This window comes from Embleya sp. NPDC056575 (assembly GCF_042793325.1).
Lineage (GTDB): Bacteria > Actinomycetota > Actinomycetes > Streptomycetales > Streptomycetaceae > Embleya.
This window is the reverse complement of record NZ_JBHTVA010000016.1, coordinates 1-107,380: the sequence shown is the minus strand read 5'-3', so window position 1 is coordinate 107,380 and position 107,380 is coordinate 1. Positions and strand designations below refer to the sequence as shown.

The following is a 107,380-nucleotide window of genomic DNA, read 5'->3' as shown; positions in this document are numbered from 1 at the left end:
GTGGGGGGGGTTCCTCACGCGCACCGTGGGCTTAGCGGGGCGGGGGGCCGCCACCCCCGCCCCCGCCCCTAACTTGCGGGGGCCGCCCCGTGGGGCTTGCGCTCGCGGGGACGGCCACAGGTCCACGGCCTTCGGGCGACAGCAGAAACATCCGGCGCGCGGACACTCCAAGTGTGGCGTGCATGATCGAATCCGGCCACCCCTCGACCGGACTTTGATCATGCTTGGTGCCGATTCCGCTCACAGCGCAGCGTGTATCGGACAGTGGGGCGGCTACTCGTGCCCGACCGGGGCCTCCTCGGCGTCCAGCGCCTCGCGCACCGTGTCGTGCACGGCGACCATCAGCGTGAAGCCGGTCAGGCGCAACACCCGCTCGACCGCGCGCGTCGGCGCGATCAGCCGCAGCGAACCGCCCGCCTCCCGCACACGTCGCTCCGCGCGGACCAGGATGCGCAGTCCGAAGGAGTCGATGAAGGCGACCGACGACAGGTCCAGGAGCAGACGGGTCGGCTCGGCCGACACCTGCCGACCCAGCGCGTCGTCCAGGATCGGGCCGCTGTCCATGTCGATCTCACCGTGCACGGTCACCAACGTATGACCGGCTCCGACCGCCGACACCTGCACCAGGAGGGGACCACTCTCGTCATTCACGGGCGCATGCCTACCCCTCGTCTCCGCAGGCACACCTCACCCCATCGATGCGATCGCACACCCGGCGACGGGCACTCGACGAGACCGGGCGCCCCGCGAGACTCAGCACTCGATGATGTTCACCGCGAGGCCGCCCCGGGCGGTCTCCTTGTACTTGGTCTTCATGTCGGCGCCGGTTTCCTTCATGGTCTTGATGACCTTGTCCAGCGACACGTGGTGCCGGCCGTCGCCGCGCAGCGCCATGCGGGCCGCGGTGACCGCCTTGACCCCGGCCATGCCGTTGCGCTCGATGCACGGGATCTGCACCAGGCCGCCGACCGGGTCGCAGGTCAGCCCGAGGTTGTGCTCCATGCCGATCTCGGCGGCGTTCTCCACCTGCTCGGGGGTGCCGCCCAGCACCTCGGCCAGACCGCCGGCGGCCATCGCGCAGGCCGAGCCGACCTCGCCCTGGCAGCCGACCTCCGCGCCGGAGATCGAGGCGTTCTCCTTGAACAACATGCCGATCGCCCCCGCGGCGAGCAGGAAGCGCACCACGCCGTCGTCGTCGGCGCCGGGGACGGTCTCCACGAAGTGGTGCAGCACGGCCGGAATGATCCCGGCGGCGCCGTTGGTGGGCGCGGTGACCACCCGCCCGCCCGCCGCGTTCTCCTCGTTGACCGCCATCGCCCACAGGGTGACCCACTCCATCGCGTGTGTGGGCCGGTCCCCCTCTGCGCGCAGCGTACGGGCGGTGCGGGCGGCGCGACGGCGCACCTTGAGGCCGCCCGGCAGGATGCCCTCGGTGGCCAGGCCGCGCTCGACGCACCCGCGCATCACCTGCCAGATCTCGAGCAGCTCGGCCCGGATCTCCGCCTCGGTGCGCCAGGCCTTCTCGTTCTCCAGCATCAGCGCGGACACCGACAGCCCGGTCTCCCGGGTCAGCCGCAACAACTCGTCGCCGGTGCGGAAGGGGTGGCGCAGCACGGTGTCGTCGGGCTTGACCCGGTCCGCGCCCACCGCGTCCTCGTCCACCACGAAGCCGCCGCCGACGGAGTAGTAGGTCTTGCTCAGCAGCTCGGCGCCATCGGCGTCCCGGGCCCACGCGGTCATCCCGTTGGCGTGGTACGGCAGCGTCTTGCGCCGGTGCAGCACCAGGTCGCGGTCGCTGTCGAAGGCGATGTCGTGCACGCCGTGGAGCCGCAACATCCCCGACTCGCGGATCCGGGCCAGCTCCGGCTCGACCTCCTCCGGATCGACCGTGCGCGGCGAGTAACCCTCCAGGCCGAGCAGCACCGCGCGCGGGGTGCCGTGTCCGTGCCCGGTCGCGCCCAGGGAGCCGTACAGCTCGACCCGGACCGAGGCGACCCGGTCGAGGACACCCTCGCTCTTCAGCCGCTGCGCGAACATCCGCGCGGCGCGCATCGGACCCACCGTGTGGGAGCTCGACGGGCCGATCCCGATCGAGAACATGTCGAACACACTGATCGCCAAGGCGGATGGCCCTTCAAGCGGACGGCTGGAGCGCAACGGTGCCGGCGGACACGCTCGTGACGCCCCCGCAGGCTGGGACAACGCTCCCAGGCTAGGTCACCGAGCGACACGGCGGGGGTCGGGATCAGGCCGGCCCGTCCCAGGCGTGCCACGGGGTCGCGGCCGGGTCGTCGTTCTCGTCGGCCTCGGCCTCGTGATCGAGCGCCTCGCGGACGACGCGGACGGCCAACCCCTCGCCGTATCCCTTGCGCGCGAGCATGCCCGCCAACCTGCGGATTCGCTTGTCCCGGTCCAGGCCGCGCGTGCCCGGCAACCGGCGGGCGACCAGGGCCCGGGCGGTCTCCAACTCCTGCTCGGGTTCCAGTTGCGCGACCGCCTCGTCGACCACGACCGCGTCCACCCCGCGCCGGCGAAGTTCCTGGGCCAGCGCCCGTCGGGCCAGCCCCTTGCCCGTGTGCCTGGTGCTCACCCACGCGTCGGCGAAGGCCGTGTCGTCGATCAGACCGACGTCGGTGAAGCGGCCCAGTACGTATTCCGCGACCTCGTCGGGCACTTCCCGGCGACGCAGCGCGTCGGCCAGTTGGGCCCGGGTGCGCGCCCGCCCGGTCAGCAGCCGCAGACAGATCGCCCGCGCCGTCGCCTCCGGATCGGCGAGCGGTTCCGCGGCAGCGTCGACGTCCTCGTCGGACGGCCGCTCCGAGTCCTCGGTGTCACGACGGGCCCGGCCCCGAGTCCCGGCCCGCCTGTCGCGTTTCCCCCGACCACTCCCGGTCCCACGACCGCGAGCGTGTCGGTCCGTGCCCGTGACGTCGGCCCCCGAGCCGTCGTCGATCGGATCCTGTTCGCCCGCCTCGTGCTCCCGCGGGTCTCGGCGCGCCGCGCGGGTCCGGCGGGTGCCGGCTCCCGGAGCACCGCGTCGCCCGACACCACCACCGCGTGTGCCGCCGGCCCCGGTGTCGGCGCCCGAGGGAGCGGCGGCCTCGATGGCGGCCATCGCGGCTCGCAGTTCGGCGGGGTCGACGGGTGGCCGGGCGGCTGGGGAGACGGATCCGTCGGCGGACCCGTCTCCCCACGTGTTCGACCACTCGCCGGCAGGGCGAACCACGGACTCAGCCCTCCTCGGGTTCCGCCTCCGCCGGTGCGTCGACCCGCGGGCCGACTCCCAGCTTCTCCTTGATCTTCTTCTCGATCTCGTCGGAGAGGTCGGGGTTGTCGCGGAGGAACTTGCGCGCGTTCTCCTTGCCCTGACCGAGCTGGTCGCCCTCGTACGTGTACCAGGCGCCGGACTTGCGCACGAAGCCGTGCTCCACGCCCATGTCGATCAGGCCGCCCTCGCGGCTGATCCCGATGCCGTAGAGGATGTCGAACTCGGCCTGCTTGAACGGCGACGCGAGCTTGTTCTTGACGACCTTGACCCGGGTGCGGTTGCCGACCGCCTCGGTGCCGTCCTTGAGCGTCTCGATCCGCCGGATGTCGAGGCGGACGGAGGCGTAGAACTTCAGCGCCCGGCCACCGGTCGTGGTCTCCGGCGAACCGAACATCACGCCGATCTTCTCGCGCAGCTGGTTGATGAACAGCGCGGTGGTGTTCGTCTGGTTGAGCGCACCGGTGATCTTGCGCAGCGCCTGGCTCATCAGTCGGGCCTGGAGACCCACGTGCGAGTCGCCCATCTCGCCCTCGATCTCGGCGCGCGGCACGAGCGCCGCCACCGAGTCGATCACGATGATGTCGACCGCGCCGGAGCGGGTCAGCATGTCGACGATCTCCAGCGCCTGCTCGCCGGTGTCCGGCTGGGAGACCAGGAGGGCGTCGGTGTCGACGCCGAGCTTCTTGGCGTATTCCGGGTCGAGCGCGTGCTCCGCGTCGACGATGGCCGCGATGCCGCCGGCCCGCTGGACGCTCGCGATGGCGTGCAGGGCGAGGCTCGTCTTGCCGGAGCCTTCCGGGCCGTAGACCTCGATGACCCGGCCGCGCGGGAGCCCGCCGATGCCCAGCGCCACGTCGAGCGAGATCGAGCCGGTGGGAATGACCTCGATCGGTGCGCGCACCTCGTCGCCGAGGCGCATCACCGAGCCCTTCCCGAACTGCCGTTCAATTTGGGCGAGGGCGTTTTCGAGCGCCTTCTCGCGATCCTGTCCAGCCATGGATGCCGCCTTGCCGGTCTGTGGTGTTCGCTTCACACCTTGAACGCTAACCCGTCGCACCGACACGGAGGCACGACCGGCGCACGCCTGTGGACAACGTCGGATCGAAGCGTAGCCCGAACCTTTGTTCGAATTGATGCCGACACGCCATCCGGCACCGGCATCCACCCTTACGGGGGACGGCCGGCGGGCGGCGGGAGCGGGGTCGGGCAGCGGGGATCAGGCGGCGGGGATCAGGCCCGCGCGGCGAGATCGCGCGCACGGCGCACCCGCTGCCGGCGCAGGTAGTAGAACGCGATGTTGCCGTCGAGCGCGGCGAGGAGCACGAACGGCAGGCCGAGCCAGCTCCCGTTGACGAAGGCCACCACGGCGGCGGCGAGCGCCAGCACGCACACGATCACGGCGAGGACGACGATGCGGGGCATGGCGGGGGCTCCAGACGGGTGCGGACGGACCTCGGTCGCGGCGCTTTCCGGCGCGACGCGGCTCCATTGTCGCCCCCGACGACCGCACGACCGGCACCCACCCGGCGCCCACCCGGCACCCGGAAGTTGAATCCACAACAAGCTCGCGCTACATTGTTAAACGTTCAACAACCTTGCCGCGCCCTACCCGGCACCCTCTCTCCATCCATGGAGGAACCCATGTCCCGCATCCTTGCGATCTCCGGTTCGCTGCGCGCCGAGTCGTTCAACACGGCACTGCTGAACGCCCTCCAGCCGTTCGCGCCCGACGGCATGCAGATCGAGGTGTTCAAGGGGCTCGACGAACTGCCGCACTTCAACCAGGACCTCGAGCCGAACCCGCCCGCCACCGTGGTGCGCCTGCGCGAGGCGATCGCGGAGGCCGACGGCCTGATCATCACCACCCCCGAGTACAACCGCAGCCTGCCGGGCGTGCTCAAGAACGCGCTGGACTGGGCCTCGCGTCCGTACGCCCAGGGCGTGCTGACCGGCAAGTCGATCGTCGCGATCTCCGCCTCGCCCGGCCCCCAGGGCGGCATCCGCGCGCTGATCCAGCTCAAGGCGCTGCTGCGGGACCTGGGCAACTTCGTCGTCTCCGGCCCGGAGATCGCGGTGCCCGAGGTGCACACCCGCCTCGGGGTCGAGGCCGACGTACAGCACGTGCTGACCGACTCGGTCACCGCCGGCATGGTCACTCACGTGCTCGGCGGCCTGCGGGACGCGATCGACAACGGCGCCGGCGAGCTGGTCACCCGCCCGCTCCAGACCTGGAGCGCCGCCCAGGTCTGATCCCCGGGCGACCCGGGCGATCTCCAGGCACCCTCGGCTCCGGCCCCGAAAAGCACGAACGGCGTGCGGCCCCCACATCCTCGGATGCGCGGGGCCGCACGCCGTCGTGCGTCGGACGGGCACTCGCGGGCGTGGCCGGACCGGCTCACACGTCGGTGACGCGCAGTCCGGCGTGTGCCTTGTAGCGGCGGTTGGTCGAGATCAGGTTGGCGGTCAGCCCCTCGACCTGCCGCGCGTTGCGCAGCCGGCCGGCGTACACCCCGCGCATGCCGGGGATCCGCGACGCGAGCGCCTGCACCGCGTCGGTGGCCTCGCGCTTGTCGCCGAGCACCATGATGTCGGTGTCGAGCGACTCCACGTTCGGGTCGAGCAGCAAGACCGCGGACACGTGGTGGAAGGCGGCGGTGACGGTCGAGTCGGGGAGCACGGCGGCGGCCTGCTGGGCGGCGCTGCCCTCCTCGACGTCGAGCACGAACGCGCCCTGCTTGTCGAAGCCCATCGGGTTCACGCAGTCGACCACGATCTTGCCCGCCAACTCGCCCGTGAGGGAGAGCAGCAGATCGCGGTGGCCCTCCCAGGGCACGGCGATGATCACGATGTCGCTCTCGGCCGCGCAGGTGGCGTTGTCGGCGCCGCGCACGCCGGCACCGAGTTCGGCCGCGGCGGACGCCGCACGGTCGGCGCTGCGCGAGCCGATGATCACTTTTTGGCCGGCGACGGCCAGGCGGTACGCGAGGCCGCGGCCCTGCTCACCGGTGCCGCCGAGGACGCCGACCACCAGATCGTCGATGTTCGGCAGGTCACGCGGGTCACGCTTGGGGGACGAGGGGGTTGTCATGGGCGCGATCCTGCCGGCCGAAACCGAAGAGAACACGGGGTCCGCGCCCGGATGCAGTCGACGTCACAGTGGTTTTCGGCTGCGGAGGTCGATTCACCCGTAAATAGCCCTTATATATGACAACCGGGACGAACCATGTTTCCGTGGAGGAGAAAACTTTCTCTTCTCTCCCAAGGAGATGTCGTGCCGGCCAAATTCATCGTCACCAAGGGACGCTCCGGCAAGTTCGGATTCGTGCTGACCGCCGCCAACGGTTCGACGGTCATCAAGTCCGCGCCCTATGGAACGAAGCGCGAGGCGCTGACCGCACTTCGCTACATCCAGCGCAACGGCGACACCGAAACGGTCGACGACCGTACGGTCGACGCCCCGGCGGCGCCCGCGGGCATGCGAAAGCGCCCGGTGTCCAAACCGGCCGCCTCGCGTCCCCGAAAGGCGGTATCCGGTACCCGAAAGGCGGTATCGAGTCCCCGAAAGGCCGCGTCCCAACGAAAGGCCGTATCCAAGACGGCCGGCTCGCGCCCCCGAAAGGCCGTATCCAGGACGGCCACGTTGCGTCCGCGTAAGGCCGTGACCCGGACGACCGCCTCGCGCACGCGCACCAAGGCTCGCTCGCGCGCCTGATTCTCCGTCGCCCACCCCTCCCTCGATCGCGGTATCCGAACCTCGACCGTGACCCATTGCTCCGTATGGAGTCATAGCGTGCGAGCAGAGGAAGAAGATCGAGCAGCCCCGGGACCCCGGTCCCGGGCGGAGGAGGTGGGCGCGTGCGTTCCGGAACGACCCTGGCGGCGTGGTCGGAGGGGATCGGCGCGAGTCAGGGGTGGACCCAGTTCTCCGAGTTGATGCTCTCCTTCGTGCTCTCCAGCGTCATCGGCGTCGAGCGCGAGGTGCGGCAGAAGAGCGCGGGACTGCGCACCCACGCGCTGGTCGGGGTGGGCACCACGCTGTTCATGGAGATCTCCAAGTACGGCTTCGCCGACGTGTTGCCCGCGGGCCACGTCGGCTGGGACCCCTCCCGGATCGCCGCGCAGGTGGTCTCCGGCATCGGCTTCATCGGCGGCGGCCTGATCTTCGTCCGCCGCGACACCGTGCGCGGCCTCACCACGGCCGCGGTGGTCTGGCTCACCTGTGCGATCGGCATGGCCTGCGGCGCGGGCCTGCCGTACCTGGCGATCGGGGTCACCACGCTGCACTTCGTGGTCGTCTACGGCTTTCCGCCGATCATCCGCCGGATCGGCGGCCCCAGGGACCGGGCGGCCGAGATCCGGATCTCCTACCTGCCCGGACACGGCGTCTTGTCCGCGGTCCTGGTGGCCTGTACCGGCGCGGGATTCACCGTGGTGGACGTCTCCGTGCACAACCGCGAGCGCGAGCCCGTCGAGGATGTCGCCGAGGCGCCGGCGACGGAACCGAGGGCGGCGGCGGTGGTGTTGCTCCTGGAGGGGCCGGGCGAACCCGGCGAGCTGGTGTCGGGCCTGTCCGAACTGCCCGGGGTGCTCACCGCCGGCGGCGGGCGGGTCCCCGAACCCGCCGAGTGACCCGCCCGCCGCCCGCCGCGCGAGTGCTCAGCGGCGCCCGGGGTCGTTCCAGTGCGGATCGTTCTCCCACGCCTGATTACGGGTCTTGGCGGTCTCCAACGCGTTCGCCGCCTCGGCGCGGGTCGCGTACGGGCCGAGCCGGTCGCGGGCCGGACAGTCGGGTCCCTCCTCGACCTTGCCGTGTTTGATGCAGTAGTACCACTCGCCGGCGCGACCCTCGGGCCTGCGCCACAGTCTGAACCTCAAGGCCGTCCTCCACCCACTCGATGCCGTCGCCGACCGGATCACCCGCCGGCTCGGTCGCGGCGCCGGCTACACTCGCTGGTTATGGCGATTCTCGTACCCGGTAAGCCGACCCCCATCCGCTCCGTACCCGCCGACATCCCGCGGCCGGAGTATGTCGGCAAGCCGGCCCCCACCCCGTACACCGGGCCCGAGGTGCAGGACGCCGAGACCATCGAGCGCATGCGGATCGCCGGGCGGATCGCGGCGGGCGCCATGGAGGCCGCCGCCGCGCACATCGCGCCCGGGGTGAGCACCGACGCGCTGGACAAGGTCGCCCACGAGTACGTGCTCGACCACCACGCCTACCCGTCCTGCCTGGGCTACCGGGGCTTCCCGAAGACCATCTGCACCTCGATCAACGAGGTGATCTGCCACGGCATCCCCGACACCACCCGGCTCGAGGACGGCGACATCGTCAACATCGACGTCACCGTGTTCATCGGCGGCGTGCACGGCGACACCGACGCGACCTACCTCGTGGGCGACGTGGACGAGGAGTCGCGGCTGCTCGTCGAGCGCACCCGAGAGGCGCTGAACCGGGGCATCAAGGCGGTCAAGCCGGGTCGGCAGATCAACGTGATCGGCCGGGTCATCGAGTCCTACGCGAAGCGCTTCGGCTACGGCGTGGTGCGCGACTTCACCGGCCACGGCATCAACAGCTCGTTCCACTCCGGCCTGATCATCCCGCACTACGACGACGAGCGGGCGACCACCGTGATGGAGCCCGGGATGACCTTCACCATCGAGCCGATGTTGACGCTGGGCACCCACGACTACGACATGTGGGACGACGGCTGGACCGTGGTCACCAAGGACCGCAGGCGCACCGCCCAGTTCGAGCACACGCTGGTCGTCACCGACACCGGGGCGGAGATCCTCACCCTGGCATAGGGCGTGTTCCGGCCCACCCGCCGGGCGGGCGCGGTGTGTTGCGGGGTGCGGGCAGTATGGTTTCGCGAGATCTCCTCCTGCCCGCTCCCCCGGAAGAGTTGCCGACTACCGATGCGCATATCCCGCATGCCGGCCGCAGTCGCCGCCCTGCTCGCGACCGCGCTCGCCGCGACCGGCTGTGTCACCGTCAGCGGCGCGAGCACGCCCGTCGCGGCGCTGGACAAGCACGAGGCCGCCAAGGTGCTGCACGAGTACGAGGTGCAGAACAACCAGGCGTACGCGAACCGCGATCTCCCGCTCAACGCGCGGGCCGAGACGGGCTCGCTCGGCGTGCTCGACCAGGCCGGGTTGCGCATCCTCGCCTTCACCGACCCGAACGGCAATCTGGGCCGGGCGCCGATCCTGCACGAGCGGCCGGAGTTCCTGATCCCGAAGGTGATCGGCTGGCCCAAGTGGTTCGCCGTGCGGAACACACCGAACTTCAACAACGCCAAGCCGCAGTTCCTGGTCTTCCTCCGGGCGGGCCCGGACGCGGTGTGGCAGGCGGCGTGGGGGCCGACACTGCAGGCCGAACTGCCCACGCTGAAGCGGGATTCGTCCGGCTACTTGGAGCAGGTCTCTCCCACCGCTACCGGACTTGCCGCCTCGCCCGGCGAACTGGCACCCGTGCTCAGCGAGTTCCTCAAGGACGGCAAGACCCGCGCCGAGTTGTTCGGGCCCGACCCGTATACCGCGCAGTTGCGCAAGCAGCGGGACGAACCGATCGGTGACGGCTACGTCCGGCAGGCCGCGGACAGCCCGGCGGCGCAGTTCCCGCCGCTGGCGGTGCGCACCGCGGACGGCGGCGCGCTGGTGTTGTTCGCGCTCCAGCACAGCGTCAAGCTCACCGTGCAGCCCCCGCGCCGACTCGGCGACGTGGACCCCTCGACGCTTGCGTTCCTGACCGGCAAGCCGAGCCGGTCGGTCACCGAGCACCGGCTCTCGGAGTACGTCGCGGTGGTCCCGAAGGCCGGTGGCAAGGTGCAGCTGGTCGGCTGGGTGTACGGCCTGGTCGGCGCCGAGGGCGAGTGAGCGGTCGGCGGGACGGTCGCCGACCCGACGACCGTCAGGCCCAGTGTCCGTCGGCGGCCGCGGCGCCCACGGTGTCGCACGCGTCGGTGAGGACGTCGAGCACCCGCAGCGGGTCGGGCAGCGGGAGTTCGGGGCCGCGGATCCAGCGCACCGACTGCCCCGAGGGGTGTTGCGAGGACGGCACCAGGACGTAGCTGCCCCGGCAGTGCCAGCGCAGCCCCGGGTGGGCGTCCAGCGTCTCGGGGTGGCAGTCCAACTCGCAGGGCCACCATTCGTCCTCGTCGGCGGGGGTGCCTCGGGTCGCGGTGAAGAACAACGTGCGGTCGGGGCCGCACGAGGCCACCGGGCCGATCTCGATGCCCTGCTCGGCGAACACCGCGAGGGCGATCTCGCCGGCCCGCGCGGGCACGTCGAGCACGTCGTGGCCCGTGCCGGTCGCGGTCACGAAATTGGCGTCGGGATACAGCTCCAGCCAGCGCGCCACCTGTACGGGGTCGGTGGACGCCTGGGTCTGCCAGGCGAAGGAGACCGGATGCATGCCCGGCGACGGACAGCCGACCCGGTCGCAGGAGCAGCCGAAACCCACCGGGTGCGCCGCCGGACAGACGGGCCAGCCGCGCTCCACCACGTCCATGAGCAGTCCGGCCCGCCGGTCGCGAACGGTGTCCGGATCCTCACGCGGTCGACGGCGCAGCCATCCGGCCATTCTGCCCATTCGCTCCATGGAACCCCTTCTTCCGCGTGCGTTTCGTGCGCGCCCCACACGGGGCCTCTGCGTGTACAACGCGGAAGACCCGTCCGGGCAATCCCCATCATCGCGGGTCGCCCGCGTCCACCTGCCGACCGGGTTCGGAGATGACCGGATCAGTGCGAAATGGCGCGGAATGGCACGGGTAAGACGCCGCGAGCCTGCGAGAAATGTACATCGCGGATCGCTCGTGTTCGGTGCGGCGCTCACAACGACGACCGCCCCGTTCCCGGAAAACCGGGAACGGGGCGGTTGCGCCGGCCACCGACCAAGGAGGCGGGCCGGGGCGGCGGGTCAGCCGGCGTTGATGCAGGTGTTGCCGAACGTCGGGTTGAGCACGCCGATCAGAATGTCGACGGTGTTGCCGCAGATGTTGACCGGCACGTGAATGGGGGCCTCGATGTTGTTACCCGAGACGACACCGGGCGAGTTGACCGCCGCGCCGTCCGCGTCGGCGCTCGCGTTGGCGATTCCGGCGCCCATGGCCGCGATGCCACCGGCCATGGCCGCGACGGCGGCGATCTTCTTCATGTTCGTCACTGCGTTCGTTCCTCCACGTAGCGTGCCGACCAGGTTCGGCATGCTGGTCAACGACGTGATCGTGAAGGGGAAACGCCCGGCCCGCGAGATTCACTCGTTCACCTCGCGGGCCGGGATCGTCCGGTGCCCGAGCCGGTCTTCAGGCCGGCGTTCGGGCGGTGGGGCGGGTCAGGAAACCTTGCCCGACTGCTCCGGGCAGAACGCCGCGATGGCGCCGCCGACGAGCATGCCCTTTTCGGACACGCCGCTGACCGCGGTCACCTTCATCGCGGTGTCGAGCAGGGTCTTGCCCGACTTGAGGTCGGAGCAGGCCTGCTTGCCCTGCGAGATCAGGTCGGCGTCCGGCGTCGACTTCGTGCCCGGGATCAGGCGGTGCATCGTGGTGAGGAAGTTGTCCTCGCCCAGTCCGCGCGTGCCGGGGCCGGTGGTCGAGTCGTCGTCGGAGGTGGGATCGGGCGCGACGGTGCGCTTGGTCGCCTTGCCCGTCGGGGTCGGCGACCCCGACTTCGGGGCGCCCGTAGTGGTCGCCGACGACGTGGAGGAAGCCGTCGACTTCTTGTCGTCGTCGCCGCCGGACAGCCCCACGGCGACGAGCACGCCGACGATCGCGAGCACGGCGACCACCGAGACGCCGATCCACAGCCCCTTGCGGCTCTGGTTCGGCGGGGGCGGGTAGCCGCCGCCCTGCGGGTAGGCGCCGGGGTATTGCGGTTGTCCGTACGGGCCCGGTTGCCCCTGCGGGTACTGGGGCTGCTGGTACTGACCGGGGTACTGGCCCTGGCCCTGGCTCTGACCCGGATAGGGCGGTTGCCCGTACTGGGGCTGGCCGTACGGCTGGTTCGGGTCCTGGCCGGGCGGCGGCGGGTAACTCACTCATCCCCCATGGATGTCGGGTCGTCCACTCCGTCTGACGTGCGCGCGGATCGTCCGAAAGTAGGACGAAATGCTTTGTTTTCCGTCTGCGGAGGAAGCGTCAGGATCATGAAGCTCCCCGGTTTTGTCAAGATGGGCTCGACGGCGATCACCATCGCCCTCTTGCCCCTTGCCGTGGGGTGCACCGGAAACGATGCCAGGAAGGATGCCGAGCAGGGCACCCGGGAGGCCGGGGACCGGATCGGGGGCCGGGACCGACCGGGATCCCACGGGGAGTTCGTCGGCACGCCGGCCGGGCGGGAGGTGTTTCGGCGGCGGGGGTGAGGGGTCAGACCGCGGCGACGACGACGTCCAGGGCCCAGGGGGTGCCCGCCTGCTTCGGCTCGGCGGTCTCCACGGTCCAGCCCAGTTCCCGCAGCGCGTCGGCGAGTTCGGCCGGGTTGCGCGGTTCGGCGCCGGAGACCAGCAGGTCGCGGGTGATCCGGCCCTTGGTCGCCTTGTTGAAGTGGCTGACCACCGAGCGCTTGGCCACCCCGTCCACGATCCGCTCGTGCAGCACCCGCACGGTCGCGGTGCGTTCGGCCACCGCACCGACCGGCTTCCAGGCCGCGGCGTACGCCGCCGACCGCAGGTCCAGGACGAGGTCGTCGCCCGCGAGCCTGGGCAGCACCGGCGCCGTCACCGCGCGCCACTGGCCGGCGAGCGCGCCGATGCCGGGCAGCCGTACCCCCATCGAGCAGCGGTAGGGCGGCACCCGGTCGGTCGGGCGCAGCGCGCCCCACAGTCCGGAGAAGACCAGGATCGAACCGGCCGCGCGCGCCGCCGCCGCGCCGGTGAGCGAGGACAGGTCCAGCGCGTCGTAGAGCACCCCGGTGTACAGCCCGGCCACCGGCAGCGTCGCCGCCTCGCGCAGGTCGAGGTTGCGCAACACCTCGCCGCGCAGCTTCGGGCCGAGGCCGAGTACCTCCAGCGCCTTGCGCTCGTCGCCCTCGCACAGGGTGATCAGCGAGTCGAGCACCTGCCGCCGCACGGGGTTCAGTTCCGGCATCGAAAGACCGGCGAGATCGAGCGCGGGGCCCGCCCCCGCGGCGGCCTTGCCCTCGGAGGGCGGCAACAACACGAGCACGGGCGCAACTCCAAGCGACGCGAACGGCAGGGCGGCCGACCGGATTCGCGGACGGCGGGGCGACGACCAAGTTTATGGGGACGACCCGGACGGAAGGTGCCGCCGGCGCTCCGGGCGCGCGGGCGAAAAGCCGGGATAGTCCTTCTCGGCGCAGCGGATCTTTCCTAAGCTCGACTCGTGCCTCGTCGTCATCTCCACATCAGGTCCGCCGACGGTGATCTCCTGCGGGCGGGTTTCGCCCGTCTGCGCACCGATCTGGCGCTGCCGGGGGCGTTCGCCCCGGAGGTGCTGGCGGAGGCCGACGCGGCGGTGCGGCGCGGGCCCACGCCGACTCGTCGGCGGGATCTGACCGGGCTGCCGTTCCTGACCATCGATCCGGCCGAGTCGATGGACCTGGACCAGGCGATGCACCTGGCGCGTCGGGACGGCGGCTATCGGGTGCACTACGCGATCGCCGACGTCGCGGCGTGGGTCGTGCCGGGCGGTGCGCTGGACGCGGAGACCATGCGGCGGGTGGAGACGCTGTACCTGCCCGACGAGCGCGTCCCGCTGCATCCGCCGGCCCTGTCCGAGGCGGCGGCGAGTCTGCTGCCGGGTCGGGACCGGCCGGCCCTGGTGTGGGTGCTCGACCTGGACGGGTCCGGCGACCTGGTCGGCACCGACGTCTTTCGCGCGCTGGTGCGCAGCCGCGCCCGGTACGACTATCCGGGGGTGCAGCGGGCGATCGAGAGCGGGTCGGCGGCGGAGCCGATGGCGCTGCTCGCCGAGATCGGCCGGTTGCGGGAAGGGCTGGAGATCGAGCGCGGCGGGGTGAGCCTGCCGATCCCGGAGCAGGAGATCGTCGAGCACGGCGACTCGTGGCGGCTGGAGTACCGCGCGCCGCTCCCCGCCGAGGGCTGGAACGCGCAGATCTCGCTGCTCACCGGGATCGCCGCCGCCGACCTGATGACCCGGGCGGGCATCGGCGTCCTGCGCACCCTGCCGCGACCGGCGCCCGAAGCGCTCGACCGGGTCCGCCGGGTCGGGCGCGCGCTCGACGTGGCGTGGCCCGAGGGCGCCACCTACGGCGCGGTGATCCGCTCGCTCGACCCCGACAACCCCAGGCACGCCGCGTTCCTGGAGGAGGCCACCGGGCTGCTGCGCGGAGCCGGCTACACCGCGTTCGACGCGGGCGCGCCCGAGCAGGCCGGGCACGCGGCGGTCGCCGACGAGTACGCGCACGTGACCGCGCCGCTGCGGCGCCTGGTCGACCGGTACGCGGGCGAGATCTGCGTCTCGCTGGTCGCCGGCGTCGAGGTGCCCGAGTGGGTGCGCGCGCGGCTGCACGAGTTGCCCAAGGCGATGGAGACCGGCGATCGCCGGGCCCACGAGGTCGAGCGCGAGGCGGTCTCCCTGGTCGAGGCGGTGGTGCTGGCGGACCACGTCGGCGACGTGTTCGACGCGGTGGTGGTGGATCTCAACGAGCGTGGTGACGGCGGCACGGTACAACTCGCCGAGCCGGCCGTCCGGGCCCGCTTCGACGGGCCGGGCCTGGGCCTGGGCGAGCGGGTACGGGTGCGGCTCACCGAGGCCGACGACACCCGGCGAAGGGTTCGCTTCGCCCCGGCTAGGATGGACGACACGGCGGATGAGTCGGCCGGGCGGCCGCGTCGGGATTCCTCCTCGGAGGGTTCCGCCGAGGAACGTCCGGGCTCCACAGGGCAGGGTGGTCGGTAACACCGACCCGGGGCGACCCGCGGGACAGTGCCACAGAAAACAGACCGCCGGCGTCCTCGGACGACCGGTAAGGGTGAAACGGTGGTGTAAGAGACCACCAGCGCCCGAGGTGACTCGGGCGGCTAGGTAAACCCCACCCGGAGCAAGGTCAAGAGGGGCACCGTCAAACGTGCCCTGCGCGAACGTTCGAGGGCGGCCCGCCCGAGTTCGCGGGTAGACCGCTGGAGGCTGTCGGCAACGGCAGTCGTAGATGGATGGCCGCCTCCCCGGGCGCCGCAAGGCTCCCGGGAGACAGAACCCGGCGTAGAGGCCGACTCATCCGCCGCCCACCCGAACAAGAGCCCCCCGACCTGCGAACGTGCAGGCAGGGGGCTTTTTCGAGCCCCGTCCGGGTGACCGGGACGCGCCGGGCACGCCCGTTCGGTGTCCACGGCTTCAGATCGTGGGTCCGCCCTGCCGATGATCTCTCCGAGAGTGGCCGATTCCCTACCGACGGCAACCGAGAGGTCCAGTCATGTCCACGGAACACCGGACGACATCGATCCACCCGGAAGACCCGCGCGAGTGGACGTCGGAGGACGTTGCGCGGTTCTGGTTGGAGAACCGGCACAAGCGGGTGGTGGACCGGGTGAGCGGTCGGGAGGGGGAGTTCGTGGACGTGATCAACTGCCTGGCATACGTGCGGCGAGACGACGGCCGCGAGTTCGAGACGCGCTGCGGCGACCTCAGGGTTGTGTCACCCACCCGGAGCCGGCCCGCGACCTGAGCACGCCGTACCGCGAGGGTGACGTCGTCGGGCCCGCACACGGGCCGACAGGGCGCGGGCGGCGTCCGGGCACAACGTGGGCCGTGGGGCGCCCGGTTCGGGGTTGTGTCAGTGGCCGGCTCCGCGGGCTCGGTTTATGGATTCTTCGAGGATGTCCAGGTTTTCGGGGGGCAGGTGGGCGGCTATGTAGCCGTCGGGGCGGATGAGCAGGATCGTGTGGGCGGTGGCGCCCGGGTAGTCCGGGGTGACCACCAGTTCGGCGGGCGCGGCGAGTTTGTCCAGCCGGCCGCGCAGCCTCGGCATCAGGCCGGCCTCGCGCCAGCCGTCGCCGTGCCACACCTGTATGCCGGGGGCGATCAGCAGCACGACCAGGCCGCGGTCCAGGCACTCGCTCAGCCATCCCTCGGCGCCGTCCGCGCGAAACACCTCGACGTCGCGGATCCACTCGCCCACACCCGGCCCGGGGGTGAGTAGCGGCGAGCCGGTGTAGTCCGGGCCGGACGTGCTCGCCGCCGGTCCGCGCGGGTCGAGCCGGCGCAGCGTGGTGCCCTTGCCGCGCGCGCCCATCAGGGTCAGCCGGCGGCCGACCTTCTGCGCGGGGCTCGCGGGCGCGAGGAAGTGCAGCGCGTCCTCCCCGAGCGCGAGCCGACGGCGGGCGGCGCCCCGGCGTTCGCCGTGGTACGTCTCCAGGAGCCGGATGGGCGCGTAGCCCCGCAGCGTGAAGGCCAGCTTCCAGGCCAGGTTGCGCACATCCTGCAGGCCGAGTTCGACCGCGTCGGCGGCGGACGGGTGGACCAGGTGCGCGGCGTCGCCGGCGAGCAGTACCCGGCCGACCCGAAAACGTCGGGCCAGCCGCTGATGCACCTCGTACTCGCCGCTCCACAGCAGGTCGTGCGCGGGGTCCTCGGACGCGTCGGGCTCGGGCGAGAGCGCGTCGAGGGTGCGCAGCACCGAGCGCACCCGCGCGGCGATCCGCTTGGGGTCGGCCGGATCGCCCGTCACCGGGATCACCCGGGTCTCCTCGGCGGCCTTGGCCACGCCGTGCGCCATCGGCAACTGCCAGGTCAGCCGCCACACGTCGTCCGGCAGCGGCTGGGCCAGGACCGTGCCGCCGCGGTGGAACGGCGGGTCGACGAACAACCACGGAGTGGCCGGCGCGCCGAGGTCCGGGCTCGTGGGCTCGTCGGCGAGCGAGGGGTCCGGCGGAACCAGCGCCGTCGCGGTGATCCGGCGCGGCAGCCGTACCTTCACGTCGGCGCACAACAGCCGGTCCACCCGCGGCCGACCCGGAAAGCGCACGTCGACCGCGCGGCGCACCACCGAGCGGGCCCCGTCGCAGCCGACCAGCCACTGGGCCCGAAACCTGACCGGCCCGCCCGGGCCGCGGGCGAGCACGGTGACCGATGTCTCGTCCTGCTCGACGCCCTCGATCCGGTGGCGCCACGCGGTGGTCACCAGGGGACTGGCGTGCGCGGCGTCCAACAGGGCGCGCTCCAGCCGCTGTTGGGACAGCCCGTAGCGCACCGGAGCCTCGGGCTCGGCCACCGGCTGCGGCACGTCGCGACCGCGCCGGCGGATGCGCTGGACCCCCCACGGTTCGGCGGCGCCGTCGAGCCGGGTGCCGGTCAGGTCGTAGACGAAGGCCAGCGTCGAGGCCTCCAGACCGCAGGCCCGCGAACCCGCGCGCGGCGTGCCGTTGCCCATGTCGAGCACCACCGAGCGCACCCCGCGCCCGGCCAGCGCCAGTGCGGCGGCCAAACCGGCGGGCCCGGCGCCCGCGATGATCACCGAGTCCGCGCGCGGAGCGTTGCCCGCCATCGTGGCCCCCCAAGTGTTGCAAGACGTGTCGTACTCGTCGCCCATCATCCGGCACCGGGGCCCTACGACGACAAAGCGACGCCCCGCGGGTGGCGTTCACCGCGGGGCGTCGGTCGGTGGTGCGGGGGTGGGACGGCGTGTTCGACGGGGTCAGACGACGGCCATCTTGTCGAGGGACGACTCCGCCTGCGTCGGCGGGGCGACGGCCGGCGGCTTGCCCTTGCGGGAGGTGCGCAGCCTGCGCTCCAGCCAGGTCGCGAACGCCGACAGGATCATGCACATCGCCACGTAGATGGTGCCGACGATGATGGTGACCGGGATGAACGGCATGTTGTAGTCCTGGTAGCCGCCGATCAGCTTGGCCGCCGCGAGCAGTTCCGGGTAGGTGATCAGGAAGCCGAGCGAGGTGTCCTTGAGGGTCACCACGATCTGGCTGATGATCGTCGGAAGCATGGTGCGGATGCCCTGGGGGACCAGGATCATCGTCATCACCTGGGTCTTGCGCATGCCCAGCGCGTAGGCCGCCTCGCTCTGCCCCTTGGGCACGGCCAGGATGCCGGCGCGGATGTTCTCCGCCTGCACGGTGCCGTTGTAGATGGTCAGACCGACCACCAGCGGCCACATCGGATCCCACTTCCACCAGCCCTGGCTGCCCGGGACGAGGTAGAGCATGAAGATCAGCACCAGCAGCGGCATGGCGCGGAAGAAGGTCACGAACGTGGTCGAGGCCCAGCGCACGATCTTGTGATCGGAGAGCCGGCCGGCGGCCAGGAAGGCGCCGAGCACGATGGAGAACACCGCGGCCAGCGCGAACGCCTTCAGCGTGGCCTTGAGGCCGTCGAAGATGAACTGCTGGACACCGTTGTACTGGAACGGGTCCCACTTGGCCGACTCGAACTGGCCGGTGTCGTTGAACCGCACGATCACGAAGACCAGGAACGCGGCCAGACCCAGACTGCCGACGACGCCGATGATCAGGTTGCGCCGACGCGCCCTGGGACCGGGGACGTCGAACAGCACGCTCGCTTCGCGGCTCATCGGACCACCGCCAGCTTCTTTTCGAGCGCGGCCAGCGCGGCGCTCATGGACAGGGTGATGATCAGGTAGCCGACCGCGATCCACAGCAGGACCCACAGCGACTTGTAGCCGTTCTCGACCATCTGCGCGCTGGTGCCCATGAGTTCGGTGACGTTGAAGGCGCTGGCGATGGCCGAGTTGCGGACCATCGCGATCAGCAGGCTGCCGATCGGCGGGACCGCCGCCCGACCGGCCTGGGGCAGCACGATCTGGCTCAGCGTCTGGGTGAAGGACATCCCGAGGCTGCGGGCCGCCTCGGCCTGGCCGATCGGCACGGTGTTGATGCCCGAGCGGATCGCCTCGCAGATGAACGCGGCGGTGTAGGTGCTCAGCGCGATGACCGCGAACTCGAAGTAGGAGAAGTTGAAGCGCAGCTTCGGGAAACCGAGCGCGACGGCGAAGAAGATCAGCGTCAGGGGGGTGTTGCGGAAAAGGTTGACGTAGGTGGCGCCGAACCAGCGCAGCGGCGGCACCGGCGAGACCCGACACGCGGCTATCAGCGTGCCGAGCAGAAGCGACACGATCCCACAGACGACGGTCAGCTTGAGCGTCCCGACGAAGCCGTGCCGCAAGAGGTCCCAGTTGTCCTGGATCACTTCGAGCATCGTGATCGAGCCCTCCTCTCCGTGATCGTGGGTTCAGGGGGTGGCGTGACGGCCCGTACCCACGGTCTGGTGCGGCGGGGACGGGAGGGGGCACGCGCCGGCCGGTCGAGGGGGAGCCGGGACCGGCCGGCGCGTGTGACTGCGGACGATCAGTAGCGGACGAGCGCCGGGATGGCCGGAGCCGCCGAGCCGGACAGGCCCAGGGTGGCGTCGTACGCCTTCTTCCAGTCGCCGTTCTTCTCGTGCGCCTCGATGGCGTCGCTGACCGCGTTGCGGAAGACCGAGTCGTCCTTGTTCAGGCCGACGCCGTAGTTCTCGGTGGTGAACGGCTCGCCGACCACCTTGAGCGCCTTGGGGTCCTTGGCCGCGTAGCCCTTGAGGATCGCGTCGTCGGTGGAGACCGCGTCGACCTGGTTGGAGAGCAGGCTCTCGACACACAGCGAGTAGGTGTCGAAGACGCGGGTGGTGGTGTCGGGGAAGTTGGTCTGGAGGTTCTGCAGCGGGGTCGAGCCCTTCGCCGAGCAGACCGTCTTGCCCTTGATGGTGTCCTTGCCGGTGATCGCGGTCTCGTTCTTGCGGACCAGGAGGGACTGGCCGGCGATGTAGTACGGACCCGCGAAGGACACCTGCTGCTTACGCTTGTCGGTGATGCTGTAGGTGCCGACGTAGTAGTCGATGTCGCCGTTGACCAGGGCGTTCTCACGGTTGGTCGAGGCGATCGCCTTGAACTCGATCTTGTCCGGGCCGAAGCCGAGGTCGGCCGCGATCATCTTGGCGATCTCGATGTCGAAACCGGAGACCTTGCCGGTGGCCGGGTCCTTGGAGCCGAGGAAGGGCTGGTCCTCCTTGGCGCCGACGACCAGCTTGCCGCGCGACTTGGCCGCGTCGAACGTCTTCGAGCCGGTGAGCGCCACACCCGTCTTGGGGGTGTAGGTGGGCAGTTCGGGCGCGGCGCCGCCGGGCGCGCCGGGGGCACCTTGCGAACCGCCGGTCGAACCGGCCGGGGTCTTGGCCTCGGGCGAACCGTCCTTGCCACACGCGGTGCCGAACAGGGCGAGCACGGCGATGCCGGCGACGGCCACGGATGAGCGCATCTTCATGATCAACGTCCTTCGGAAAAGGGGAACAGGCCTGGCGGTGGCCGAACCACGGGCTGCGGAGCGGGAGTCGCGACGTCGTCGGGCGGGCTGGGGGCGCCCGACGGCGCTCAGTGGTGCAGGATCTTGGAGAGGAAGTCCCGGGCCCGGTCGCTGCGCGGGTTGCTGAAGAACTCCTCGGGCGTGTTCTCCTCGACGATGCGGCCGTCGGCCATGAAGATCACCCGGTTCGCGGCGGAGCGCGCGAAGCCCATCTCGTGGGTCACCACGACCATCGTCATGCCCTCGCGGGCCAGGTCGCGCATGACCTCGAGGACCTCGTTGATCATCTCCGGGTCGAGCGCCGAGGTGGGCTCGTCGAAGAGCATCACCTTGGGCTCCATGGCCAGCGCGCGGGCGATCGCGACGCGCTGCTGCTGGCCACCGGAGAGCTGGGAGGGGTACTTGTCCGCCTGGCTGCCCACGCCGACCCGGTCGAGCAGCTCGTGCGCGCGGCGGGTGACCACATCGGCCTTCTCGCGGCGAACCTTGAGCGGACCGAGCGTGACGTTTTGCAGCACGGTCTTGTGCGCGAACAGGTTGAACGACTGGAACACCATGCCCACGTCGGAGCGCAGCCGGGCCAGCTCGCGGCCCTCCTGCGGCAGCAGGGCGCCGTCGATGGTGATCCGGCCGCCGTCGATCGCCTCGAGGCGGTTGATCGTGCGGCACAGGGTCGACTTGCCCGATCCCGACGGACCGATGACGACGACGACCTCGCCCTTGTGGATGGTCAGGTCGATGTCCTGCAGCACGTGCAGGGCGCCGAAGTGCTTGTTGACGTTCTCCAAGACGACAAGGGGTGCGCCGGGGTGGACGGCGTCCTTGCCGACTTCGCTCTTGGTGAGCACCGGCGGCTTCGGTGTGGTGTCAGAGGCATCCGTCGTCACGATGGCGGGCTCCGTCCAGAGTCGTCCCGTATCTTTTTGCGCGACCGGGTGGCAGGTGGGTTCGAGGGCTCCCGGCGAGGCCGGGTGGTGCGTGACACTAAGGCAGGCAGCACCCCTCCAGTCAGTGCACTTGAGCTTGTCTTGAGGTCAAGAGTCGGTAACGGACCGTCAGATGTGAGGAACCACGTGCGCCTCCTGCTCGTTGAGGACGACCTGCGTGTCGCCGCGCCGCTACGCGCGGTGCTGGGCCGACACGGATTCACCGTGCGGCACGCGACCACCGGCGAGGAGGCCCTCGCCGCGCTCGACGACGTGCCCGACGTGGTGCTCCTGGACCTGTCGCTGCCCGACCACGACGGCTTCGAGGTGTGCAGCCGGATCCGCAGGCTGTGCGACGTCCCGGTGATCATGGTGACCGCGCGGGCGGACATCCGATCCCGGATACACGGGCTGAACCTGGGCGCCGACGACTACGTCACCAAGCCCTACGACATCGGCGAACTGCTGGCCCGAATACACGCGGTGAGCAGGCGTACGCGCAGCGACGCGCCCGCCGCGGAGACCCCGCCGCCCGCCAAGGGGCCCGGCGGCATCGAGCTGGACCCGGCCACCCGGCGGGTCACCGTCGGCGGCGTCGACGTGGTGCTCACCCGCAAGGAGTTCGACCTCCTCGCCCTCCTCGCCCAGCGTCCGGGCGTGGTCTTTCGCCGCGAACAGATCATCAGCGAGGTCTGGCACACCAGCTGGGCGGGCAACAATCGCACCCTGGAGGTGCACGTCGCGTCGCTGCGCTCCAAGCTCGGGAACCCGGCGATCGTCGAGACGGTGCGCGGCGTGGGCTACCGTGTCGTCCCCGAGGCCTGATCCCACCGGCTTCCCGAAGGATCGTCACCGGTTCCCGTGCGCACCCGCCTGCTCGCATTGCTCCTCGCCCTGATGACCGCGGTGCTGATCGCCCTCGGCATCCCGTTGGCCATCTCCCGTGCCGCCGCGCATCAGCAGGAGCTGATCCGAGACCGCGTGGACGACCTGACCCGCTTCGTTTCGGACACCCAGCTGACCGTGGTCTCGGACACGCTGCGCGCGCAGATCGACGGCGGCGTGCCGCCCGGACCGGACGCCGTCGACCTCGACATGCTCCGCTCCGAGCTGGAGCGCTACGAGGCCGTCTACGGCATCCGGGTCGGCGCGTTCGACCGGCGCGGCCTGCCGATCGCCGTGTCCCATCAGGGATTTCGGGTCGATCCGCGCTCGCCCGCGTTCACCGAGGCGCTGGCCGGACGGCGCAGCGACGACCCCGGACAGGTGTGGCCCTGGCAGCGCGATCGCATCGTTGTGGCGGTGCCGGTGATCCACCGGGGCGACGTGGTCGCGGTGGTGCTCACCGATTCGCCGACCGGCCGGATGCGTTCGAAGATCCAGCAGGTGTGGCTGATTCTGTTCGCCGGCGAAGTGGTCGCGGTACTGGCCGCGTTGCTGCTCGCGACCCGGCTGACCGGCTGGGTGCTGCGCCCGGTGCGAGTGCTCGACTCGGTGACCCACGAGATCGCCACCGGCCGGCTCGGCGCGCGCGTGGCCGGCGCCCAGGGACCGCCGGAACTGCGCCGCCTGGCACGCTCGTTCAACGAGATGGCGGACCACGTGGAGACCGTGGTGGACCAGCAGCGGGCGTTCGCCGCCGACGCCTCGCACCAGTTGCGCAATCCGCTGTCGGCGCTGCTTTTGCGGATCGAGGAACTGGGCCTGTCGTTGCCGCCGGGACACGGCGAGACGCTGGAGGGGGTGCGGGACGAGGGCCGTCGGCTCACCCGCGTGTTGGACGAACTCCTCGAACTGGCACTGGCCGAGAACGCGCGCCCGTCCGCGCGGGCCGTCGACGTGGCGGCGCTGGTACACGAGCGCGTGGACGCGTGGCAGACCCTGGCCCGCTCGCGCGCCCGGCGGTTCGAGCAGGAGGGCCCGCTCGCGCTCACCGGGAACGTGGACCCGGTCACGCTCGGCAGCGCGCTGGACGCGATCTTGGACAACGCGCTCAAGTTCGCCCCGGAGGACAGCACGATCACCGTCGCGTGCGCGGCGGTGGGCGGCGAGGTGGAGATCCGGGTCAGCGACCGCGGCCCCGGGCTCACCTTCGAGGAGATGCGCCGGGTGGGCGACCGCTTCTGGCGCAGCCCCCGGCACCAGAACGTGGACGGCTCCGGCCTGGGCCTGTCCATCGCCCGCACGCTGCTCGCCGCGAGCGGCGGCACGATCGACTTCGCCGCGCGCGAGGGCGGCGGCCTCACCGTCACGCTGACGGTCCCCAGGGCCGAGTGAACCGGCGCCGCGCGCGAGGGGATCCGCCCGGCGCCGAAACCGCCTGCGGCTCACCTCGCGCCGGGTCCACCCGCGCGGCCCCGGCCGCCGGGAAGGCGGACGCGGGACCGTCCCGGTCGGCGGCCTACTCGTTCACCCGGCACTGCGGCGCGCGCGGCTGCGGCAGGCCCAGGGGGCGCAACCGCGCGTCGTAGGCGCGCTGCCAGTCGCCGTTGGCGACGTGCCGGTTCAGCGCGCCGCACACGGCCTCGGCGAGCGCCATGTCGCCCTTGCTCAGGCCCACTCCGTACGGCTCGTCGGAGAACGGCCGGCCCAGGATCCGCAGCGCCCCCGGGTGTTGCACGACGAAGCCGGACAGGATCGCGTCGTCGGTGCTCACCCCGCGCACCCTGCCGGCCAGCAACTCGTCCACACACTCCGAATACTTGCCGCGCTCCTCGACCCGCATGGTCGGGAACTCGCCGCGGATGCGCAGCGCCGAGGTCGACTCGCGCACCACGCACACGGAACTGTGCGCGAGATCCTCGGGGCCGTTGACCCCGGGATCGTCGGTGCGGACCAGGAAGTCCTGCCCGGCGATGTAGTACGGCCCGGCGAAGGAGACCTTCTGCGCGCGGACCGCGTTGATCGTGTAGCTCGCCACGACCAGGTCGACCTGGCCGCTGGTGATCCGGTACTCGCGGTTCTGCGTCTCCACGTCCATGAACGTGACGCGGTCCTTGAACCCCAGATCCTCGGCGATCATCAGGGCCACGTCGTCGTCGAAGCCCTGATACGCCTGATCGCCGGTGCGCACGCTCCACCCCGGCTGGTCCGGCTTGACCCCGATGATCACCCGGCCCCGGGCCACCATCTCCCGGTAGGTCGGCGAGTTCTTGCGCAGGTTCGCCAGCGGGTCGGCCCGGTGCGTGCCGCCCTCGGCCCGGTTGTTCTCCACCGCCAGCCACGACACCCCGACGGCGACCAGCAGGAAGGCCAGCGCGGCGGGCAGCGCGATCCGGGTACGCCGCCACCAACGGGACCGGCGCGCCGGGCGCGCGGACGGCTCGTCGGCCGGCGGCTCGCCCGCGAAGGTCGCGTCGACGTCCTCGTCCCGATCGGCGCGCTCGTCGCGGCGGGGCAGCGGATCACCGCCCCACGTCACCGGTACCGAGTCCTGCACCACCCGGGTCAGCAGCGCGTCGGTCTCCTTGGCGTCCAGGCGCCGGGCCGGGTCCTTGCGCAACAGGCCCATGATCACCGGCTCCAGCGGACCGGCGTGCCGGGGCGGCGCGGGCGGCGCGTTGACCACCGCGTCCACGACCTCCACCGGCGAGGCCCGGCGGAACGGGGCCGTGCCCTCGACCATTTCGTACAGCGTCGCGCCCAACGACCACAGGTCGGAGGCGGGATCGAGCCCGTCCGGCCGGTCGGCGAGCGTGTGGTCCCCGTTCGCGTCGTCGGTGAGCACGCTCGGCCGGGACCGGGCGAACTGTTCCGCGCGCTCGGGCGCCAGATAGCCCGGAGTGCCGAGCAGTTCGCCGAACTGGGTCACCTGCGGCGCGTCGACGAAGGTGGCGATGCCGAAGTCGGTGAGCACCACCCGGCCGTCCATGCCGAGCAGGACGTTGGCCGGCTTCACGTCACGGTGCAACACACCCTTGGCGTGCGCGGCGCGCAACGCCCGCAGCACGTCCAGGCCGATCCGGGCCGCCTCGGCGTGGTCGAGTCGACCCTCCGCGCGGATCACGTCGGCCAGCGACCGCGAAATCACCAATTCCATGACGATCCACGGCAAACCGTCTTCCTCGAAGACGTCGTGGACCGTCACCACGTTCTCGTGGCGAATCCGGGCCGCCGCGATCGCCTCGCGCTTGCTGCGCTCCAGCCAGGAACGCTGGGATCCCGCGTCCAGCGACTTGGGCAGCAGCAGTTCCTTGATCGCGACCTCGCGACCGAGGGCGGTGTCGACGGCCAGCCAGACCTCGCCCATACCGCCTCGGCCGAGACTGCGGCTCAGCCGGTAACGATCGTTCAGTATTCGGCCGATCTCCCCCTCGGACACCGCGGTCGCACCCTCCTCCCGAGCAAGCGGGCCTCCCTGAACATGCTGTGCAGCCTTCCCCCCGGTCGGCTCACGGCGTCGGTTCGGGGACCGCGCACGGTCTGGCCCACAGGCTCAGAGCGTAGATGTCGGTCCCGAACACGATGACACGACCCAGCATGTGCCATCGAAGCCGTTCGCGCGACGCCCTGGGCATCACGATCTGTCCCATCAGGGTTTCACCGATCGGTACCACCGCAGCGCACCCGTGTGCAGCGGCAGCGGATCGGTGAAGATCGCCGTCCTCGGGTCGACCAACTGGGCGGCGTGCACCTCGCGTCCGATCGCCTCGCGGTTCTCCATCACCGTCTCGGTCACCCGCCTGATCAGCTCCGGATCCTGCGACGCCCGGGTGACCAGCAGATTCGGCACCGCGATGGTCGGCGTCTCGGTCCCGCCGGGATAGGCGTCGGCCGGCACCACCGCCTCGCGGTACACCGGCCCGTAACGATCGCGCAGCTTGCCCGCGAGGTCGCCGAGTTGCACCAGCCGCACCTGCCAGTGCTCGGCCAGATCGGAGACCGCGCCGGTGGGCAGCCCGCCGGACCAGAAGAACGCGTCCACCGTGCCGTCCCTGAGCCGCTCGCTGGCCTCGCCGATGCCGACCCGCACCGGGGTGATGGCCTGCTCCATGTCGCTCATGCCCACCTCGCTCAGCAGCCGGCGGGTGATCAGCTCCACCCCCGAGCCGGGCAGCCCGACCACCACCCGACGCCCGCGCAGGTCGGTGATCTTCTGCACCGGCGAGCCGACCGGCACCACGAGTTGCACGTAGTCGTCGTACAGCCGCGCCACCGCGCGCAACTGGTCCCGGTCTCCCGGCCCCAGGTCGGCCACCGCGTCGGCGGTGGAGATGCCGAAGGTGTTCCCGCCCGCGACCACCCGACGCAGGTTCTCCACAGACCCCCCGCTGGCATCCACGCTCACCCGCACGCCCAGGTCCGCGGACAGTCGGGGCCGCAGCAGTTCGCCGTAGCGGTGGTACACCCCCATCGGCACCCCGGTGGCCAACGAGACCGGCCCGCTCGGCGCCCTCCGGTCGTCCCGGCCGAGCACCAGGTAGCCCCCGACCAGGCAGAACAGCAGCAGCGTCGCCACCCCGACCTGCACCAGGCGGGGGCGTCGCGCGTAGGCGTCGCGCACGGAAACGGGGAGGAACGACAAGGAGGGCACGGCGGCGATATTGCCATGGAGGTCGGCCACACACGCCAGGAAGCAAACCCCGTACCCTGTCGGGTGTTATGACTGCGCGAAGCTATGAGGTCCGCACCTACGGGTGCCAGATGAACGTCCACGACTCCGAGCGGCTGTCCGGCCTCCTGGAGGAGGCGGGCTACGTCCGCGCGCCCAAGGGGGAGCCGGCCGACGTGGTCGTCTTCAACACGTGCGCCGTCCGGGAGAACGCGGACAACAAGCTGTACGGGAATCTGGGCCATCTCGCGCCCGCCAAGGCCGAACGCCCCGGCATGCAGATCGCGGTCGGCGGCTGCCTCGCGCAGAAGGACCGGGACACCATCGTGCGCAAGGCGCCGTGGGTCGACGTGGTCTTCGGCACGCACAACGTGGGCTCGCTGCCGGTGCTCCTGGAGCGGGCCCGGGTCGAGCAGGAGGCCCAGGTCGAGATCCTGGAATCGCTCGACGTGTTCCCCTCCACGCTGCCCACCCGCCGCGAGTCGGCCTACGCGGCCTGGGTGGCGATCTCGGTGGGCTGCAACAACACCTGCACGTTCTGCATCGTGCCCGCGCTGCGCGGCAAGGAGAAGGACCGCCGCCCCGGCGACGTGCTCGCCGAGATCGAGACGCTGGTCGGCGAGGGCGTGATCGAGGTCACCCTGCTCGGCCAGAACGTCAACGCGTACGGCTCCGACATGGGCGATCGCGAGGCGTTCTCCAAGCTGCTCCGCTCGTGCGGGCGGATCGACGGCCTGGAGCGTGTGCGCTTCACCTCGCCGCACCCGCGCGACTTCACCGACGACGTGATCGCCGCGATGGCCGAGACGCCGAACGTCATGCACCAGCTGCACATGCCGCTGCAGTCCGGGTCCGACACGATGTTGCGGGCGATGCGCCGCTCCTACCGCCAGGACCGCTACCTGGGCATCATCGAGCGGGTGCGCGCGGCGATGCCCGACGCGGCCATCTCCACCGACATCATCGTGGGCTTCCCCGGGGAGACCGACGAGGACTTCGAGCAGACCCTGCACACGGTGCGCGAGGCCCGCTTCGCCGCCGCGTTCACCTTCCAGTACTCCAAGCGCCCCGGCACCCCCGCCGCCACGATGGACGGCCAGGTGCCCAAGGAAGTGGTCACCGAGCGCTACCAGCGGCTGCTCGCGCTCCAGGAGGAGATCTCCTGGGCGGAGAACCGCACCCAGGTCGGTCGCACCCTCGAGGTGCTGGTCGCCGAGGGCGAGGGCCGCAAGGACCACGACACCGCGCGGTTGTCCGGGCGCGCCCCGGACAACCGGCTCGTGCATTTCGAGCGCCCCGCCGACGGTGTGCGGCCCGGCGACATGGTCTCGGTCGAGATCACCTACGCCGCGCCGCACCACCTGCTGGCCGAGCGCCCCCCGCTCGCCGTCCGGCGCACCCGCGCGGGCGACGCGTGGGAGCGCCGTACCGCGACCCCCGCGCCGAGCCCGGGCGTACTGCTCGGGATGCCGAGCATCGGCGCCCCGGTCACGGTGGGGGCGCCGACGGCGCCGGCGGGTTGTTGCGACTGACCGGTCGGGCCGCGTTCGCGCCGCGCGGTCAGGACACGTTCCAGCCGAGCATCGCCGGCTGTTCACGCTCGTAGCCGAGAGTGGACAGCCGGGCGGTCTCCAGGCGGAACAGCCGGCCGTCCTCGGGCGGCAGGCCCAGCCAGCGGGCGGTGAGCACCCGGAGCAGGTGGCCGTGCGCGACCAGCACCGCGTCCTCGCCGCGCGCCAGCACCGGGCGCACCTTGTCCAGCACCCGGTCCACCCGCCGGCCGACATCGGCGATCGACTCGCCGGGGTGCGCCGCGTCGCCGGGGATCACCCCGTCGCGCCACAACACCCAGCCGGGCACCCGCTCGCGGATCTGATCCGTGGTGATGCCCTCGTAGCCGCCGTAGTCCCACTCGACCAGGTCGGGTTCCGGGGTCCCGCCGGTGATCCCGGCCAGTTCGGCGGTCTGCCGGGCCCGGCCCAGCGGGCTCACCAGGGTCAACCCGAACTCGCGTCCGGAGAGCAGGTCGGCCACCGCCTTCGCCTGCGTCTCACCCTCGGGGGTGAGCGGGATGTCGGTCAGCCCCGTGTGCCGCCCGGACCTGCTCCACTCGGTCTCACCGTGTCGCACCAGCATCAGTTCACGCATGTGATCCATCCCATCATGCGACCCGGGAGGCGTCGCGGCGGCCGCTTAGTACTCTCCCTGAATGCTCGTAGCCGCCGCGGTAGTCCCGTGCCCCCCGATGATCGTGCCCGAGTTGGCCCGCGGGGCCGTAGCGGAGTTGGACGCGCTGCGCGCGGCGTGCGATCAGGCGCTGGCCGCGCTGGTCGCGAGCACGCCGGACCGGTTGGTGGTGGTGGGGGCGGGCCCCGTCGAGGCGACCCTGGGCGAGGGCGGGGTCGGCTCCTTCGCGCGGTACGGCGTCGACCTGGAGGTCACCCTCGGCGGCGGCGCGGACCACGAACTGCCGCCCGCGCTGGTCGTCGGCGCGTGGTTGCTCGGCCGTTCCCCGTGGGCCGCCGACCGGGTCGCCGCGGGCACCGCGCCGAGCCCGGTGTCCGGCGCGGTGATCGCCGCCGACGCCGATCCGGCGCGCTGCGCGAGGCGGGGTGCGGAGCTGGTCGCGGGAGCGGATCGGGTGGCGCTCCTGGTGGTGGGCGACGGGTCCGCGTGCCGGACCGAGAAGGCCCCCGGCTACCTCGACGCGCGCGCCGAGCCGTACGACGTCGCGCTCGCCGCGGCACTGGACGCGGCCGACCCGGCGGCGCTGGCGGCGCTCGACCCGGCGCTCGCGGAGGAGCTGTGGGTGGGGGGCCGACCGGCGCTCCAGGTGTTGGCCGGGGCGGCGGGCCCGGGCCGGAGCGGGCGGCTGCTGTATGACGAAGCGCCTTATGGCGTGGGGTATTTCGTGGCGCTGTGGTCCTGACGCCTGACGCCTGACGCCTGACGCCTGACGGGCGGGAGGCCGCGGGCCGGCCGTCGGCCGTGCCGGTGGCGCCGCCGCCGTGCCCCGGTGCACGTGCCCCCGTGAACGCGACGGGCGGCGGTCCCCGATCCGGTGCCCGCCGCCCGGTGTCCGACTCACGCGCCCGATGCCGCCGCGGGCTGCTTGCCGGCCGTCTCGGGCGTGCCGTCGCCGGGCTCGGCAGGGGCAGCCTCCGCGTCGGCGTCGTGGGCGACAGCGGTGTCCGGCTCCTCCGGGGTCTTTGCCGCCTCCGCCGCGACGACCGCGTCCCCGGCGGCTCGGGGCGCCGGGGCGGCGACCGCTTCGCCGGTCCCGGCCACGGCGTGCCCCTCGGCCGGCGTCCCGGGCCGGTCCTCGACCAGCGTGGCGGTGTCCGTGCCCGCCGTGTCGCCCGAGCAGCACGAGCCGCCCGTCTCCGTCGTGTCGGGGCGCCGCTTGAACCAGTCGAAAACACTCACGTTTGCTCCTTGACCGTATGTCTGTGTCCGAACTCAACGAGAGCGAACGTGGCCGGTCACGACCTCGCACACGGCCGTACCGCAACGAGCGACGGCGCGGGCACGCCGGCGCGTGCCGGGACGGGCGCCGTCGTACCACCGCCGTGCGCGGCGACCGGTCGGCGATCCGGCAGACTTGGGGGGGTGAGTCCCCGTGTCATTGCCGTCGTCGGTCCCACTGCGGCCGGAAAGTCCGATCTGGGGGTCGCCTTGGCCCGTGCGCTGGACGGGGAGGTGATCAATACCGACTCCATGCAGCTCTACCGGGGCATGGACATCGGCACCGCCAAGCTCACCGTCGCCGAGCGCGGCGGCGTCCCGCACCACCTGCTCGACGTGTGGGAGGTGACCAGCTCCGCCAGCGTGGCCGAATACCAACGCGACGCGCGGGCCGTGGTCGACGACCTGCTCGCGCGCGGGCGGACCCCGATCCTGGTCGGCGGTTCGGGGCTGTACGTCCGCGCCGTCCTCGACGACCTGGAGTTTCCCGGCACCGACCCACGGATCCGGGCCCGCCTGGAGGCCGAGGCCGAGCGGGTGGGTCCCGGGCCGCTGCACGCGCGCCTCGCGGTCGCCGATCCACCCGCCGCCGCGGTGATCCTGCCGAGCAACGCCCGGCGGATCGTGCGCGCCCTGGAGGTCATCGAGCTGACCGGGCGGCCGTTCACCGCGACCCTGCCCACCCACCGCTCGCTCTACGACAGCGTGCAGATCGGGGTGGACGTTCCCCGGCCGGTGCTGGACGAGCGGATCACCACACGCGTGGACCGCATGTGGGCGGCGGGCCTGGTCGAGGAGGTGCGCGAGCTGGAGCGGGTCGGGCTGCGCGAGGGCCGCACCGCCTCCCGCGCGCTGGGCTACGCCCAGGTGCTGCGCATGCTCGCGGGCGAGTGCGGCGACGAGGAGGCCCGCGAGGACACCGTCCGCACCACCCGCCGGTTCGCCCGCCGCCAGGACACCTGGTTCCGCCGCGACCCGAGAATCGAATGGCTGGACCACACCCGCCCCGACCTGCTCGAAGCGGCCCTGGAGAAGGTGAGCGCCTCCTAGCGCGCGTCCGCTCCGCGCCGGGTGCGCGGTGGTGCGCACGACCGGGTGAACCTTGTCCGGGTGGAGGACTTGGGGGTGTTGCGGGTGGGGCCGGCGTGGCACGGTGGGAGTCCGTGACACACCGGAACCTGTTCGGGGGAGGCGGTCGTGATTCGCTCGGTTCGTCGCGCCATGGCGTCGGTCGCGGCGCTGGGGCTCGCAATGACCATCCCGGGAGTGGCGTCCGCGTCGCCCGGTGGGCCGGCGGAGGCGCCGGCCAAACAACCCGTGGCCACCGGATGGGGCGGCGCGGTCTCCAGCGTCGATCCCGACGCCACCCGGATCGGCCTGGACGTGCTGCGCCGGGGCGGCAACGCGGTGGACGCCGCGGTGGCCACGGCCGCCGCGCTGGGTGTGACCGAGCCGTACTCGTCGGGGATCGGCGGGGGCGGCTACTTCGTCTACTACGACGCGCGCAGTCGCAGCGTGCACACCCTGGACGGGCGGGAGACGGCGCCCGCGAGGATGCGAGAGGACGCGTTCCTCGACCCCGCCACCGGGTTGCCCATCCCGTTCGACCAGGGGGTCAACTCCGGGCTTTCGGTGGGGGTTCCCGGCACGCCGCAGACGTGGAACACCGCGCTGCGCACGTGGGGCACGACCAGTCTGCGCTCCGCCCTCGAACCGGCTCGGCAACTGGCCGAGCGCGGGTTCGTGGTGGATCGGACGTTCCACGACCAGACCGCGGCGAACGCGTCCCGGTTCGACGACATCACGCCGACCGCGCGGCTGTTCCTGCCGAACGGGCAACCACCGGTCGTGGGCAGCGTGTTCCGCAATCCGGACCTGGCCCGTACGTACGAGCAACTCGGTCGCAACGGTGTCGACTGGTTCTATCGCGGCGGTCTCGGCCGCGAGGTGGTGCGCACCGCGCAACAACCGCCGGTGGCACCGGGAGCCGACCGGGTCTTCCGGCCCGGACTGATCGAGAACGGCGACCTGGCGAACTACCGGATCCGGGAGCAGCGCCCGACCCACCTCGACTACCGGGGCCTGGACGTCTACGGCATGGCCCCGTCCTCGTCGGGCGGCTCCACCGTGGGCGAGGCGCTGAACATCCTGGAGACCACCGACCCGCGCACGCAGGACGAGGTCGCCGCGACGCACCACTACCTGGAGGCGTCGCGCCTGGCCTTCGCGGACCGCAACCGCTACGTGGGCGACCCGGCGTTCGTGGACGTGCCGCTCAAGGGTCTGCTCGCCGACGGTTTCGCCAGGGAACGCGCGTGCCTGATCGACCCCGACCACGCAGCGGTCAGTCCGGTGCCGCCGGGTGACCCGAAGCCGCCGTACGACCGGCAGTGCCGGGCGAGCGGCACGCCGGAGGCGAGCGAGCCGATCGAGGGGTTGTCCACGACGCACCTGGTCACCGCCGACCGCTGGGGCAACGTGGTCTCCTACACGCTGACCATCGAGCAGACCGGCGGCAGCGCGATCACCGTGCCCGGACGCGGGTTCCTGCTCAACAACGAGTTGACCGACTTCAACTTCGCGCCGCTGACCCCGGGCGTGTTCGACCCGAATCTGCCCGCGCCGGGCAAACGGCCGCGCAGCAGCATGTCGCCGACGATCGTGCTGCGCGACGGCCGGCCGTTCATCGCGGTGGGCTCTCCCGGTGGGGCGACCATCATCACCACGGTGCTCCAGGTGCTGACCGAGCGGCTCGATCGTGGCCTCTCGCTGCCGCAGGCGGTCGCGGCGCCGCGACTGTCGCAGCGCAACGGCGCTGCCACCGAGGTCGAACCGGGCGTGCCGGCGTGGTTGCGCACGGGGCTGGAACAACGCGGTCACGTGCTCAAGGCCAACCCCGAGATCGGCGCCGCGGCGGCGCTGGAATTCCTGCCCGGCGGGCGCGTCCAGGCGGTGGCCGAGCCCACCCGCCGGGGCGGCGGCGCGGCCGGCGTGGTGCACCCGGACCGATAACGGGCCGATGAAGCGCGCGAGCGGCCTCGGCGGAACCCCGCCGAGGCCGCTCGCGCGTGGTTGCTCCCGCCCCGTCCTAGGATTGCGGAGTGAGCACTTTGCACTTCTTCAAGGGGCACGGCACCGAGAACGACTTCGTCATCGTGCCGGACGCCGACGGCGAACTGGACCTGTCCGCCGCGCAGGTGGCCGCGCTGTGCGACCGGCGGGCGGGCATCGGCGGCGACGGGGTGCTCCGGGTGGTGCGCGCGGCCAAGGACCCGGCCGCCGAGCACCTGGCCGGCGAGGCCGAGTGGTTCATGGACTACCGCAACGGCGACGGCTCGATCGCGGAGATGTGCGGCAACGGCGTGCGGGTGTTCGCACGGTTCCTGGTCGAGCGGGGCCTGGCCGAGGCGGGCGAGTTGCGGGTGGCCACGCGCGGCGGGGTCAAGGCGGTCACCGTGTCCGCCGAGGGCCCGGTCACCGTGGACATGGGCCCGGTCCGGCTGCCCGATTCCGAGGGCATCGGGGTGGATGTCGAGGGGCGGGTGCGACCGGCCACCAACGTGGACATGGGCAACCCGCACGCGGTGGTCTTCGTCGAGGACCTGGCCCAGGCGGGCACCCTGTACACCGCGCCGACCGTGACGCCCGCGGGGGCCTATCCGCAAGGGGTCAACGTCGAGTTCGTGGTGCGCCGGGCGCCGGGTCACGTGGCGATGCGGGTGCACGAGCGCGGCTCGGGCGAGACCCGGTCCTGCGGCACGGGCGCGTGTGCGGTGATGGTCGCCGCGGCGCGCGCCGACGGCGCGGAGCCCTCGGTCACCGGCGAGCCGGTCACCTACACGGTGGACGTGCCCGGCGGGCGCCTGGTGATCACCGAGCGGGTGGACGGGCATATCGAGATGACCGGCCCGGCCGTGATCGTCGCCGAGGGACGGGTCGACCTCGCCCGCCTGTGATCCCGGTGCGCGGGCGTCGCGGAGCCGGTGTGCGAACACCTGTGCTCGTTCGATCCGCCGTGATAGGTCTTGTCTGACATGGTCAAGCAAGGTCGTCCCCGGGGAGACACGAGCATGAGCAGCATGGACACCGCCCGCGAGACCACCCGCGCGGTCAAGACGACGGTGCAGGCGGCCGCCGCGTTCTTCTTCGCGCCGCACACCGTCGCACGCGGCGCCGAACTGGGCCTGGACGGCGTGACGCTCTACGTCGCCGGGCGCGGCGGGGTGCTCGGCGACGTCGACGACGCCGCGGTGGTCGCCGCGTTCCATCACTTCACCGCCGACGCGCTGCTGCCGCTGTGGCAGGGCGGCAGGAAGGCCGCGCCGCCCGAGCGGGTCGGCGCGCTGTACGCCGAATGCGCCCGCGACTGGGGGCGCGAGCACCTCGCCGACCTGCCGGAGACCGCCCGACTGGCGGAGATCACCACCACGATCGTGCGGGCGAACGACCTGGGCGCGCTGGCCCCGCTGTACTCGGCCTGGCGCGGTGTACCTCTTCCGGATGATGCGCCCGCTGTGCTCGCGCAGAACCTCCAGACGCTGCGCGAGCACCGCGGCGGGCTGCACATCCTGGCCCTGGCCGCACATCGCCTGACCGCGCTGGAGGCACAGGTGGCAGAGGCGAGCCCCTACCTCGAGTTCTACGGCCACACCGCGCCGTTTCCGCAGGTCACCGATGAGCTGACGGCCCGCCGGCAGGCCGCGGAGGACACCACGGACGAGCTGGTGGCGGCCGCGTATGCCGTGCTCGACGACGCCGAGTCGGCCGAATTCGCGGCGCTGGCACCGGCGTTGGGCGCGCGGCTGGCGCACTGACCGCAGGTGCCGGTACCGGTACCGGGGTCCGGGACAACCCCGAGGCGGGCCCTGCCTGGAGGTGGAGTGCCTCGGGGTCGCCTCCTGCCAGGGAAGGAGCCGGCCAACCCGACGCCGGACCGACGCGGGGAACAGGGGTGCTTCCTAGCCTGGAGGGCAAGAGAACAGCGGGGGAGTGGTCGTGCGTTCGGGCGGCGTACCCCGCCCCGACCCAAGGAGACCCTTATGGCTGCCCGCAACCGTCGTCTGGCCCTGCTCGTCCCGCTCGTCGCGCTTCCGCTGGTGTTGACCGCGTGCGAGTTCAACGTGGACACCGACCACGACGCGGAGAAGAAGACCACCTCCTACGACGTCACACAGAGCGTGAAGTCGCTCAAGGTGGACAGCGCGGCGGGCAACGTCAAGGTGACCGAGGGCGACGTCAACGTGGTCAAGGTGACCGAGAAACAGCATTACGACAAGACCGCGCCGACGACCACCCACAATGTGGACGGCAGCGGCCAGCTGGTCCTGGACTACGACTGCGCGAGCAAGAAGGCCTGCTTCGTGGCGTACGAGGTGACCATCCCGCGCGGCGGCGCCGCGCTCGACATCCGTACCGACGCGGGCAACGTGACGCTGCGCGATGTGACCGGGACGCTCAACCTGCACACCAGCGCGGGAAAGATCGACGGCGAGGGGATCACCTCGGCGAAGGTGACCGCGCAGACGAGCGCGGGCTCGATCGACATGACCTTCACCAAGGCGCCCAACGACGTCAGCGCCAAGACCGACGCGGGTCGGGCGACGGTGCGGGTGCCCGGCGGGCAGCAGTACGCGGCGGACGTGTCCACCACGATCGGCGACAGCGACGTCAAGGTCTCGCGCAACGACCAGTCGCCGCACAAGATCAAGGTGCGCACCGAGGTCGGGCAGGCCCGACTGCTGACCTCGTGAATGCGCGGCGGTCCGCGCCCCGGTTCGCTTCGGGCGAACCGGCCGAAAACCCGGATGCCCGAGCGCGGACCCTCGTGGGACCATCGTGACGGCCGCTTCGGGGAATGGAGCGGCCCGCCGACTACGTTGAACAGGACGATATGACTTCTCGCTCACACCGCGCCGGACACGACGACACGGACTCGACTCCCCATTTCGACGACGCCGACGGCTTCGACGACGGAGCGGCCTTCGACGGATTCGGACCGGGCGATGACGTCGGGGGTCGTCCGGTCGACTACGACGGCGACCAGTTCGACCGTGACGAGCGCAGCGCGCTGCGCCGGGTGGTCGGTCTCTCCACCGAGCTGACCGACGTCACCGAGGTCGAATACCGACAGCTTCGCCTGGAACGGGTGGTCCTCGTCGGGGTCTGGACCGACGGAACCGCCGCCGACGCCGAATACTCGCTCAAGGAACTCGCCGCGCTCGCGGAGACCGCGGGCTCGGAGGTGCTCGACGGACTGATCCAGCGCCGCGACAAGCCCGACCCGGCGACCTACATCGGCTCGGGCAAGGCCCGCGAACTGCGCGACGTGGTGATCGCCACCGGCGCGGACACCGTGGTCTGCGACGGTGAACTGACGCCCGGTCAGCTGATCCAACTGGAAGACGTCGTCAAGGTCAAGGTCGTGGACCGCACGGCGCTGATCCTGGACATCTTCGCGCAGCACGCCAAGTCCCGAGAGGGCAAGGCACAGGTCTCGCTGGCACAGATGCAATACATGCTGCCGCGCCTGCGCGGTTGGGGTGCCTCGCTGTCGCGCCAGATGGGTGGCGGCGGCGGTGGCGGCATGGCCACGCGTGGTCCCGGTGAGACGAAGATCGAGACCGATCGTCGGCGCATCCGGGAGAAGATGGCCAAGATGCGCCGCGAGATCGCGGACATGAAGAAGGCCCGCGACACCAAGCGCCAGGAGCGCCGCCGCAACGCGGTTCCCTCGGTGGCCATCGCGGGTTACACCAACGCCGGCAAGTCCTCGATCCTGAACCGGTTGACCGGCGCGGGCGTGCTGGTGGAGAACGCGCTGTTCGCGACGCTGGATCCGACGGTGCGCCGGGCGGAGACGCCCAGCGGACGCGGCTACACGCTGGCGGACACGGTCGGTTTCGTACGGCACCTGCCGCACCAGCTGGTCGAGGCGTTCCGGTCCACCCTGGAGGAGGTCGCCGAAGCCGACCTGATCCTGCACGTGGTGGACGGCTCCGACCCCACGCCGGAGGCCCAACTGGCGGCCGTGCGCGAGGTGTTCACCGAGGTCGACGCACACCGGGTGCGGGAGATCGTGGTGGTGAACAAGGCCGACGCGGCCGATCCGGAGGTGTTGGCGCGGCTGCTCCGTCGGGAGAAGCACGCGATCGTGGTGTCCGCCCGCACCGGGCAGGGCATCGACGAACTGCTCGCGCTGATCGACGAGGAACTGCCGCGTCCCGACGTCGAGGTCGAGGTGGTCGTGCCGTACGAGCGCGGCGACCTGGTGGCGAAGGTGCACGCGAGCGGAGAACTGCTCGGCACCGAGCACCGCGAGTCGGGCACCTGGCTGCATGCCCGGGTGGGCCGGCAACTCGCGGCCGAGCTGGAGCGGTTCGTGGTGGTCACGCGCTGATCGTCGGATGGTGAGGGCCCGGGTCGCGTCCGCGACCCGGGCCCTCGTCGTGTCCGGCCGGGTCAGCGCTTGCGCTTGAGGTTGTCCAGCATGCCGCGGGCCTCCTGGTCCAGGTAGGGGCCGGCGATCCAGGTGTGGCCGGCGCCGCTGAGCGCGCTGTTGCCGATCAGGCACAGCGTGCCGTCGGGGGCGGTGGCGTACCAGCCGCCGCCGCTGGCGCCGGCGGTCATGGTGCAGCCGATCCGCAGCAGGGGCGGAGTGTTGGGGTCGACGGTCATCCGGCGCGGGGCCTGGGCGCAGCCGAACATGGTCAGGCCGTCGAAGGGGGCGTCCTGCGGATAGCCGTAGGTGCCGGCCTCGGCCAGCTCGCGCGGGGCGTCGAACCACACGGGCAGGGCGCGGCCGACCACCTCCTCCAGGCTCGGTCCGCCGCGGTCGGGGTTCTTCACCTCGACCACCGCGTAGTCGTACGAGGTGGCGGAGGAGGTGGCGTTGGTGCCGCCGGCGCGCCACTGGTCGGAGGTGGCCACGGAGGTCGCCCACCACTGGCCGAAGGGGGCGACCGGGCCGGGGTTGCCGAGGTTGGCGAGGGTGGCCTGGCCGCTGCTGTTGAACGCGGGTACGAATTGCAGGCTGTTGAACCAGGTGCCGCCGCGTCCGGCGTGTACGCAGTGACCGGCGGTCCACACCAGGTTGCTGCGGCCGGGCCGCTTGGGGTCGGCGATCACGGTGCCCGAGCAGACGGAGGGGCCGTCGGGGGCCTCGAAGAACAGTTTGCCGACGGCGACCGTGCCGGCCTCGCCGGTGTACGGGCGGGGGACCGCGCGGGCCTGTACCGGGGGCGGTTTGGCCTCGGCGAGCACGTCGGGCAGCGGTTCGGGGCCGGCCGGTGCCCCGGTGCGTCCGGGGGCGGGCGAGGGCAGGGGTAGGGCCGGGCCCTCCTCGTTGCCGCGCGGCTCGCGCGGTTTGGCCCGACTCATCCGCTCCGGGGTCCAGTGCGCGGGATCGCCCGGATCGGCGAGTGCCGCCGGCCCCCGGCCGTGGCCGTCGTCGGTGCCGACTCCGCCCAGTGTCAGTGCCATGACGGTGCCCGTCACCAGCAGCGACACCGCCACCGTCAGGGTGACGAACAGCGTGCGGACGCCGCGCGTCAAGCGCCTACCTCCCCGTGTGCGCCTCCCGTGTGTGCCGGTCGACAGTATCGGAGGGACCGCCGCCCGTGATCGGGCGGCCGGTCGGTCGTTGTCAGCGAGGGGGTCGTCGATTCGACGAACGTCACTCTTTGTGGTGATGGCGTTGCGATCCGTTGTCGTGCAAAGGTAAGCCTTACCTAAGTTTCCGATCGACCTCGTGGAGGTGCCGCAGTCATGACCGCCGCCCTGACCAGGCCGGACGACCGCTCCGGTGCCCCGGACCCGACCCCGCTCACAACGCCCGCCGACGCCGTGAGCCCCGACGGCGGGGGGCCGGCCGGTGCGGCGATCGGCCGGCAGCGCTCGGGGACCACGAGCGCCGACGCGCCGGGCATCCTGCGGCGACAGGCCGCCCGCGAGTCCTCGGCCCGCACCTACGCGCGCTCGTTGCCGATCGTGCCGGTGCGGGCCCGCGGCATGACCGTGGAGGGCGCGGACGGGCGGCGCTACCTCGACTGCCTCTCCGGCGCCGGCACCCTGGCCCTGGGCCACAACCACCCCGTGGTGCTCGCCGCGATCCGGGGTGTGCTCGACACCGGCGCGCCGCTGCACGTGCTCGACCTGGCCACCCCCGTCAAGGACCGGTTCGTCGAGGAGTTGTTCGCCACGCTGCCGCCGGAGTTGGCGCGCGACGGGCGCATCCAGTTCTGCGGGCCGGCCGGCACCGACGCGGTGGAGGCGGCGCTCAAGCTGGTGCGGACCGCGACCGGGCGGCGCGGGGTGGTCGCGTTCACCGGGGCCTACCACGGGATGACCGCGGGGGCGCTGGCCGTGAGCGGCGACACCGCGATCCGGGACGCGACCGGGGCGGGCACGGGCGACACGGTGCGGCTGCCGTTCCCGCAGGACTACCGCTGCCCCTTCGGCGTCGGCGGGGCCGAGGGCGCGCGGATCGCCGCGCACTACGCGGGCACGCTGCTCGCCGACCCGGGCGGCGGTGTGCCGACGCCCGCCGGGATGATCGTGGAACCGGTCCAGGGCGAGGGCGGGGTGCTGCCGGCGCCCGACGAGTGGTTGCGCGAGCTGCGCCGGCTCACCGCCGAGCGGGGGGTCCCGCTGATCGCCGACGAGGTACAAACCGGCCTGGGGCGCACCGGCGCGATGTGGGGAGTGGACCACGCCGGCGTGGTGCCCGACGTGATGGTGGTCTCCAAGGCGATCGGCGGCAGCCTGCCGCTGGCCGTGGTGGTCTACCGGGCCGAGCTCGACCGCTGGTGGCCCGGCGCGCACGCGGGCACCTTCCGCGGCAACCAGCTGGCGATGGCGGCCGGCACCGCCACCATCGCCTTCGTGCGCGAGCACCGCCTGCACGAGCACGCGGCCCGCGTCGGCGCGCGACTCGCGGGCGCGCTCCGCGGCCTGATGCCCGGCCGGCCCGCGATCGGCGAGGTGCGCGGGCGGGGCCTGATGCTCGGTGTGGAGATCGTCGAGCCCGACGCGGCGCCGGATGCGCTCGGGGCCCGGCCCGCGGCGCCCGGCCTGGCGCTCGCGGTGCGGCGCGAGGCGTTGGCCCGGGGGCTGATCGTGGAACTGGGAGGGCGGCACGACAGCGTGGTGCGGTTGCTGCCGCCGCTGACGATGACCGAGGTCCAGGCCGACGCGGTCCTCGAGCGCCTGGCCGAGGCCATCGAGGCGGCCGGGGCGGGATACCGCGGTCCGACCGCCGGTCCGGGCGGCGCCGGAACCGGGCCGGCCCGGTTCGCCCGTGCGAGTGCCGGGGCGGCGGGTTGCGGGCCGGGGGCGGCCGGGGTCGCGAGCGCCGGAGCCTCGATGCCCCCACCCGTGAACGGGGCGACCGGCCCCGGAAACGCCGGCCCGACCGCCAAGGCCCCGGGTGGCGGGTTCGAGGACGCCGGGGCTGGGAGTGCCGGATTCCCGGGTGGCGGGGTCGAGGGCGCCGGATTCTCGGGTGGCGGGTCCGAGGGTGTCGGAGCTGGGAGTGCCGGATTCTCGGGGGTCGGGTGTGGGGGTGCCGGGTCCGAGGCGAGCGGGTCCGGGGGCGCCGGGTTCGAGGGTGTCGAAGGCTCGGGGGTTGAGTGGGGGGTTGCCGAGTCCGAGATGGGCGGGTTTCCGGGTGGTGGGTTCGAGGGGGCCGGGGGTGGGAGCGTCGGGGCCTCGGGGGCCGGGTGTGTGGTTGTCGGATCGGAGTCGGTGTGAGTGCCGGGCGAGGGGTGGGGCATCCCATCGGGGTGTCGCTCTCGGGGGGTGTGGCCGGGGCCGACGCGTTGCGGGCGCTGGTGGACGTCGCGCTCGTCGCGATGGACGCCGGGGTCGGTGCGCGGGGTGGGCCGTTGCCCTCGGGTGGGCCGGTCGGGGTCGCGGTCGAGGTGGCCCGGGTGCTCGGCTCCGGCGCGCCGGGGCCGGTGCCGGCCGCGCGCGGTGCGGCGTCGGCGGGCCCGGGGCCCGGGACACTGCCCGACATCGGGGTGGGCGACGTCGCCGCGTTGCGCGAGTTGTCCGCGCTGCTCGCGTGGGGGTCCGCCGACCCGGCCGACCCGCGCTGCGCCGGCCATCTGCACTGCCCGCCGCTGGCCGTCGCGGTGGCCGCCGACCTGATCGCCTCCGCGCTGAACCCCTCACTCGACTCGTGGGACCAGGCGCCGGCGGCGGTGGCCCTGGAGGCCGAGGTGGTGGCCGCGCTCGCCGACCTGGTCGGCTTCCGGCCCGGCGGCGCGGGCGGCACGATCACCAGCGGCGGCACCGAGTCCAACCTGATGGGGCTGCTCCTCGCCCGCGACGCGCTCGGCCCCGGCGTCGGCCGGCGGCGAATCCTGTGCTCACAGGCCGCGCACTTCTCCATTCGCCGCTGCGCCGGCCACCTGGGCCTGGGCGAGGACGCGGTGGTCACCGTGCCCACCGACGCCGACCACCGGATGGACCCGCACGCGCTGGCGGCCGCGGTCGGACGGGTGCGGGCGGGCAACGACCGGATCGCGGCGATCGTGGCCACGGCCGGAACCACCGACCTGGGCGCGATCGACCCGCTGCCGGCGATCGCCGCGGTGGCGCGCGCGGCGGGCGCGTGGTTGCACGTGGACGCGGCCTACGGCGGCGGCGCGTTGTTCTCGGACCGGCTCACGCCGCTGCTCACCGGCCTCGAAGGGGCCCACTCGGTGGGCCTGGACCTGCACAAACTCGGCTGGCAGCCGATCGCGGCCGGGGTGTTCCTGGTCCGCGACGCGGCCTTGCTCGGGCCGCTCGCCCAGCGCGCGGCCTACCTCAACCCCGAAGACGACCAACGAGCCGGCTACGTCAGCCTGTTGGGCAACTCGCCGCGCACCACGCGCCGCGCCGACGTGTTCAAGATCGCGGTCACCCTGCGTGCGCTCGGCCGGGCCGGACTGGGCGAGTTGGTGGACCGCTGCCACGACCTGGCCCGACACGCGGCCGAGGCGATCCGGGCCGACCCGCACCTGGAACTGGCCGCCGAGCCCGTGCTCACCACCGTGGTCTTCCGCTACCTCCCCCGAGGACACGCCCCCGACGACCCGGCCGACCACGCCGAGGCGGACCGGGTCAACGCGGCGCTGCGCCGCCGACTGCTGCACGAGGGGCGCGCGGTGGTCGGCCGTACCGAACTGGGCGACGGGCCCGGCGCGGTCCGCCTCAAACTCACCCTGCTCAACCCCGACACCACCGGCGCCGACCTCGGCGCGCTGCTCGCCGCGGTGGTCGAGGCGGGGCGCGCGGAAAGCGCGACCTCGGGCTGACGCTCCATCAACAATCTTCGTTACCGCGCGCCTCGCATATTCGCGACCATCCTCGCCAAACAATCGACACGGGTCGAAATCTCCATATCCCGAGTGCCGCCTCCGGCACGATGCACGATTCACGATTCACGGGCATCGACCCCCGGGTCGACCGACACCACACGGAGCAGCGATGACCATCGCGGGTCCCGACCCGTCCGCCGTGCGGACGGATCCCGAAACGGACCACCTCGACGCGCCGAACCCCCGGCACGCCGCCGACGCGGCGACCGTCGAATGCCTGCTCCGCTGCTGGGTGCGCGAACACGCGCTGCCGAGACCGGAGTCGGGCGTGCTCACCGTCGAACTGCCCGGGGTCGGCCGGACCCTGACGGTCGTGGTGCGCTACTGGTCGCCGACGGGCTGGCACCGCTTCGGCGCCGCGCACCTGGACGACGAGGGGCCGCTGAACGCGGTCACACTGGCCCTGGTGCTCGGCGACGAGGCGAGTGCGAGCGGGACCGGCGCGGCGGGCGAGGCCTGCGGCGACACCGCGATCCGGGTGGCCGACTCGGTCACCCACACCGAGCGCTACATCGCCCACCGGCGCGCGCACCCCGAAGACCCGCCCGGGAACGCGCCGTTCCTGGCCGCCGAGCAGTCCCTGGTGCTCGGCCACCCGATGCACCCCACACCCAAGAGCCGGGACCGGCTCGACCCCGACGAGGACGCCGCGTGGTCGCCGGAGTTGCGCGGATCCTTCCCGCTGCACTGGTTCGCCGCCGACGCCGACCTGGTCGGCCAGGACAGCGCGCTGGACCGGGAGGCCGCCGACGTGCTGGCCGACCTCGCCGGGGAGTTGCGCGCCCCCGAGGGCACCGTGCTCGTGCCCGCCCACCCGTGGCAGGCCCGCGACCTGCCGCGGCGCCCGCACCTGCGCGCCCTGCTCGACGCCGGCCGGCTGCGCGACCTGGGCCCCGCCGGCGCCCCCTGGCACCCCACCTCCTCGGTGCGCACGGTGTACCGGCCCGACGCCGAGGTGATGCTCAAGCTCTCCCTCGGCCTGCGGATCACCAACTCCCGCCGGGAGAACCTGCCCAAGGAACTGCTGCGCGGCATCGAGGTGCACCGCATCCTGCGCTCCGGCCTGGAACACGAACTGCGCGCCGTGCACCCCACGTTCGACATCGTCCGGGACCCGGCCTGGATCTCGGTGGCACCGCCGGAGCCGTTCCCGCGCCCGGACCGGCCCGCGGCCGGCCTGGAACTGGTGCTGCGGGCCAACCCGTTCGGCGCCGGCGACCGGGTCTCGTGCCTGGCCGCGCTGGTCGCCGAACGCCCCGGGATCGGCCCCTCGCGCCTGGCCGGACACGTACACACCCTCGCCGAGCGCACCGGACGCGCGCCGGCGTCGGTGGCCGAGGAGTGGTTCGAGCGCTACCTGGCGGTGGTGGCGGAGCCGGTGTTGTGGCTGGACCGGCACGCCGGCATCGCGCTGGAGGCGCACCAGCAGAACACCCTGGTCCTGCTCGACGCCGACGGGCTGCCCTCGGGCGGGCGCTACCGGGACAACCAGGGCTACTACTTCCGCGCCTCGCGCGCCGGCGACCTGGCCCGCCGGCTGCCCGCGGCCGGGGTGGCCAGCGACACGATCGTGCCGGACGAGATCGCCGACGAACGCCTGGCCTACTACCTGGGGGTCAACAACCTGCTCGGCCTGATCGGCGCGTTCGGCGCCCAGGGGCTGGTCGACGAGGGGGTCCTGCTGGCCCGCCTGCGCGCCCTGCTGGCCCGCTACGCCGAGGACGGCGGCGCGGCGCGCTCGCTGCTCACCGATCCGCGCCCGCGCTGCAAGGCCAACCTGCTGACCCGCCTGCACGGCCTCGACGAACTCGTCGGGCCGGTCGCCACCCAGTCGATCTACGTGCACATTCGTAATCCGCTCGCCGACGTCCCCGCGTGAGCCCGTCCCCAGGAGGTTCCGTCCCCGTATGAGCCCGTCATTCCTCTCGTCCCCCGAGATCCCGCTCGCCGAGGCCGAGACGCTGCGCCTGACCCCCCGCCGGCCGCGCACGGGGCCGACCGGCCCGCTCACCGAGGCGGCCCGCTGGGGTGCGCTCGCCCTGCCGGTCGGCCGGTTCTCGCTGCACGAGGTGAACCCCAAGCGCGATCTGCCGCTCCTGCACACGTGGATGAACGACCCGGTGACCGCCCGCTGGTGGGAGCTGGCCGGGGACGAGGAGGTGGTGCGCCGACACCTGGCCACCCAGGCCGCGCACGGCCACAGCAGCGCCTACCTGGGCTGCCTCGACGACGAGCCGGTCAGCTACTGGGAGCTGTACCGGGCCGACCTGGACGACCTGGCCCGGCACTACCCCGCGCGCCCGCACGACGTGGGCATCCACCTGCTGATCGGACCCGCCGGCGCGCGCGGGCGCGGAATCGGCTCGCTGCTGCTGCGCGCGGTCACCGAACTGGTGCTGCGCGCCGCGCCCGACACGATGCGGGTGGTGGCCGAGCCGGACGTGCGCAACGAGGCGTCGGTGCGCGCCTTCGAGCGGGCCGGCTTCCGGCGCCTGGACGATGTGCTCCTGCCGGACAAGACCGCCGCGCTGATGGTGCGCCCGCGCACCGCGCGGGAATCGGGTGCCCGGCCGTGACCGATCTCCTGCCCGCGCCGCGCCGGGCGGCCGACCCCGGCGCGGTGGTGCACGACCTGGTGGGCATCGGCATCGGGCCGTTCAACCTGGCGCTGGCGGCGCTGGCCGACCGGGTCGAGCCGCTGCGCACGCTGTTCCTGGACCGCGCGCCCACGTTCAGCTGGCATCCGGGGCTGCTCCTGGACGGCACCACCCTCCAGGTGCCGTTCCTGGCCGACCTGGTCACCCTGGTCGACCCGACCAGCCCGTGGTCGTTCCTGGCCTATCTGCGCGCGCACGACCGGCTGTTCCCGTTCTACTTCGCCGAACGCCTGCACGTGCCCCGGCGCGAATACGACCACTACTGCCGCTGGGTGGCCGAGGCGCTGCCCGCCTGTCGCTTCGGCAGCGAGGTGGTCTCCGTCGCCTGGGAGGGCGACCTGTATCGGATCGACTTTCGCGACGTGGCCGACGGCGAGCACCACCGGGTGCACGCGCGGCACGTGGTGCTGGGCATCGGCACCGAACCGGTGGTGCCCGAGCCGTTCGCGTACCTGCTCGGGGACAGCGTGCTGCACGCGGCCGACTACCTCGACCACCGCGCCGATCTCACCGACGCCGAGGACGTCACCGTGCTCGGCTCGGGCCAGTCCGGCGCGGAGGTGTTCCTGGACCTGCTGCGTCGGCGCACCGGCCCCAGCAGGCGGCTGACCTGGCTGACCCGATCGCCCGCGTTCGCCCCGATGGAATACTCCAAACTCGGCCTGGAGCACTTCACACCCGACTACACGCGCTACTTCCACGGCCTGCCCGAGCCGGTGCGCGACCGACTGCTGCCCGAGCAGTGGCAGTTGTACAAGGCGATCAGCGCGGACACCATCGCCGCGATCCACGACGAGTTGTACGAGCGCGGCATCGGCGGCGGCCGGGTGCGCGCCACGCTGATGCCCGACGTGACGGTCACCGCCGCGCGGATCACCGGCGAAGGGGTGGAACTGGGCTGCCGGCACGGCGAGCAGGACCGCGCGTTCACCGTTCGCACCGATCGGGTCGTGCTGGCCACCGGCTACGCGCAGCGCCACCCCGCGATGCTCGACCCGCTGTGGGACCTGATCATCCGAGATGCCGCCGGGCGCCCGCTGATCGACCTGGACCACCGGGTCACCCTGCCCGCGCACGTCACCGGCGGCCTGTACACGCAAAACGCCGAGTTGCACACGCACGGCGTGGGCACACCCGATCTGGGCCTGGGCGCGCACCGGGCCGCGACCATCCTCAACTCCGTGTGCGGTGGCGCGGTCTACCGACTGCCGATCCGCACCGCGTTCACCACGTTCGGCCTGGCCGCGGGCGACACCGAGCCCGCCCGCGGACCGCACCGACGGAGCGCGACCGACCCCGCAGAGGTACGCAATGTCGCAGTCGAACCCGGAAGCGGAGCCCATCGAGACCGAACTGCCGCACCAGGGCGCCCGACACGCAGCGCCTGAGCCCGCCTCCCGGGTGCCCGCCGCCCGCCACGGCGCGCCCTCCACGGATTTGGACCTGTGGCGGCGGGTCAACCGGGACATGATCGCCAAGGCCATCGCCGAGTTCGCCTACGAGGAACTGCTCGCCCCCGCCGCCGACGGCGACACCTACACCGTCGAGGTGTCCGGCGACGTGCACTACCGTTTCCGGGCCCGGCGCGGCGCCTACGACGCGTGGCACGTGGACCCGGCGTCGGTGGTGCGCGAGTGGGAGGGCGGCGTCGATCCGGCCGAGGACATGCTCCAGTTCCTGCTCGACGCGCACACCGTGATCGGCCTCGCCGGCGACACCGCCGGGCACCTGGTGCGCGAGTTGACCGCGACGCTGGCCGCCGACGCGGCGATCGCGGCGAGCGCGCCGGCCGCGGCCGTGCTGGCCGACCTGGGCTACGCCGAACTGGAGGGCCACCAGACCGGTCACCCGTGGATCGTGCCGAACAAGGGCCGCGTCGGCTTCTCCGCGGGCGACGTGCGCGCCTACGCCCCCGAGGCGCGCCGCCCGATGCGGCTGCCGTGGATCGCGGTGCACCGGGACCTGGCACAGTGGCGGGCGGTGCCGGGCCTGGCCGAACAGCGGCTCTACGACGAGGAACTGGACCCGGCGACCCGTGAGCGCTTCCACCGCGTACTGGCCGCGCGGGTGTCGGCGCCGGAGGAGTTCCGGTGGCTTCCGGTGCACCCGTGGCAGTGGGACGAGGCGATCGCGACGCTGTTCGCGCCGGAGTTGGCCGCCGGGCGGATCGTGCCGCTGGGCGAGGCCGAGGACCGGCACCTGGCCCAGCAGTCGGTCCGTACCTTCCTCAACGTGGACCGTCCCACCCGCCGCACCGTCAAACTGCCGCTGTCGGTGCTCAACACGCTGGTGTGGCGCGGTCTGCCCAGCGAGCGCACCCTCGCCGCGCCCGCGGTCACCGCGTGGGTGCACGGCCTGCGCGACGCGGACCCGTTCCTGCGCGACGAATGCCGGGTGATCATGCTCGGCGAGACCGCGTCGATCACCGTGCGCCATCCGGTTCTGGAGGAACTGCCCGGCGTGCCCTACCAGTACCGCGAACTGCTCGGCGCGATCTGGCGCGAACCGCTGGCCCCGCACCTCGACCCCGGTGAGCGTGCCCGCACCCTCGCGTCGCTGCTGCACGTGGACCCGGCCGGGCGGCCGTTCGTCGTCGAACTGATCGAACGCTCCGGCCTGGCCCCCCGGGTGTGGCTGCGCCGGCTCTTCCACGCGCTGCTGCCGCCGCTGCTGCACTGCCTGTACCGCTACGGCCTGGTGTTCTCGCCGCACGGGGAGAACACGATCGTGGTCTTCGACGAGCACGAGGTCCCGGTCCGGCTGGCGATCAAGGACTTCGTCGACGACGTCAACATCAGCGACCGGCCGCTGCCGGAGTTGGCCGCGCTGCCCGCAGACGTGGACGCGGTCCTGCTCCGGGAGAAGCCCGACTACCTGTGCCAGTTCATCCACGCCGCGCTCCTGGTCGGCCACCACCGCTACCTCGCCGATCTCGCGGTCGCCCACCTGGGCATCCCCCAGGAGGGGTTCTGGGCGCTGGTCCGCGAGGAGGTGCTGGAACACCAGGCGGCGTTCCCCGAACTGGGGGACCGCTTCGAGCTGTTCGACCTGCTCACGCCCCGGATCGACCGGCTGTGCCTGAACCGCAATCGGCTGCTCCTGGACGGCTACCGGGACCGCCCCACCCGCCCGCACGTGGGCGCGCACGGGACCGTGCCCAACGCGCTGCGCATGTGAGACGCACCCCGATCCGACCCGGGCTCGCGAACAACCTGTCCGGTTTGCCGATGGTGTGATCCCCATCACGGTGCCAGAATGCGGCGGGTGACCGACGTCGCCGAAAACGCGAGGCAACCCCTGAGGGTCGCCGCCGCACAGGCCCGGGCGCGGCCGGGCGACATCCCCGCGAATGTCGCCACGGCCGCGCAACTCGTGCGCTTCGCTTCCTCGGCCGGCGCCGATGTCGTGGTGTTGCCGGAGCTGTTCCTGTCGGGCTACGACCTCGACCTGTTCCGACCCGACGTGAAACCGTGCGACATCGTGCCCGGCGACACCCGGCTCGGCGAGTTGCAGGCCGCCTGCTACGCCACCCGCACGGTCGCCGTGGTCGGCGCCGCGGTGCGCCGCGCGGGCGGGCGGACCATCTCGCTGCTGGTGATCGGCCGCGACGGCGACGCGCACGTGGCCTACGACCGCCAACACCTGTGGCGCGAGGAACGCGAACTGTTCCGCCCCGGCGACCACGGCTGCACGATCGAGATCGCCGGCTGGCGGCTGGGCCTGGGCAGCGCCTACGACGTGAGTTTTCCCGAACACGCGCGCGCGGCCGTGCACGACGGTTGCGACGCGTACCTGTGCCCGGGGGTGTACACGCGCGGCGACGGCGAACACCGGCGCGACCTCTACTTCGCCGCCCGCGCCCTGGAGAACACCTGCTACACGGTGGTGGCCAACCACATCGGCGACACCGGCCTGGGCCCGGCGTGCGGACGCAGCGGGGTGTACGGGCCGGACGGGCGCGTGGTGATCGAGGCCGACGGGGAGCGGGTGGACGTGGTCGCGGCCACCTTCCAGGACATCGAGATCGACGCCGCCCGCGAGTGCCTGACCATGCTGGAGGACCTGCCCTCGCGAGCGCGCGCGGCCGCGGGCGCGCGCCGCGAGACGATCAAGCTCGACTGAGCCGGCGCCGAGGCCGGCATTCGCGCGCGGAAGACCGTAGTCTCGCCGAAACGCCGGTACCTACCGACGGGTAATGGACGGGCAACGACGAGAGGGGAGCGCTCGTGCGCACAACTCGCAGGGCGATCGCGGGCCTGGCCGCACTGGCGGCGCTCGGCGCGCTGTCCGCCTGCTCGGACGACTCCGGCGATGCCAAGGCCTCCGCCGCCGCGAAGAGCGGCGCCCCCGCGGGTACGCAGGCCGCCCCCGCACCGGCCGGCGCACTGCCCGCCGCCGCCAGTGGCGCCACCTACGTCGCGCTCGGCGACTCGTACGCGGCCGGCGTGAAGATACCGGTGATCGTGCCCACCGCGCCGCCCGGCTGCAGCCGCTCGGAGAGCAACTACGCGCACCTGGTGGCCAAGCGGAAGAACATCACCGGCTTCGTCGACGTCACCTGCGGGGGAGCCAGGACCCCGGACATGACGGTCGGCCAGCAGACCCAGGGCACCCCGCCGCCGCAGTTCGACGCGCTGCGCCCGGACACCGCGCTGGTCACCCTGGGCGTGGGCGGCAACGACATCGGCTTCTCCGAGATCGTCACGATGTGCGTGCTGCAAAGCCGCAGCACCACCTCGACCCAGCCGTGCACCGACAAGTACGCCCCGGGCGGCAACGACGAGTTGACCAAGCGGATCGGCGACACCGGGCCCAAGCTGGCCGCCGCCATCACCGGCATCAAGGAGCGCTCGCCCAAGGCCCGGATCCTGGTCGTCGGCTACCCCACGATCCTGCCGGAGAGCGGACCCGGCTGCCCCACGCAGGTGCCCGTCGCCGACGGCGACCTGCCGTATCTGCGCAAGGTGGTGCCCGCGCTCAACGACATGATCGCCAAGGAGGCGGCCAAGCAGGGCGCGGAATACGTCGACACCTACACCGGCTCGGCCGGCCACGACGTGTGCAAGCCGGTCGGCACCAAGTGGGTCGAGGGCGTCAAGCCGGAGTCGCCCGCCGGGCCCGTGCACCCCAACGCGCTCGGCCAGGAGGCCATGGCCGAGGCGGTGCTGGCCAAGCTCGGCTGAGCCGGAAAAACCCTCGGGGAGGAGTCGGACGAAGCGGGCCGCGCGGTCGGGGATGTCGGTCGGAGCATCTAGGCTTGTCGCCCGATGAGCGACTCCGACCGTCCCGCGCTGACCGAACTCCTGCACGCCGCCGTCGCCGCCGTCGGCGGATCGGAGCGACCCGGACAAGTATCGATGGCCGAGGCCGTCGCCGGCGCGGTCGCCCGCGCCGAACACCTGCTGGTCCAGGCCGGCACCGGCACCGGCAAATCGTTGGCCTACCTGGTGCCCGCGCTGGCCGCGCACCGCAAGGTCGTGGTGGCCACCGCGACCCTCGCGCTCCAGCGCCAACTCGTCGAGCGCGACCTGCCGCGCACGGTCGAGGCGCTGCGCCCGCAACTGCGCCGCTCGCCGACCTTCGCCACGCTCAAGGGGCGCGGCAACTACCTGTGCCTGCACCGGCTGCACGACGGGCCGCCCGACGAGGGCGAGGTGCTGTTCGACCCGTCGCCCACGAGCAAACTCGGGCAGGACGTGGTCCGGGTGCGCGACTGGGCCGACGAGACCGACACCGGTGACCGCGACGACCTGAGCCCGGGGGTCAACGACCGGGCCTGGGCCCAGGTGTCGGTGTCCTCGCGCGAGTGCCTGGGCGCCTCGCGCTGCCCGTACGGCGACGACTGCTTCGCCGAGGCCGCGCGCGAGCGGGCCAAGCAGGCCGACATCGTGGTGACCAACCACGCGCTGCTCGCCATCGACGCGTTGGAGGACGCGCCGGTGCTGCCCGAGCACGAGCTGCTGATCGTCGACGAGGCGCACGAGTTCGCGAGCCGGGCCACGGGCGTGGCCACCGCCGAGCTGAGCCTGAGCGCGGTCGACCGGGCCGCGCGGCGCGCCGGCAAGCTGGCCAACGAGGGCGCGGTGGACAACCTGAACGCCGCCTCGGAGGCGTTGCGCAAGACGCTGGACGGGCGCGAGCCGGGCCGGTTGCGCGAGGTGGATCCGGACCTGGGCTGGACGGTGACCGCGCTGCGCGACGCGAGCCGGGGCGTGATCACCTCGCTCGGCGAGGTCCGGGACAAGTCGCTGAGCAACGAGGACGCGGCCCGCCGCCAGGCGCTGGCCGGCGTCGAGCACATCCACGACACCTGCGAGCGCATCCTGCGGGAGTCGCCGCACGACGTGATCTGGATGGAGCGCAACGAGCGCACCGGCGCGTCGTTGCGGGTGGCCCCGATCGCGGTGGCCGGACTGCTGCGCGAGGCGCTGTTCGGCGACCGCACCGTGGTGCTCACCTCGGCCACGCTCATGCTCGGCGGCAACTTCCGCGGTGTGGCGAGCAGCCTGGGGCTGAGCCCCGAGGGCATGTTGACCGACGCGCCCGAGCCGGTGCCCACGGAGGTCGCGGTGCGGCCGGGCGACGACGAGGAGGCGGAGGGGGAGGGCGACGCGGACGACGACCTGGCGCGGTGGCGCTGTCTCGACGTGGGTTCGCCGTTCGACTACCCCAGGCAGGGCATCCTCTACGTGGCGCGACACCTGCCGCGCCCCGGGCAGGGCGGGATCGGCGCGGACGCGCTGGACGAGCTGGCCGAGCTGATCGAGGCAGCGGGCGGCCGGGCGCTGGGCCTGTTCTCCTCGCGGCGCGGCGCGGAGGCGGCCACCGAGGCGCTGCGCGAGCGACTCGACGTGCCGATCCTGTGCCAGGGCGACGACTCGCTGGCCGAGTTGTTGCGGCGCTTCGCGGCCGAGCCGCGCACGTGCCTGTTCGGCACGCTGTCCCTGTGGCAGGGCGTGGACGTACCCGGGCCGTCCTGTCAGCTGGTGATCATGGACCGGATCCCGTTCCCGCGTCCCGACGACCCGCTGATGAGCGCACGGACCCAGACGGTCCAGGAAAGCGGCGGCAACGGCTTCATGGCGGTCTCGGCCACCCACGCCGCGCTGTTGATGGCCCAGGGGGCCGGCCGGCTGATCCGGTCGATGAACGACCGGGGAGTGGTGGCGGTGCTCGACTCGCGCCTGGCCACCGCCCAGTACGGCGGCTTCTTCAGGGCTTCGATGCCCCCGCTGTGGTACACAGAGGACCGCAACCAGGTCCGCCGATCATTGGCCGCGATCGACAAGGACTGATCGTCGGGGGTTCGGCGCCGGCCCGCGAGGCGTTGGGCCGGGAGGGGCCGGGCCGCGAAGCGGGCGGGCGGCGTCGCGGGCGAGTGAAGCCCGGGGTGGAGTCGTGTTCGCGGCGTTGCTTCTTGTCGGGCGCTTCGCGCCGGCTCGCGAGGCACCACTTTTCTGCTCCCCCGCTTCGCTCCTCCGCGGAAAAGCGGCCCCTCGCTCGGGGCCGGGTGTCCCTCCGCTTCGCTCCGGGCCGCCCGGCCCGAGTTCTGCGGCTCCGCCGCTCTCCGCGCTGCGCGCGTCGATCCCGGGGGCGGCCCGGGTCGTGGGCGCTGACGCGCCTGGGGCGGGTGCGGGGGCGTGGGCCGGTTCGGTGGGGCGGGCCGTGTCGTTTCGATTGGCGAGGGGGTGCTGCGTCGTGTGGGTGAGCAGGGTGCATCGCGGCGGCGGGGGCGCCTCGGACGCGGGACGGGCGGTCGTTCGGCGTGAAGTTGCCGGACGACCGCCCGTGGGCGGTATATGGGGGTCCCCGGTCATCTCAGACTCGGCGCATGACGGCGACCACACGGCCCAGGATGGTGGCCTCGTCGCCCGGGATGGGCTCGTAGGCCGGGTTGTGCGGCATCAGCCAGCGGTGGCCGTCCCGGTGCCGCAGGCGCTTGACGGTGGCCTCGCCGTCGAGCATCGCCGCGACGATGTCGCCGTTCTCGGCGACCGGCTGGCGGCGGACCGCGACGTAGTCGCCGTCCATGATCGCGGCCTCGATCATCGAGTCGCCGCTGACCTTGAGCAGGAACACGTCACCGTCGCCGACCAACTGGCGCGGCAGCGGGAAGACGTCCTCGACGGACTGCTCGGCCAGGATCGGACCGCCGGCCGCGATCCGGCCGACCACCGGGACGTAGGACGCGGCCTGCGAGCCGCGCTCGGCGTGCGGCCCGGCCGGCGCGAGCGGACGCCCGCCGTCGGGCGAGCGCACCTCGTAGGCGCGTGGACGGTGCGGATCACGGCGCAAATAGCCCTTGCGTTCGAGCGCCATCAACTGGTGCGCGACGGAGGACGTGCTGGACAGTCCCACCGCCTCGCCGATCTCGCGCATGCTCGGCGGATATCCGCGCGACTCGACGGAGGTGCGGATCACTTCGAGGACGCGCGTCTGGCGCGGCGTCAGCCCCCCCGCCGGACGCCGCGTCGCACCGCCCTGGACCTGCGCGTTCTCGGTGCCCGGGGCGGGCGCCGGCGGCGGCACGGTGGCGCTGTGCGGGTGTTTCGCGGGGAGGGTTTCGGTGCGGATTCCGGGGTGGATGGCTCCGGTGGCTTCTCCGGTCACGGCTGGCCCTTTCGACGGATTGCTCGCACGTGGAGAACGGTAGTCGGGTTCGAAAGGTTGCGCCAAACACACGTTCGAGTGAATTTAGGCCAATCCAGTGGCGATCATTCGGTTCCCGCTGTAGTAATCGTACATACATTCGAATTCCGTTCGGGAATTGCCCATGGAACCGATGCCCGAAATGTCGCGTGCGCCGCTCGTGTGCCGCGACACGCGGCCGGTCGGGTTAATTTCGACGACTCCTCGGGCGGTGACCTGCGGGGATGACGAGAGGTCACCACGGGCTCTCCGAGTGTCTGCGAGTCGGCTTGCAGCGCCTCGGGTCGCGGTCTACCGTAGCCACTACATCTTGTGGTCGAGGGCGTTGCAGAAGCCCACAAGTTGTGGTTGCCGTATATACTATGTTCCCGGAGCATTCCCGGACCGCACCGGACGGGCCCCCAGGCGTGGGCCCTCGGGGCGAGGGCGCGGCAACCCGCGGCACCACCTGGGCACGTTTCGCCGCTCCGCGCGCGACGCGCACGAGCACCACGCAGGACCTGCGTCTGAACGAGGGGGAGAGGGAACGGCATGCACTGCCCCTTCTGTCGGCGAGCGGACAGCCGCGTCGTGGACAGCCGGACCACCGACGACGGGGCCGCCATCCGGCGCCGCCGTTCGTGCCCCGACTGCGGACGACGCTTCACCACGATCGAGACCGCCTCGCTCACGGTGATCAAGCGCAGCGGCGTCACCGAGCCCTTCAGCCGGGACAAGGTCATCGCCGGTGTGCGCAAGGCGTGCCAGGGCCGCCCGGTCACCGGTGACGCGCTGGCCCTGCTCGGCCAGCGGGTCGAGGAGGCGGTGCGGGCCACTGGGTGCGCCGAGTTGACCACCCACGACGTGGGCCTGACCATATTGGGCCCGCTCCGTGAGCTCGACGAGGTCGCCTACCTGCGGTTCGCGTCCGTGTACCGGGCCTTCGAGTCCCTGGAGGACTTCGAGGCCGAGGTCGCGCTGCTGCGCGCCGGTCGCGCGGAGTCGATCGGGCCCGAGGTGCCCGCGAACGCGGCGGACGCTCCCGCCGCGGACTGAGCGCGGGTCACCCATGCGCGGGTCATTCACATTTTCATTCGGTAGTACACGTCGGTAGCACAGGAACGACGGACCACCCGACCGGTCATCCGGGTCCTCCCATCGGGATGCCCCGGCCTGCCCACGGCGTTGTTCAAAAGAGGAGACGGCATGACAGAGACGACGAGCGGCTCAGCACGCGGTGCCGGTCGGTCACGACCCGGCAAGGGCCTGCGGATCGAGCGCGTCTACACGACCCCCGGCGTCCACCCGTACGACGAGGTGGTCTGGGAGCGTCGTGACGTCGTCATGACCAACTGGCGCGACGGCTCGATCAACTTCGAACAGCGCGGCGTCGAGTTCCCCGACTCCTGGTCGGTGAACGCGGTCAACATCGTCACGAGCAAGTACTTCCGCGGTGCGGTGGGCACGCCGCAGCGCGAGTGGAGCCTGAAGCAGCTGATCGACCGGGTCGTGAAGACCTACCGCAAGTCGGGCGAGGAGAACGGCTACTTCGCCGGCCCCGCCGACGCGGAGATCTTCGAGCACGAGTTGGCGTACGCCCTCCTGCACCAGATCTTCAGCTTCAACTCGCCGGTCTGGTTCAACGTCGGCACCGCGCAGAAGCAGCAGGTCAGCGCGTGCTTCATCCTGTCGGTCGACGACTCGATGGACTCGATCCTGGACTGGTACAAGGAAGAGGGCCTGATCTTCAAGGGCGGCTCGGGCGCCGGCCTGAACCTGTCCCGGATCCGCTCCAGCAAGGAACTGCTCACCTCGGGCGGCAACGCCTCGGGTCCGGTCTCCTTCATGCGCGGCGCCGACGCCTCCGCCGGAACGATCAAGTCGGGCGGCGCCACCCGCCGCGCGGCCAAGATGGTCGTGCTCGACGTCGACCACCCCGACATCGAGGACTTCATCGACACCAAGGTCAAGGAGGAGGAGAAGATCCGCGCGCTGCGCGACGCGGGCTTCGACATGGACCTCGGTGGCGCCGACATCGCGTCGGTGCAGTACCAGAACGCGAACAACTCGGTCCGGGTCTCGGACGAGTTCATGAACGCCGTCGAGCAGGGCAAGGAGTTCGGGCTGCGCGCCCGGCTCACCGGCGACGTGCTGGAGACGGTCGACGCCAAGTCGCTGTTCCGGCGCATGGCCGAGGCCGCGTGGGCCTGCGCCGACCCCGGCATCCAGTACGACGACGAGATCAACAAGTGGCACACGTGCCCCGAGTCGGGTCGGATCACCGCGTCCAACCCGTGCTCGGAGTACATGCACCTGGACAACTCGTCCTGCAACCTCGCCTCGCTGAACCTGATGAAGTTCCTGCGCGAGGACGACACCTTCGACGCGGTCAACTTCGCCAAGGTCGTCGAGCTGGTCATCACCGCGATGGACATCTCGATCTGCTTCGCCGACTTCCCGACCGAGAAGATCGGCGAGACCACCCGCGCGTTCCGCCAGCTGGGCATCGGCTACGCCAACCTCGGCGCGCTGCTGATGGCCACTGGCCACGCGTACGACAGCGACGGCGGCCGGGCGCTGGCCGGTGCGATCACCTCGCTGATGACCGGCACCGCGTACAAGCGCTCCGCCGAACTGGCCGCGATCGTCGGCGCGTACGACGGCTACGCCCGCAACGCCGAGCCGCACAAGCGGGTGATGCGCCAGCACGCCGACGCCAACGACGCCGGCAAGCGCATGGACGACCTGGACACCCCCGTGTGGGACCTGGCCACCAAGGCGTGGAAGGACGTCGTCAAGCTCGGCGACAAGCACGGCTTCCGCAACGCGCAGGCCTCGGTGCTGGCTCCCACCGGCACGATCGGCCTGATGATGGACTGCGACACCACCGGTGTCGAGCCCGACCTCGCGCTGGTGAAGTTCAAGAAGCTGGTCGGCGGCGGCTCGATGCAGATCGTCAACGGCACGGTCGCCCGAGCGCTGACCCGGCTCGGCTACCAGCCGGAGCAGGTCGAGGCGATCGTCGAGCACATCGCCGAGCACGGCCACGTGGTGGACGCGCCCGGCCTGAAGACCGAGCACTACGAGGTGTTCGACTGCGCGATGGGCGAGCGCACCATCTCGCCGATGGGCCACGTGCGGATGATGGCGGCGATCCAGCCGTGGATCTCCGGCGCGATCTCCAAGACGGTCAACATGTCCGAGGACGCCACCGTGGAGGAGATCGAGGAGATCTACTTCCAGGGCTGGAAGCTGGGCATCAAGGCGCTGGCGATCTACCGCGACAACTGCAAGGTCGGCCAGCCGCTCTCGGCGGGCAAGGGCGAGAACAAGGGCAAGGCCGACGACGGCAAGTCGACCGCGGCCACCGTGGTGGAGAAGGTCGTCGAGTACCGCCCGGTCCGCAAGCGCCTGCCCAAGGGCCGGCCCGGCATCACCACCTCCTTCTCGGTGGGCGGCGCCGAGGGCTACATGACCGCCAACTCCTACCCGGACGACGGCCTCGGCGAGGTCTTCCTGAAGATGTCCAAGCAGGGCTCGACCCTCGCGGGCATGATGGACGCCTTCTCGATCGCGGTCTCGGTGGGCCTCCAGTACGGCGTGCCGCTGGAGACCTACGTCTCCAAGTTCACCAACATGCGGTTCGAGCCGGCCGGTCTGACCGACGACCCGGACGTGCGGATGGCCCAGTCGATCGTCGACTACATCTTCCGCCGCCTGGCACTGGACCACCTGCCGTTCGAGACCCGCTCGGCGCTCGGCATCCACTCGGCCGCGGAGCGCACCCGGCACCTGGAGACCGGTTCCTACGAGCCGGACGAGCCGGCCGCCGCGGAGGACATGCGCACCCTCGCGCAGTCCGCGCCGACCGATGCCGCGCCCAAGGCCCCGGACCTGAAGCCGGTGCCGGCCGCGGTGCACTCCTCCACCGAGCTGCTGGAGGCCCGCCAGGGCCGCAGCGCGGACGCCCCGCTGTGCTTCTCCTGCGGGATCAAGATGCGCCCGGCGGGCAGCTGCTACGTCTGCGAGGGCTGCGGCTCGACCAGCGGGTGCAGCTGACCGCGAGAGCGGTGCCTCGGGGTGAGGTGAACGCCTGAAAGGGGCGGGGAACCGGTACCGGTTCCCCGCCCCTTTCGGTGTTTCCCGCTCTCAAGCGTCAGCCCGCGAGCTGCTTGGCCTTCGCGTCGCGCTTGGCGAACACCTCGTCGCGCATCGACTCCATCTCCTTGAGCACGTTCTTGCGCTCGCGCTTGGAGAGCCGGTCGATGTACAGGTAGCCGTTGAGGTGGTCGGTCTCGTGCTGGAGGCAGCGGGCGAAGTAGCCCTCGCCCTCGATCACCAGCGGGTTGCCGTCCTTGTCCACCCCCCGCGCGATGGCGCGGTCGGGACGGGCCAGGTCCTCGTGCGGACCCGGGACGGACAGGCAGCCCTCGCCCGCCTCCTCCAGGTGCCGCTCGGTCGCGGGCAGTTCGTCCAGGACCGGGTTGAGGATGTGGCCGACGTGCCGGTGGCCGTCCTCGTCCACGCAGTCGTAGACGAACAGCCGGATGCCGACGTCGACCTGGTTCGCGGCCAGGCCCACGCCGTCGGCGACGTACATGGTCAGGAACATGTCGTCGATCAGCGTGTTCAGCTCGTCCGTGCCGAACTCGGTGATCTCGGCGCAGGGCCGGTGCAGGACTTCCTCTCCGACCACGGTGACGCGCAGGACCTTGCCGCGCGCGGCCTCGGGCGCCATGGCGGGGTACGAGTCCACCGGGCGGCCCATCACAAAGATCCGGCCCTTTTCGTGATCGTGGTGATCGTGGCTGGAGTGGTCGTGGTGCTCGGCCATCGGTCTGCTTTACCTTTCCACCAGGGCATGAACCCGAATTACCCTACCCGCCCCGGTCAGGGCAGGACGGCCGACGCCTTCGCCGTGATGGTGACCTCGCCGGGTTCGGTGACGGTCACCTCGGTCCAGCCGTCCTCGGTCTCGCCGATGCTCGTATTGGGCTTGTTCGCGACGAACCAGCTGGTCCGGTGGATCCGTACGGTGAACGTGCCCGCCTGCTGGGCGAGCAGGGTGAAGCCGCTCGGGGTGATGTCGACCAGCTGCCCGGGGCCGTCCAGGAGCGGAACCGGGTCGGCCACCTCCCAGATCACCCAGTGCGGGTCGGACCACACCGGCACCAGCCAGTCGGCGCCCGCGCGCAGGATCTCCGCCTCGCGCTTGGCCGACGGGTCCAGCGGGACGTCGGGCAGCGCGATGAAGCGCACCCCGGTCTCGCGCACCCACGCGTGGTATTGCGCCTCGTCCAGGCCGGGGCCGTACAGCACCGAGTTGTGCGCGCGGTCGAGTTGGCGCTCCCAGCCGCGGGCGAGCGGCATGTGCTCGGCGACGTAGACGGTCTCCCAGTGGCCGCGGGTGAACGGGATCTCGATCCGGCCCACCGGCAGATTGGCCCGCTCCAGGAAGTCGAGCATCCCGGTGTAGTAGGCGGAGTTCTTGCCGGTGCTGTCCTGGTTGTTGAAGGCGACCGCCTTGCCGGCGGAGGAGAACTGCCAGGCGAGCAGCGGTACGGCGAGCAGGATCACCAGGCGACGGCGGCCCAGCGAGAGCAGCACCACGGCCATCAGCGGGCCGGCGCACAACTCGCCGAGCCGGGCCACGTTGCCGCCCACGGCGCTGGGGATCAGGTACAGCACGGTGGAGGAGAGCGCGTACAACCACAGGAAGCGGCGCGCGCTGACCTCGGTGCGCGGCACCAGGGCCAGGCCCACGCCCGCGAAGCCCAGGATCGCGGCGAACCGCCACAGCGGGAAGGCGAAGTCGCCGCCTCCGGGGAAGACGAGCGACATCACCAGGCCGAGCACGGCCGGGGACAGGCTGAACCGGGTCGCCCACACCCGCTCGGAGGGCACCCACGCCAGCGCGATCATCAACAGGAACGCCGCGGCCAGCGGGCTGGCCAGGCCGCAGAAGCCGGCCGCCACCGCCGCCCACGCCCGATGCCCGGTCCGTGCCGCCAGGATCGCCATCAGGCCGGCGGCCACGCCGAGCACGAACGGGGTGCGGCCGATCAGGTATTCGATGCTGACGATGACCGCGAACCAGCAACTGCCGACCCGGCGGGCCAGGTCACCGCGTCCCAGGCGCAACCGGGAGAACGCCCACGCGGCGACGACGCAGGAGATCGCGGTGAGCAGGCGCGTGCCGATGCCGCCGGCCAGGACCGGGGTGATCACGCTGTAGCCGGGCAGCAGGTGCCCGCCGTACCACTGGTTGTTCCACAACACCGCGCCGTGGTCGCGCACCAGCCAGGCGCGGAAGATCTGGGCCGGCCAGTCGGCGCCGTTGATGCCGAGCACGGTCAGCAGGCCGACCAGGGCCAGAGTGATCACGTACGGGTGCTCGGTGATCCCGATCAGCACCGTGCGCGCGTGTCGGCGCCACGTACGGCGGGCGGTGCCGCCCGCGCCCGATGTGGGCTCCCCCAGGGGTATGCGGCCGTCCAGAGCATGTGTCATGACGGCCTCAGTTTTTCACGCCGGGGCCGATGGGGTGCAGGTGGGCATGGAGGCAGGACGCCGGATTGTCCGATGTATGACGGGCCATGACGCAATGTCCATCGAGGAATCACCGGTTTGCCGCGAAAAAATCCTTCGTTCGGATGAATCGGTGGTTCAGACCACGGGGCCGTTCGGGGGGGCGGTGGGGTCATCCTCAGGGGGTGGTTCGGGCGGGTTGGGCAGCCCCGCGCGGGCGCGCAGGTCGCGCGGGTCGCGCGGACCCTCGATACGGCGGATGACGGACAACGCGGCGGTGTGGAACGCCTCCAGGAACGCCTGCGCGGTGGACGCCGGCCATTCGGCGCGTTGGACCGCGTGCATGTTGTGGTCGGTGTCGCACCAGCACGCCACCTCGACGGTGGCGGTGACGCTGACGAAGGGCCCGTCCAGCTGCCAGACGTCCAGCCCCAGTTCCAGCCAGTCCCCGTCGGCCTCGTACAGGAGCAGCGCGGTGCCCAGGATGTGCGGCGACGGCTCGGGCTCGGGTTCCGGGCTCAGCGGGTCGGGCTCGTTCCAGAACCAGCGCGCGGGGTCGTCGAGGGAGCGGCGCAGATCGAGCGCTCTCGCGGCGGCGACCAGGCGTTCACGGCCATGGTCGTCCAGATCGGGAAACAGCCGCTCGAACGGGATGTCCGAGGCAGGGCGCTCGGTGGCGGGCACGCGGGCATTCTGCCGTGGCGAGGGGTCTTCCCGTCAACGTCGGGTTCGGTGACAGCCACCGACGATGGCCGAATTTGCCCTTCTATGCCGGGACTGTGCCGCCACCATGGCGGGTGAGAGGCGATTCATCGACTCGATTCGCCATCGATTCGGCACCGACTCGATGACGCTCGACCACGTCGCTCCGGACGGGACCGCCGCCCGCGGACGTGACCGGATTCGGCAGAATTCGATCGGCGTATTTTTCTGCGCACACCACCACGGTGGTCTTCGACGAGGGGAGCCCGTCATGCGGGTAGCGGTGTTCGCGGGGTCGGCGTCGGGCGTCTCGCCCCGGTTCCGGGAGGCGGCGACCGAACTCGGCCGCGGGCTCGCGGAGGCGGGTGTCGGGATCGTCTACGGCGGTGGACACGTGGGTCTGATGGGCGCGGTCGCCGACGCCTGCCTCGCGGCGGGCGGCGAGGTGATCGGCGTGATGCCGCGCTCGCTGGTGGATCGCGAGATCGCCCACCGCGGCCTGACCGATCTTCAGGTCACCGAGACGATGCACGAGCGCAAGGCGGCGATGGCGGCCCAGGCGGACGCCTTCGTCGCGCTGCCCGGCGGTGCGGGCACGCTGGAGGAGTTGTTCGAGGTCTGGACCTGGCAGCACCTGGCCATCCACACCAAGCCGGTCGCGGTCCTGGAGGTGGACGGCTTTTGGCGTCCGCTGCTCGACGCGCTGGACACGATGACCGCCAACGGCTTCCTCAAGCCGGACCTGCGCTCGACGCTGCTGGTGGCGCGGGGCGCCGCGAGCCTGTTGGCCGAGGTCAAGGCGTGGCAGCCCCGAGCACCCAAGTGGGCCGGCGGTCTGGACCCGGACGCGCCGCCGGCGCCCTGAGCGGGCCGGGGGTGGGTCGTGGACCCGCCCCCGCTCACCCGGCGCGGGTCAGGGTTTGTTGCCCTTGCCCTTGAAGAGTTTGGCGTCGCGCGCGGACACCGTGACCGGTCCGGGGCGGTCGACGGTGATCTCGCTCCACTCGTCCTTGGTCGCCTTGATCACGATCTCGGGCCGGTCGGCGGTCACCCAGAACGTCGGGTGGATCTTCACCACGAACGTGCCCGCGGAGTGCGCGTTGAAGGAGAACCGGCTGGGCGTCAATTCGGTCAGCTCGCCCGGCCCCTCGACGATCGGGCTCGGGTTCTCCACCTCCCAGATCTGCCAGCGCCCGTCCTTTTCCGTGTAGACCGGCTTGAGCCACGGGATGCCCTTGCGGATCAGCTCGGCCTCGGGAATCGCCGACGGATCGATCGGGATGTCGGGCAGGGCCACGAAGCGCACGCCCGTGTCGTCGATCCAGTCGCGATACTCCTCGACGGTCAGGTCCTTCTGGTAGAGCACCGCGTTGTAGTTGCGGTCCAACTGCCGCTCCCAGCCGCGCGCCAGCGGCATCTTCTCGGCGACGAAGACCGACTCCCAGTGCCCGCGCGTGAACGGGATCTCCACCCGGCCCAGCGGGTGGGTGTTGTTCTTCTGGAGGAAGTCGAGCATGCCCGCGTAGTACTGCGGCTTCTCGCCCGGCGAGTCCTTGATGTCGTGCGTGATGGCCAGTGCGGCGGATTGGAACTGCCAGACCAGCAGCGGCAGGGTCAGCAGCACCACCAGCCGGCGCCGGCCGGCCGAGAGCAGGACCACCGCCATCAGCGGCCCGGACGTCAGCTCGCCCAGCCGGGCCAGGTTGCCGCCGAGCGAGGTCGGCACGAAGAAGAAGATCACCGCGGTGGCGGCGTACAACCACAGGAAGCGCCGGGCGCTCTCGAGCTCCTTGGGCAGTATCGCCAGGCCGACCGCGGCGAAGGCCAGGATCGGCAGGAACCGCCACCACGGGAACGGGAACATGCCCTCGTTCGGGAACGCGAGCGCGGCGACCAGGCCGAGCGCGGCCGGGGCGAAGCACAGCCGGGTCGGCCAGACCCGCTCCCGGGGCACCCACGCCAGCGCGACCAGCATCAGGAACGCGCCGGAGAGCGGGCTGGACAGGCCGCACAGCAGCGCGGCGAAGCCGGCCCACAGGGGGTGCCTGCGGCGCGCGGCCAGTATCGCGAGCATGCCCGCCGCGACGCCGAGCGCGAACGGGGTACGGCCGATCAGGTAGTCGACGCTGCACATCACCGCGAACCAGCAGCTGCCCACCTGGCGGGCGAAGTCGTTGGCGCCGACCCGGAGCTTGTCCCAGGCCCACGCCGAGGTGACGCAGGACAGCGCGGTGAGGGTGGCGGTGCCGATCTTGGAGGCGATCACCGGCGCGAGGATGCTGTAGCCCGGGAGCAGGTGGCCGCCGTACCACTGGTTGTTCCACAGGTAGGTGCCGTGGTCGCGGATCAGCCAGGTGCGGAAGTATTGCGCCGGCCAGTCGGGGCCGTTCACCCCGGTGACGATGATCAGGCCGATCAGACCCGCGGTTATCAGGTACGGGCGCTCGATGATCGCGTTGGCGAGTGCCCGGAAACGACGGCGACCCGCCGGCGCTGCGGGTCGATCCGTCGTCGGTGTCTGCACATCGCTCGTCACATGACCCGAGTTTTCCAGACGTGGGGCTTGGCGTCGCCGGCGGGTGTCCGACATGGGTAGTTTTGTGGGTTTATTCGCTTTGATGCCGAGGGTATTTCCGCGGGTGGTGCTGTGGTGCTCTGGTGCGGTTGTGCGGTTGTGCCGTCGCGGCGCTGCCTGCTGTTGCCCGGCCGGTGCGGGCTGCCGGTCTACGCCCGCTGTTCGGCGCGCCGGAGGCCGAGTACGACGAGGGCGCCGAGCAGGGACGCGGCGGCCGCCATCAGGATGGCCAGGTCCATGCCGCCCGCGTCGACGAGGGCGACCACGAGCGCGGCGCCGATCGACGCGCCGGTGTAGCGGGCGGTGCTGTTGGCGCCGGAGCCCATGCTCGCGCGGTCGGCGGGCACGCTCTCCACCCCGAGGCGGGCCAGCGCGGTGTTGACGAGGCCGACCCCGAAGCCGCCGACCAGCAGGCCCGGTACGGCCCGGAGCCAGGAGTCGGCGGGGCCGATCCCGTACAGGCCCAGGAAGCCGACGGCGGAGACGAGCAGACCGGCGGCGAAGCGGTGTGCGGGGTCGGGCAGTACGTGCACCCGGCCGACGACGAAAGAGGTGATCGCGGCCATGGCCGACCACAGGCCGAGCAGGAGCGCGGAATCCAGGGCGCTCAGGCCGAGGGTGCCCTGGAACACGGTGGCCAGGTAGGCGGCGATGGCGATCACCGCGATGCCGGCGATCAGCGCACCGAACGTGGCGGCCAGGAACGCGGGCCGGGCGAACATGCGCGGATCCAGCATCGGCGCCCGGCCGCGCAGCGCGGTCGCGGCGTAGCCGGCCAGCAGGAGCACGGCCGCCACGAGCAGCGCGTCGACCACCGGGCGCTGCCACCCCTGGCGTCCCTCGATCAGCGCGGCGGTGAGCGCGATCAGGCCCGGGCCCAGGGTGAGCGTGCCCCACACGTCCGGCCGGCGCGGGTGCTCGGCGCGCGACTCGGGCATGCCGCGAGCGACGACGGCCAGGCCGAGCGCGGCCAGGGCGGTGAACCAGTAGGGCGCGGACCGGTGCAGTTGCACCAGGGCGGCGCCGGTCGGCGGTCCGAGCACCATGCCCACGCCGATCGAGGAGCCGTAGGCGGCCATCGCCCGCCCGCGTGCGGCGCCCCGGTGGTTGTGCGCGAGCAGGCCGAGCCCGGCGGACATGATCGCCGCGCCGGCGACGCCCTGGAGGGCGCGGCCGACCACGTACAGCGGCAGCGACGGGGCCGACGCGGTGAGCGCGGAGGACAGCGCCAGGCCGAGCGCGCCGGCCGTGAACACCCGGCGGCGGCCGAGGTCGTCGGCGAGGCTGCCGGTGATCAGCAGGGCGGCGGACAGGCCCAGGCCGATGGCACTGAGGATCCAGGCCGGGCCGCTCGAACCGGCGTGCAGGTCGCGGACGGTGTCCGGAACGATCGCCATCGGCATCGTGTAGGTCGCCAGGAGCAGCAGCGTGCCCAGCGCCACCACCGGCACGGTGCGGTCGGCGCCGGGTCTGTCGAGGGCGGACTCGGACGTGGCGGGCGTTGCGGATGTCGTGCGCGTGGCGGTGGATGCGGTGATGGATGCGGTGATGGACATGGTTGTGCTCCCCGGATTGCGACTCGTGGCGCATAGGTTCGGTGAATGAACCGACGGCGCTAGTGCAACGTAGCATCCGTTGGTTCGATGAATGAACCGACTCGGGGTTAAAGTGCTCGCATGGCTTTGGGCAAGGACTACGGACAGCAGGACTGCGCGCTCGCCCGCACGCTGGAACTCGTCGGCGAGCGCTGGACGCTGTTGATCGTCCGCGACGCCTTCTACGGCGTGCGTCGCTACAGCGACTTCCTCGGACACCTCGACATCCCGCGCGCGGTGCTCTCCGCCCGGTTGCAGACGCTGGTCGACGCGGGCGTGCTGGATCGGCGCCGCTATCAGGAGTCCCCGCCGCGCGACGAGTACGTGCTCACCGAGCGTGGCATCGACCTGTGGCCGATCATCCGGGCGATGGCCCGCTGGGGCGAGCGGCACGTGCAGAACGGGGTGCCCTGCCGGATCTACCGGCACGAGGGCTGCGGCGGGACGGTCGACCCGTACGGGGCTTGCGCGGCGTGCGGGGCGACGGTCGGGCCGGCGGAGACCGAGGTGGCGCCGGGGCCGGGGGCGAACCTGATGCGCCGGGACGATCCGGTCAGCCGGGCGATGCGGCAGCCGCATCGGTTGCTGGAGCCGCTGTTGCCCTGAGGGTTGCCGGGGGGCAACGGGGCGCTTGGTGGGTCGGCGGGCAATGGGGCGCTTGGTGGGTCGGGGTGGTGGTGGAGTGGTTTCTCCTCCGCTTCGCTCCGTCGGGGGCGGAAGGGGGCGGGGCGTTGCCGCTGCGCGGCGCCTGGTGGTTCCGGCTTCGCTGCGCTTCGCCGGTGGTGGAGGGAGTTCGGCTTCGCTGCGCTGCGCCGGGTGGTGGAGAGAGTTCGGCTCCGCTGCGCTGCGCCGGTGGTGGAGGGAGTTCGGCTGCGGATGGCTGCGGATCCCGCGCGGGGTGTGGGCCAGGCTCTAGGGTCGTCCTCGAACGGGTGAATATTCCTCGAGGGGGATCGATGGGCGCACGGACGGGCCTACGCGCACTCGCCGGGGTGCTGCTCCTGGGCGTGCTCTACGTCGTGCTCGCGCTGCCGCTCCTGGTCGTGGCCTTCGCCACGGGCGCGATCGTCGATCACGGGCGGTTCTTCACCTCGGGCGCGGCGGTGTTGTGGGGGCTGGGCGTGGTTGCGGTCGTTGCACTGCTGCTCGAACTTGCCGGCCCGCGCCGGCTGCCGGTCGGACTCGCCGTCGACGCGGTGGCGCAGCCGGTGTTGTGGGAGCTGGTCGAGGACGTGGCCGTTGACCTGCGGGTGCCGGTCCCGGACGGGATCGTGCTGACCGGCGGTGCGGGGTGCGAACTGCGGGTGGTGCGCCGGCCCGGGACGCTGTTGCACCGACACCTGGTCCTCGGCGGCACGCTGCCCTACGTGATGACCGGCCGCCGGCTGCGGGTGGTGATCGCGCACGCGCTGGGCCACTCGCGCCGCCGCCGACCCCCGCTGGTGGACCGCATCGCCTGCCACGGTGTGGACGCGGTGGTGGGGCTGGCCGACGCGTTCGTCGGACGGGGTGCGTCGGCCCGGATCGCGGCCGGCTACGCGGCGCTGTACCGGCGGGTGTGCGCGCCGGTGGTGGGCTTCGAGGAGCGGGCCGCCGATCGGGCCGCCGCGCGCGCGTACGGCACCGAGGCGGTCGTGGACGCGCTGACCGAACTGGCTCTGGCGCGGGCGGATTGGCGGCGGTTCCGGGACGAACTGCTGGTGCCGGGGATGGTTGCCGGGTGCGTACCGCGCGACCCGATCGCCGGCTTCCGGGCGTTTCGGGCGGAGCGGGACGAGGCCGGGAGCGAGCCGGAGCCGGCCCTGGTGACCCGGATCGAACGGCTGCGGGCGCGGCCGACGGACGGGCGGGGCACACCCGGCGGTACGGATCTGGTGGGTGGTGCGTCGGCTGAACCGAGGTTGTTGGCGCATGTGCACCCGTACCTGCTGGCCACCGACGACGACGGGCACCTCGGGCGGCGCGGGTTCGCGCCGCTGGACGGCCTGGTGAAGTTGTCCGACGAGGCGTTCCTGGGGCACCTGCTCGGATTCGGGCGGGCCCGTCGGGCGGCGGCGCTCGGGATGTCGGCGCGGCGGGCGGGCGTGGAGTATCCGGTCACCCTCGGCGGGGTGCTCGGTCTGCTCGTGGAGGGGCGGGGCGACGAACTGGTCGCCCGGCACGGCGAGGACACCGCCGAGGCGCTGGCCGCGCTGCTGGAGTGCGCGTGGGTCGAGTCGGGGCGGGGCCGGATCCGGCCCTGTTGGGCCGGTACGGGCACCGTCACCGACCACGACGGCGTCGAACTGGACCTGGCCGCGGCGGCCGAGGCCGCGTTGGCGGGCGCGGCCGGGGCACGGGCGCTGCGCGACCGGTTGCGGGCGGCGGGGGTGTCGACCTACTTCGAGCCCAAGCCGCCGCTTTCGATCGCGGACGGCGAGCGCGAGACGGTGGTCGGCCACCGCTGACGGGTGACCTACGGTGGAGGCGTGAAGCAGCCCAGCGCCGAACCGACGAACACCCCGGCGGACACCGCGGCAACGGCCCCGGAGCCGAGCACCGAAACCGCGCCGCACACCCGGGCGCGCAGCGCCCCGGGGTCAACGGCGGGCACGAAGGCCGCTGCCGGGCCGGTCGCCGGCAAGAAGGCCGCTGCCAAGAAGGTCGTCGCCAAGAAGGTCGCGGGCAAGACGATCGCGGTCGAGAAGCCGGCCGGGAAGTCGATCACCGGCAAGAAGGCGGCCGGCAAGAAGGCTGCTGGTAAGAAGGTCGTCGGGCCGCGTAAGGGCGGTGGGCGGATCGCGGCGCCGACCTACGACGTCGAGCGGGAGTTGATCGCTCGGGGCGCACGTGTGGTGGCGGGCGTGGATGAGGTCGGGCGTGGTGCGTGGGCCGGGCCCGTGGTGGTCGCCGCGGCGATCACCGACCTGTCCGTACCGCCCGCCGGGCTCACCGACTCGAAGCTGCTCACCGCGCGGCGTCGCGAGGAGGTGGCCGCCGCGGTCGATCCGTGGGTGCGGGCGTACGCGTTCGGTGCGGCCGAGCCGGAGGAGATCGACACGCTCGGCATGACCGCCGCGTTGCGGCTGGCCGCGGTGCGCGCGTTGGGCGCGCTGCCGATCCGCCCCGACACGATCGTGCTGGACGGCAAGCACGACTTCCTCGGCGCGCCGTGGGCTGTGCGCTGTGTGATCAAGGGCGACCAGTCGTGCGTCAGCGTCGCGGCGGCCTCGGTGCTCGCGAAGGTGCATCGCGACGCGTTGATGGCCGGGCTCGGCGAGAAGTATCCCGAGTACGGCTTCGCGGGCAACGCCGGATATCCGGCCCCGGTGCACCGCGCCGCGTTGGCCGAATTCGGCCCCACGCCCCACCACCGGATGTCGTGGGCGTACTGGGACGACCTGCCCGCGTGGCGGCATCTGAAGCGACCGCGCGTGGAGCCGGCCGTCGACGGGCAACTCGGCCTCGACCTGGGCTGATCGGGGCCCGCCGGTGGGGTTCGCGTCTCCGAACGGTCACGTTTGCCGGGTGGCGCTCGTGTCGGGCCGGGGCCGGTTGTACCGTCACGCGGGTGACTGCCTCGATTCCTCCCGGCTGGTACGAAGATCCGTCCGCTCCCGGCTCCGAGCGATGGTGGGACGGAGCGCAGTGGACCGCCTCGACCCGGGCCCGCGCGCAGGGCGAGATCCCGCCGCCGCCGAGCAGCGCCCCGCCCGGTCCGCCGCACGCCGGCTACCCCCAGGGGGGATACCCCGGCGGCTATCAGCCGATCGGGCCGCCCCCCGGCGCCGCCCGGCCCGGTCGCGGCAAGGCGATCGCACTGAGCGCGCTGGCGCTGGTCGTGGTGGGCGGACTGATCGCCGCGCTGATCGTGCTCCTGGGCGGGGACGACGACGGCGGCACGACGGTGGCCACGGACGGCACGCTCACCGACCCCACCACCGGGCTGACCGTACCCAGGTTCAAGGACTGGATCGTCCCCGACCCCGACTCCCCGGCGGACCAGGCGGTGGAGGGCCCCTGCCCGAGCAGGTCGGCGTCGCGCAGCGGCGGATCCGACGTCGAGACCCGGTTCCAGGCGGAGCGCAAGTGCTACGTGGCGGGGGTGACGCTGACCACCCGCAAGGCCGACTCCATGGCCGCGCTGGTCGCCGATCTGAAGAAGGACGTGAGCGGCGGCGACAAGGGCAAGGTCAAGTTGGAGAGCCTGGAACTGGACAAGGCGATCACGGTGGACGGCCACCCGGGCTACGTCCTGCGCGGCCGGGTCTCGGGCAAGCCCGAGGACCTGGGCACGAACGCGGACTCCGCCTGGGCGCAGGCGGTGGTGATCGACGAGAAGAACGAGCGCGGCAGGTACCCGTGTGTGCTGTTCAAGTTGGCGATCACCGCCGGGGCTCCGGACAAGGCGACGCTCGACACCGTCCTGAAGGGCATCCGGGTCGGCAAGCCGCAGCCCTCGGCGAGCACGTCCTGATCGTGTGTCATATCTGATGACTCGTCACCAGCGGTACGGTTACGACCGATCGGTCGCGCCGTACCCCGCACCGGTCGTGAGCGCGTACGGTGGACGCGCGCCGCAGGTCGGGCTTGCCGGGGTGCGACCGAAGGAGGCCGCACCGGGCACATCATCATTGGGGGGTGACTGTGCGCATCGGTGATCGCCTCGCATGCCCCGGCTACTCGGTGGTGGCCGTGGAGACGACGGGTTTGTCCCCACATCGACATCGCATCATCGAGATCGCGGTCGCGCAATGCGATCTCGACGGACGTGTGACCGAGTTCTTCACGACCCTGCTCGATCCGCAGGGTCCCGCCGGCGACTTCCAGGCCCACGGGCTCTTCGACGACGACGTGGTCAACGCCCCGACCTTCGCCGAGGTCGCGCCGTGGCTGACCAACCTGTTCCGACAGCGGGTCGTGGTCGCGCACAACGCGCGCTTCGACATCGGCTTCGTCGAGCGCGAGTTCCAGCGCCGGGGCAGGCCGACCGTGCCGCCGCTGACCACCGTATGCACCATGCGCGAGGCGCCGCACCACCTGCCGGAGGCGCCCAGGTTCACCCTGCTCGCCTGCTGCGAGGCGGCCGGGGTGCCGGTGGACGGCGGACACGGCGCGGCGGCCAAGGCGATGGGTACGGCGCGCCTGTTGGAGCACTACCTGAGTCGCGGCGCGGGCGAGGCCCGGCACTGGCAGCAGGCTCGGACCGTGGCCGCCTCGCTCAACTGGCCGCGGCGCAGCGCCGATCCGTCGCGCGTGTTCACCCGCGACGACGCGCACACCGCCCGGCGCGCCCGCGAGGAGGCCGAGCAGGTGCGCCGCCGGGACGCGGTGTCGTACCTGGAGAAGGCCCGCGCGTACGGGCCGCCGACCGGCGTGGGGGAGGGGCCCGACAGCTACCTGGCGGTGCTCGACGCGGCCCTGGAGGACCGGGTGATCACCCCGCAGGAGGCGATCGACCTCGCCGAACTCGCGGTGTCCCTGGGCATCTCCGAGGAGCAGCGCAAGGACCTGGACCGGTTGTACGTGACCGCGCTGGCCGCCTCGATGGTAGCCGCCGGGCCGATCGACCGGGAGGAACGGGCCGATCTGACCCGGGTGGCGGCGCAGTTGGGCATTCCGCGCACCGCGCTCGACGAGATCGTCGGGATGGCCCGCTCCACCGTCGAGGAGGGGCGCGGCGGGCCGCGCATCCTGGCGCGGGGGCGGCCGCTCGAGTCGGGTCTGAACGTGCTGTTCCACGGCTATCTCGCGGTCACCCGGGGCGAGTTGGAGCGTCGCATGGCCCGGGCGGACCTGTCCGTGGCGTCCGGCATCCACGACCGGGTGGACGTGCTCGTGGTCGCCGATCCGGACGAGTCCGCGGACCGCACCTACTGGGCCCGGCAGCGCGGCATCAGGGTGTTGATCGAGCCGGTGTTCCTGGCCCTGCTCGCCGACTTGGAGCGCGGGCGCAGCAGCGCGGCCGACGCGGCCTCCCAGGTGGCCGCCGCGTCGTTGGCGCTCGCCGTGCCGGGGATGCCGCGCACCACCAGCGGCTTCCTGCTGCCCCGGCCCAGCGCGTCGGTGACGGCCGGGGCCGAATCGTTCACGCCGGGGCCGTACCGACCCTACGACACCCCGGTGGACGGTTCGGACGTGCTGCCCGCGGTGGCGGAGCCGACCGAGGCGTTCGAGGCGACGGAGGCGTTCGGGCCGGACGCGTCGGCGGCGCCGACGGAGGCGTTCGACGTCACCGAGGCGCAGTCCGCGTCGGGCGCGCCGATGTCCGGGGCCGGGTCCGCCACCACGCCGGCGCCGGTGCCGGGGGCCGGGGCGACGCTGCCGAGCATTCCGCCGCCGCCGACCGCGGCCGATCTGCCGGTCGCGGCCGGGTCGTCGGCCGCCGAGGTGTTGGAGGCGACCGTCCCGGACGTGTTGCCGCCGCCGCCCGAGGTGCCGCCGGTGCCGGACGCGGGGCCGAGCACGCCGCCGCCCGTGCCGGGACCGCAGACGCCGCCGCCGCAGGTGCCGCCGGGCGCGGGAACGCGCACGCCGCCGCGGCCGACGGTGCCGGTGCCGCCCGTGCCGGTGCCGTCCGGGCCGGTCCCGTCGGTGCCGCCGAAGCCCGAACACCCGGCGTCGGGCGAGGTGTCGGCGGAGTCGGCGGACGCGGGTCCGGCGCCGACCGTGCCGCCGCGGCCGGCGGTCGCGCCGCCGCGCGGGCTGACGCGGGGGCAGGCGGTCACGATCGAGGATCTGGGCCCGTTCGCGGGCACGGTGCGGATCGAGGCCGCGTGGTGGGCGCCGGCGCAGGTGGACGGCGACACGGTGGCCCTCGTCCTCGACGACGATCGGCGGGTGGCCGACGACGGCGACCTGGTGTTCTTCAACCAGCCGGTACACGCCAGCGGGGCGGTGCGGTTGGCCGGCAAACTCCAGACCGGGACCACCAACGACGTGGAACCGGGCTCGGATTCGGTCGAGATCGACGTCACCACCCTGCCCGCCGGCCGCAGTCGGGTCGTCGTCGCGCTCGCGTTGGACGCGACGAGTGGCACCACCTTCGCCCAGGTGCCGGTGACCGTCGGTATCGTCGACCCCGTGACCTGCCGTCGACTCGCCGAATTCCGGTTGAGCGGAGGCGACGAGACCGTCATGATCCTGGCCGAGGTCTATCGGCGCGGCGACTCCTGGCGCCTGCGGGCGGTCGGTCAGGGCTACGCGGAGGGGCTGGCAGCTTTGGTGATCGAGCACGGGGTGGTGGTGGACGATTGATCCGGCCGAGCTGACGGGGCATCGTAGTATGCGCCGTCGTACGCCCGGGCCACACCCCAGGAGCACCCTGGGTGGGCACGCCCCGCGCGGCTTTGATAGGACTGCCACCATGCCGCGTGTGTTCTCCGGGGAACGGGACTCCACCGATCCCTCCCCGCGTCTCCTCACCGCCGGGCATCCCGGTACCGCCACGAACGAACCGAGCCTTCCCCAGACATGACTGTGAATCCGGTGACTGCCGAAAACACCGCGGACACGACGTCCGCAGCAAAGACCCCGTCCGTGCCGCGTCCCTCCGGCGCGGTGCCCAAGCCCGGACCGCGCCCGAAGCCGAGCCCGCCCAAGCCCGCCGTGCCGCGGCAGGCGAGCGCGGCGGCCAAGCCCGGTCCGGCCAAGCCCGGTCCCCCGAAGCCGGGTGCGGCCAAGCCCGGCCCCGACCTGTCCGCCTCGCCGACGCCGCGCGTGACGCTGATCCCCGCCGGCGCCGACGACGTCTTCGACGTCGCCGACGACGCCGTGGACGCGCTCCTGGAGGCCGGTACCGAGCCCGGCGCGATCCTGGTGCTGACCACGGGTGGGCCGCACCCGTGGCAGCAGCACGAGGAGACGTTCGGCGCCGCGCAGTACTGGCGCCAGTACGACGAGGGCAAGGACGTGTTCTACGCGTCGCTGCCGGCCTCGCGTCCGCTGCGGCGGGCCGCGGTCGTCGTCGTGGTCAACGGTTTCGCCGAGGGCGCCGACGCGGGTCGGATCCTGACCTCGGCGCTCACGGCCGGGGCGTCGGTCACGGTCTGCGGCGACGTGGAGCGGGTGCGCGCGCTCACCGGCGTCGCGTAACACGTCGTAGCACGTAGGGGGCCCGGCCGTATCCGGTCCGACCGAACTCGGGCCCCCTGCCCCGCGGATCGCCAAGGTCGGCTACGGTTCGTTGCCATGTCGGAATCGCCGTCGATCGCGCAGCTCCTTGACCGGTTCCTCAGCGACCAGGAGGACCGGCTGAAAATCCAGCAGTACCGGGCCTGTAGCACCGTCATCGACATGTTGTCGGGCTATCTCAACCGGTACGCCTACACAACCCTGATCGGGGAAGAACGCCAGGAATGGGACCGCGCCTTCTCGGCCGGTGACGACCGGGCGTTCTGCAACGTGTTCGGGGTACGCAAGTTGATCTCCGGGATCAAGCCGTTCCACGCGCAACATCTGCGCATGCGGCTGCAGAGTCCGGAGCTTGTTCAGGACCACGCGTTGACGGTCACGACCGATCTGGTCGACTGGCTCGCCGAGCGTGGTCTCACCGCCTGATCACACACGTGTCCATCAGGACGCGGAGGGTCGTACCAGGGGAGTGGGCCCCGTCTCCGGCAGGTAGCGCACCTGCGGCAGTTCCGTCGCGGGGAGGGCCGGGGCGATGCCCGCTGCCCTGATCGGCGTTTTGGCGCCGGGGCCGCGGTCGCGGCCCGGGGGCAGCGCGGGGGTACGTCCGCGACGGCCGTCGGCGACCAGTTGCCAGCCGTCCTCCGCGACGATCGCGAAGGCGCCGCAGCGCAGACCGTGCAGGACGCACGCGTCGTGCAGCCCCCACATCCAGCGGCCGTCGTCCGCCGCCCAGTCGCGCCCGCCCTCGCGATGCAGCGCCAACACCGTGGTGTGCGTGGGGGTGCCCCGGCGCAGGTCGTCGGGGACGATCAGGCGCAGGTTCGCCAGGATCAGATTGCGGCAGCGCCAGCCGTCGGTGCGGCCCTCGCCGAAGCCGAAGGACGCGCTGGCGACCGGTCGTTCGGAGCGATCCAAAACCGCGACCACCGCCGTGCGGGCCACCGGCCGATGCAGATCGTGCAGCCGTTTGAGCAGTGCTCGCGGATCGCGCAGCAGGGGAATCCGGCGCGCGCGCCAGGACTCCGGGTCCAACCAGCGGGAAGGACTGGCCGGGGGCGTGCCGGTGTGGGCCGGCGCCGGGGACGCGGTTGCGGCGATGTGCACGGTCCTCCTTCCGTCCATGGCGGACAGCGGCGCGCTCCGACTACGGGCGGCTCGCGGCGGAGCGGCGCCGACGGGGCCCGCACGGGAAAGTGAAGAGAACGCCTTGTCGATTCTTGCGTGACGCCGACGAACTCGGCAACACGTACCGGTGATCATTCGCTACGTCCGCGTGACGGCGCGGCGACCGGCCGGGGCGGGGCGGGCGATCGGCCGGCGTGGGGCGGACGGCCGAACGGGGCGGGTCACCCCTCCATCACGAGCACCAGGGGCAACACCTGGACGGCGCCGGCGCGACGCAGCAGGCGGGCCGCCACGGTCAGCGTCCACCCCGTGTCGGTGCGGTCGTCGACCAGCAGGACCGGGGCGCCGAGGGCGGCCACCCGCTCGGCGACGTCGGGCGGCAGCACGAACGCGTCGGCGACCGTGCGCAGCCGCTGGGCGCTGTTGCTGCGCGGGGCGGGGCCGCCGGCTCCCGGCGCGTATTCCACCCGGCCCAGCCAGGGCAGCCGGCCGACCTCGGCCAACCGCTCGCCGAGGCTGTCGATCAGCGTGCCGCGCGTGTGCGAGGCGATGGTGACCACGCCGCCCGGTCGCCGCTGCCAGCCCCATCCGGCCAGGACCTCGACGACGGCGGCGAACACGGCGTCGGGGACGGGGCCGTCCGGCGCGCCGGGGGCCAGGATCGGGCGCAGCCGGTTGCCCCAGCCGATGTCGGAGGAGCGGCCCAGGGCCCGACCCGCGGCGGCCTGTTCCCCGTCGGGGATGCGGCCCTTGAACGCGACCCCGGTGACCGCCATGCCGGTGGGCCACATCCGGCGCGCCTCCACCTCCACGCCCGGCCGGCCCAGCGCGGCGCGGGCCGCGTCGCGCGAGGCGGGATCCACCCGCGTGTCGTGGCGCGGCCCGGCGCACGTGTCGCAGCGCCCGCACGGGGCGGCGCCCGGGTCGTCCAGGCACCGGCGCAGGAACTGCATCCGGCAGGTGCCGTCGGCCTGGTAGTCGCGCATGGACTGCTGCTCGTGCTCGCGCGCGGCGGCCACGCGCGCGTAGCGCTCGGCGTCGTAGGCCCAGGGCCGACCGGTGGTGATCCAGCCGCCGCGCACCCGCTTGACCGCGCCGTCGACGTCGAGCACCTTGAGCATCAGCTCCAGGCGGTTGCGGCGCAGCTCCACGAGGGGCTCGAGGGCCTGGGTGGACAGCGGGCGCCCGGCTCCCTCCAGCGCGGCCAGGGTGCGCTCGACCTGCTCGCGGGCGGGGAAGCCGAGCGAGCCGAAGTAGCGCCAGATCGCCTCGTCCTCGCGGCCGGGCAGCAGCAGCACGTCGGCCCGCTCCACCGCGCGCCCGGCCCGGCCGATCTGCTGGTAGTAGGCGATCGGCGACTGCGGGGCGCCCAGGTGTACGACGAAGCCCAGGTCGCCCTTGTCGAAGCCCATGCCCAGGGCCGAGGTGGCCACCAGCGCCTTGACCCGGTTGGCCAGCAGGTCGGCCTCGGCGACCCGCCGCTCGGCGTCCTCGGTGCGGCCCGAGTAGGAGGCGACCGCGTGGCCGCGCGAGCGCAGGAACGCGGTGACCTCCTCGGCGGCCGCGACGGTCAGCGTGTAGACGATCCCCGAGCCCGGCAGCTCGGGCAGGTGCGTGTCGAGCCAGGCCAGCCGCTCGACCGGATCGGGCAGCCGCAACACGCCCAGCGACAGGCTCTCCCGATCGAGCGCGCCGCGCAGGACCAACGCGTCGCCGGTCGGGTCCAGTTGCTCGGCCACGTCGGTGCTCACCCGGGCATTGGCGGTGGCGGTGGTGGCCAGGACCGGAACGCCCGCCGGCAACTCCTCCAGGAGGGTGCGCAGGCGACGGTAGTCGGGCCGGAAGTCGTGCCCCCAGTCGGAGACGCAGTGCGCCTCGTCCACCACGAGCAGCCCCGTCGTGGCGGCCAACTTCGGCAACACGGTGTCCCGAAAGTCGGGATTGTTGAGCCGCTCCGGGCTGACCAGAAGCACATCCACCGTGCCGTCGGCAACCTCCGCCTGTACCGCGTCCCAATCGTCGACGTTGGCCGAGTTGATGGTGCGGGCCCGGATCCCGGCACGAGCGGCGGCGTCGACCTGATTGCGCATCAGCGCCAACAACGGCGAAACGATCACGGTGGGCCCCGCCCCACGAGCACGCAGCAGCGCGGTGGCCACGAAGTACACCGCCGACTTGCCCCACCCGGTGCGCTGCACCACCAGAACCCGCCGATGCCGCGCGACCAGGGCCTCCACGGCTCGCCACTGGTCCTCCCGCAGCCGAGCCGCACCCCCCACCAACTCCCGCAACACGGCATCGGCACGATCCCGCAACCCGGCCCCCGGGGCGGACCCGGAGCCGGACCGGGCGGGAGTGGTGGCGGCTGGTTCGGTGGCGCCCGGCTCGGTATCGCTGGAGCCGGTATCGCTCGGGCCGGTGCCGGCGTCGTCCTGTTTCATGCCCCCTTTGTAACCCCACGCCCCGACGGAGAGGAGAGCCGGTGCACGCTTTTGTGCAGAAACGTGTCGCCTGCCCACCCAAGCCCCCGCCCACAACCACCGGCCCGACCCCTTCGGCACCCGACTCGGCCGCGCATCCGCCTCACCGTGCGACGCCGGCGGGCCGGCCGGGTTCGCTGCGGATGCCGAGGCGGGCGTGGGCCTCGGCTGTGGGGACGCTGTGGTTCGGTGGTGTCGAGTCGTCGGTCCACAAGGGGCGAGTTGCGCACAGCCCGGTTGGACGAGTCCGGTCGGGAGTGGGGGGAGCGCACGCTCGATGCATGAACGACACCGATGGGTTCGACCGTACGCCCCATGTGGCCATGTCCCCGCAGTCCGTCCTGCGGGTTCGCTCGCCCGCCGATCTGGTGGAGGCCGTGCCGTATTTGATCGGTGTGCGGCCCACCGACAGCGTGGTGCTGCTCGGGATCCTGCCGGGGGATCGGAGCCGGGTCGGGCCGGTTCTGCGGCATGACCTTCCGGCGCCGGCCGACTTCGCGAACGCCGCCCGGCACTTCGCGCGCCTGCTGGTGCGAACCGGTGCGCGCGGGGTGGCGGTGGCGATATACGCGGACGGGGAGCGCGGCCGGGAGAGCGGGGCGGAGGCTGCCGGGACGTTGCGTGTGGCCGACGCCGCCGGTGGATCCGGTGCTTCGGAGGCGTCGGGAGGACACGCGGCGTCAGGCGGTTCGGTTACCCCGGTTGCCCCCGAGGTCCCCGAGGCGTCCGAGGCGTTGCCCGGCTCACCTCCCGCCCCCCTCGACGGCCTGCCCGTGGACGTTGGTCGGTTGCGGCCGCTGTATGTGGCGATTGAGCGGGAGTGTGTGGCTCTGGGGATCGAGGTTCGGGAAGCGGTGTGTGTCGCCGCCGGGCGGTGGTGGTCCTACGGGTGCGCCGATGCGCGGTGTTGTCCGATGGAGGGCACGCCCCTGCGTACCGAACGCAATTCGACCGTGGCCGCCACCGCGGTTTGGGCCGGGTTGCCGGAGCCGGCCTCGTTGGCCGAGTTGGTGCGGCTGTTTCGGCCGCCGGAGTATGCGATGCGTGAGCGGATACTGCGTGCGTATACCGACGTGCGGGGTGATCCCGCGGGCTTCGAGCCGGGGCGCACGTTGAGGGCGTTGGCGGGCCACCGTGTTCGGTTTCGGGACGGTGATACCGAGATCGAGCCGGAGGAGGCGGCGCGGCTGGTGCTGGGGCTCGGCGATGCGCGGGTGCGCGACGAGGTGATGGCCTGGCACGGGCAGACGCCGGGGGAGGCCGACGACCGCACGTTGCTCACTCTGTGGACCGTGCTTGCCCGTCGGGCGTTCGCGCCCGCGTCCGCGCCGCCGCTCACCCTCGCCGCGTGGGCCGCCTGGACGGCGCACGACGGGGTGCTGGCCCGGGTCGCGGTGACCGGGGCGTTGCGCGCGGATCCCGGATACACCATGGCGCGACTGCTGCACTCGGCGATCAACAGTCCGCTGAGCGCCGCCGAGGTGCGGCGGCGGATCTTCCGCGATGCCGTGACCAACCGGGCCCCATGAGCGTTGGGGGGCCGGGGCCGGTTGTCGAACGCGCGGGGGTGGGGTGCGGCTCGACGCGTCGCCGCCGTCCGGGTGGACCGGCGCGATCACGGCCCCGCGTGGGACCTGGGAGAAGCGGGAGGCGAGAGCGGTGACGGTGAGCACGATTCCACATCCGGTCGCGCACGACGCGCTGGTCTGCGTGGACGCGCCCGGCATGGTGATCAGCGGTCGCGACGGGCAACTGCGCGGTCAGGGCGTGGAGGGCATGTACCACGACGGGCGACGCACGCTCGCGCGCAACGTGCTGACGCTGGGCGGCATCGAGCCGGAGCCGCTGTCCGGGCACGTGGTCGCCGCAGGGACCGTGCGATACCTGGCGATGCGGCGATTCGCCGCGGACACCACGCCCGACCCCGCCCTGGTGGTCGAGCGCACCCGGTTCGCCGACGGCCGGGAGCGGATCGTGGTGCGCAACACCGGCCGCCGGCCGCTGAGCTTCCCGGTCGAGGTGGTGCTGGGCGCCGACCTGATCCCGCTCGACGCGCTGCGCGCCGGATACCGGCCGGCCGAACTGCCCGCCCGGGTCGCGGCGGCGGGCTTGGGCTGGACCGCGCCGGACGGGATGTCCGTGCGCGCGGTGACCGAGCCCGCGCCGGACACCGCGCTGGCCGCCACCGCGACGCTGCGCTGGGAGGTGGCGCTGGAGCCGGCCCGCTCGTGGGCGGTCGAACTGCGCGTGCTCGCCGAGCCGGTTCCCGGCCGGTCCGGCTCGCGCGCGGTCTCGGGCCGACCGCCGTGGACCGAGCCGCGGGTGCGCTGCGACGACGTACGGGTGGCGGCCTGGGTCGACCAGGGTCTGCGCGATCTGCGGGCGTTGCTGGTGGTCCCCGATCCGGACCTGCCGACCGCGGCGCTGCCCGCCGTCGGCGCGCCCTGGCAACTCGCTCCCGCCGGGCGCGACGCGCTGTGGACGGCCCGGATGTTGCTGCCGCTGGGCACCCGCTTCGCGAGTGGCGTGCTGCGGCTGCTCGCGTCGCGCCAGGGAGTGCGGTCGCGACCGGGGGTCGGCGAGGAGATCGGGCGCATCCCGCACACCCTGGGGCGGGCCGGCGGGCAGGTGCGCTACGACTGCGCGGGTTCGACCGCGCTGTTCGTCACGCTGCTCGGCGAGGCGTGGCGGTGGGGGCTGCCCGCCACCGAGACCGCCGCGCTGCTGCCCGCGCTCGGCCGCGCGCTCGGACATCTGACCCGGACGCTGGGCGAGCGGCCCGGCGACTTCGTCCGGCTGGGGCCCGAGGGGCCGGCGCCGTGCGAACTCCAGGCCCAGACGTACGAGGCCGCGCGGCACGGTGCGGCGCTCCTCGACGCGCACGACCTGCCGGGCGGCGCGGCGTTGCGCGAGCGCGCCGAGCAGTTGGCGGTGGCGTTTCGCCGGGCGTTCCGGGCCGAGGACGCGGCGGGGGAGTACTACGCGGCGGCGCTCGACCCCGGCGGTCGGCCGATCCCGGTGGCCTCGTCGGCGATGGCGCACCTGCCCGGCAGCGGCATCCTGGACGACACCGGCAGCGAGGCGGTGGCCCGTCGGCTGACCGCGCCCGACCTGGACTGCGGCTGGGGCCTGCGCGGCACCTCGGCCCGTACGCCCGGCTATCACCCGCTCGCCGCGCGCGGCGGAGTGGTGCGCACCCACGACACGTGCGTGGCGGTGGCCGGGCTGGCCGAGGCCGGTCATCCCGACGCCGCACAGCGGCTGTTCGCCGGACTGCTCGACGCCGCGCCGTGGTTCCAGTACCGGCTGCCCGAGATGCACGTGGGCGAACAACGCGTCGAGGGCCACGTACCGGTGGCCCACCCGCTGGCCTGCCGCCCCCTCGCTCGCGCCGCCGGCGCGATCCTGCCGGTCCTGGTCGCCTTCGCCGGCATCCGCCCCGACGCCCCCACCGGCCGCGTCACCGTGCGCCCGGGCGGCCCCTTGGACATCGGCGAACTCGAACTCCGCGACCTGCGCATCGCCGGCGACCCCTTCACGGTCCGGGTCAACCGAGCCGGCCAACCCATCATCGAAGAGGCCCCCGAATCCCTCCAACTCTCCACGTAGCCGACTCCCGCCCGCCGGCATCCGGTACGACTCGGGCCAGGGCCCGCCACCGCGTCGTCGGACCCGTACGGACCGTGAGCCGTGGACTGCCCATGGAGCCGGGCCACCCCGCCCGTCGGCGGGGCGATTCGGCGGCGGAACGTTGCTCCGCTTCGGGGCGGCTTCGGATGTTGTTCGAGGGACCGGCGGGAAGGGTGAGGTTGAGGATGGTTTTATCGTCAGCCAGACAGCTAGTGGCTTTCGGGCACTAGGATCGCTCCATGCCGCGCTCCGATACCTCGCTCTTCCCGCCCTTCGGAGTCACCGTGGATCTTGTCGTCCTCACGGTGCGCGAGCACGCTCTGAGTGCCCTGACCATTCGTCGGGGCGAGCCGCCGTTCCAGGGGGCGTGGGCGTTGCCCGGGGGATTCGTGCGCGAGGGGGAGGGGCTGGAGGCCGCCGCGGCACGGGAGTTGGCCGAGGAGACCGGGCTGGATCGGCTGCCCGTGCACCTCGAACAACTCGCCACCTTCGGCGACCCCGGCCGGGATCCCCGGATGCGTGTGGTCAGCGTCGCCTATCTGGTCCTGGCCCCCGACCTGCCCGCGCCGCGCCCCGGCGGAGACGCGGCGGGTGCGCGCTGGTCCTCGGTCGGCGAACTGCTGGGCGACGGCGGTCGGCTCGCGTTCGACCACGCGCGGATCCTGGAGGACGGTGTCGAGCGGGCCCGGTCCAAGATCGAATACTCCTCGCTGGCCGCGGCGTTCTGCCCCGAGGAGTTCACCGTGGGCGAGCTGCGCCGGGTGTACGAGTCGGTGTGGGGCGTGGCGCTGGACCCGCGCAACTTCCACCGCAAGGTCACCGGCACCCCCGACTTCCTCGTGCCCACCGGCGGCACCACCACGCGCCAGGGCGGCCGCCCCGCCCAACTGTTCCGTCGCGGCTCCGCGGAGAAGCTCAACCCGCCGATGTTGCGCCCCGAGGCCTGACCGCCGACACCGCCCGATCGCCAAGCCCTGATCGCGCGGCGCGGCGGAGCCCCGACACAGGGGCCCGGCCGCATTCCCCGTCGGCGTCAGCCCTGTCCGCCCAGGTCCACTGCCATCGCGTCGTACGCGAGCTGGGCGTCACGGCTGCGGTGGTGGACCAGTTGGGTGAGCAGGTCCAGCACCCTCGGCCGCAGCGCCGGCCGGCCGGCCGCGTCCCGCGGGCCGTACGCCAGGTCCGAGAGCAGGTCGTCGAGGAGCAGGCCGAGGCGGGTGTGCTCATCCCGCAGCCGCCCCACCGTGGGTTCGAACCTGGGATCCGCGCGGCGCACCTCCTCGTAGAGCCCGTCGGGCCCCTCGGTGGCCGCGACATGTTCGTATAGATCTGCCCGCAACTCCCGCAGCCCCGCACACAGCACGGCCATCCGGTGCGGACCCGCGCGGTCGGCGACCAGACCGTCACGAACGATCAACAACGCGTCGTCCAGGTCGCTCCGCCTGCGGCGGACGGCGTCCAGGACGCCCGGATCGGGAAGAGACATGCCGACCTCCAGAGACGTGCTCGGCGGTAGTTCGATAGTCCTCCCGCACCCCACGACCTGTCCAGGTTCGGGGGACTTTTCCCCAGCTCGCCGATACAGGATCAAATGCCGGGAAAATTATGGTTTCGCCGGTATGTTGCCAAAGATCCAAAGATCTCCCATACGTGGGATGACCAGGAGCGATGGCGATGGCGATGATCCAGACACGTGCGCTGACCAAGAGATACGGCGGCATCGTGGCCGTCGACGACCTTTCCTTCGACGTGCCGCCGGGCAAGGTGACCGCCCTGCTCGGGCCCAACGGCGCGGGCAAGACGACCACGCTGCGGCTGATGCTCGACCTCGAACGCGGTGGCGGCGAGACGCGGTACGACGGCCGTCGCTATCGCCGACTGCGCCGCCCCGCCACCGTGGTCGGCGCCTGCGTCGGCCCGGGCGCGGCCCACCCCGGCCGGCGCGTGCGGGCGCACCTGCGGATGCTCGCCGCGGCCGGGCGCATCCCGGCGCGTCGGGTCGACGAGGTGCTGGACCTGGTCGGCCTGACCCCCGTGGCCGGTGCCCGGGCCCGGGTGCTCTCGGCAGGCGCGCTCGGCCGACTCGCGCTCGCCTCGGCGCTGCTCGGCGACCCGGACACGCTGATCCTGGACGAACCGGCCGCCGGCCTGGACCCGCAGGGGGTGCGGTGGCTGCGCGACTTCCTGCGTGCCTATGCCGCCCAGGGCCGTACCGTCCTGGTCGCGGGGCACATCCTGGCCGAGACCGCGCGCTGCGCGGACCGGGTGCTGGTGATCAGCCGCGGGCGGCTGGTCGCGGACGAGTCGGCCGCCGACTTCCTGCGCCGAGGGGTGCGCACGGGAGTGGCGGTACGGACCCCGCAGGTGGCCCGGCTGTCCGCGCTGTTGCGGGCCGAGGGGGTACACACCACGCGCCCCGGGGGCACCACGCTCACCGCGATCGGTGCGGATCGGGCCCGGGTCGGCGAGATCGCCTTCCGCGGCGGCGTGCTGCTGCACGAGTTGACCGAACGCGAGCCGGGCGTGGGCGACGCGTTCGCCGACGCGATCACCCGCCGCCGCGAGCGTGCGGCCGTCACAGCCGAACTCGCCCGTGACCAGCACCGAGCCGAGCACCGGACCGAGCAGCGAGCCGAGCACCTTGCCGCCCACCCGGCACGCGCCGACCGAGCGACACAACACCTCGCCGACCCGGTACAGACGGACGATTCGGCCTGGACCGACGACCCGGCCCGGACGGACGACCCACTCCGCGCCGACCACCACCCGGCCGCACCCGCGCCCGCCCCCACCCCCGGATCGCCCATCGCCCACCGCGTCGATCCCGCCCCGACGACGGATCACCTCACCGAAGCCCTCGCCGAGTCGACGCTCGCCCGATCCGCCACCCGCTTCGACACCCCCACCCACGTCGACCTACCGCGAACCGCTCTCGCCCCCGACCCCCGATGTGCCGAACCGGCCCCGGAGGCCGCGCCCGAGGTACACCCGCTCGACGAGTCCGCGCCGCCCCCCGAGGACCCACCTGCCGCGCGTCCGCCGCGGCGTCGATTCGCCCGCGCCTGGCGCTCCGCCGACCGCGCCCGACAGACCGACGAGGTGAGGAGCGCATGAGCGCGATCCGGTACGAACTCGCGCGAGCCCGGAGCCTGCGCGCCACGTGGTGGGGCGCGTTGGCGCTGATCGCGCTCGCCGCCGGGAGCACATGGGTGGCGGTCCGCCAGGCCGGGGCCGCGCCGATCGGCTCCGGCGAGGTGGCCAACCTGCTCACCGCGGGCCCCGGCCACACCCCCGTCCTGGTCCCGGCGATCATGCTCTCGATCGCGCTGGCGTGTGCGCGCGAGCAGCGTCGCGACGCACTGCCCACGCTCTTCCTCGCCCTGCCGCGACGCAATCGGGTGTTCCTGGCCAAGGCCGTCGGCACCGCGCTCGCCGCCGCACTGGTCGCGGTCCTGGCGGTGGGCGCCGATCTGGCCACGGCCCGCGCGGTGTTCGGCCCGACCTTCCCGGACCTCGCGGCGATCGACCCTCCGGCGCCGCGGATCCTGGTCGGCTTCGTCGGCTACGTGGTGCTCGCCGCCGTACTCGGCCTGAGCGTCGGGGTGTTGTCCCGCGGCGCGCCGCTGATCGCGGTCGCCGTCGCGGCGCTGCCCGCGGGCGCCGAACGGCTGATCGCGGCGGCCGTTCGGGCCGGCGTTCCGCCGGCGCGGCGGGACCTGGTGCGTTACCTTCCGTTCCGCGCCGCCGACCGGATGCTCGTGGTCGGCGAGGGCGGCGGAGCGTGGTCGCCGCTGGTCGACGGCGCGGCTCTGGCCGGACTCACGGGTGTGGTCGCCGTACTGGCGATGGTGACGTTCCGTCGTCGGCGGGCCTGAGGGGGGCCGCTTCATGGGGTTGTGCGGGCTTCACACTTTCGGACGATCGACCCGCAAGGTAGATCACCCTTTCGTGTGTTTTTCAGCCGGGAGCGGGTTTGCAGCTCAAGCCCGACCCGTTCGAAGCCGAGATGGAGAGCGTGAGTATCGCTGCCCATCAGACAATGACCCACGCCCCGGCGAGCGGCTCGGCCGACGCGTTCCGCGCCGGCGAGCCGGGCGCCGCCGGCTCCGAACCGATGTCCCGCCGGCCGTACGTGTGGGACGGACCCGACCTCGAACCGGCCCGCGCCGTCCGCAAACCCGGCGTCGGCCGGGGGCGGGGCCTGCACGGCCAACTCGTCCAGCAGCTCGGCCAGATGATCGTCGCGGGCGAGGTGGGCGCCGAACGCCCGCTGGTGCCCGAGGAGATCGGCCAGCGTTTCGAGGTCTCCCGGACCGTGGTGCGCGAATCGCTCCGGGTCCTGGAGGCCAAGGGCCTGGTCAGCGCCCGGCCCAACGTCGGCACCCGGGTGCGTCCGGTGAGCGACTGGAACCTGCTCGACCCCGACGTGATCGAGTGGCGCGCGTGCGGCCCGCAGCGTGATTCGCAGCGTCGCGAACTGTTCGAACTGCGCTGGGGGATCGAGCCGCTGGCCGCGCACATGGCCGCGTGTCGCAACCACCCGGAGATCGTCCGCCGGCTCGGCGACGTCGTGGAGATCATGCAGCGGGCGGTGGCCCAGCCCGATCCGCTGACCTTCAGCCGCGCCGACGCCGAGTTCCACGGCCTGCTGCTCCAGGTCGCCGGCAACCGCATGCTCGACCACCTCGCGAGCATCCTGGCCGCCGCCCTCCAGGTGTCCGGCGGGCATGTCGCCGGGTGCGAACACCTGTCGGAGGCGTCGGTCTCGCTGCACGCGCGCCTGGTCGACGCGGTCGCCGCCGGCGACGGGGAAAGCGCCGAGACCGCCATGCGGTCGCTGCTCGCGGTACACCCCGAGGTGGACCGCCAGTTCCCCGCCCCCCGCGAGGGATGACCCGCGCCGCCGCGTCCCGGATACCGCGCATCGCCCCTTCGCCGACCCACCGCCCGGGTCGACGGAGGGGCGCGCGTATGCCTCGGGCCCCGCTCCGACGCCCGGCCCGGCCGACCGCCGGCGGACCGACGACCGACCCCGACCCGTCCACATGCGCGCGGCGGTTCGCGACGTGGCGCGCGAGACGGGGAGAGTTCGGGGCAATCCTCCCGGTGAGGCGGTTCGCGTGCGTACTCTCGATATCTGACTCGATCCGACTCGCCGGCCCGTAATTGCCAACAGGTGGGGTTGTGAGGCAATGAACGACGACAAGGGCGGAAGCGAGCGGCCCGCGGCCGTCGACGCGGCGTTGCTCGACACCTTGAGCGCCCATGGATCCACCGCATTCGCCTTCTACGACCGGCAGTTGCGCTGCCGCCGGGTCAGCGGCGCGCTCGCCCGGATGCATCGGCGCGCCGCCGCCGAGCTGCTCGGCAAACGTCCCGGCGAGGTCTGCCCGGACGCGCGGGGCCGGCGGATCGAGGCGGTGTTGTCCCGCGTGCTGGCCGATGGTGAACCCCACATCGAGCCGCACGCGACCGGCCCCGACGGCGCCGCGCACGCCCCGGATCCCGCGGGCCTCGGCGACCCGGCCCGGCCGGATCCCGTGGACGGGCACGAACGGGCTTACGAGGCACAGTGGTTGCCCGTTCCCGACCCCGCCGACCAGGACGGCCCGGCGATCGGCGTGCTGCTGGTGGTGCGCGATGTCACCGAGCAGCGTCGCTGCGAGGATCTGCTGCGTGCCGGGCAGTGGCGCACCGCCGGCCTCCAGGCGATGACCGCGCGGATCGCCGGAACCCTGAGCGTGCCCGAGGTCGAGGACGCGATCGGCGAACTCGGCCTCGGCATCGCCGCCGTGCGCTCGGAGGCGTACCTCCTGGACGAGACCACGCCGGTGTACCCCTGGCCGAACGTGCCCGCGCAGCGCACCGCCGGCCGCCGCCGCGGCATGCCCGCGCACTGGCCGGCGGACCTGGTGGCGGCGGTCACCGACGGCGTGGCGCGGTACACCTGCGCCGACGGCCCCGGCGCATCCCGGGCGATCCTGCCGCTGGTCGGCTCCGGCGCGCCGCTGGGCGTGCTGCGCTACACCTTCGACGACGGACGGGCGTTCGGGTCGGACGACCGCGTCTTCCTGGAGGCGTTCGCGGGGCAGTGCGCGCTCGCGGTCGAGCGGTCGCGGCTGTACGAGCGCGAACACCGCACCGCGGTCGCCCTGCAGCGCAGCCTGCTGCCGGATCGGTTACCCGCGGTGCCCGGGGTCGAGTTCGGCTTCCGCTACCTGCCGGGCGCGCCCGACTTCGAGGTCGGCGGCGACTGGTACGACGTGTTCCAACTGCCCGACGGGCGGGTGGCGATCGTGGTCGGCGACGTGATCGGCAAGGGGCTGACCGCGGCGGCCGGCATGGGCCGGGTGCGCTCGGCGCTGCGGGCGCTCGCCTTCACCGATCCCGAACCCGCCGCCGTACTCACCGGCCTGGACCGGCTGTTCACCGCCACCGAGGACGACGAGTCGCTGACCACGCTCGTCTACGCGGTGATCGACCCCGCCACCGGCCTGCTCGACCTCGCCGACGCGGGGCATCTGCCGGTGGTGGTCGTCTCGGCCGACGGCAAGTCCCGACTGGTCGAGATCGGCGAGGAGTCCACGCCCCTGGGGGTGGCGGAACACCGCACCCAGCACACCGTGCGCCTCGATCCCGGCGACATCCTGATCGGCTTCTCCGACGGGCTCGTGGAGACGCGCGGACGCGGCATCGACGAGGGGCTGGACGACCTCGTCGACATGGCCCGAGGAGCCAACGAGGGCCTGGAGCCGCTGTTGACCGCCATCCTCGACGGACTCATCGGCGACCGGGGCCGCGACGACGACGTGACCATCCTGGGAGTGCGGATCACCGGCGGCGATTGAGGCGGATCCCGCAAACATCCCTCACACAGGGTGTGGCGCGCGCCGCAAGGGGGAATCGTGTGAGCTGCGCCACTGAAGGGGCGCGTAACACTTCTTCGCCTGGCCCGATGAGTACGAAGGTGGCAGCCGTTCGGGAATAGCAAAACAAGCCGAAGCGCTGACTCGAGTGCAACCGGTTTGCCGGAACCACGCGCTGTCCGCCCGAGTGTCGTTCGCTTGGCGGCGCCTGCCTGTTCACCAGGCCGTGACGCCGTCCAGATCGTCGAGAGGTTGTTTGTGTCGGCCAGCACATCCCGTTCGCTCCCGCCCGAGATCGCCGAATTCGTCAATGTGAAGTCGTTGATCGAGCGGGGTGAGGCCCAGGGGTACATCGCCAGCGACGAGGTGCGCCAGGCGTTCGAGGCCGACCAGATTCCGGCCACCCAGTGGAAGAACGTCCTGCGCAGCCTCAACCAGGTCCTCGACCAGGAGGGGGTGACCATCATGGTCAGTGCCGCGGACTCGGCGGCGCCCAAGCGCAGTCGCAAGAGCGTGGCGGCGAAGAGCGCGGCCAAGCGCACCGCGACCAAGACCGTCGTCACCAACCGCGCCGCGACCGCCCCCGTGCCGGTCACCCCCACGCCCGGCATCACCGCGGAGCCGACCACGAGCGCCACGACACTCGACGAGAACGCCGCCCCGGCCCCGATCGCGGAGGCTGCCCCGGCACCGGCCGCCGCACCGCGCAAGGCCGCCGCGAAGAAGACCGCCGCCGCCGGCGCCAAGAAGGCCGCGCCGAAGAAGGTCGCCGCCAAGAAGACCGCCGGCAAGGCCGGCGAAGCCGAGCCGGACGCCGAGGAGTTGCCCGACGAGCCCGACATCGTCGTCGAGGACGCGGTCCCCGACGAGCCGGAGAGCAAGGGCTTCATCCTCTCCGACGACGAGGACGACGCGCCGGCCCAGCAGGTCGCCGCCGCGGGCGCCACCGCCGACCCGGTCAAGGACTACCTCAAGCAGATCGGCAAGGTCCCGCTGCTCAACGCCGAGCAGGAGGTCAACCTCGCCAAGCGGATCGAGGCCGGCCTGTTCGCCGAGGACAAGCTGGGCTCCGGCGAGAAGTTGCAACCCAAGCTCCGGATGGAACTGGAGATCATCGCCGAGGACGGCCGTCGGGCGAAGAACCACCTCCTGGAGGCCAACCTCCGCCTGGTGGTCTCGCTGGCCAAGCGCTACACCGGCCGCGGCATGCTCTTCCTGGACCTGATCCAGGAGGGCAACCTGGGTCTGATCCGCGCGGTGGAGAAGTTCGACTACACCAAGGGCTACAAGTTCTCCACCTACGCCACCTGGTGGATCCGGCAGGCGATCACCCGGGCCATGGCAGACCAGGCGCGGACGATCCGCATCCCGGTCCACATGGTCGAGGTGATCAACAAACTCGCCCGTGTGCAGCGCCAGATGCTCCAGGACCTGGGCCGCGAGCCCACCCCGGAGGAGCTGGCCAAGGAACTCGACATGACCCCCGAGAAGGTCATCGAGGTGCAGAAGTACGGCCGCGAGCCGATCTCGCTGCACACCCCTCTCGGCGAGGACGGGGACAGCGAGTTCGGCGACCTGATCGAGGACTCCGAGGCGGTCGTGCCCGCCGACGCGGTCAGCTTCACCCTGCTCCAGGAGCAGCTGCACTCGGTGCTCGACACGCTCTCGGAGCGCGAGGCCGGCGTGGTGTCGATGCGCTTCGGGCTCACCGACGGTCAGCCCAAGACGCTGGACGAGATCGGCAAGGTCTACGGCGTCACCCGCGAGCGCATCCGGCAGATCGAGTCGAAGACGATGTCCAAGCTGCGCCACCCCTCCCGCTCGCAGGTGCTGCGCGACTACCTCGACTGACCCGTCCGACCCGATCGACCGTCCGCACGGCCCCGGATACACCATCCGGGGCCTTCGTGTGTGCGGACGCGGGTCAATCACCCGTTCGCCGGGGCGAAGGGTTCCGGATCGTCACGCCGGGGCACCGGACACTACCTGACGGTAGCCGGCGAGAGGTTCCCCATGATGGTGCGAGCGCCCGAGCGGAACGAACGCAGCAGTTTCCGGCGGTACACACGAGGATCGACGGCCGCGTTGGCCGCGATCGTGGTCGCGGCGGTCCTGACGGGGGCCGCGCCCTCCGCGCCCGCCGGGCCCCCGCGCGGCGTGGTCGGCGGGTCGCCCGCCGACACCGCGACCTATCCGTGGGCGGTGGCCCTCTCCAGTCGTGCGGAGTACGGCTCCGCGCGATCGGGGCAGTTCTGCGGTGGCACGCTGATCGCACCCACGAAGGTGCTGACCGCCGCGCACTGCATGTTCGACCAGAACGGAAAACGCGACGATCGTCCGGATCTCAAGGTGATCCAGGGCCGGACGGATCTGCGCACCACCGCGGGCCGCGAGGTCACGGTCGGCTCGGTGTACGTGAACCCGGGTTTCGACGCCGCCTGGATCTCGGGCGACTGGGCGGTGCTGACCCTCGACGAGCCGCTGAGCACGGGCAGTGCGTCGCTGGTCGGCGCGGACGAGGACGTGTACGCCGTCGACACCCCGTCGACGGTGGTCGGCTGGGGTGACACCACGGGACGGGGCGACTACTCCCCGACGCTGCGGCAGGTCACCGTGCCGCTGGTGTCCGACGCCGCCTGCGGTATCGCGTATCCGGGCGGGCGTTACGGCACCTACGACGCCGCGTCGATGGTGTGCGCGGGGGAGAAGCGGGGCGGCAAGGACGCGTGCAGCGCGGACAGCGGCGGACCGCTGCTGATCGGCGGCCGGGTCGCCGGGATCGTGTCCTGGGGCGACGGATGTGCGCTGGCGGGCAAGCCGGGCGTGTACACCCGGGTCGCCGCGTTCGTCCGGGACATCCGGGATGCCGCCGGATTGTGAGGGATATCACGCACGTTTCGGACCCCGGCGACCTGCCCTGAAGCGGGCGGGTGCGCGGAAACAGACGCCGATGGCGGCCACCTCGGTGGCCGCCATCGGCGCGATGTCTGCTCGTCGGGATCCAGAGGGTCGGCTGTTTGGTCAGTTGTCGTCGTCCGGTGCGGTAACGGGGACCGCCGTGAGGCGGTCGGTCTCGTCCTGTATCTCCACGGCCACCTTCCGAAGTTCCGGCTCGAACTTGCGGGCGTGGTGCGCACAGAACAGCAGTTCGCCGCCGCTGGAAAGGACAACCCGAAGGTATGCCTGGGCGCCGCACCGATCACAACGGTCGGCGGCCGTCAACGGACTGGCGGGTGTCAGAACCGAATTCACGTCGCCTCTTCTCTACTCGACGAAGCCTTCATCGATGTCCAACATCAAATCAGCCTCGAACGTTCCCGGGGTGATCGTGTCATGTTCAACAGCTTCTCGGCACACCCCTTTTGCAACTCGTTCCTTGTGCATAGGACGTGCCCTGTGCGCGTACGGTTCATGCCGGCCACCCGATCGGGTGGTCGAAGATGTGTTCGGATGCCGGCTAGTATGCGGCGGCGAGCCGTCGCCGGGGTGTCTTCCGGCCCCGGTAGCCTTGCTCTCCGGCGCGACGAGGGTGATCACCGGGCCCGCTTTTGCGGGTTCGACACACCGCGAACGCGCCGTACGGATCGACGCGTACGCGGCGATCCGACTACTCGACTACATGCGAGGAGTTGCACCGCGTGACCGCCCAGACGACCGCGCAGTCCACCGCGCTCCTGGCGGGCGAACCCGACCACTCGAACTACACCGCACGGCACCTCCTCGTCCTCGAGGGTCTGGACGCGGTCCGCAAGCGCCCCGGCATGTACATCGGCTCCACCGACAGCCGGGGCCTGATGCACTGTCTGTGGGAGATCATCGACAACTCGGTCGACGAGGCCCTCGGGGGCTTCGGCGACCGGATCGAGGTGCTCCTGCACGCGGACGGCTCGGTGGAGGTTCGGGACAACGGTCGCGGTATTCCCGTCGACGTGGAGCCCAAGACCGGCCTGTCCGGTGTCGAGGTCGTCATGACCAAGCTGCACGCCGGCGGCAAGTTCGGCGGCGGTTCCTACGCCGCGTCCGGCGGCCTGCACGGCGTCGGCGCGTCGGTGGTCAACGCCCTGTCCGCCCGACTCGACATCGAGGTGGACCGCGGCGGACACACGCACGCCATCTCGTTCCGCCGCGGCGTGCCCGGCGAGTTCGCCGACCTCGGCGCCGACGCTCCGTTCAGCAGTGGTAACGGACTGCGCCGGATCAAGAAGATCGCCAAGGCCAAGAGCGGGACCCGGACCCGCTACTGGGCGGACCGGCAGATCTTCCTCAAGGACGCCGCCCTCGACCTCGAACTGCTTCACGCGCGGGCCCGCCAGACCGCGTTCCTGGTGCCCGGACTGACCCTCGTTGTTCGCGACGAGCGTAATGGGGCGAATCAGGGCGAAGTAGACGAACAGGTCTTTCACTACTCCGGCGGGATCAGCGAGTTCTGCGAATACCTCGCTCCCGACCGCGCGCTCTGCGACGTGCTGCGCTTCACCGGCTCCGGCACGTTCAAGGAAACCGTGCCCGTGCTCGACGAGCAGGGACACATGGTGCCCACCGAGGTCCAGCGCGAGCTGGGCGTCGACGTGGCGCTGCGCTGGGGCACCGGCTACGACTCGACCCTGCGCTCGTTCGTGAACATCATCGCCACCCCCAAGGGCGGCACCCACGTCGCCGGGTTCGACCAGGCGCTGCGACGCACGGTCAACGACGCGCTGCGCTCGGCCAAGCTGCTGCGCGTGGCCGAGGACGACATCACCAAGGACGACGCCACCGAAGGGCTGACCGCCGTGGTCACCGTCCGGTTGGCCGAGCCGCAGTTCGAGGGGCAGACCAAGGAGGTGCTGGGCACCTCGGCCGCCGCGCGGATCGTGCAGAACGTGGTGTCCAAGGAACTCAAGGCGTTCCTGGCCTCCACCGGGCGCGACCACAAGGCGCAGGCGCGCGCCGTCCTGGAGAAGGTCGTCTCGGCGGCCCGCACCCGGATCGCCGCGCGGCAGCACAAGGAGGCCCAGCGTCGCAAGACGGCCCTGGAGACCTCGGCGCTGCCCGCCAAGCTGGCCGACTGCCGCAGCGACGACGTCGACCGCAGCGAGTTGTTCATCGTCGAGGGCGACTCCGCGCTCGGCACCGCCAAGCTCGCCCGCAACTCGGAGTTCCAGGCCCTGCTGCCGATTCGGGGCAAGATCCTGAACGTGCAGAAGGCGTCCGTGTCGGACATGCTCAAGAACGCCGAGTGCGCCGCGATCATCCAGGTGATAGGGGCCGGCTCGGGGCGCACCTTCGACATCGACCAGGCCCGCTACGGCAAGATCATCTTCATGGCCGACGCCGACGTCGACGGCTCGCACATCCGCTGCCTGCTGCTGACCCTCTTCCAGCGCTACATGCGCCCGATGGTCGAGGCGGGCCGGGTGTTCGCCGCGGTCCCGCCGCTGCACCGGATCGAGTTGTCCCGGCCGAAGAAGGGCCAGGACAAGTACGTCTACACCTACTCCGACGGCGAACTCCGGCGCACGCTGCTCGAATTCGAGCGCAAGGGCGTGGCCTGGAAGGACCCGGTCCAGCGCTACAAGGGCCTGGGTGAGATGGACGCCGATCAGCTCGCGGAGACCACGGTCGACCCCCGACACCGCACCCTGCGCCGGATCAACCTCGGCGATCTGGAGGCGGCGGAGCGGGTGTTCGACCTGCTGATGGGCAACGAGGTCGCGCCGCGCAAGGAGTTCATCACCAACTCCGCGTCGCTGCTCGACCGGTCGCGCATCGACGCCTGATCGAGGGCCCTCGGACCGGGGATCCCGGTTCGAGGACTCCCGACGCGCACACGCCGGGCCCGATGGGATTCGTCCCATCGGGCCCGGCCTTTTTCATGAGCAGGACATCAGGGCCAAACGGTCCGTATATCTGCGATAGAAGGACGAATGTCACTCATTGGCGTGTGACCGATCGGTCTCCCGTATCGGCGGAGCTCGACCCCTCGTTGGCCAGACGATTCCACGACGCATGGCGGTGCCGGGAGCGCGGCCGTGCCGGTGGTTCATCCGTACAGGTGAATCGCGCAGAACCTGGCCGTGCGGCCCGCGCCCGCTGACCATGCTGAACACCAGTCCCATCGAACGCCTGTGTCGGCGCTCGGGCCGGGAGGCATCGCGCGGTTCGGCGATCGACGAGGAGAGCTACGGTGACGACCAGTTCGTACCGACCCACACCCACGCTGGGTGTGCCGTTCGGCGACCCGGAGCCGGATCCGCGGGCGGAGATCTACCTGCGTGTGCAGGCGAGCCCCGAGTTCCAGGAGATTCGGCGCCGCTACCGCGACTTCGTCTTCCCGATGTCGCTGGCCTTCCTCGCGTGGTACCTGCTCTACGTGTTCGCGTCCACGTTCGCGCGGCACTTCATGGCGCACCGCCTCCTGGGCACGTTCAACGTCGCGCTGGCGTTCGGGCTGCTCCAGTTCGTGAGCACCTTCCTGATCACGTGGGCGTACGCGCGCAACGCCCGGGCCAAGCGCGACCGCGCGGCGCTGAACCTGCGCTGGGAGACCCAGGAGATGTTCCGATGACCGGCCCGCACCTGGCGGCCGCCGCCGGCCATCGCGGCCTGACCGGCCTGCTGTTCGTGGTCTTCGTGCTGATCACCCTCGGCATCACCGTGTGGGCCAGCCGCAACAACCGCACGGCCAACGACTTCTACGCCGGCGGGCGGGAGTTCTCCGCCGCGCAGAACGGGCTCGCGATCGCCGGCGACTACATGTCGGCGGCGTCCTTCCTGGGCATCGCCGGGCTGATCGCGCTGTTCGGCTACGACGGCTTCCTGTACTCGATCGGCTTCCTGGTCGCGTGGCTGGTCGTGCTCATGCTCGTGGCCGAACTCGTGCGCAACTGCGGCCGGTTCACCATGGCCGACGTGGTGGCGTTCCGGATGAGCCGCAAACCGGTGCGCACCGCCGCCGGCGCCGCGACGATCGTGGTCTCGATCTTCTACCTGATCGCCCAGATGGTCGGCGCGGGCACGCTGGTGGCGCTGCTGCTCGGCGACAGCGGCGGCTCGGCGCAGACCTGGACGATCGTCGGGGTCGGCGCGCTGATGGTGGTCTACGTGACCTTCGGCGGGATGAAGGGCACCACCTGGATCCAGATCGTCAAGGCGGTGTTGCTGCTCGGCGGCGCGATCTTGATGACCCTGCTGGTCCTGTGGCGTTTCCACTTCGATCTCGACGCGTTGCTGCACACCGCCGCGCACACCAGCGGCCACGGGCAGCAGTTCCTCGAGCCGGGCCTGAAGTACGGGAAGAACCTGACCAGCCGGCTGGACTTCATCAGCCTGGCCATCGCCCTGGTGCTCGGCACGGCGGGACTGCCGCACATCCTGGTGCGGTTCTACACCGTGCCCACCGCGCGAGCCGCGCGGCATTCGGTGATGTGGGCGATCGGGCTGATCGGGACGTTCTACCTGCTCACCATCGTGCTCGGGTTCGGCGCGGCGGCGGTGCTCGGGTCGGACCGGATCCGCAAGTCGAACGCGGCGGGCAACACCGCGCTGCCGCTGCTCGCGGAGGAACTGGGCGGCGGGCCGGACACGTTCGGCGGCGTGGTGCTGCTCGCGGTGATCGCGGCGGTGGCGTTCGCGACCATCCTGGCGGTGGTGGCCGGGCTGACCCTGGCCTCCTCGGCGTCGTTCGCGCACGACCTGTACACGAACGTGATCCGCAAGGAGGCGACCGACGAGAAGAGCGAACTGCGGGCGGCGCGGCTGTCCGCGATCGTGATCGGTGGGATCGCGATCGGGCTGAGCCTGTCCGCGCAGAAGCTCAACGTCGCCTTCCTGGTCGCGCTCGCCTTCGCGGTGGCCGCCTCGGCGAATCTGCCCACGCTGCTCTACACGCTGTTCTGGCGGCGGTTCAACACCAACGGCACGGTGTGGGCGATCTACGGCGGGCTCGGCTCGGCGCTGGTGCTCGTGTTGTTCTCGCCGGTGGTCTCCGGGGGCAAGACGCCGCTGGTGACCGGCGTCGACTTCCACTGGTTCCCGCTGGAGAACCCGGGGATCGTGTCCATCCCGATCGGCTTCCTGTGCGGCTGGATCGGCACGTTGCGCTCGGACGAGGAGGCGGAAGCGGCGAAGTACGCCGAGATGGAGGTGCGTTCGCTGACCGGGGCGGGCGCCTACTGAGACCGGGGGGGCGCCTACCGACGCGAGGCCGCCGCCACCCTGGCGCGCATGCTGGTCGGGAGGGCGCCGCCCTTGCCGCAGCTTTCCGGCCGGGCCGGGGCCTCCTCGTGCGGGTTCACCATCACGGTCCAGCGGCGCCCGTCGACGTGGTGGACGAGTACGGTCCACCCGCCGTCGTCCTCGGCCCGCTCGTCGTGCACCGACAGCGCGTCGGCCCGGCGCTCGCCGCACTCCTCCCGGACCGCGAGTTCGGCGGCCTGGCCGGCGCGGGACCAGGTGGCCCGGCCCCGGCAGTGCTCCGGCGCGATCTCGCCGCGGCGTGCGGCGGTGAGCACGGCGCCGGCCGCGACGGGGTCCAGGCGGCCGTACAGGTAGCCCTGAGGCAGTACCACGGCGGTCGGGGCGAATCGGTGCCCGCCCAGGTGGGTGGCCTCCCACGTGGCCTCCGGGAAGCTCGTGGCGAGGGCGGCGGCCAGCGGGCGGCCCTCGACCGCGCAGCAGCGGTCGCGCTTGCCGTTCGTGCAGACCAGCATCAGCGGCTCGGTGACCGGTTCGCCCACCGAGGGCTCGACCGGTCCGGCGAGCGCGGCGAGGTCGTGGGCGAGCAGCTCGGTGACGTCGCCCACGCGCAGTCGGCGCAGCCAGGTCGCGCCCGGCTCGGTCCAGGCCAGGAAGACCGTGCGCGGCGCGTCGGGCTCGGCCGGTTCCGCCTCGGCCCGCGCGCCCGTCTCGTCGGGCCTGCGGACGAGCGTCGCGCGAAAGCCCGCCCGTGCCGCGCGCGCCTCCAGTTCGCGACCCACGCCGTCGGCCAGGCCCCGGCTGTCCACCAGCGCCTTCGCCGCCCACGGCCCGGGATGCTCGATCAGCAACCATCCGCGCGTGGTGGGAGCGGTGCCGGCCATCGGCTCGGCCAGTTCGTGCGAGAGAAAGACGCAGGTTTCCACGACCGTGCACGGTACAGCCGCGGCGGGGGCGGGCACCGGATCGACCCCGCCCCGAGCGCCACGATCGGGTGATCCCGGTACGGTTGTTGCACACGGTAACGATGGGAGGCGGCCATGCCCCAGGGACGGACCGACGGGAGCGCGGCGATAGCCGGCTTCACGTTGGACGACGCGGTGGCGCTCGCCAGGGCCGCGCACGACGGTCAGTTGGACAAGGGCGGTCACCCGTACATCACGCACCCGCTGCGGGTGATGCGGCACGTCGAGGGGACCTACACGCGGATGGCGGCAGTCCTGCACGATGTGATCGAGGACACGCCGGTGGGTGCGGACGACCTGCGCGCCGCCGGTGTGCCGGAGCAGGTCGTGGTCGCGGTGATCGCGTTGTCCAAGCTGCCCGGCGAGCCGCTGGAGCGCAGCATGGCCCGCGCGGCGGCGGACCCGATCGCGTTGGTGGTCAAGCGGGCGGACATCGCGGACAACCGGTCCGAGGCCCGCCTGGGTCAGCTCGATCCGGCGACGCAGGTGAGACTGCGCAAGAAGTACACGCGCTCGATCGAACTTCTGGAGAAGTTCGCGGCGCGCTGAGCGGTCGTCCCGGCCGTGGTCGGGACGCTTCGGGACGGGAGAGGCCCCCGCGGCGAGGGACGCCGCGGGGGCCCGTTTCGTGGGAGCCGGCCCGTGGGGCGGGCTCCTCGGTCAGACCGCGCCGGGCGGGCCGCCGACCACTTCGACGTGCTTGGCCAGCGGGGTGCCCGAGCCGTCCCGACGCGGGTCGGGGCCGGGCAACTCGACCGGCTGTCCCTTGGCGTCGGAGCCGCGCGCCGGCGCCGGGCCCGCCCAGGCCAGGCGCAGCGTGGTCTCGCCCTTGAGGAAGCGCTGACAGCGCACCCCGCCGGTGGCCCGGCCCTTGCGCGGATACTCGGCGAACGGGGTGACCTTGCAGGTGCCGTGTTCGGCGCCGAACAGCGCGTCGCCGCTGTACGCGGCCACGGTGACCACCACCGCCTCGGCGCCCGGGTCGACCGCGGTGAACGAGAGCACGGACTGCCGGTCGCCGAGCTTGATGCCGGCCATGCCGCCGGCCGGGCGGCCCTGGGGCCGGACCATGGACGCCTGGAAGCGCAGCAGCTGCGCGTCGTCGGTGATGAAGACCAGGTCCTCCTCGCCGGTGCGCAACTCGACGGCGCCGACGATCGAGTCGCCGTCGCGCAGCGCGATCACCTCCAGGTCGTCCTTGTTGGCCGGATAGTCCGGCACGACCCGCTTGACCACCCCCTGCGCGGTGCCGAGCGCGAGCCCGGGCGAGTCGGCGGAGAGCGTGGTCAGGCACACCACACGCTCTTCGGACTCCAGGGAGACGAACTCGGACAGCGGGGCGCCGCCGGCCAGGTTCGGCGCGGTCGCGGTCTCCGGGAGCGCGGGCAGGTCCACCACGTTGATCCGCAGCAGCCGGCCGGTACTGGTGACCGCGCCGACCTCGCCGCGCACCGTCGCCGCGACCGAGGAGACCACCAGGTCGTGTTTGGCGCGGCCTCCCTCGGGCGGCAGCGGGCCGCCGGTGGAGGTGCGGGCCAGCAGGCCGGTCGAGGACAGCAGGACCGTGCACGGCGCGTCGGTGACCTGCAGCGGGACCGCCGCGGCGGGGACGTCGGCCGATTCGAGCAGGACCGTGCGGCGCGGCGTGCCGTACTTCTTGGACACCGCGGCCAACTCGTCGGAGACGACCTTCCGCAGCAGCTTGTCGTCGTCCAGGATCTTGGTCAGCTCGGCGATCTCGGCGCGCAGCCGCTCCTGCTCGGCCTCCAGTTCGATCCGGTCGAACCGGGTGAGCCGGCGCAGCGGGGTGTCCAGGATGTAGGACGCCTGGATGTCGGACAGCGAGAAGGTCTCCATCAGGCGTTCCTTCGCCTGGGCGGAGTTGTCGCTGGAGCGGATCAGCTCGATCACGCGGTCGATGTCGATCAGCGCGACCAGCAGGCCGTCGACCAGGTGCAGGCGCTCCTGGCGCTTGCGGCGGCGGAACTCGCTGCGCCGGCGGACCACCTCGAAGCGGTGGTCCACGTAGACCTGGAGCAGCTCCTTCAGACCCAGCGTGAGCGGCTGGCCGTCGACCAGGGCGACGTTGTTGATGCCGAACGTCTCCTCCATCGGCGTCAGCTTGTAGAGCTGCTGAAGGATCGCCTCGGGGTTGAAGCCGTTCTTGATCTCGATGACCAGGCGCAACCCGTGCGAGCGGTCGGTGAGGTCCTTCAGGTCGGCGATGCCCTGGACCTTCTTGGACTGCACCAGCTCCTTGATCTTGGCGATCACCCGCTCCGGGCCGACGTTGTACGGCAGTTCGGTGACCACGATGCCCTTGCGGCGCGCGGTGACCGACTCGACCGTGGCGGTCGCCCGGATCTTGAAGGTGCCGCGGCCCTTCTCGTAGGCGTCGCGGACACCGCCGAGGCCGACGATCCGACCGCCGGTGGGCAGGTCGGGGCCGGGCACGTGGCGCATCAGGTCGTCGAGGTCGGCGGTGGGGTGGCGGATCAGGTGCCGGGCGGCGGCGACCACCTCGACCAGGTTGTGCGGCGGCATGTTGGTCGCCATGCCGACCGCGATCCCGGACGCGCCGTTGACGAGCAGGTTCGGGAACGCGGCGGGCAGCACGCCCGGTTCCTGCTCCTGGCCGTCGTAGTTGGGGCCGAAGTCGACGACGTCCTCGTCGATCGAGTCGACCATCAACATCGCGGCCGTGGACAGCCGGGACTCGGTGTAGCGCATCGCGGCGGGCGGGTCGTCGCCGCCGAGGGAGCCGAAGTTCCCGTGGCCGTCGATCAGCGGCAGGCGCATCGAGAACGGCTGCGCCATGCGCACCAGGGTGTCGTAGATGGGGCCGTCACCGTGCGGGTGCAGCTTGCCCATCACCTCGCCCACGACGCGGGCGCACTTGACGTAGCCCTTGTCGGGGCGAAGGCCCATCTCGGCGGCTTGGTACAGGATGCGGCGATGTACGGGCTTGAGCCCGTCGCGGGCGTCCGGCAGTGCCCGCGAGTAGATCACCGAGTAGGCGTACTCCAGGAAGGAGCCCTGCATCTCGTCGACGACGTCGATGTCGAGGATGCGTTCCTCGAAGTCGTCGGGTGGCTGCGGACCGGAGGTTTTCGTACTACGGCGGGCCATGCGCGGCGTTGCTCCTTTGCTTCTTCGGGCCGGCGCCGGGCCGTGTCTCCCGTGTCCGCCCGAGGGCGGCGCGGCCGGGGACGGCCCGCACGGCGTGCCCATTGTGGCGCGCCGGTGCGACAGGTGAGTGCATCGACCCGGGTGACAGCGTGCTTGGGGGCCGTGCGAGGGGGGAAGGACAGCCCTTTGGCCCACGGTTGTGCCGCAGTTCCCGGCCGCCGTTCGAGCAGGAGGAAGAAAGGTTCCGCGCGATGGACGACAAGCAGATCCGCGACCGCATCACCGACATGGTCGAGCAGGAGCGTGCCTTGCGCGACCGACTTGCGCAAGGCGCGCTGAGCACCGACGAGGAACACGGGCGGCTCGCCGAGGTGGAGGCCGAACTGGACCGGTGCTGGGATCTGCTGAGGCAGCGTCAGGCGTTGCGCGACGCCGGCGCGGATCCGGAGTCGGCCGCGGCGCGTCCCGCGCGCCAGGTCGAGGGCTACCAGCAGTAGCTCCGCGCGCCCCGCTTCGCCCGTCGCGAACAGCCCCGCGCGCGGGAGTCGAACCGGTCCCGCGCGTCGTTAGGGTGAGGGTGGCCGCCGTCGCGGCGGTCACCCTCCAGGAGAGGACGGATGGGCTTATGGCAGGACCGGCGACTGCATCGTTGGGGTTCACCGCGACCACGCACACCCTCGGCAACGGGCTCCGCGTGGTGCTCTCGGAGGACCACGTCGACCCCGTGGCCGCCGTCTGCCTCTGGTACGACGTGGGTTCACGGCACGAAAGGCCCGGGCGGACCGGGCTCGCGCACCTCTTCGAGCACCTGATGTTCCAGGGTTCGGCCAACGTGCACGGCAACGAGCACTTCGAGTTCGTGCAGTCCGCGGGTGGTTCGCTCAACGGCACCACCAGCTTCGAGCGCACGAACTACTTCGAGACGATGCCCGCGCACCAGGTGGAACTCGCGCTGTGGCTGGAGGCGGACCGCATGGGCGGGCTGCTGCAGGCGCTCACCGAGGAGAGCCTGGACAACCAGCGCGACGTGGTCAAGAACGAGCGCCGGCAGCGCTACGACAACGTGCCCTACGGCACCGCGTGGGAGCGGCTCGTGGCGATGGCCTTCCCCGAGGGCCACCCGTACCACCACATGCCGATCGGCTCGATGGCCGACCTGGACGCCACCTCCCTGGAGGACTGCCGGGCCTTCTTCCGGACCTACTACGCGCCGAACAACGCGGTCCTGGCGATCGTCGGCGACGTGGACCCGGAGCAGACACTGGCCTGGGTGGAGAAGTACTTCGGCACGATCCCCGCGCACGACGGCAAGCCGGTGCCGGCCGACGGCGCGCTGGCGCCGGTGATCGGCGCGGAACTGCGCGAGACGGTGCACGAGGAGGTGCCCTCGCCCGCTCTGATGGCCGCCTACCGGATGCCGGCCGACGGCACCCGGGGCGCCGACGCGGCCGACATCGCGCTGACCGTGCTGGGCGAGGGGGAGAGTTCGCGGCTGAACACCCGCCTGGTGCGGCACGACGAACTCGCGGTGTACGCCGGGGTCGGTCTGATGCGGCTGTCCGGGACCGCGTCGGTGGCCATGCTCGACGTGAAGGCTTCCGGTTCGGGCGCGGTGGCCGCGATCGACGCGGCGCTGGCCGAGGAGTTCACCCGGTTCGCCGAGGAGGGCCCCACTCCGGCCGAACTCGAACGCGCGCAGGCCCAGTTGGAGCGCGCCTACCTGGACACGATGGCCACCGTGGGCGGTCGGGCCGACGAACTGTGCCGCTACGCGACGCTGTTCGGCGACGCGAACCTGGCGTTCACCGCGCTGGATCGGCTGTTGGACATCACGGCCGAGGAGGTGCGGGCGGTGGCCGCCGAGCGCCTGGTGCCGGCCAACCGTGCGGTGCTCGTGTACGAACCGACCGACGACGCGGACGAGAACGAGGAGCAGGTCGCGTGACCCAGACCGGCGAGATGGTGTTCCACCCGCGCCCCGGCGCGGGAGCGGCCCGTGAGTGGACCTTCCCCGCGCCCGAGCGCTCGGTGCTCGGCAACGGCCTCGCGGTGTTGCGGGTGGACCGGCCCGGACAGAAGGTGGTGGCGGTCGAGCTGGTGCTCGACTCGCCGCTGGCCGCCGAGCCGACCGAGTGCGAGGGCGTCGCCACGATCATGGCGCGCGCGTTCACCGAGGGCACGGACCGGATGGGCGCGGAGGAGTTCGCCGCCGAACTGGAGAGTTGCGGCGCGACGATCGACACCGACGCCGACCACCCGGGTGTGCGGGTCGCGCTCGACGTGCCGGCCTCGCGCCTGGAGCGGGCCCTGGGGCTGCTCGCGGACGCGGTCCGGGCGCCCGCGTTCCCGGCCGCCGAGGTGGACCGTCTGGTGCGCCAGCGGCTGGACGAGATCGTGCACGAGATGGCCAGCCCGCCCCGGCGCGCGGCGTTCGCGCTGAACGCGACGCTGTTCGACGACGCGGTGCGGCTGTCGCGGCCGCGCGCGGGCACCGCGGAGAGCGTCGCGCGGGTGGACCGGGCGGCGGTGTGGGACTTCTTCACCGCGCACGTGCGCCCGCAGACCGCCACTCTCGTGGTGGTCGGCGACTTCGCCGGCGTGGATGTCACGGGCGTGCTGGAGCGCACCATCGGCACCTGGAGCGCGTCGCCCGCGGAGCCCTCGCGGCCGGGCCCGGTGGTCGCCGACGACCACGCACGCGTGGTGATCGTGCACCGCGCCGGCAGCGTGCAGACGCAGCTGCTGGTCGGCCGGATCGGCCCGGGCCGCGAGGACGCCTCGTGGCCGGCGCTGACCATCGGCACCTACTGCCTGGGCGGCACCCTCACCTCGCGCCTGGACCGGGTGCTGCGCGAGGAGAAGGGCTACACCTACGGCGTGCGGGCGGCGAACCAGTCGCTGCCGAACGGCTCGCTGCTCGCCATCCACGGTTCGGTGGAGACCGACGTCACCGGACCGGCCGTCGCGGACCTGGTCACCGTGCTGCGCACACTCGCCGCCGAGGGCCTGACCGACGGCGAGCGGGACGCGGCCGTGCAGAGCATCGTGGGGGTCGCGCCACTGAAGTACGTGACGCCGCGCGCGGTGTGCGACTCGCTCGCCGACATGGCCGCCGAGCGGCTGCCCGACGGCTATCTGCCCGAGCTCTACCTGAAGCTGGCCGACGTGGCCACCAAGGACGCCGCCGAGGCGGCCACGCGCGGCTTCGATCCCGCGCGCCTGGTGGCGGTGCTCGTCGGTGACGCGGACAAGATCCGCGAGCCCCTGGAAGCCCTCGATCTGGGACCGGTCACGGTCGTCGAATAGGGCGCCGCGGCGGTGGGCGGATCACAACGGTCGGCCCACCGCCAACCGGGATCGCCCCGGGCACTTACGGTAGACCCATGACTCAGCCGTTGCCGGGCGCCGGGCCCGGAGAGACGACAGCCATCCCGCCGGTCGACAGACCCGACGGGAACGCAAGCGAACCGAACGTGCGCCTCGGCGTCGGACTGACCACCGCGGACGTCGCGGAACGAGTCGCGCGAGGCGACGTCAACGACGTTCCCGTGCGGTCGAGCCGGTCCACCACCGAGATCGTCAAGGCGAACGTCTTCACCCGGTTCAACGCCGTCATCGGCGTGCTCTGGCTGATCATCCTGTCCGTCGGGTCGGTCAAGGACGGTCTGTTCGGCTTCGTGATCATCGCCAACACCGGGATCGGCATCATCCAGGAGATGCGCGCCAAGCGCACCCTGGACCGCCTCGCGGTGATCGGCGAGTCCAAGCCGGTGGTGCGCCGCGACGGACGGGCCATCGCGCTGTCGCCGTCCGAACTGGTGCTCGACGACGTGATCGAGCTGGGCGCGGGCGACAAGGCCGCCGTGGACGGCGTCGTGGTCGAGGCCGACAACCTCGAGATCGACGAGTCGCTGCTCACCGGCGAGGCCGACCCGGTGATCAAGCGCCCGGGCGACCCGGTGATGTCCGGCAGCTTCGTGGTGGCCGGCAACGGCGCGTTCACCGCGACCCGGGTGGGTCGCGAGGCGTACGCCGCGCAGCTGATGGAGGAGGCCAGCAAGTTCACGCTGGTGGCGTCCGAACTGCGCAACGGGATCAGCACGATCCTCAAGTACGTCACCTGGATCCTCTTCCCGGCCTCGATCGCGCTGATCATCAGCCAGTACCGGCTGGAGGACACCACCTGGCGCGAGGCGGTGACCCGGATGATCGCGGGCATCGTGCCGATGGTGCCCGAGGGCCTGGTGTTGCTCACCTCGCTGGCCTTCGCGGTCGGCGTGGTGCGCCTGGGCCGCAAGCAGTGCCTGGTCCAGGAGTTGCCCGCGATCGAGGGGCTGGCCCGGGTCGACGTGGTGTGCCTGGACAAGACCGGCACGCTGACCGAGGGCGGGATGAACGTCGCCGAGGTCCGCGAGTTGGCCGAGGGCCTGCCGGTGCGCTCCGCGCTCGGCGCGCTCGGCACCACCGAGCCCCGGCCGAACGCGAGCCTGGCCGCGATCATCGACGAGTGCCCGGCCGAGCAGGGCTGGACCTCGGTGGAGAGCGTGCCGTTCTCCTCGGCGCGCAAGTACAGCGGGGCGACCTTCGAGGTGGCCGGCGCCCGTGCCACGTGGCTGATCGGCGCTCCCGAGGTGCTGGTGACCACGCAGGCGCACGGCGACCTGCTGGGCGAGGCCGAGCGGCTCGGCGCGCAGGGCCTGCGGGTGCTGCTGCTCGTGCGTACCGACGCCGCGCTCGCGGACGCGGTCGACGCGCTGGTCGGCGGCCCCGACGGGGCCGATGTCACGCCCGCGGCGCTGGTCGTGCTGGAGCAGCGGTTGCGGCACGACGCGGGCGCGACGCTGGACTACTTCGCCGACCAGGGGGTGGCCGCCAAGGTCATCTCCGGGGACAACGCGATCTCGGTCGGCGCGGTGGCCGCCAAGCTCGGCATCAAGGGCGCCGACCACCCGGTGGACGCCCGGACGTTGCCCACCGACCAGAACGAACTGGCCGACGTGCTGGAGGCCAACACGGTCTTCGGCCGGGTCACCCCGCAGCAGAAGCGGGACATGGTCGCGGCGCTCCAGTCGCGCGGCCACAACGTGGCGATGACCGGCGACGGCGTCAACGACGTGCTCGCGCTCAAGGACGCCGACATCGGCGTGTCGATGGGCTCGGGCAGCGAGGCCACCAAGGGCGTCGCGCAGATCGTGCTCCTCGACAACAGCTTCGCCACGCTGCCGTCGGTGGTCGGCGAGGGCCGGCGGGTGATCGGGAACATCGAGCGGGTCTCGAACCTGTTCCTGACCAAGACCGCCTACTCGGTGCTGCTGGCCATCCTGGTGGTCATCGCCAACGTGCCGTACCCGTTCCTGCCGCGGCACCTGACGCTGCTCGCCTGGTTCACCATCGGTACGCCGGCGTTCTTCCTGGCGCTGGCGCCGAACAAGGAGCGGGCCCGGGCGGGCTTCGTCAAGCGGGTGTTGCGCTACTCCGGACCCTCCGGCGTGATCGCGGGTACCGCGACGTTCACCGCGTATCTGCTGGCTCGCTCGCACTACGGGGCGACGGACGCCACGCGTACGGCGGAGACCTCGATCGCGACGCTGACGCTGTTCCTGGTCGGCCTGTGGGTGTTGGCGATCATCGCGCGGCCGTACACGTGGTGGCGGATAGCCCTTGTTCTGGTGATGGGCGCGGGATTCGCCTTGGTGTTGACCGTGCCGTGGCTGCAGCGGTTCTTCGAACTCAAGCTGGTCGGCACGCAGATGCCGTGGACGGCGGTCGGGTTGGCGGTCGTCGCGGGGCTGCTGCTGGAGGTGGTCGCGTTCTGGAACAAGCGGCGATTGGCACTGGAGGTCGCGGCGGCGGGGGCGTCGTCGGCGTCGGCGTGATGGTGTGACGGGCGTGAGCGCCGCCCCGGTCGCTTGGCGATCCGGGGCGGCGCTGTTTTGTCGGGCGCTTCGCGCCGGCTCGCGAGGGTCGGCCCGAGTCGGGGGCGCTGACGCGCCATGGGGGTGCCCCGCGCCCGCCGTGGGCCGCTCCGCGCGGGGCGCGGGCGCGGTGTGGGGGGCGGGGGTTGCTTCAGGGGGTGGGGCGTTCCGTGAGGGCCAGGGTTGCGCCGAGTAGGGCTGAGCCGGCGGCCAGGGTCACGATGATGGCGCGGCGGCCTCTGGGGAGGGCTTTGGCGTGTCCTGCGGTGATCAGGACGTCGCCCAGGTCGGCCGCCGCCGAGGTCAGGGCCCACAGGCGGATCGGTTCGCCGCGCGCCGCCGTGACCATGGTTCCGACGCCGAGGGCCAGGTCGCGGCCGCCCAGGGCGCGGGCGAACACCAGCGCTCCGACGTGGTCCGCGTCGTCGCCGATCCAGGGGCGGGCCACCCGGGGCGGGTCGAGCAGCGCGACCACCCCCAGTGCCGTACGGGCGCCGCCCCAAGCCAGCGCCGCCGCTCGCCCGAGCCGGTCGAAGTCACCTGCGGTAATCGTCACATCCGGCACGGTATCGCTCCCACGGCACTTCAGCGGCGGGCCATTTCCTGCATTAGCCTCACCCTGCCGAACACACGCACCGGCAACAGCGAGCGAGCGGCGCCGGCGTGACGTCCCGTCACGCGTCCACGGGGGTGGAAGACGGCGCCGGGTCGCCACACGGGGATGGAGAACCAGTTGTACCTGCGTAAGCCTGCCGTTTCGACACTGCTCGTCGCCGCGTCCGTCATCGCTCTGTCGAGCGGCTGCGGGCTGGCCGACAAGGTCAAGGGTGACGACGACAAGAAGAAGGACCCGGCCACGGCCGCGCCGCAGGCGAGCACCGGCGGCGGCGGTTCGACCGGCGGCGCGAGCAACGCGCCCGCGACCCAGCCCGGCGGGGGCAAGGGCACCGCGCCGGCGACCGCGCCCGGCACCACCAAGCCCGGTGGCACGGGCGACCTCGACCCGAAGGCGTTCTGCAACCTGCTCACGCCCGCCGAGCTCAAGGGCGTGCTGAACACCGAGGTCACCCGCACCAAGAACGACGACACGCTGCGCACCTGCCGCTACTACGGGCCCGGCGACTCCGGCCTGGTGACCCTGCAGTACTTCCTGCGCAGCAGCAAGGGCGCCGACACGCCGGAGAGCGTGGTGGCCAAGAACGAGGTGTCGAAGTACGGCAAGCCGATCACCGACCTCGGCGCGTTCCCCACGCTGTACGTGCCGGGCACCGGCAGCTACCCGGCGCCCAGTGTCCCCGAGGTCTACTTCGCCAAGACGCACGGCGACGTGATCGTGGACATGCACGTCAGCCTGTCACCCGCCGCGAAGGATCTGCCGCGCGCGCAGCACATCGCGATCGCGAAGATCATCGCCGACAAGATCTGAGCCGCCGCGCGGGGGC

The 107,380-nt window shown here is 72.2% G+C and carries 86 protein-coding genes, 1 other RNA gene and 3 pseudogenes; 56 read left to right on the top strand and 34 right to left on the bottom strand.

Annotated elements, in window-relative coordinates; translation table 11 throughout:
• Positions 1-273: 273 nt before the first annotated feature.
• The 5 genes and pseudogenes from ACFRCG_RS15225 to ACFRCG_RS15205 all read right to left on the bottom strand — a co-directional run bounded on the left by ACFRCG_RS15225 (position 274) and on the right by ACFRCG_RS15205 (position 4,690).
• A complete protein-coding gene (locus tag ACFRCG_RS15225; protein WP_380031681.1) occupies positions 274-651 on the bottom strand; it encodes an STAS domain-containing protein in 378 nt (125 codons plus the stop codon).
• A 102-nt stretch (positions 652-753) separates the two neighbouring features.
• Positions 754-2,121 carry an L-serine ammonia-lyase gene (locus tag ACFRCG_RS15220; protein WP_380031679.1) on the bottom strand — a complete coding sequence of 456 codons (1,368 nt, stop codon included), beginning with the start codon at positions 2,119-2,121 and terminating at the stop codon, positions 754-756.
• Positions 2,122-2,245: 124 nt separating this feature from the next.
• Positions 2,246-3,226, bottom strand: a complete 981-nt coding sequence (locus ACFRCG_RS15215; protein ID WP_380031677.1) for a regulatory protein RecX — start codon at positions 3,224-3,226, stop codon at positions 2,246-2,248.
• Between the two features lie 25 nt (positions 3,227-3,251).
• A pseudogene (recA, locus tag ACFRCG_RS15210) lies at positions 3,252-4,265 on the bottom strand (recombinase RecA); the annotation flags it as partial.
• Positions 4,266-4,498: 233 nt separating this feature from the next.
• Positions 4,499-4,690, bottom strand: coding sequence for a hypothetical protein (locus ACFRCG_RS15205; RefSeq protein ID WP_078975031.1), 192 nt, complete (start codon positions 4,688-4,690; stop codon positions 4,499-4,501).
• A 219-nt stretch (positions 4,691-4,909) separates the two neighbouring features.
• Between ACFRCG_RS15205 and ACFRCG_RS15200 the strand changes: the two genes are divergently transcribed.
• Positions 4,910-5,518 carry an NADPH-dependent FMN reductase gene (locus ACFRCG_RS15200; RefSeq protein WP_380031675.1) on the top strand — a complete coding sequence of 203 codons (609 nt, stop codon included), beginning with the start codon at positions 4,910-4,912 and terminating at the stop codon, positions 5,516-5,518.
• Positions 5,519-5,663: 145 nt separating this feature from the next.
• Here the strand turns inward: ACFRCG_RS15200 and npdG are convergent, their stop codons facing one another.
• Positions 5,664-6,356, bottom strand: coding sequence for an NADPH-dependent F420 reductase (npdG, locus tag ACFRCG_RS15195; RefSeq protein WP_101897013.1), 693 nt, complete (start codon positions 6,354-6,356; stop codon positions 5,664-5,666).
• 135 nt (positions 6,357-6,491) lie between these two features.
• Between npdG and ACFRCG_RS15190 the strand changes: the two genes are divergently transcribed.
• Together ACFRCG_RS15190 and ACFRCG_RS15185 are read left to right on the top strand one after the other, a co-directional pair.
• Entirely contained in the window at positions 6,492-6,980 is a 489-nt protein-coding gene (locus ACFRCG_RS15190) for a YegP family protein (RefSeq protein ID WP_380031673.1), read from the top strand.
• 143 nt (positions 6,981-7,123) lie between these two features.
• A complete protein-coding gene (locus tag ACFRCG_RS15185; RefSeq protein WP_380031671.1) occupies positions 7,124-7,897 on the top strand; it encodes an MgtC/SapB family protein in 774 nt (257 codons plus the stop codon).
• A gap of 27 nt (positions 7,898-7,924) precedes the next feature.
• Here ACFRCG_RS15185 and ACFRCG_RS15180 read toward each other — a convergent pair whose 3' ends face one another.
• A complete protein-coding gene (locus ACFRCG_RS15180; protein WP_246127151.1) occupies positions 7,925-8,143 on the bottom strand; it encodes a hypothetical protein in 219 nt (72 codons plus the stop codon).
• 81 nt (positions 8,144-8,224) lie between these two features.
• Here ACFRCG_RS15180 and map point away from each other — a divergent pair, with 81 nt between their 5' ends.
• Positions 8,225-9,073 (top strand): type I methionyl aminopeptidase, encoded by an 849-nt coding sequence (gene map, locus ACFRCG_RS15175; protein WP_380031669.1) that lies wholly within the window; start codon positions 8,225-8,227, stop codon positions 9,071-9,073.
• A 126-nt stretch (positions 9,074-9,199) separates the two neighbouring features.
• The gene (locus ACFRCG_RS15170; protein WP_380031667.1) at positions 9,200-10,144 is read left to right on the top strand and encodes a hypothetical protein; all 945 of its coding nucleotides are present in this window, start codon (positions 9,200-9,202) and stop codon (positions 10,142-10,144) included.
• 34 nt (positions 10,145-10,178) lie between these two features.
• Here the strand turns inward: ACFRCG_RS15170 and ACFRCG_RS15165 are convergent, their stop codons facing one another.
• The 3 genes from ACFRCG_RS15165 to ACFRCG_RS15155 form a co-directional block, all read right to left on the bottom strand.
• Positions 10,179-10,868: a bifunctional DNA primase/polymerase gene (locus ACFRCG_RS15165; RefSeq protein WP_380031665.1), complete on the bottom strand. Its 690-nt coding sequence runs from the start codon at positions 10,866-10,868 to the stop codon at positions 10,179-10,181.
• A gap of 318 nt (positions 10,869-11,186) precedes the next feature.
• Entirely contained in the window at positions 11,187-11,474 is a 288-nt protein-coding gene (locus tag ACFRCG_RS15160; protein WP_380031758.1) for a chaplin, read from the bottom strand.
• Between the two features lie 126 nt (positions 11,475-11,600).
• Positions 11,601-12,305: a DUF732 domain-containing protein gene (locus ACFRCG_RS15155; RefSeq protein ID WP_380031663.1), complete on the bottom strand. Its 705-nt coding sequence runs from the start codon at positions 12,303-12,305 to the stop codon at positions 11,601-11,603.
• 108 nt (positions 12,306-12,413) lie between these two features.
• Between ACFRCG_RS15155 and ACFRCG_RS15150 the strand changes: the two genes are divergently transcribed.
• Entirely contained in the window at positions 12,414-12,629 is a 216-nt protein-coding gene (locus tag ACFRCG_RS15150; RefSeq protein WP_380031661.1) for a hypothetical protein, read from the top strand.
• A gap of 4 nt (positions 12,630-12,633) precedes the next feature.
• Here ACFRCG_RS15150 and yaaA read toward each other — a convergent pair whose 3' ends face one another.
• A complete protein-coding gene (gene yaaA / locus ACFRCG_RS15145) occupies positions 12,634-13,431 on the bottom strand; it encodes a peroxide stress protein YaaA (protein WP_380031660.1) in 798 nt (265 codons plus the stop codon).
• A gap of 387 nt (positions 13,432-13,818) precedes the next feature.
• Between yaaA and ACFRCG_RS15140 the strand changes: the two are divergent.
• The 3 genes and pseudogenes from ACFRCG_RS15140 to ACFRCG_RS15130 form a co-directional block, all read left to right on the top strand.
• A pseudogene (locus ACFRCG_RS15140) lies at positions 13,819-14,979 on the top strand (RNB domain-containing ribonuclease); the annotation flags it as partial.
• Between the two features lie 80 nt (positions 14,980-15,059).
• Positions 15,060-15,469: RNase P RNA component class A (gene rnpB / locus ACFRCG_RS15135), an RNA gene on the top strand.
• A gap of 192 nt (positions 15,470-15,661) precedes the next feature.
• On the top strand, positions 15,662-15,913 hold the full coding sequence (locus ACFRCG_RS15130; RefSeq protein ID WP_380031658.1) for a hypothetical protein: 252 nt from the start codon (positions 15,662-15,664) through the stop codon (positions 15,911-15,913).
• Positions 15,914-16,021: 108 nt separating this feature from the next.
• Here ACFRCG_RS15130 and ACFRCG_RS15125 read toward each other — a convergent pair whose 3' ends face one another.
• From ACFRCG_RS15125 to ACFRCG_RS15105, 5 genes are all read right to left on the bottom strand, one after another.
• Positions 16,022-17,731, bottom strand: coding sequence for an FAD-dependent monooxygenase (locus tag ACFRCG_RS15125; RefSeq protein WP_380031656.1), 1,710 nt, complete (start codon positions 17,729-17,731; stop codon positions 16,022-16,024).
• Between the two features lie 150 nt (positions 17,732-17,881).
• Positions 17,882-18,769: an amino acid ABC transporter permease gene (locus ACFRCG_RS15120; RefSeq protein ID WP_380031655.1), complete on the bottom strand. Its 888-nt coding sequence runs from the start codon at positions 18,767-18,769 to the stop codon at positions 17,882-17,884.
• A complete protein-coding gene (locus tag ACFRCG_RS15115; RefSeq protein ID WP_379995927.1) occupies positions 18,766-19,413 on the bottom strand; it encodes an amino acid ABC transporter permease in 648 nt (215 codons plus the stop codon). Before ACFRCG_RS15115 ends, ACFRCG_RS15120 begins: the two co-directional genes overlap by 4 nt.
• A gap of 149 nt (positions 19,414-19,562) precedes the next feature.
• A complete protein-coding gene (locus ACFRCG_RS15110) occupies positions 19,563-20,513 on the bottom strand; it encodes a glutamate ABC transporter substrate-binding protein (protein WP_379995929.1) in 951 nt (316 codons plus the stop codon).
• A 107-nt stretch (positions 20,514-20,620) separates the two neighbouring features.
• Positions 20,621-21,400, bottom strand: a complete 780-nt coding sequence (locus tag ACFRCG_RS15105; protein WP_380031756.1) for an amino acid ABC transporter ATP-binding protein — start codon at positions 21,398-21,400, stop codon at positions 20,621-20,623.
• 225 nt (positions 21,401-21,625) lie between these two features.
• Between ACFRCG_RS15105 and ACFRCG_RS15100 the strand changes: the two genes are divergently transcribed.
• Entirely contained in the window at positions 21,626-22,303 is a 678-nt protein-coding gene (locus ACFRCG_RS15100; protein ID WP_126641698.1) for a response regulator transcription factor, read from the top strand.
• 36 nt (positions 22,304-22,339) lie between these two features.
• Positions 22,340-23,755 carry an ATP-binding protein gene (locus tag ACFRCG_RS15095; protein ID WP_380031653.1) on the top strand — a complete coding sequence of 472 codons (1,416 nt, stop codon included), beginning with the start codon at positions 22,340-22,342 and terminating at the stop codon, positions 23,753-23,755.
• A gap of 124 nt (positions 23,756-23,879) precedes the next feature.
• On the opposite strand, the gene ACFRCG_RS15090 is transcribed toward ACFRCG_RS15095, so the two are convergent.
• Together ACFRCG_RS15090 and ACFRCG_RS15085 are read right to left on the bottom strand one after the other, a co-directional pair.
• A complete protein-coding gene (locus ACFRCG_RS15090; RefSeq protein ID WP_380031651.1) occupies positions 23,880-25,799 on the bottom strand; it encodes a bifunctional serine/threonine-protein kinase/glutamate ABC transporter substrate-binding protein in 1,920 nt (639 codons plus the stop codon).
• A 210-nt stretch (positions 25,800-26,009) separates the two neighbouring features.
• Positions 26,010-27,011, bottom strand: coding sequence for a TAXI family TRAP transporter solute-binding subunit (locus ACFRCG_RS15085; RefSeq protein WP_380031650.1), 1,002 nt, complete (start codon positions 27,009-27,011; stop codon positions 26,010-26,012).
• A 68-nt stretch (positions 27,012-27,079) separates the two neighbouring features.
• On the opposite strand from ACFRCG_RS15085, the gene miaB reads away from it, so the two are divergent.
• A complete protein-coding gene (gene miaB / locus ACFRCG_RS15080) occupies positions 27,080-28,561 on the top strand; it encodes a tRNA (N6-isopentenyl adenosine(37)-C2)-methylthiotransferase MiaB (RefSeq protein WP_380031648.1) in 1,482 nt (493 codons plus the stop codon).
• Positions 28,562-28,589: 28 nt separating this feature from the next.
• Here the strand turns inward: miaB and ACFRCG_RS15075 are convergent, their stop codons facing one another.
• Complete coding sequence (locus ACFRCG_RS15075; protein WP_380031646.1) at positions 28,590-29,177, bottom strand: histidine phosphatase family protein; 588 nt, start codon at positions 29,175-29,177, stop codon at positions 28,590-28,592.
• Between the two features lie 61 nt (positions 29,178-29,238).
• Here ACFRCG_RS15075 and ACFRCG_RS15070 point away from each other — a divergent pair, with 61 nt between their 5' ends.
• Positions 29,239-29,958, top strand: coding sequence for a hypothetical protein (locus ACFRCG_RS15070; RefSeq protein ID WP_380031644.1), 720 nt, complete (start codon positions 29,239-29,241; stop codon positions 29,956-29,958).
• A gap of 155 nt (positions 29,959-30,113) precedes the next feature.
• On the opposite strand, the gene ACFRCG_RS15065 is transcribed toward ACFRCG_RS15070, so the two are convergent.
• Positions 30,114-30,455, bottom strand: a complete 342-nt coding sequence (locus ACFRCG_RS15065) for a hypothetical protein (RefSeq protein WP_380031642.1) — start codon at positions 30,453-30,455, stop codon at positions 30,114-30,116.
• 183 nt (positions 30,456-30,638) lie between these two features.
• Between ACFRCG_RS15065 and miaA the strand changes: the two genes are divergently transcribed.
• From miaA to hflX, 6 genes are all read left to right on the top strand, one after another.
• Entirely contained in the window at positions 30,639-31,544 is a 906-nt protein-coding gene (gene miaA / locus ACFRCG_RS15060; RefSeq protein ID WP_380031640.1) for a tRNA (adenosine(37)-N6)-dimethylallyltransferase MiaA, read from the top strand.
• A gap of 171 nt (positions 31,545-31,715) precedes the next feature.
• Positions 31,716-33,506, top strand: coding sequence for a gamma-glutamyltransferase (gene ggt / locus ACFRCG_RS15055; protein WP_380031755.1), 1,791 nt, complete (start codon positions 31,716-31,718; stop codon positions 33,504-33,506).
• Between the two features lie 89 nt (positions 33,507-33,595).
• Entirely contained in the window at positions 33,596-34,450 is an 855-nt protein-coding gene (gene dapF, locus ACFRCG_RS15050) for a diaminopimelate epimerase (RefSeq protein ID WP_380031638.1), read from the top strand.
• A 114-nt stretch (positions 34,451-34,564) separates the two neighbouring features.
• Positions 34,565-35,308: a hypothetical protein gene (locus ACFRCG_RS15045; RefSeq protein ID WP_380031636.1), complete on the top strand. Its 744-nt coding sequence runs from the start codon at positions 34,565-34,567 to the stop codon at positions 35,306-35,308.
• Between the two features lie 225 nt (positions 35,309-35,533).
• Positions 35,534-36,244, top strand: a complete 711-nt coding sequence (locus tag ACFRCG_RS15040; RefSeq protein WP_380031634.1) for a DUF4097 family beta strand repeat-containing protein — start codon at positions 35,534-35,536, stop codon at positions 36,242-36,244.
• Positions 36,245-36,384: 140 nt separating this feature from the next.
• Entirely contained in the window at positions 36,385-37,890 is a 1,506-nt protein-coding gene (gene hflX, locus ACFRCG_RS15035) for a GTPase HflX (RefSeq protein ID WP_380031632.1), read from the top strand.
• A gap of 62 nt (positions 37,891-37,952) precedes the next feature.
• Here the strand turns inward: hflX and ACFRCG_RS15030 are convergent, their stop codons facing one another.
• On the bottom strand, positions 37,953-39,044 hold the full coding sequence (locus ACFRCG_RS15030) for a trypsin-like serine peptidase (protein ID WP_380031630.1): 1,092 nt from the start codon (positions 39,042-39,044) through the stop codon (positions 37,953-37,955).
• A gap of 213 nt (positions 39,045-39,257) precedes the next feature.
• On the opposite strand from ACFRCG_RS15030, the pseudogene ACFRCG_RS15025 reads away from it, so the two are divergent.
• The 9 genes and pseudogenes from ACFRCG_RS15025 to ACFRCG_RS14985 all read left to right on the top strand — a co-directional run.
• A pseudogene (locus ACFRCG_RS15025) lies at positions 39,258-40,754 on the top strand (diaminobutyrate--2-oxoglutarate transaminase); the annotation flags it as partial.
• A gap of 518 nt (positions 40,755-41,272) precedes the next feature.
• The gene (locus ACFRCG_RS15020; protein WP_380031628.1) at positions 41,273-42,793 is read left to right on the top strand and encodes a pyridoxal phosphate-dependent decarboxylase family protein; all 1,521 of its coding nucleotides are present in this window, start codon (positions 41,273-41,275) and stop codon (positions 42,791-42,793) included.
• Positions 42,794-42,965: 172 nt separating this feature from the next.
• Positions 42,966-44,735: an IucA/IucC family protein gene (locus tag ACFRCG_RS15015; RefSeq protein ID WP_380031626.1), complete on the top strand. Its 1,770-nt coding sequence runs from the start codon at positions 42,966-42,968 to the stop codon at positions 44,733-44,735.
• Between the two features lie 28 nt (positions 44,736-44,763).
• A complete protein-coding gene (locus ACFRCG_RS15010) occupies positions 44,764-45,432 on the top strand; it encodes a GNAT family N-acetyltransferase (RefSeq protein ID WP_380031624.1) in 669 nt (222 codons plus the stop codon).
• Positions 45,429-46,901 (top strand): lysine N(6)-hydroxylase/L-ornithine N(5)-oxygenase family protein, encoded by a 1,473-nt coding sequence (locus ACFRCG_RS15005; RefSeq protein ID WP_380031621.1) that lies wholly within the window; start codon positions 45,429-45,431, stop codon positions 46,899-46,901. Before ACFRCG_RS15010 ends, ACFRCG_RS15005 begins: the two co-directional genes overlap by 4 nt.
• Positions 46,825-48,690, top strand: a complete 1,866-nt coding sequence (locus ACFRCG_RS15000; protein ID WP_380031619.1) for an IucA/IucC family protein — start codon at positions 46,825-46,827, stop codon at positions 48,688-48,690. The genes ACFRCG_RS15005 and ACFRCG_RS15000 overlap by 77 nt, the downstream gene beginning before the upstream one ends.
• Positions 48,691-48,777: 87 nt before the next feature.
• On the top strand, positions 48,778-49,635 hold the full coding sequence (locus tag ACFRCG_RS14995) for a carbon-nitrogen hydrolase family protein (RefSeq protein ID WP_380031617.1): 858 nt from the start codon (positions 48,778-48,780) through the stop codon (positions 49,633-49,635).
• Positions 49,636-49,739: 104 nt separating this feature from the next.
• Positions 49,740-50,696, top strand: a complete 957-nt coding sequence (locus tag ACFRCG_RS14990; RefSeq protein ID WP_380031615.1) for an SGNH/GDSL hydrolase family protein — start codon at positions 49,740-49,742, stop codon at positions 50,694-50,696.
• Between the two features lie 84 nt (positions 50,697-50,780).
• Positions 50,781-52,808, top strand: coding sequence for an ATP-dependent DNA helicase (locus ACFRCG_RS14985; RefSeq protein WP_380031613.1), 2,028 nt, complete (start codon positions 50,781-50,783; stop codon positions 52,806-52,808).
• A 523-nt stretch (positions 52,809-53,331) separates the two neighbouring features.
• Here the strand turns inward: ACFRCG_RS14985 and lexA are convergent.
• Positions 53,332-54,123, bottom strand: coding sequence for a transcriptional repressor LexA (gene lexA, locus ACFRCG_RS14980; RefSeq protein ID WP_379995978.1), 792 nt, complete (start codon positions 54,121-54,123; stop codon positions 53,332-53,334).
• Positions 54,124-54,693: 570 nt separating this feature from the next.
• Between lexA and nrdR the strand changes: the two genes are divergently transcribed.
• On the top strand, positions 54,694-55,197 hold the full coding sequence (nrdR, locus tag ACFRCG_RS14975) for a transcriptional regulator NrdR (RefSeq protein WP_379995980.1): 504 nt from the start codon (positions 54,694-54,696) through the stop codon (positions 55,195-55,197).
• Between the two features lie 150 nt (positions 55,198-55,347).
• On the top strand, positions 55,348-58,200 hold the full coding sequence (locus tag ACFRCG_RS14970; RefSeq protein WP_380031611.1) for a vitamin B12-dependent ribonucleotide reductase: 2,853 nt from the start codon (positions 55,348-55,350) through the stop codon (positions 58,198-58,200).
• 97 nt (positions 58,201-58,297) lie between these two features.
• On the opposite strand, the gene def is transcribed toward ACFRCG_RS14970, so the two are convergent.
• The 3 genes from def to ACFRCG_RS14955 all read right to left on the bottom strand — a co-directional run bounded on the left by def (position 58,298) and on the right by ACFRCG_RS14955 (position 61,353).
• On the bottom strand, positions 58,298-58,975 hold the full coding sequence (gene def, locus ACFRCG_RS14965; protein ID WP_126641577.1) for a peptide deformylase: 678 nt from the start codon (positions 58,973-58,975) through the stop codon (positions 58,298-58,300).
• A gap of 56 nt (positions 58,976-59,031) precedes the next feature.
• Positions 59,032-60,651, bottom strand: coding sequence for a hypothetical protein (locus tag ACFRCG_RS14960; protein WP_380031609.1), 1,620 nt, complete (start codon positions 60,649-60,651; stop codon positions 59,032-59,034).
• A 156-nt stretch (positions 60,652-60,807) separates the two neighbouring features.
• Positions 60,808-61,353 carry a hypothetical protein gene (locus tag ACFRCG_RS14955; RefSeq protein ID WP_380031607.1) on the bottom strand — a complete coding sequence of 182 codons (546 nt, stop codon included), beginning with the start codon at positions 61,351-61,353 and terminating at the stop codon, positions 60,808-60,810.
• A 289-nt stretch (positions 61,354-61,642) separates the two neighbouring features.
• Here ACFRCG_RS14955 and ACFRCG_RS14950 point away from each other — a divergent pair, with 289 nt between their 5' ends.
• Positions 61,643-62,236 (top strand): TIGR00730 family Rossman fold protein, encoded by a 594-nt coding sequence (locus tag ACFRCG_RS14950; protein ID WP_379995990.1) that lies wholly within the window; start codon positions 61,643-61,645, stop codon positions 62,234-62,236.
• 48 nt (positions 62,237-62,284) lie between these two features.
• On the opposite strand, the gene ACFRCG_RS14945 is transcribed toward ACFRCG_RS14950, so the two are convergent.
• A complete protein-coding gene (locus tag ACFRCG_RS14945) occupies positions 62,285-63,907 on the bottom strand; it encodes a hypothetical protein (protein ID WP_380031605.1) in 1,623 nt (540 codons plus the stop codon).
• 188 nt (positions 63,908-64,095) lie between these two features.
• A complete protein-coding gene (locus ACFRCG_RS14940; protein ID WP_380031603.1) occupies positions 64,096-65,502 on the bottom strand; it encodes an MFS transporter in 1,407 nt (468 codons plus the stop codon).
• A 120-nt stretch (positions 65,503-65,622) separates the two neighbouring features.
• On the opposite strand from ACFRCG_RS14940, the gene ACFRCG_RS14935 reads away from it, so the two are divergent.
• From ACFRCG_RS14935 to ACFRCG_RS14905, 7 genes are all read left to right on the top strand, one after another.
• Complete coding sequence (locus tag ACFRCG_RS14935; RefSeq protein ID WP_380031601.1) at positions 65,623-66,147, top strand: winged helix-turn-helix transcriptional regulator; 525 nt, start codon at positions 65,623-65,625, stop codon at positions 66,145-66,147.
• A 350-nt stretch (positions 66,148-66,497) separates the two neighbouring features.
• Complete coding sequence (locus ACFRCG_RS14930; RefSeq protein ID WP_380031599.1) at positions 66,498-67,988, top strand: hypothetical protein; 1,491 nt, start codon at positions 66,498-66,500, stop codon at positions 67,986-67,988.
• Between the two features lie 330 nt (positions 67,989-68,318).
• Positions 68,319-68,999: a ribonuclease HII gene (locus ACFRCG_RS14925; RefSeq protein ID WP_380031753.1), complete on the top strand. Its 681-nt coding sequence runs from the start codon at positions 68,319-68,321 to the stop codon at positions 68,997-68,999.
• Between the two features lie 92 nt (positions 69,000-69,091).
• Positions 69,092-69,997 carry a DUF2510 domain-containing protein gene (locus ACFRCG_RS14920; protein WP_380031597.1) on the top strand — a complete coding sequence of 302 codons (906 nt, stop codon included), beginning with the start codon at positions 69,092-69,094 and terminating at the stop codon, positions 69,995-69,997.
• A 164-nt stretch (positions 69,998-70,161) separates the two neighbouring features.
• A complete protein-coding gene (locus ACFRCG_RS14915) occupies positions 70,162-72,777 on the top strand; it encodes a TerD family protein (protein ID WP_380031595.1) in 2,616 nt (871 codons plus the stop codon).
• A gap of 282 nt (positions 72,778-73,059) precedes the next feature.
• Positions 73,060-73,614 carry a hypothetical protein gene (locus ACFRCG_RS14910; protein ID WP_380031592.1) on the top strand — a complete coding sequence of 185 codons (555 nt, stop codon included), beginning with the start codon at positions 73,060-73,062 and terminating at the stop codon, positions 73,612-73,614.
• 96 nt (positions 73,615-73,710) lie between these two features.
• A complete protein-coding gene (locus tag ACFRCG_RS14905; RefSeq protein WP_126641566.1) occupies positions 73,711-74,079 on the top strand; it encodes a hypothetical protein in 369 nt (122 codons plus the stop codon).
• 15 nt (positions 74,080-74,094) lie between these two features.
• Here ACFRCG_RS14905 and ACFRCG_RS14900 read toward each other — a convergent pair whose 3' ends face one another.
• Both ACFRCG_RS14900 and ACFRCG_RS14895 read right to left on the bottom strand, forming a co-directional pair.
• Positions 74,095-74,757 carry a hypothetical protein gene (locus tag ACFRCG_RS14900; RefSeq protein ID WP_380031589.1) on the bottom strand — a complete coding sequence of 221 codons (663 nt, stop codon included), beginning with the start codon at positions 74,755-74,757 and terminating at the stop codon, positions 74,095-74,097.
• 242 nt (positions 74,758-74,999) lie between these two features.
• The gene (locus ACFRCG_RS14895; protein WP_380031587.1) at positions 75,000-77,219 is read right to left on the bottom strand and encodes a RecQ family ATP-dependent DNA helicase; all 2,220 of its coding nucleotides are present in this window, start codon (positions 77,217-77,219) and stop codon (positions 75,000-75,002) included.
• 320 nt (positions 77,220-77,539) lie between these two features.
• Here ACFRCG_RS14895 and ACFRCG_RS14890 point away from each other — a divergent pair, with 320 nt between their 5' ends.
• The 3 genes from ACFRCG_RS14890 (at position 77,540) to ACFRCG_RS14880 (ending at position 81,835) form a co-directional block, all read left to right on the top strand.
• On the top strand, positions 77,540-78,787 hold the full coding sequence (locus ACFRCG_RS14890) for a DUF4192 domain-containing protein (protein ID WP_380031584.1): 1,248 nt from the start codon (positions 77,540-77,542) through the stop codon (positions 78,785-78,787).
• A 136-nt stretch (positions 78,788-78,923) separates the two neighbouring features.
• The gene (locus tag ACFRCG_RS14885) at positions 78,924-80,867 is read left to right on the top strand and encodes a glycogen debranching N-terminal domain-containing protein (protein ID WP_380031581.1); all 1,944 of its coding nucleotides are present in this window, start codon (positions 78,924-78,926) and stop codon (positions 80,865-80,867) included.
• 260 nt (positions 80,868-81,127) lie between these two features.
• A complete protein-coding gene (locus ACFRCG_RS14880; RefSeq protein WP_126641718.1) occupies positions 81,128-81,835 on the top strand; it encodes an NUDIX domain-containing protein in 708 nt (235 codons plus the stop codon).
• Between the two features lie 86 nt (positions 81,836-81,921).
• Here the strand turns inward: ACFRCG_RS14880 and ACFRCG_RS14875 are convergent, their stop codons facing one another.
• Positions 81,922-82,374, bottom strand: a complete 453-nt coding sequence (locus ACFRCG_RS14875) for a hypothetical protein (protein ID WP_380031579.1) — start codon at positions 82,372-82,374, stop codon at positions 81,922-81,924.
• Between the two features lie 188 nt (positions 82,375-82,562).
• Between ACFRCG_RS14875 and ACFRCG_RS14870 the strand changes: the two genes are divergently transcribed.
• The 6 genes from ACFRCG_RS14870 to ACFRCG_RS14845 all read left to right on the top strand — a co-directional run bounded on the left by ACFRCG_RS14870 (position 82,563) and on the right by ACFRCG_RS14845 (position 90,634).
• Positions 82,563-84,002 (top strand): ABC transporter ATP-binding protein, encoded by a 1,440-nt coding sequence (locus ACFRCG_RS14870; protein WP_380031577.1) that lies wholly within the window; start codon positions 82,563-82,565, stop codon positions 84,000-84,002.
• Positions 83,999-84,763, top strand: coding sequence for a hypothetical protein (locus tag ACFRCG_RS14865; RefSeq protein ID WP_380031574.1), 765 nt, complete (start codon positions 83,999-84,001; stop codon positions 84,761-84,763). Before ACFRCG_RS14870 ends, ACFRCG_RS14865 begins: the two co-directional genes overlap by 4 nt.
• 164 nt (positions 84,764-84,927) lie before the next feature.
• Positions 84,928-85,782 carry a FadR/GntR family transcriptional regulator gene (locus tag ACFRCG_RS14860; protein ID WP_380031572.1) on the top strand — a complete coding sequence of 285 codons (855 nt, stop codon included), beginning with the start codon at positions 84,928-84,930 and terminating at the stop codon, positions 85,780-85,782.
• A 298-nt stretch (positions 85,783-86,080) separates the two neighbouring features.
• Positions 86,081-87,736: a SpoIIE family protein phosphatase gene (locus ACFRCG_RS14855; RefSeq protein WP_380031570.1), complete on the top strand. Its 1,656-nt coding sequence runs from the start codon at positions 86,081-86,083 to the stop codon at positions 87,734-87,736.
• 270 nt (positions 87,737-88,006) lie between these two features.
• Positions 88,007-89,605, top strand: a complete 1,599-nt coding sequence (locus tag ACFRCG_RS14850; protein ID WP_380031568.1) for an RNA polymerase sigma factor — start codon at positions 88,007-88,009, stop codon at positions 89,603-89,605.
• Between the two features lie 234 nt (positions 89,606-89,839).
• Entirely contained in the window at positions 89,840-90,634 is a 795-nt protein-coding gene (locus tag ACFRCG_RS14845) for a S1 family peptidase (RefSeq protein WP_380031566.1), read from the top strand.
• A gap of 141 nt (positions 90,635-90,775) precedes the next feature.
• On the opposite strand, the gene ACFRCG_RS14840 is transcribed toward ACFRCG_RS14845, so the two are convergent.
• Positions 90,776-91,006, bottom strand: coding sequence for a hypothetical protein (locus tag ACFRCG_RS14840; RefSeq protein ID WP_020555816.1), 231 nt, complete (start codon positions 91,004-91,006; stop codon positions 90,776-90,778).
• A gap of 386 nt (positions 91,007-91,392) precedes the next feature.
• Here ACFRCG_RS14840 and ACFRCG_RS14835 point away from each other — a divergent pair, with 386 nt between their 5' ends.
• From ACFRCG_RS14835 to ACFRCG_RS14825, 3 genes are all read left to right on the top strand, one after another.
• Positions 91,393-93,513 carry a type IIA DNA topoisomerase subunit B gene (locus tag ACFRCG_RS14835; RefSeq protein ID WP_380031564.1) on the top strand — a complete coding sequence of 707 codons (2,121 nt, stop codon included), beginning with the start codon at positions 91,393-91,395 and terminating at the stop codon, positions 93,511-93,513.
• 407 nt (positions 93,514-93,920) lie between these two features.
• Positions 93,921-94,301, top strand: coding sequence for a DUF485 domain-containing protein (locus ACFRCG_RS14830; protein WP_380031562.1), 381 nt, complete (start codon positions 93,921-93,923; stop codon positions 94,299-94,301).
• Positions 94,298-95,911 carry a cation acetate symporter gene (locus ACFRCG_RS14825; RefSeq protein WP_380031561.1) on the top strand — a complete coding sequence of 538 codons (1,614 nt, stop codon included), beginning with the start codon at positions 94,298-94,300 and terminating at the stop codon, positions 95,909-95,911. The genes ACFRCG_RS14830 and ACFRCG_RS14825 overlap by 4 nt, the downstream gene beginning before the upstream one ends.
• Positions 95,912-95,925: 14 nt before the next feature.
• Here the strand turns inward: ACFRCG_RS14825 and ACFRCG_RS14820 are convergent, their stop codons facing one another.
• Positions 95,926-96,855, bottom strand: coding sequence for a sucrase ferredoxin (locus ACFRCG_RS14820; RefSeq protein ID WP_380031558.1), 930 nt, complete (start codon positions 96,853-96,855; stop codon positions 95,926-95,928).
• A gap of 114 nt (positions 96,856-96,969) precedes the next feature.
• Here ACFRCG_RS14820 and ACFRCG_RS14815 point away from each other — a divergent pair, with 114 nt between their 5' ends.
• Entirely contained in the window at positions 96,970-97,443 is a 474-nt protein-coding gene (locus ACFRCG_RS14815) for an HD domain-containing protein (protein WP_380031557.1), read from the top strand.
• Between the two features lie 111 nt (positions 97,444-97,554).
• Here the strand turns inward: ACFRCG_RS14815 and ACFRCG_RS14810 are convergent, their stop codons facing one another.
• Positions 97,555-100,023: a DNA topoisomerase (ATP-hydrolyzing) subunit A gene (locus ACFRCG_RS14810; protein WP_380031555.1), complete on the bottom strand. Its 2,469-nt coding sequence runs from the start codon at positions 100,021-100,023 to the stop codon at positions 97,555-97,557.
• 251 nt (positions 100,024-100,274) lie between these two features.
• Between ACFRCG_RS14810 and ACFRCG_RS14805 the strand changes: the two genes are divergently transcribed.
• The 4 genes from ACFRCG_RS14805 (at position 100,275) to ACFRCG_RS14790 (ending at position 105,899) form a co-directional block, all read left to right on the top strand.
• Positions 100,275-100,520 (top strand): DUF2630 family protein, encoded by a 246-nt coding sequence (locus ACFRCG_RS14805; protein ID WP_380031553.1) that lies wholly within the window; start codon positions 100,275-100,277, stop codon positions 100,518-100,520.
• Positions 100,521-100,648: 128 nt separating this feature from the next.
• Entirely contained in the window at positions 100,649-101,968 is a 1,320-nt protein-coding gene (locus ACFRCG_RS14800) for a M16 family metallopeptidase (protein WP_380031551.1), read from the top strand.
• A complete protein-coding gene (locus tag ACFRCG_RS14795) occupies positions 101,965-103,329 on the top strand; it encodes a M16 family metallopeptidase (protein WP_379996048.1) in 1,365 nt (454 codons plus the stop codon). The genes ACFRCG_RS14800 and ACFRCG_RS14795 overlap by 4 nt, the downstream gene beginning before the upstream one ends.
• Before the next feature lie 77 nt (positions 103,330-103,406).
• On the top strand, positions 103,407-105,899 hold the full coding sequence (locus ACFRCG_RS14790; protein ID WP_380031549.1) for an HAD-IC family P-type ATPase: 2,493 nt from the start codon (positions 103,407-103,409) through the stop codon (positions 105,897-105,899).
• Between the two features lie 190 nt (positions 105,900-106,089).
• Here ACFRCG_RS14790 and ACFRCG_RS14785 read toward each other — a convergent pair whose 3' ends face one another.
• On the bottom strand, positions 106,090-106,494 hold the full coding sequence (locus tag ACFRCG_RS14785) for a hypothetical protein (protein WP_380031547.1): 405 nt from the start codon (positions 106,492-106,494) through the stop codon (positions 106,090-106,092).
• A 165-nt stretch (positions 106,495-106,659) separates the two neighbouring features.
• On the opposite strand from ACFRCG_RS14785, the gene ACFRCG_RS14780 reads away from it, so the two are divergent.
• Positions 106,660-107,364, top strand: a complete 705-nt coding sequence (locus tag ACFRCG_RS14780; protein ID WP_380031546.1) for a hypothetical protein — start codon at positions 106,660-106,662, stop codon at positions 107,362-107,364.
• Positions 107,365-107,380: the final 16 nt, after the last annotated feature.

Coding starts and splice junctions, on each gene's coding strand:
- ACFRCG_RS14810 (WP_380031555.1), bottom strand. CDS start 100,023: ATGGCCCGCCGTAGTACGAAAACCTCCGGTCCGCAGCCACCCGACGAC.
- ACFRCG_RS14895 (WP_380031587.1), bottom strand. CDS start 77,219: ATGAAACAGGACGACGCCGGCACCGGCCCGAGCGATACCGGCTCCAGC.
- ACFRCG_RS15110 (WP_379995929.1), bottom strand. CDS start 20,513: ATGAAGATGCGCTCATCCGTGGCCGTCGCCGGCATCGCCGTGCTCGCC.
- ACFRCG_RS14815 (WP_380031557.1), top strand. CDS start 96,970: ATGCCCCAGGGACGGACCGACGGGAGCGCGGCGATAGCCGGCTTCACG.
- ACFRCG_RS15125 (WP_380031656.1), bottom strand. CDS start 17,731: ATGGCGGGCAACGCTCCGCGCGCGGACTCGGTGATCATCGCGGGCGCC.
- ACFRCG_RS14860 (WP_380031572.1), top strand. CDS start 84,928: ATGACCCACGCCCCGGCGAGCGGCTCGGCCGACGCGTTCCGCGCCGGC.
- npdG (WP_101897013.1), bottom strand. CDS start 6,356: ATGACAACCCCCTCGTCCCCCAAGCGTGACCCGCGTGACCTGCCGAAC.
- ACFRCG_RS15070 (WP_380031644.1), top strand. CDS start 29,239: ATGCTCGTAGCCGCCGCGGTAGTCCCGTGCCCCCCGATGATCGTGCCC.
- ACFRCG_RS14780 (WP_380031546.1), top strand. CDS start 106,660: ATGGAGAACCAGTTGTACCTGCGTAAGCCTGCCGTTTCGACACTGCTC.
- ACFRCG_RS14960 (WP_380031609.1), bottom strand. CDS start 60,651: ATGACACATGCTCTGGACGGCCGCATACCCCTGGGGGAGCCCACATCG.
- ACFRCG_RS15115 (WP_379995927.1), bottom strand. CDS start 19,413: ATGCTCGAAGTGATCCAGGACAACTGGGACCTCTTGCGGCACGGCTTC.
- ACFRCG_RS14800 (WP_380031551.1), top strand. CDS start 100,649: ATGGCAGGACCGGCGACTGCATCGTTGGGGTTCACCGCGACCACGCAC.
- ACFRCG_RS15120 (WP_380031655.1), bottom strand. CDS start 18,769: ATGAGCCGCGAAGCGAGCGTGCTGTTCGACGTCCCCGGTCCCAGGGCG.
- nrdR (WP_379995980.1), top strand. CDS start 54,694: ATGCACTGCCCCTTCTGTCGGCGAGCGGACAGCCGCGTCGTGGACAGC.
- ACFRCG_RS15045 (WP_380031636.1), top strand. CDS start 34,565: ATGAGCAGCATGGACACCGCCCGCGAGACCACCCGCGCGGTCAAGACG.
- ACFRCG_RS14875 (WP_380031579.1), bottom strand. CDS start 82,374: ATGTCTCTTCCCGATCCGGGCGTCCTGGACGCCGTCCGCCGCAGGCGG.
- ACFRCG_RS15160 (WP_380031758.1), bottom strand. CDS start 11,474: ATGCCGAACCTGGTCGGCACGCTACGTGGAGGAACGAACGCAGTGACG.
- miaB (WP_380031648.1), top strand. CDS start 27,080: ATGACTGCGCGAAGCTATGAGGTCCGCACCTACGGGTGCCAGATGAAC.
- ACFRCG_RS14935 (WP_380031601.1), top strand. CDS start 65,623: ATGGCTTTGGGCAAGGACTACGGACAGCAGGACTGCGCGCTCGCCCGC.
- def (WP_126641577.1), bottom strand. CDS start 58,975: ATGGCCGAGCACCACGACCACTCCAGCCACGATCACCACGATCACGAA.
- ACFRCG_RS14865 (WP_380031574.1), top strand. CDS start 83,999: ATGAGCGCGATCCGGTACGAACTCGCGCGAGCCCGGAGCCTGCGCGCC.
- ACFRCG_RS15150 (WP_380031661.1), top strand. CDS start 12,414: ATGAAGCTCCCCGGTTTTGTCAAGATGGGCTCGACGGCGATCACCATC.
- ACFRCG_RS14950 (WP_379995990.1), top strand. CDS start 61,643: ATGCGGGTAGCGGTGTTCGCGGGGTCGGCGTCGGGCGTCTCGCCCCGG.
- ACFRCG_RS14905 (WP_126641566.1), top strand. CDS start 73,711: ATGTCGGAATCGCCGTCGATCGCGCAGCTCCTTGACCGGTTCCTCAGC.
- ACFRCG_RS14825 (WP_380031561.1), top strand. CDS start 94,298: ATGACCGGCCCGCACCTGGCGGCCGCCGCCGGCCATCGCGGCCTGACC.
- map (WP_380031669.1), top strand. CDS start 8,225: ATGGCGATTCTCGTACCCGGTAAGCCGACCCCCATCCGCTCCGTACCC.
- ACFRCG_RS15075 (WP_380031646.1), bottom strand. CDS start 29,177: ATGCGTGAACTGATGCTGGTGCGACACGGTGAGACCGAGTGGAGCAGG.
- ACFRCG_RS15165 (WP_380031665.1), bottom strand. CDS start 10,868: ATGGAGCGAATGGGCAGAATGGCCGGATGGCTGCGCCGTCGACCGCGT.
- hflX (WP_380031632.1), top strand. CDS start 36,385: ATGACTTCTCGCTCACACCGCGCCGGACACGACGACACGGACTCGACT.
- ACFRCG_RS14985 (WP_380031613.1), top strand. CDS start 50,781: ATGAGCGACTCCGACCGTCCCGCGCTGACCGAACTCCTGCACGCCGCC.
- ACFRCG_RS14790 (WP_380031549.1), top strand. CDS start 103,407: ATGACTCAGCCGTTGCCGGGCGCCGGGCCCGGAGAGACGACAGCCATC.
- ACFRCG_RS14855 (WP_380031570.1), top strand. CDS start 86,081: ATGAACGACGACAAGGGCGGAAGCGAGCGGCCCGCGGCCGTCGACGCG.
- ACFRCG_RS15190 (WP_380031673.1), top strand. CDS start 6,492: ATGTTTCCGTGGAGGAGAAAACTTTCTCTTCTCTCCCAAGGAGATGTC.
- ACFRCG_RS14870 (WP_380031577.1), top strand. CDS start 82,563: ATGGCGATGATCCAGACACGTGCGCTGACCAAGAGATACGGCGGCATC.
- ACFRCG_RS14940 (WP_380031603.1), bottom strand. CDS start 65,502: ATGTCCATCACCGCATCCATCACCGCATCCACCGCCACGCGCACGACA.
- ACFRCG_RS14880 (WP_126641718.1), top strand. CDS start 81,128: ATGCCGCGCTCCGATACCTCGCTCTTCCCGCCCTTCGGAGTCACCGTG.
- ACFRCG_RS15040 (WP_380031634.1), top strand. CDS start 35,534: ATGGCTGCCCGCAACCGTCGTCTGGCCCTGCTCGTCCCGCTCGTCGCG.
- ACFRCG_RS15015 (WP_380031626.1), top strand. CDS start 42,966: ATGACCATCGCGGGTCCCGACCCGTCCGCCGTGCGGACGGATCCCGAA.
- ACFRCG_RS14930 (WP_380031599.1), top strand. CDS start 66,498: ATGGGCGCACGGACGGGCCTACGCGCACTCGCCGGGGTGCTGCTCCTG.
- ACFRCG_RS15205 (WP_078975031.1), bottom strand. CDS start 4,690: ATGCCCCGCATCGTCGTCCTCGCCGTGATCGTGTGCGTGCTGGCGCTC.
- ACFRCG_RS14970 (WP_380031611.1), top strand. CDS start 55,348: ATGACAGAGACGACGAGCGGCTCAGCACGCGGTGCCGGTCGGTCACGA.
- ACFRCG_RS15000 (WP_380031619.1), top strand. CDS start 46,825: ATGTCGCAGTCGAACCCGGAAGCGGAGCCCATCGAGACCGAACTGCCG.
- ACFRCG_RS15200 (WP_380031675.1), top strand. CDS start 4,910: ATGTCCCGCATCCTTGCGATCTCCGGTTCGCTGCGCGCCGAGTCGTTC.
- ACFRCG_RS14890 (WP_380031584.1), top strand. CDS start 77,540: ATGAACGACACCGATGGGTTCGACCGTACGCCCCATGTGGCCATGTCC.
- ACFRCG_RS14805 (WP_380031553.1), top strand. CDS start 100,275: ATGGACGACAAGCAGATCCGCGACCGCATCACCGACATGGTCGAGCAG.
- ACFRCG_RS15010 (WP_380031624.1), top strand. CDS start 44,764: ATGAGCCCGTCATTCCTCTCGTCCCCCGAGATCCCGCTCGCCGAGGCC.
- ggt (WP_380031755.1), top strand. CDS start 31,716: ATGGCGTCGGTCGCGGCGCTGGGGCTCGCAATGACCATCCCGGGAGTG.
- ACFRCG_RS15130 (WP_380031658.1), top strand. CDS start 15,662: ATGTCCACGGAACACCGGACGACATCGATCCACCCGGAAGACCCGCGC.
- ACFRCG_RS15170 (WP_380031667.1), top strand. CDS start 9,200: ATGCCGGCCGCAGTCGCCGCCCTGCTCGCGACCGCGCTCGCCGCGACC.